Origin of the sequence: Streptomyces sp. MA5143a, assembly GCF_900290235.1 — a bacterium.
GTDB lineage: Bacteria > Actinomycetota > Actinomycetes > Streptomycetales > Streptomycetaceae > Streptomyces.
In genome coordinates this window covers 1-115,343 of record NZ_OLMK01000025.1, presented here as the reverse complement: position 1 = coordinate 115,343, position 115,343 = coordinate 1, and the positions used below count along the sequence as shown (strand labels likewise).

Annotated in this window: 90 protein-coding genes and 2 pseudogenes (1 of these 92 running past the window's edge); 43 read left to right on the top strand and 49 right to left on the bottom strand. The window is 72.8% G+C overall.

Translation table 11 applies throughout. The annotated features are described in order from the left end of the window. Nucleotides 1-608, bottom strand: partial view of a hypothetical protein gene (locus tag SMA5143A_RS11805; protein ID WP_107462904.1) — the 5' portion only. The gene continues 583 nt to the left of window position 1, outside the view; only the first 608 of its 1,191 coding nucleotides appear in the window; its start codon is at nt 606-608; its stop codon lies off the left edge, out of view. A 295-nt stretch (nt 609-903) separates the two neighbouring features. Here SMA5143A_RS11805 and SMA5143A_RS11800 point away from each other — a divergent pair, with 295 nt between their 5' ends. Continuing rightward, nucleotides 904-2,046: a hypothetical protein gene (locus SMA5143A_RS11800; RefSeq protein ID WP_181361817.1), complete on the top strand. Its 1,143-nt coding sequence runs from the start codon at nt 904-906 to the stop codon at nt 2,044-2,046. Here SMA5143A_RS11800 and SMA5143A_RS11795 read toward each other — a convergent pair. Together SMA5143A_RS11795 and SMA5143A_RS11790 are read right to left on the bottom strand one after the other, a co-directional pair. Further along, complete coding sequence (locus tag SMA5143A_RS11795; RefSeq protein ID WP_107462903.1) at nt 2,033-2,626, bottom strand: TlpA family protein disulfide reductase; 594 nt, start codon at nt 2,624-2,626, stop codon at nt 2,033-2,035. The two genes, SMA5143A_RS11800 and SMA5143A_RS11795, sit on opposite strands and share 14 nt — an antisense overlap. A gap of 121 nt (nt 2,627-2,747) precedes the next feature. Beyond that, on the bottom strand, nt 2,748-3,239 hold the full coding sequence (locus SMA5143A_RS11790; protein ID WP_107462902.1) for a DUF3515 family protein: 492 nt from the start codon (nt 3,237-3,239) through the stop codon (nt 2,748-2,750). 158 nt (nt 3,240-3,397) lie between these two features. Between SMA5143A_RS11790 and SMA5143A_RS11785 the strand changes: the two genes are divergently transcribed. Next, entirely contained in the window at nt 3,398-3,949 is a 552-nt protein-coding gene (locus SMA5143A_RS11785; RefSeq protein ID WP_258193480.1) for an RICIN domain-containing protein, read from the top strand. Between the two features lie 250 nt (nt 3,950-4,199). Further along, complete coding sequence (locus SMA5143A_RS11780; protein ID WP_107462901.1) at nt 4,200-4,640, top strand: hypothetical protein; 441 nt, start codon at nt 4,200-4,202, stop codon at nt 4,638-4,640. 264 nt (nt 4,641-4,904) lie between these two features. On the opposite strand, the gene SMA5143A_RS11775 is transcribed toward SMA5143A_RS11780, so the two are convergent. Then, nucleotides 4,905-5,255 carry a LuxR C-terminal-related transcriptional regulator gene (locus SMA5143A_RS11775; RefSeq protein ID WP_055520293.1) on the bottom strand — a complete coding sequence of 117 codons (351 nt, stop codon included), beginning with the start codon at nt 5,253-5,255 and terminating at the stop codon, nt 4,905-4,907. Between the two features lie 195 nt (nt 5,256-5,450). Between SMA5143A_RS11775 and SMA5143A_RS11770 the strand changes: the two genes are divergently transcribed. After that, nucleotides 5,451-6,224, top strand: a complete 774-nt coding sequence (locus SMA5143A_RS11770) for a hypothetical protein (protein ID WP_107462900.1) — start codon at nt 5,451-5,453, stop codon at nt 6,222-6,224. 96 nt (nt 6,225-6,320) lie between these two features. On the opposite strand, the gene SMA5143A_RS11765 is transcribed toward SMA5143A_RS11770, so the two are convergent. The 5 genes and pseudogenes from SMA5143A_RS11765 to SMA5143A_RS11745 form a co-directional block, all read right to left on the bottom strand. Next, on the bottom strand, nt 6,321-7,682 hold the full coding sequence (locus SMA5143A_RS11765; protein WP_258193479.1) for an SdrD B-like domain-containing protein: 1,362 nt from the start codon (nt 7,680-7,682) through the stop codon (nt 6,321-6,323). A 286-nt stretch (nt 7,683-7,968) separates the two neighbouring features. Continuing rightward, a pseudogene (locus tag SMA5143A_RS11760) lies at nt 7,969-10,065 on the bottom strand (SpoIIE family protein phosphatase); the annotation flags it as partial. A gap of 1,602 nt (nt 10,066-11,667) precedes the next feature. Next, a pseudogene (locus SMA5143A_RS11755) lies at nt 11,668-11,949 on the bottom strand (PAS domain S-box protein); the annotation flags it as partial. A 324-nt stretch (nt 11,950-12,273) separates the two neighbouring features. Beyond that, nucleotides 12,274-12,666, bottom strand: a complete 393-nt coding sequence (locus tag SMA5143A_RS11750; protein WP_107462898.1) for an SCO5389 family protein — start codon at nt 12,664-12,666, stop codon at nt 12,274-12,276. Nucleotides 12,667-12,789: 123 nt separating this feature from the next. Next, nucleotides 12,790-13,755 (bottom strand): nucleotide-binding protein, encoded by a 966-nt coding sequence (locus SMA5143A_RS11745; protein WP_107462897.1) that lies wholly within the window; start codon nt 13,753-13,755, stop codon nt 12,790-12,792. Nucleotides 13,756-14,230: 475 nt separating this feature from the next. Here SMA5143A_RS11745 and SMA5143A_RS11740 point away from each other — a divergent pair, with 475 nt between their 5' ends. Then, nucleotides 14,231-15,160, top strand: coding sequence for a hypothetical protein (locus SMA5143A_RS11740; protein ID WP_107462896.1), 930 nt, complete (start codon nt 14,231-14,233; stop codon nt 15,158-15,160). A gap of 109 nt (nt 15,161-15,269) precedes the next feature. On the opposite strand, the gene SMA5143A_RS11735 is transcribed toward SMA5143A_RS11740, so the two are convergent. Continuing rightward, complete coding sequence (locus SMA5143A_RS11735; RefSeq protein ID WP_258193478.1) at nt 15,270-16,010, bottom strand: calcium-binding protein; 741 nt, start codon at nt 16,008-16,010, stop codon at nt 15,270-15,272. 358 nt (nt 16,011-16,368) lie between these two features. Here SMA5143A_RS11735 and SMA5143A_RS11730 point away from each other — a divergent pair, with 358 nt between their 5' ends. After that, on the top strand, nt 16,369-16,725 hold the full coding sequence (locus SMA5143A_RS11730; protein WP_258193481.1) for a GtrA family protein: 357 nt from the start codon (nt 16,369-16,371) through the stop codon (nt 16,723-16,725). A gap of 87 nt (nt 16,726-16,812) precedes the next feature. Then, on the top strand, nt 16,813-17,268 hold the full coding sequence (locus SMA5143A_RS11725) for a hypothetical protein (protein WP_107462894.1): 456 nt from the start codon (nt 16,813-16,815) through the stop codon (nt 17,266-17,268). A 7-nt stretch (nt 17,269-17,275) separates the two neighbouring features. On the opposite strand, the gene SMA5143A_RS11720 is transcribed toward SMA5143A_RS11725, so the two are convergent. Then, the gene (locus SMA5143A_RS11720) at nt 17,276-17,752 is read right to left on the bottom strand and encodes a DUF6174 domain-containing protein (RefSeq protein WP_219923582.1); all 477 of its coding nucleotides are present in this window, start codon (nt 17,750-17,752) and stop codon (nt 17,276-17,278) included. Nucleotides 17,753-18,004: 252 nt separating this feature from the next. On the opposite strand from SMA5143A_RS11720, the gene SMA5143A_RS11715 reads away from it, so the two are divergent. The 3 genes from SMA5143A_RS11715 to SMA5143A_RS11705 all read left to right on the top strand — a co-directional run bounded on the left by SMA5143A_RS11715 (nt 18,005) and on the right by SMA5143A_RS11705 (nt 22,108). Next, on the top strand, nt 18,005-20,008 hold the full coding sequence (locus SMA5143A_RS11715) for a ricin-type beta-trefoil lectin domain protein (RefSeq protein ID WP_107462893.1): 2,004 nt from the start codon (nt 18,005-18,007) through the stop codon (nt 20,006-20,008). 47 nt (nt 20,009-20,055) lie between these two features. Next, on the top strand, nt 20,056-21,402 hold the full coding sequence (locus SMA5143A_RS11710) for a glycoside hydrolase family 43 protein (RefSeq protein WP_107462912.1): 1,347 nt from the start codon (nt 20,056-20,058) through the stop codon (nt 21,400-21,402). A gap of 109 nt (nt 21,403-21,511) precedes the next feature. After that, entirely contained in the window at nt 21,512-22,108 is a 597-nt protein-coding gene (locus SMA5143A_RS11705; protein ID WP_107462892.1) for a hypothetical protein, read from the top strand. A gap of 218 nt (nt 22,109-22,326) precedes the next feature. Here SMA5143A_RS11705 and SMA5143A_RS11700 read toward each other — a convergent pair whose 3' ends face one another. After that, complete coding sequence (locus SMA5143A_RS11700; RefSeq protein ID WP_107462891.1) at nt 22,327-26,304, bottom strand: glycoside hydrolase family 2 TIM barrel-domain containing protein; 3,978 nt, start codon at nt 26,302-26,304, stop codon at nt 22,327-22,329. A gap of 276 nt (nt 26,305-26,580) precedes the next feature. Between SMA5143A_RS11700 and SMA5143A_RS11695 the strand changes: the two genes are divergently transcribed. From SMA5143A_RS11695 to SMA5143A_RS11680, 4 genes are all read left to right on the top strand, one after another. Beyond that, nucleotides 26,581-27,471 (top strand): hypothetical protein, encoded by an 891-nt coding sequence (locus tag SMA5143A_RS11695; protein WP_107462890.1) that lies wholly within the window; start codon nt 26,581-26,583, stop codon nt 27,469-27,471. A gap of 207 nt (nt 27,472-27,678) precedes the next feature. Further along, nucleotides 27,679-29,088: a serine hydrolase domain-containing protein gene (locus SMA5143A_RS11690; protein ID WP_107462889.1), complete on the top strand. Its 1,410-nt coding sequence runs from the start codon at nt 27,679-27,681 to the stop codon at nt 29,086-29,088. Nucleotides 29,089-29,142: 54 nt separating this feature from the next. Then, nucleotides 29,143-29,739: a 3'-5' exonuclease gene (locus SMA5143A_RS11685; protein ID WP_107462888.1), complete on the top strand. Its 597-nt coding sequence runs from the start codon at nt 29,143-29,145 to the stop codon at nt 29,737-29,739. Between the two features lie 206 nt (nt 29,740-29,945). Beyond that, nucleotides 29,946-30,311, top strand: a complete 366-nt coding sequence (locus SMA5143A_RS11680; protein WP_107462887.1) for a DUF1330 domain-containing protein — start codon at nt 29,946-29,948, stop codon at nt 30,309-30,311. Here SMA5143A_RS11680 and SMA5143A_RS11675 read toward each other — a convergent pair. Continuing rightward, complete coding sequence (locus tag SMA5143A_RS11675) at nt 30,292-30,774, bottom strand: HIT family protein (RefSeq protein WP_107462886.1); 483 nt, start codon at nt 30,772-30,774, stop codon at nt 30,292-30,294. The two genes, SMA5143A_RS11680 and SMA5143A_RS11675, sit on opposite strands and share 20 nt — an antisense overlap. Before the next feature lie 103 nt (nt 30,775-30,877). On the opposite strand from SMA5143A_RS11675, the gene SMA5143A_RS11670 reads away from it, so the two are divergent. From SMA5143A_RS11670 to SMA5143A_RS11660, 3 genes are all read left to right on the top strand, one after another. Continuing rightward, entirely contained in the window at nt 30,878-31,384 is a 507-nt protein-coding gene (locus tag SMA5143A_RS11670) for a hypothetical protein (protein ID WP_146193895.1), read from the top strand. A 298-nt stretch (nt 31,385-31,682) separates the two neighbouring features. Continuing rightward, nucleotides 31,683-33,248 carry a carbohydrate-binding protein gene (locus SMA5143A_RS11665; protein ID WP_107462884.1) on the top strand — a complete coding sequence of 522 codons (1,566 nt, stop codon included), beginning with the start codon at nt 31,683-31,685 and terminating at the stop codon, nt 33,246-33,248. A 164-nt stretch (nt 33,249-33,412) separates the two neighbouring features. Then, nucleotides 33,413-33,736 (top strand): hypothetical protein, encoded by a 324-nt coding sequence (locus tag SMA5143A_RS11660; protein WP_107462883.1) that lies wholly within the window; start codon nt 33,413-33,415, stop codon nt 33,734-33,736. 107 nt (nt 33,737-33,843) lie between these two features. Here the strand turns inward: SMA5143A_RS11660 and SMA5143A_RS11655 are convergent, their stop codons facing one another. After that, entirely contained in the window at nt 33,844-34,038 is a 195-nt protein-coding gene (locus SMA5143A_RS11655) for a hypothetical protein (RefSeq protein WP_107462882.1), read from the bottom strand. 110 nt (nt 34,039-34,148) lie between these two features. Here SMA5143A_RS11655 and SMA5143A_RS11650 point away from each other — a divergent pair, with 110 nt between their 5' ends. Continuing rightward, nucleotides 34,149-34,757: a hypothetical protein gene (locus tag SMA5143A_RS11650; protein ID WP_107462881.1), complete on the top strand. Its 609-nt coding sequence runs from the start codon at nt 34,149-34,151 to the stop codon at nt 34,755-34,757. 31 nt (nt 34,758-34,788) lie between these two features. On the opposite strand, the gene SMA5143A_RS11645 is transcribed toward SMA5143A_RS11650, so the two are convergent. Beyond that, nucleotides 34,789-36,039, bottom strand: coding sequence for an alpha/beta hydrolase (locus SMA5143A_RS11645; protein WP_258193477.1), 1,251 nt, complete (start codon nt 36,037-36,039; stop codon nt 34,789-34,791). Nucleotides 36,040-36,621: 582 nt separating this feature from the next. Between SMA5143A_RS11645 and SMA5143A_RS11635 the strand changes: the two genes are divergently transcribed. After that, entirely contained in the window at nt 36,622-37,314 is a 693-nt protein-coding gene (locus tag SMA5143A_RS11635) for a TetR/AcrR family transcriptional regulator (protein ID WP_107462878.1), read from the top strand. A gap of 4 nt (nt 37,315-37,318) precedes the next feature. Here SMA5143A_RS11635 and SMA5143A_RS11630 read toward each other — a convergent pair whose 3' ends face one another. Together SMA5143A_RS11630 and SMA5143A_RS11625 are read right to left on the bottom strand one after the other, a co-directional pair. Next, the gene (locus SMA5143A_RS11630) at nt 37,319-37,528 is read right to left on the bottom strand and encodes a ferredoxin (RefSeq protein WP_107462877.1); all 210 of its coding nucleotides are present in this window, start codon (nt 37,526-37,528) and stop codon (nt 37,319-37,321) included. A 31-nt stretch (nt 37,529-37,559) separates the two neighbouring features. Continuing rightward, on the bottom strand, nt 37,560-38,804 hold the full coding sequence (locus tag SMA5143A_RS11625) for a cytochrome P450 (RefSeq protein WP_107462876.1): 1,245 nt from the start codon (nt 38,802-38,804) through the stop codon (nt 37,560-37,562). A gap of 158 nt (nt 38,805-38,962) precedes the next feature. Here SMA5143A_RS11625 and SMA5143A_RS11620 point away from each other — a divergent pair, with 158 nt between their 5' ends. Beyond that, on the top strand, nt 38,963-39,439 hold the full coding sequence (locus SMA5143A_RS11620) for a MarR family winged helix-turn-helix transcriptional regulator (RefSeq protein WP_055542939.1): 477 nt from the start codon (nt 38,963-38,965) through the stop codon (nt 39,437-39,439). Between the two features lie 104 nt (nt 39,440-39,543). Here SMA5143A_RS11620 and SMA5143A_RS11615 read toward each other — a convergent pair whose 3' ends face one another. Further along, nucleotides 39,544-40,557 (bottom strand): SCO2400 family protein, encoded by a 1,014-nt coding sequence (locus tag SMA5143A_RS11615; protein WP_107462875.1) that lies wholly within the window; start codon nt 40,555-40,557, stop codon nt 39,544-39,546. A gap of 412 nt (nt 40,558-40,969) precedes the next feature. Here SMA5143A_RS11615 and SMA5143A_RS11610 point away from each other — a divergent pair, with 412 nt between their 5' ends. Together SMA5143A_RS11610 and argG are read left to right on the top strand one after the other, a co-directional pair. Then, nucleotides 40,970-42,685 (top strand): lysyl oxidase family protein, encoded by a 1,716-nt coding sequence (locus SMA5143A_RS11610; protein ID WP_258193476.1) that lies wholly within the window; start codon nt 40,970-40,972, stop codon nt 42,683-42,685. A gap of 194 nt (nt 42,686-42,879) precedes the next feature. After that, on the top strand, nt 42,880-44,334 hold the full coding sequence (gene argG / locus SMA5143A_RS11605) for an argininosuccinate synthase (RefSeq protein ID WP_107462873.1): 1,455 nt from the start codon (nt 42,880-42,882) through the stop codon (nt 44,332-44,334). A gap of 91 nt (nt 44,335-44,425) precedes the next feature. Here argG and SMA5143A_RS11600 read toward each other — a convergent pair whose 3' ends face one another. Further along, the gene (locus SMA5143A_RS11600) at nt 44,426-45,229 is read right to left on the bottom strand and encodes an IclR family transcriptional regulator (protein ID WP_258193475.1); all 804 of its coding nucleotides are present in this window, start codon (nt 45,227-45,229) and stop codon (nt 44,426-44,428) included. Between the two features lie 282 nt (nt 45,230-45,511). On the opposite strand from SMA5143A_RS11600, the gene shiA reads away from it, so the two are divergent. After that, nucleotides 45,512-46,882 (top strand): shikimate transporter, encoded by a 1,371-nt coding sequence (gene shiA, locus SMA5143A_RS11595; RefSeq protein WP_107462872.1) that lies wholly within the window; start codon nt 45,512-45,514, stop codon nt 46,880-46,882. A 239-nt stretch (nt 46,883-47,121) separates the two neighbouring features. Then, entirely contained in the window at nt 47,122-48,129 is a 1,008-nt protein-coding gene (locus SMA5143A_RS11590) for a zinc-dependent alcohol dehydrogenase (RefSeq protein WP_107462871.1), read from the top strand. Nucleotides 48,130-48,246: 117 nt separating this feature from the next. On the opposite strand, the gene SMA5143A_RS11585 is transcribed toward SMA5143A_RS11590, so the two are convergent. Further along, on the bottom strand, nt 48,247-50,679 hold the full coding sequence (locus SMA5143A_RS11585; RefSeq protein WP_375136477.1) for a non-reducing end alpha-L-arabinofuranosidase family hydrolase: 2,433 nt from the start codon (nt 50,677-50,679) through the stop codon (nt 48,247-48,249). Between the two features lie 330 nt (nt 50,680-51,009). Between SMA5143A_RS11585 and SMA5143A_RS11580 the strand changes: the two genes are divergently transcribed. Continuing rightward, the gene (locus SMA5143A_RS11580) at nt 51,010-52,989 is read left to right on the top strand and encodes a hypothetical protein (protein WP_146193894.1); all 1,980 of its coding nucleotides are present in this window, start codon (nt 51,010-51,012) and stop codon (nt 52,987-52,989) included. Between the two features lie 79 nt (nt 52,990-53,068). Here SMA5143A_RS11580 and SMA5143A_RS11575 read toward each other — a convergent pair whose 3' ends face one another. Both SMA5143A_RS11575 and SMA5143A_RS11570 read right to left on the bottom strand, forming a co-directional pair. After that, nucleotides 53,069-65,791 carry a hybrid non-ribosomal peptide synthetase/type I polyketide synthase gene (locus tag SMA5143A_RS11575; RefSeq protein WP_107462865.1) on the bottom strand — a complete coding sequence of 4,241 codons (12,723 nt, stop codon included), beginning with the start codon at nt 65,789-65,791 and terminating at the stop codon, nt 53,069-53,071. A 46-nt stretch (nt 65,792-65,837) separates the two neighbouring features. Next, on the bottom strand, nt 65,838-66,404 hold the full coding sequence (locus SMA5143A_RS11570; protein ID WP_181361816.1) for an AMIN-like domain-containing (lipo)protein: 567 nt from the start codon (nt 66,402-66,404) through the stop codon (nt 65,838-65,840). Nucleotides 66,405-66,586: 182 nt separating this feature from the next. Here SMA5143A_RS11570 and SMA5143A_RS11565 point away from each other — a divergent pair, with 182 nt between their 5' ends. Continuing rightward, nucleotides 66,587-67,156 (top strand): hypothetical protein, encoded by a 570-nt coding sequence (locus SMA5143A_RS11565; RefSeq protein WP_107462862.1) that lies wholly within the window; start codon nt 66,587-66,589, stop codon nt 67,154-67,156. A 65-nt stretch (nt 67,157-67,221) separates the two neighbouring features. Here SMA5143A_RS11565 and SMA5143A_RS11560 read toward each other — a convergent pair whose 3' ends face one another. Further along, entirely contained in the window at nt 67,222-67,920 is a 699-nt protein-coding gene (locus SMA5143A_RS11560) for a hypothetical protein (RefSeq protein WP_107462858.1), read from the bottom strand. 240 nt (nt 67,921-68,160) lie between these two features. On the opposite strand from SMA5143A_RS11560, the gene SMA5143A_RS11555 reads away from it, so the two are divergent. Next, the gene (locus SMA5143A_RS11555; RefSeq protein ID WP_107462857.1) at nt 68,161-71,094 is read left to right on the top strand and encodes a SpoIIE family protein phosphatase; all 2,934 of its coding nucleotides are present in this window, start codon (nt 68,161-68,163) and stop codon (nt 71,092-71,094) included. Nucleotides 71,095-71,198: 104 nt separating this feature from the next. Here the strand turns inward: SMA5143A_RS11555 and SMA5143A_RS11550 are convergent, their stop codons facing one another. The 9 genes from SMA5143A_RS11550 to SMA5143A_RS11505 form a co-directional block, all read right to left on the bottom strand. Next, nucleotides 71,199-72,842 (bottom strand): alpha/beta hydrolase, encoded by a 1,644-nt coding sequence (locus SMA5143A_RS11550; RefSeq protein WP_107462856.1) that lies wholly within the window; start codon nt 72,840-72,842, stop codon nt 71,199-71,201. Nucleotides 72,843-73,102: 260 nt separating this feature from the next. Further along, nucleotides 73,103-73,975 carry an endonuclease/exonuclease/phosphatase family protein gene (locus tag SMA5143A_RS11545; RefSeq protein WP_107462855.1) on the bottom strand — a complete coding sequence of 291 codons (873 nt, stop codon included), beginning with the start codon at nt 73,973-73,975 and terminating at the stop codon, nt 73,103-73,105. A 55-nt stretch (nt 73,976-74,030) separates the two neighbouring features. Next, nucleotides 74,031-74,435 (bottom strand): hypothetical protein, encoded by a 405-nt coding sequence (locus SMA5143A_RS11540; protein WP_107462854.1) that lies wholly within the window; start codon nt 74,433-74,435, stop codon nt 74,031-74,033. Between the two features lie 126 nt (nt 74,436-74,561). Next, nucleotides 74,562-75,284, bottom strand: coding sequence for a VOC family protein (locus SMA5143A_RS11535; protein ID WP_107462853.1), 723 nt, complete (start codon nt 75,282-75,284; stop codon nt 74,562-74,564). 34 nt (nt 75,285-75,318) lie between these two features. Beyond that, the gene (locus SMA5143A_RS11530) at nt 75,319-76,422 is read right to left on the bottom strand and encodes a Rieske (2Fe-2S) protein (RefSeq protein WP_258193474.1); all 1,104 of its coding nucleotides are present in this window, start codon (nt 76,420-76,422) and stop codon (nt 75,319-75,321) included. Between the two features lie 111 nt (nt 76,423-76,533). Then, complete coding sequence (locus SMA5143A_RS11525) at nt 76,534-77,076, bottom strand: MOSC domain-containing protein (protein WP_181361815.1); 543 nt, start codon at nt 77,074-77,076, stop codon at nt 76,534-76,536. An 85-nt stretch (nt 77,077-77,161) separates the two neighbouring features. Next, on the bottom strand, nt 77,162-78,472 hold the full coding sequence (locus SMA5143A_RS11520) for a serine hydrolase (protein WP_107462851.1): 1,311 nt from the start codon (nt 78,470-78,472) through the stop codon (nt 77,162-77,164). A gap of 144 nt (nt 78,473-78,616) precedes the next feature. Beyond that, on the bottom strand, nt 78,617-79,444 hold the full coding sequence (locus tag SMA5143A_RS11515) for a response regulator (protein ID WP_107462849.1): 828 nt from the start codon (nt 79,442-79,444) through the stop codon (nt 78,617-78,619). Next, the gene (locus tag SMA5143A_RS11505) at nt 79,441-80,886 is read right to left on the bottom strand and encodes a sensor histidine kinase (protein WP_258193473.1); all 1,446 of its coding nucleotides are present in this window, start codon (nt 80,884-80,886) and stop codon (nt 79,441-79,443) included. Before SMA5143A_RS11505 ends, SMA5143A_RS11515 begins: the two co-directional genes overlap by 4 nt. A gap of 259 nt (nt 80,887-81,145) precedes the next feature. Between SMA5143A_RS11505 and SMA5143A_RS11500 the strand changes: the two genes are divergently transcribed. Next, nucleotides 81,146-81,619, top strand: a complete 474-nt coding sequence (locus SMA5143A_RS11500) for a carboxymuconolactone decarboxylase family protein (protein ID WP_107462910.1) — start codon at nt 81,146-81,148, stop codon at nt 81,617-81,619. Between the two features lie 94 nt (nt 81,620-81,713). Here SMA5143A_RS11500 and SMA5143A_RS11495 read toward each other — a convergent pair whose 3' ends face one another. Beyond that, nucleotides 81,714-82,127 (bottom strand): VOC family protein, encoded by a 414-nt coding sequence (locus SMA5143A_RS11495; protein ID WP_107462847.1) that lies wholly within the window; start codon nt 82,125-82,127, stop codon nt 81,714-81,716. 193 nt (nt 82,128-82,320) lie between these two features. Here SMA5143A_RS11495 and SMA5143A_RS11490 point away from each other — a divergent pair, with 193 nt between their 5' ends. Both SMA5143A_RS11490 and SMA5143A_RS11485 read left to right on the top strand, forming a co-directional pair. Further along, nucleotides 82,321-82,731 carry a VOC family protein gene (locus SMA5143A_RS11490; protein WP_099966769.1) on the top strand — a complete coding sequence of 137 codons (411 nt, stop codon included), beginning with the start codon at nt 82,321-82,323 and terminating at the stop codon, nt 82,729-82,731. Between the two features lie 176 nt (nt 82,732-82,907). Beyond that, complete coding sequence (locus tag SMA5143A_RS11485; RefSeq protein WP_099966770.1) at nt 82,908-85,301, top strand: ATP-binding cassette domain-containing protein; 2,394 nt, start codon at nt 82,908-82,910, stop codon at nt 85,299-85,301. A gap of 70 nt (nt 85,302-85,371) precedes the next feature. Here SMA5143A_RS11485 and SMA5143A_RS11480 read toward each other — a convergent pair whose 3' ends face one another. Beyond that, nucleotides 85,372-86,034 carry a DUF2637 domain-containing protein gene (locus SMA5143A_RS11480; protein ID WP_258193472.1) on the bottom strand — a complete coding sequence of 221 codons (663 nt, stop codon included), beginning with the start codon at nt 86,032-86,034 and terminating at the stop codon, nt 85,372-85,374. Between the two features lie 140 nt (nt 86,035-86,174). Next, nucleotides 86,175-87,164, bottom strand: coding sequence for a LacI family DNA-binding transcriptional regulator (locus tag SMA5143A_RS11475; RefSeq protein ID WP_107462844.1), 990 nt, complete (start codon nt 87,162-87,164; stop codon nt 86,175-86,177). A 350-nt stretch (nt 87,165-87,514) separates the two neighbouring features. Here SMA5143A_RS11475 and SMA5143A_RS11470 point away from each other — a divergent pair, with 350 nt between their 5' ends. From SMA5143A_RS11470 to SMA5143A_RS11460, 3 genes are all read left to right on the top strand, one after another. Next, a complete protein-coding gene (locus SMA5143A_RS11470; protein ID WP_107462842.1) occupies nt 87,515-89,560 on the top strand; it encodes an RICIN domain-containing protein in 2,046 nt (681 codons plus the stop codon). Nucleotides 89,561-89,790: 230 nt separating this feature from the next. Next, complete coding sequence (locus tag SMA5143A_RS11465) at nt 89,791-90,129, top strand: hypothetical protein (RefSeq protein ID WP_107462840.1); 339 nt, start codon at nt 89,791-89,793, stop codon at nt 90,127-90,129. Between the two features lie 132 nt (nt 90,130-90,261). Then, nucleotides 90,262-91,485 (top strand): RNA-guided endonuclease InsQ/TnpB family protein, encoded by a 1,224-nt coding sequence (locus SMA5143A_RS11460; protein WP_107462909.1) that lies wholly within the window; start codon nt 90,262-90,264, stop codon nt 91,483-91,485. Nucleotides 91,486-91,720: 235 nt separating this feature from the next. Here the strand turns inward: SMA5143A_RS11460 and SMA5143A_RS11455 are convergent, their stop codons facing one another. Continuing rightward, nucleotides 91,721-92,377: a maleylpyruvate isomerase N-terminal domain-containing protein gene (locus tag SMA5143A_RS11455; protein ID WP_107462908.1), complete on the bottom strand. Its 657-nt coding sequence runs from the start codon at nt 92,375-92,377 to the stop codon at nt 91,721-91,723. A gap of 469 nt (nt 92,378-92,846) precedes the next feature. Here SMA5143A_RS11455 and SMA5143A_RS11450 point away from each other — a divergent pair, with 469 nt between their 5' ends. The 7 genes from SMA5143A_RS11450 to SMA5143A_RS43805 all read left to right on the top strand — a co-directional run bounded on the left by SMA5143A_RS11450 (nt 92,847) and on the right by SMA5143A_RS43805 (nt 99,615). Then, the gene (locus SMA5143A_RS11450; protein WP_107462838.1) at nt 92,847-94,055 is read left to right on the top strand and encodes a sensor histidine kinase; all 1,209 of its coding nucleotides are present in this window, start codon (nt 92,847-92,849) and stop codon (nt 94,053-94,055) included. Continuing rightward, the gene (locus tag SMA5143A_RS11445) at nt 94,052-94,453 is read left to right on the top strand and encodes a roadblock/LC7 domain-containing protein (protein WP_055540070.1); all 402 of its coding nucleotides are present in this window, start codon (nt 94,052-94,054) and stop codon (nt 94,451-94,453) included. Before SMA5143A_RS11450 ends, SMA5143A_RS11445 begins: the two co-directional genes overlap by 4 nt. Further along, nucleotides 94,450-94,827 carry a DUF742 domain-containing protein gene (locus SMA5143A_RS11440; protein WP_107462837.1) on the top strand — a complete coding sequence of 126 codons (378 nt, stop codon included), beginning with the start codon at nt 94,450-94,452 and terminating at the stop codon, nt 94,825-94,827. The genes SMA5143A_RS11445 and SMA5143A_RS11440 overlap by 4 nt, the downstream gene beginning before the upstream one ends. Then, nucleotides 94,802-95,395, top strand: coding sequence for a GTP-binding protein (locus tag SMA5143A_RS11435; RefSeq protein WP_055514334.1), 594 nt, complete (start codon nt 94,802-94,804; stop codon nt 95,393-95,395). Before SMA5143A_RS11440 ends, SMA5143A_RS11435 begins: the two co-directional genes overlap by 26 nt. A gap of 16 nt (nt 95,396-95,411) precedes the next feature. Next, nucleotides 95,412-96,755 (top strand): cytochrome P450, encoded by a 1,344-nt coding sequence (locus SMA5143A_RS11430; protein ID WP_107462836.1) that lies wholly within the window; start codon nt 95,412-95,414, stop codon nt 96,753-96,755. Between the two features lie 289 nt (nt 96,756-97,044). Continuing rightward, nucleotides 97,045-98,217, top strand: a complete 1,173-nt coding sequence (locus SMA5143A_RS43810) for a tryptophan dimethylallyltransferase family protein (RefSeq protein ID WP_258193471.1) — start codon at nt 97,045-97,047, stop codon at nt 98,215-98,217. 30 nt (nt 98,218-98,247) lie between these two features. Beyond that, nucleotides 98,248-99,615 carry a tryptophanase gene (locus tag SMA5143A_RS43805; RefSeq protein ID WP_258193470.1) on the top strand — a complete coding sequence of 456 codons (1,368 nt, stop codon included), beginning with the start codon at nt 98,248-98,250 and terminating at the stop codon, nt 99,613-99,615. A gap of 78 nt (nt 99,616-99,693) precedes the next feature. Here SMA5143A_RS43805 and SMA5143A_RS11420 read toward each other — a convergent pair whose 3' ends face one another. The 12 genes from SMA5143A_RS11420 to SMA5143A_RS11360 all read right to left on the bottom strand — a co-directional run bounded on the left by SMA5143A_RS11420 (nt 99,694) and on the right by SMA5143A_RS11360 (nt 109,786). After that, complete coding sequence (locus SMA5143A_RS11420; RefSeq protein ID WP_107462835.1) at nt 99,694-100,302, bottom strand: tellurite resistance TerB family protein; 609 nt, start codon at nt 100,300-100,302, stop codon at nt 99,694-99,696. 171 nt (nt 100,303-100,473) lie between these two features. Then, entirely contained in the window at nt 100,474-101,046 is a 573-nt protein-coding gene (locus SMA5143A_RS11415; protein ID WP_107462834.1) for a hypothetical protein, read from the bottom strand. Continuing rightward, nucleotides 101,043-102,422 (bottom strand): hypothetical protein, encoded by a 1,380-nt coding sequence (locus SMA5143A_RS11410; protein WP_107462833.1) that lies wholly within the window; start codon nt 102,420-102,422, stop codon nt 101,043-101,045. Before SMA5143A_RS11410 ends, SMA5143A_RS11415 begins: the two co-directional genes overlap by 4 nt. Beyond that, nucleotides 102,419-103,246, bottom strand: coding sequence for an ABC transporter ATP-binding protein (locus SMA5143A_RS11405; protein ID WP_107462832.1), 828 nt, complete (start codon nt 103,244-103,246; stop codon nt 102,419-102,421). The genes SMA5143A_RS11410 and SMA5143A_RS11405 overlap by 4 nt, the downstream gene beginning before the upstream one ends. Continuing rightward, nucleotides 103,243-104,073 (bottom strand): zf-HC2 domain-containing protein, encoded by an 831-nt coding sequence (locus SMA5143A_RS11400; RefSeq protein WP_107462831.1) that lies wholly within the window; start codon nt 104,071-104,073, stop codon nt 103,243-103,245. Before SMA5143A_RS11400 ends, SMA5143A_RS11405 begins: the two co-directional genes overlap by 4 nt. Next, entirely contained in the window at nt 104,070-104,573 is a 504-nt protein-coding gene (locus SMA5143A_RS11395) for an RNA polymerase sigma factor (protein WP_219923583.1), read from the bottom strand. Before SMA5143A_RS11395 ends, SMA5143A_RS11400 begins: the two co-directional genes overlap by 4 nt. A 271-nt stretch (nt 104,574-104,844) precedes the next feature. Beyond that, complete coding sequence (locus SMA5143A_RS11390) at nt 104,845-105,273, bottom strand: nuclear transport factor 2 family protein (RefSeq protein ID WP_107462828.1); 429 nt, start codon at nt 105,271-105,273, stop codon at nt 104,845-104,847. A 1-nt stretch (nt 105,274) separates the two neighbouring features. Next, nucleotides 105,275-106,081 carry an MBL fold metallo-hydrolase gene (locus tag SMA5143A_RS11385; protein WP_107462826.1) on the bottom strand — a complete coding sequence of 269 codons (807 nt, stop codon included), beginning with the start codon at nt 106,079-106,081 and terminating at the stop codon, nt 105,275-105,277. Nucleotides 106,082-106,179: 98 nt separating this feature from the next. After that, complete coding sequence (locus SMA5143A_RS11380) at nt 106,180-106,800, bottom strand: DsbA family protein (protein ID WP_107462824.1); 621 nt, start codon at nt 106,798-106,800, stop codon at nt 106,180-106,182. 145 nt (nt 106,801-106,945) lie between these two features. Then, nucleotides 106,946-108,574 (bottom strand): IS200/IS605 family element transposase accessory protein TnpB, encoded by a 1,629-nt coding sequence (locus SMA5143A_RS11375; RefSeq protein WP_107462822.1) that lies wholly within the window; start codon nt 108,572-108,574, stop codon nt 106,946-106,948. After that, the gene (locus SMA5143A_RS11370) at nt 108,567-109,142 is read right to left on the bottom strand and encodes an IS607 family transposase (RefSeq protein ID WP_107462814.1); all 576 of its coding nucleotides are present in this window, start codon (nt 109,140-109,142) and stop codon (nt 108,567-108,569) included. The genes SMA5143A_RS11375 and SMA5143A_RS11370 overlap by 8 nt, the downstream gene beginning before the upstream one ends. A 149-nt stretch (nt 109,143-109,291) precedes the next feature. Then, the gene (locus SMA5143A_RS11360; protein ID WP_107462812.1) at nt 109,292-109,786 is read right to left on the bottom strand and encodes a MarR family winged helix-turn-helix transcriptional regulator; all 495 of its coding nucleotides are present in this window, start codon (nt 109,784-109,786) and stop codon (nt 109,292-109,294) included. A gap of 224 nt (nt 109,787-110,010) precedes the next feature. Here SMA5143A_RS11360 and SMA5143A_RS11355 point away from each other — a divergent pair, with 224 nt between their 5' ends. From SMA5143A_RS11355 to SMA5143A_RS44565, 3 genes are all read left to right on the top strand, one after another. Next, nucleotides 110,011-111,531 carry an ABC transporter substrate-binding protein gene (locus SMA5143A_RS11355; RefSeq protein WP_107462810.1) on the top strand — a complete coding sequence of 507 codons (1,521 nt, stop codon included), beginning with the start codon at nt 110,011-110,013 and terminating at the stop codon, nt 111,529-111,531. Nucleotides 111,532-111,537: 6 nt separating this feature from the next. Beyond that, the gene (locus SMA5143A_RS11350) at nt 111,538-113,340 is read left to right on the top strand and encodes an ABC transporter permease subunit (protein WP_107462808.1); all 1,803 of its coding nucleotides are present in this window, start codon (nt 111,538-111,540) and stop codon (nt 113,338-113,340) included. A 127-nt stretch (nt 113,341-113,467) separates the two neighbouring features. Then, complete coding sequence (locus tag SMA5143A_RS44565) at nt 113,468-114,091, top strand: hypothetical protein (protein ID WP_107462806.1); 624 nt, start codon at nt 113,468-113,470, stop codon at nt 114,089-114,091. 57 nt (nt 114,092-114,148) lie between these two features. Here SMA5143A_RS44565 and SMA5143A_RS11340 read toward each other — a convergent pair whose 3' ends face one another. Next, nucleotides 114,149-115,084: an amidohydrolase family protein gene (locus SMA5143A_RS11340; RefSeq protein ID WP_107462907.1), complete on the bottom strand. Its 936-nt coding sequence runs from the start codon at nt 115,082-115,084 to the stop codon at nt 114,149-114,151. Nucleotides 115,085-115,343: the final 259 nt, after the last annotated feature.

Here is a 115,343-nt window from a genome sequence, read left to right as displayed (position 1 = left end):
GTCGAGGCGGCCGCCGCGGCGGAGGCCCGCTCGACCGCGGCCTCCCGCATCCCCGTCAGCGACGAGGACTTGGGCACGGCCACCTTCACGCCGTACAGCTGGGAGCCCTGCGCGCCGCCCTTCGGCAGGATCGGGATGATCTGGTACGTGTACTCGGCACCCGCCCGGACCGCCGTGTCGCGGAAGGAGGTCACGCCCGCGCCCAGGGTCGCGATGTCCTTGCCGTCACGGGCGACGACGTAGCGGGCGCCGTCGGCGTAGCCCTTCCAGGACAGCTCCACGAAGCCCTTGCCGGCCGCCGCGGTGACACCCTGACGGGCCATCGAGGAGTCGACGACCGCCGTCTCGCCCGCCGCGGACTTCAGCACACCGAAGCCCTGCGCCTTCAGCTGCCTGCCCTGCGCGGAGTCCGCGGCGAAGCCGGAGACGTCCTTCAGACCGGTGTCGGCCTTCGCGGACAGCGCGGACGCGGAGAACGCCGTGGTGGCGGCCGGGCGCGCACCCGCCGTGTCCTGTCCGCCGAGCGCGTTCGCCTGGTAGGCGCCCGCGACGAGAGTGAGCGGAGCCACGGACAGGGCCGTCGCCTTCGCCAACCGGGAAAGCTGCATGTGTTCTTCTCCTTCGTCCACTGCGATGACGCCGGCGCCCGTGGGAGGGACAGCCTTCGGGTGTCTCGTGTCAGGCGCCTGTCATGACCCTAGGTAGGCGAGGTGACGGTGCGTAAGTGACTCCTGGGGCAGTGCCCTTGAGGGCAGTGCCCCGAAGGACAAGGCGCCGCGCCGGGTCCGCGCCGGGGAACACCGCAGTCCGGCGCCCCTCACCCGTACGTCCCCCCTCCGCTGGTGGGCCGGGCCGGGCGGTGCTGCGGTAGAGCCAAACGCCGTGTTCCCGAAAGGCTCCGCCATGCGCCGTCGTACGCGTCCTCGTACGTCTCGTCGTACGCCCCGTCCATGCCGTGTCCTCGCCCCGCTCCTGGGCGCCGGGCTGCTCCTCGGCACGGTGACGGCCTGTGTGGCCGACCGGACCCCGCCCCCGCGCGGCTTCCCCGAGGCCGCCGTCGACGAGGCCACGCTCCCCGCCTCGCCGAGCGCCCGGCCCGCGGCCCCCGCCCTCACCGACGCCCGCGCCCGCAGCGCGCTGCTGCGCCAGGGCGACCTCGGCGGCGCCTGGTCCGGCACCCGGGGCGCGGCGACCTGGCGCGACGGCCTCCTCAAGGGCCGCACCGATCCCGCCGAGTGCCAGGAACTGCTCGACGCCTTCTACGCCGAGGACCTGCTCGGCGCGCCCCGCGGCGGCCGTGCCGCCACAGGCTTCGACGACGACGAGTACGGCTCCCAGCTGCGCTACCAGGTGGGCGCCTACGACAAGGCCCAGGTCGACGAGCGGCTCGACCACTTCCGCAGCCTCGCCGGGGAGTGCCGCGAGTTCACCGTCACCGGGTTCGGGGACCGCGAGTACGCCGCCGAGATCACCCCCGTCGACCTGCCCCGCGGCATCGGTGACGCCCGGCAGGGGCTGAGGCTGGTCGTCCGCGGCGACGTCGGCGGCGAGGAGGGCGCCCTCACCCTCGACCTCGCCGCGGTCCGTGTCGGCGACACCGCCGTCCTCCTCACCCACGGCGGTCTCTACGGCATCGACGACGACGCCACCCGCGAGGCGGCCCGCGCCGGCGCCGAGCGGCTCCAGCAGGTCCTCGCCGAGCAGAAGACGAAGAAGGACGGGGCGAAGAAGGGGGAGACCAAGAAGGGCGAGACCAAGAAGGGGGAGCCGAAGAAGGGCGAGAAGGGGACGCGGGCGCCGGGTCGGGACGAGGAGGAGACCGGTCGGGAGGATTCGGGCGGGCGGGGCGAGTCCCCGGACGAGTCCCCCGGGACGGCACGGGACGACGCCACCGACGACACCGACGGCTCCGCGGAGGAGGCCACCGGGGACGGCGACACCAGGTCCGGCGACTCGGGCGAAGCCGACGAGTCAGGCGAGTCCGGTGACTCCGACGGTTCCTCGGACGACGAGTACCGGGACGAGGCCCGGGCTACTTCTCGTTGAGGATCGGCGTGACGGCGTTCCGCACGTCGTCCGTGGTGACGGGGGTCTGGGTCGCCCCGGCGATCCGGCCCTCGCGGTCGACGTAGAGGGTGAAGGGGAGGAGCTGCGGGTTCACCAGGCCGCGCGGCAGCTTCAGGAACTGCCTCCCGCCCGGGTCGTGCAGACTCGGGTAGGACAGCCCCAGCTCCTTCTGGAAGGCGAGGGCGTTCTTCCGGCCCGCGTCGTAGCTCACCCCCAGCACCCGCACACCCTGCTCCTTCAGCTCCTGCTGCGCCTTGTCCAGCGCCGGTGACTCGGCGCGGCAGGGGCCGCACCAGGTGGCCCAGGCGTTCACCACGACGACGTCGCCCCGGTAGTCGGACAGGCGGACCGGGCGGCCGTCGACGGTGGTGCCGGAGAAGTCCGGCGCGTCCTCGCGCTGGGCCTTCGGGACGCGCCTGAGCACGGACCCCTCCGACCGGTCGGACTGCCCGGCCCCGGCCTCGTCGGTCTGGAGCGTCTTCGTCGTCGTGCAGCCGGCGAGTACGACACCGGCCGCGATCGCGCACACGACCGCCCGAGAGATCCTCTTCGTCGCCACCTGTGTCCCTACTCCCTGCCCCGGCTCCGCCGACCGGCCGGGCCCTTCCTCCACCCTAGAACCCCTCTCGGCGGGGTTCGGCGGAAGGGCCGGGCAGCTGCCGCCGCCGGGCGTCCGTTCGCTACGGGGTGTCCGCGAGGGACAGGCACTCACCGCTGCGCTCAAGCGGCTTCACGATGCCGGACAGGCCGACCAGGACCGCGTCGGTGGCGGCCCGGTCGGGGGCCACCTGGACCTCGACGGCGGGCTCCCGGCCGTAGGTGATCAGCAGCTGCCGGCCCTCGCGCCGCTCGTCCGCGCGCCACACCCAGTCCACGCCGTCCACCTGGGTGCAGGGGTCCGCGGTGGGCCTGGGGCTGGGGAACCCGCAGCGCACGACGATCGACCCGTCGCCGTACACGGCGGCGCCCTTCGTGTCGGTGTCCGCCCGGTCCAGGCCGGCCAGCCTCTCCGGGTACTGCGCGCTGACCCGGGCGCACGCGGGATCCCCGGCGCGGGGGGCGGCGGCGAAGCTGTAGGCGGGCTCGCCGAGCACCCGCACCGTGACCGTGGCGGCGGTGACGAGCGCCACGGCGCCGGTGGCCAGGAGAGCGATACGGGTACGGCGGAGCATGACGCGATCGTACGGCGGGCGGTGGAGGGCCCTTCCGGCGGGCCGGGTCAGCCCCGGTGACACGTTGCACCTTGGGGCAGTGCCCTAAGAGTCAATACCCCTCCCACCAGCGGGAATCTAGGCTTCTGGTGATCCGAGTACGCGATTGCGAAGGGGACGTGGTCCTGGTGAAGAACGGGGCGAAGGGCCTGGTGCTCGCGGGTGTCGCGGGTGCGCTGCTGGCGGGCGGGGCGATTCCGGCATCGGCGGCCTCCACGGCGGCGCAGGACACCATTCCGAAGGGCTACGGCAACGTGCGCCTGGAGAAGGTGTGGGGCCCGCGCGGCATGTGCCTGTCGATGGACAACGCCAAGGGCAACGGGGCCGTGCTGAAGCTGCGCGGCTGTTCGAGGACGGCGACCACCCAGCGGTGGGACCTCGTGTGGATCAACAACAACAAGCCGAACCAGACCCGGCTGTTCGTGATCAAGAACAAGCACTCGAAGAAGTGCCTGTCCGTGTCGTCGGCCGCGACGAACACCCAGGTCAAGCAGTCGAGCTGCAACAAGTCCAAGGGCCAGCAGTGGGCCCTCGGCGGCAGCAAGATCTACAGCAAGCTCGCCAACAAGGTGATCACCGCCGGCCGTGACACGTCCGGCACGAAGATCACGATCACGCCGTCCGGCAGCTCGGACGCCGCGCGCAAGAAGCAGGAGTGGGGTCTGTCCTGACCCCTCCCGCCGATCCCGCCGCAGTGGCGGGTGACACGGCGAACGGCCTGCTCGCCCGAGGGGGTGAGCAGGCCGTTCGCCGCACCCGTGGTGCCGGACCCCCGACCGGCCCACGGGTCGACGCGCGGGCACCCGGCCCGTGCGGGTGGGCCACCGGCTGAGAGACTCCTGTCGTCCCCCGCCGGCCGACCACGGCGGGGACCGTCGCCGGTCGACCGCCGGTGGCGACGGGGATCCGAGGAGCGCGCGCATGCTGACACCGTGGAGCCGAGCGGCCGGATACGCCGCCCTGGTCACCCTGCCCTCCTGGCTGTGGGGCGCGCTCGTGGTGCACGTGGGCGGGGGTTTCTCCCTCGCCGACCTCGGGCTCGGCATGATCGCCGGGGGCGGGCTGTTCTTCCCTCCGCTGGCCGTCGCCGTGCTGACCGTCGTGCGGAAGGCGCTTCCCGCGCTGTCGCGCTGGCGCACCGCGACCATCGACGTCTCGGTCTACGCGTTCCTGGTGCTGGTGTGCGCGGTGCTGGGCGGGGTGTCGGGCGGGAGCGGTCTCGCGGAGTCGGTCGACTGGGCCTTCGTGATGATGACCGTCGCCCTGCTGGACCTTCAGTTCGTGATGGCGATGGGCCTGAGCGCCTGGGGCTACGACCGCCTCGTGCCGACGGCGCCCTCCGGCCGGGTGATCCGGACCTGAGCGGGGGCCCGCCCTTCGGCGAGCCCCCACCCACAGGTCAGCTCCGCGAGCGGGACCCGGGTCCGGGTCTGGCCGCGACAGGTATGGCTTCGGACATGCGACGCATATTCATATTCACCCCGTAAGTCGGTTCCGTTGCTGTTGAGTTGATTGATCTCTCCCGCTGCGGAGAGTCAAAATTTCCACAAGTGAACGTCAAATCCACGCCGTGCAACGCCCTTGGGGAGGTGTGGTCGAGGGCGCTGGGCCGGTCGCGGCCGACGCTCAGACCGCGGATGCCCCGACGAGTCGGGACGACAGCGGCGCGGCCGAGCCGCACGCGCACCGGGGGTCGGCGCACAGCAGCTCATGGGCGAGGACGGAGAGCACCGCGACCTGAAGCCGGGTCTCCTGCTGCAGTTTCTCCACTATTCGGGCGACATGCGCTTTCACCGTCCGCTCGGCGATCCCGAGTTCACGGGCGAGTTGACGGTTGCCCAGGCCCGTCCCCAGCAGCAGCAGGACTTCCTTCTCCCGGTCCGTCAGCGTCTTGAGCCTGCTGATGTCCCGAACCGGGTCGGCTCCCGTGCGCCGGTAGGCGCACGCGGTGTCTCCTACGTCAGACCTCTTGGTCATGGGTCTGTCCTTCCCGATGCCGCTTTTCCCGACAGAGCCCCGTGCCCCGGGTGCGGCGGCGATCTCCCTCCAACTTAGCGTCCGCTACTGCCAAGAAGAACCCTGTAATGACACGGCCACGTCACAGTGAGGGGATCCCCCAAGGTCACTGCCCGAAGGGACAATTTTGGCCAACTCCGCCGGTCCCTAAGCTCGTTGTCACGCACCATCCAACGGCACACCATCAACGGGGAGATCACTGTGCACAGCCGCTTCACCACGCGCCGCCTCGCCGCCGCAGCCGTCGCGGGAGCCGCCGCCGTCGCCGTGCTGGCGCCGGCCGCGTCCGCCGCCGGGTCCGGCCCGCAGCAGGGCGTACAGACGGTCGCCGACCAGGCCGCCGCGAAGCTGCCGGCGAAGCTGACGGTCGGCAGCTACACCGCCTACCTCAAGGCCCAGAAGACGCCCGAGGCCAGGAGCACCCTCAAGAGCTTCTCCGCGCTGCCGGCCGCCAAGAAGGCCAAGTTCGTCGGGTACCTCCAGGACGGCAAGATCTACGGGTCCCTCTTCAAGCAGCTCAAGGGCACCCTCAACACCCCGGTGACCAACGTCACCTCGTACAACGCGGACGTCAAGTTCGTCCACAACGTGTCCTCGAAGGGCGGCCTCAAGGGCGGTCACCTGGTGACCTACAGCGCGACCGAGAAGATCTTCAACATCCCGGTCACCACCGAGAAGCTGACCCTCCGCTACGAGGTCGTCAAGGGCAAGGTCCAGCGCAACGCCCGCGCCCAGGCCCAGGTCACCAACGTCAACGCCGCGTACGCGATCAAGGGCGGCGCGGTCAAGGTCGCCGTCAAGGGCATCGCCCGCGCCGACGTCACGTGGAAGGCCACGCCGCGTGTCCAGGCCGTCGGCAAGGCCGTCGCCAAGGACCAGGCCGTCACCGGTCACACCAAGACCTGGACCGCCCAGCTGATCCACGGCTGACATCCGGTCTCCCTCACTCTCCCGGGGGAAGTGGCTCCCAACCTTCCCCCGGGAGCCCCACCCTCCGGGACGCGTACGGCACCCTCAGGCCCCTGGTCAGGGCCGATCCCATCCGGGGGTGCCGTGTCGCGCGTCCCGGCCCGGCCGAACGCCCGGAGCGTGCGCGCCCCGGGGCCCCGCGCACTTCTGCCCGCCTCCGCACGGCATCTCGCGCTCGGCGTCGAGGCGGACGAGCAGGCCCGTGCCCTGGGAGGCGTTCTTCGGGGTGAGGGCGTACGGACCGGTGACCGGCTCGGCCGGCAGCACATAGCCCTCGGGGACACCGGTCTCCACCAGGTAGTACGTGCCGGCCGCCAGCGACCCGAACGAGCAGCGGCCGGCGCTCGACGTGGCGCAGTCACCGACGAGCCTGTCCCCGCCGGCCCCCTGCCGCTGGAGTCCGGGCGTCCCGTTGCTGTCCTCCCACAGGCCGAGCACCGCGCCGGCCAGCGGACGCAGCGTCTCCGCGTCCGCCTTCGCGAGCGTCAGCCGCAGCGCCTTGGTGAGACCCGCGTCGACCGTGTGGTTCACATAACCGGGGTCACCGACGTACACCGTGCTCCCGCCGGACGCGTCGACGTCCGAGTCGATGAGCCGGTGGGACCCGGCCTCCCGCGCCGTCCACGTCAGCTCGGCGGCGCCCGGCCGCCCCGGCAGCCCGCTCGGATCGACGCCTCGGTGGTCGAAGGAGACCCGGTAGGTGGTGTCGGGCCGCAGGCCCTGCGCCGTACCGACGTAGTACTCGCCGTCGGCGTCCGTGGTCGTCGTGAGGCTCGGCCCGGACGACGTCGGGTCGAACGTGACCCGCACCCCCGGCACCGGTGGTTCGGACGGGTTCTGGACGCCGTCGCCGTCGGTGTCGAACCAGACGCGGTCGCCGATCTGCACGGGCGCCCCGCGGCGGCCCTCCGGCCCCGGCTCGGGGTGCTCCCTGCGGTGGACGCCGGCCGCCCAGAAGCCGGTGGTGTACGTGGTGTCGTGGGCGTCGGAGACGTCGACGAACCCGATGGGGCTCCGGATGACGTCCGGGCCGTCACCGTGGCCCGCGAGGGCCGGGCGCAGGTTGGCGAGGTCGGGGTTGTGGGCCTGGACGCGGTACCGGCCGCCCCGCAGCGGGGACCCCGCCGGACGGAACGAGGCGGTCCCGTCGGCGCCCGTCGTCCTGGTCAGCACGGTGCCCTGGTCGTCGGTCAGCGTGACCCGCACACCCGGCATGCCCGTCTCCGACGGAGCGTCGTACAGCCCGTCGGCGTCGACCTCCTCCACGACCCGCACGGTCACCGTGCCGTCACCACGCGCCGGGGCACCTGTCGTCGTGGCGCCCGCCGCGACACCCGCCGCCATGGCGCCCGCTGCCATGGCGTCCGCCGCCGTCCCGGTGACCGGGACGACCACCAGGGCCGCCGCCAAGGCGAGCACCAGGCCCGCACACCGTCCCCGTCCCCTTGATCCTCGCCGCACCACGTCTCGCATTCGCCGCTGCCCGCCCGTTCCTGGTCCGCGCCGAGGCGACGGAGCCCGGTGCCCGACGTCGGCTCTGCATTCATATGAAATGCGGGGAGCCGTTAATCAGGCTGAACGGGGCACAGGGCGCGGCCGGGCGCACGGGGCCCGCGCGGGAGCGGACGACGGGGCCGCGCCCTCGCGTCCCGGTTCACCCGTCCGCCCCGCCGGGGACGCCCCACCCGGAGTACGGGCGCGCCCCTCACCCCGGCGGGTCCGCCAGGGACTGCTCCGCCCAGATGACCTTGCCGTCGGGGAGGAAACGGGTGCCCCAGCGCTGGGTGAACTGGGCGATGAGGAACAGACCGCGGCCGCCCTCGTCGGTGGTGCGCGGGTGCCGCAGATGGGGCGCGGTCGGCCCGCCGTCGAACACCTCGCAGATCAGGGTGCGTTCGAGGATGAGCCGGAGCCGGATGGGCCCGGCGGCGTGCCGGATGGCGTTGGTGACGAGTTCACTGACGACGAGTTCGGTGGTGAACGCCAGCTCGTCCAGGCCCCAGACGCCGAGCTGCCGGGCCGTGGTCTTGCGGGCCTCCGCGACGAGCGCCGGGTCGGCGGGGATCTCCCAGGAGGCGACCCGGTGGCCGGGCAGCCGCCGGGTGCGGGCGAGGAGGAGGGCCACGTCGTCGGTGGGGCGGGCCGGGGCGAGCGCGTCGAGGACGCGCTGCGCGTGCCGGTCGAGGGACGGCTCGGGCCGGGCGAGGGCACGGCACAGCGCGTCGGGGGTGGCCTCGGCGAGGAGGCCGTCGGTGTGCAGGGCGATGACGGTGCCCTCGGGGAGCTCCAGCTCCACGGCCTCGAAGGGCTGCCCGTCGACGCCGAGGGGCGGGCCCTCGGGCAGGGCGGGGCGGCTGACCGTGCCGTCGGGGGCGACCAGGGTGGGGGCCGGGTGGCCGGCGGTGGCCATGGCGCAGGTGCCGGACACCGGGTCGTGGACGACGTACAGACAGCGTGCCCCGACCGTCTCGACGCTGCCCCCGCCCTCCTCGCCCTCCTGCCGGGCCGACTTGGCGACCATGTCGTCCAGGTGGGCGAGCACCTCGTCCGGCGGCAGATCGAGGTCGGCGAGGGTGCGGACGGCCGTACGGAGGCGGCCCATGGCGGCGGCGCCGTCGATGCCGTGGCCCGCGACCTCGCCGACGACGAGGGCGAGGCGGGCGCCGGAGAGCGGGATGACGTCGTACCAGTCGCCGCCGACGCCGGTGAGTTCGTCGGCCGGCCGGTAGCGGACGGCGACCTCGGCGGCGTCCTGGTCGGGCAGCCGGCGCGGCAGCAGGCTGCGCTGAAGGACGAGCGCGGCGTCCCGTTCGCGTGTGTAGCGGCGGGCGTTGTCGACGCAGACCGCGGCACGGCCGACGATCTCCTCGGCGAGGCCCAGGTCGACGGCGTCGAAGGGGTCCTGGCGGTCGCGGCGGAAGAACGTGGTGATGCCGAGGGTGATGCCGCGGGCCCGGATCGGCACGATCATCACGCTGTGCAGGCCCAGCGCGTCGGCGGGCAGCTCCCGGCCGCCGGGGACGGCCTTCGCCCACCCCGCGGACGTCGGGTCCAGACTCGGCTCCGACCACGACCGTCCGTTGACCAGCGCGCGCACGGGGGGTGAGCCGGCCGCGTAGGAGGCGACGGCGCCGATCTCCACGACGGCCTCCGGCACTCCGGGGCGCACGGACTGCTGCCCGGTGCGGCGCAGCGGGACGGAACCGTCGCCGAGCGGGCCGGGCTCGGCGCCGCGCAGCACGGAGTCCAGGAGGTCCACGGTGACGAAGTCGGCGAGCGCCGGAACGACGACGTCGGCCAGCTCCTGGGTGGTCCGGCGGACGTCGAGGGTGCGGCCGATGTGCTCACCGGCCCGGTCCAGCAGGGCGAGGCGGGTGCGGGCGCGGTGGCGGTCCGACACGTCCATCACGGTGTAGTAGACGCCGATCGGGCGACCGTGGTCGTCCTCCAGGCGGGTGAACGACATCGCGTGCGCGGTCTCGCGGTGCGGGGCGGACCTGACCCGGCCGATGTGCTCGTAGTCGAGCACGGGGACGCCGGTCTCCAGGACCTTGCGCATCTGGGCCTCGATGCGGTCCGCGTCCAGCCCCGGCTGCACCTCGGCGAGCCGCAGCCCGACCCGCTCGTACGCCCGGCCGCCGCCGAACCGCTCCAGCGCGGCGTTGGACCACACGAACCGCAGGTCCGTGTCCACGATCGCGATCCCGATCGGCGACCGCGCGGTCATCCGCTCCAGCACGGCCCGACTCATGTCCCACCCCGGCGCCTCGGTCGCATCGGACACGAGAGCGATCCAGTGGGCGTGCCGGAGGGGATCGGGGTCGGGGGAGGCACCGAGGGGAGGTTGGGCGGAGCTGGGGGAGGGCTGCGTCGGGGGGTGGGGGGTTCGGGGGGTGGGGCGTGGGGTGGCGTGTGGGGGCGGTGTCTGGTGGGAGGGCGTGTGCGGGGTGGGTGGCGAGGGCTGGGCGGCCGGGCGCGGGTGCTCGGGGGAGGGGCCCGCCGTGGGGCGTCCGGTGGCGTGGGTGGGCGACGCGGTCGGGGGTGTGGGGCGTGGCGTGGGGTTCGTCGGGGGGTGGGGCGGTTCCGTCGGACGGGGTGCGGACTGGGCGGGCCGCACGGGAACCGCAGCCGACCGCCACGACGACGGCCCGGACTCAGCGGCCTCGCCCGCGGGCCGGGCCTCCCGCTCCCGGCGCACCCGCTCGGCAGCCGGATCGGCCGGAGCGGTCGGCGTCGTGTGGCCGGTTGCTGGGCCGACCGGTTCGACCGGAGCAGAGTGGGCGGCTGCCGACTGTGCCGGGTGCGCCGTGGCAGTCCGGTCGGCTGCCGGGTGGGCCCGGGCGGTGCGGCCTGCGGCCGGGCGGCCCGGTTCGGTCGGGATGGTGCGGCCTGCGGCCGGGCCGGCCGGATCGGCCAAGGTCGTGGGGTCGGTCGCCGGTGGGCTCGGCTCGGCCGGGGTGGTGTGGTCCGTCGCCGGGCGGTGTGGCTCGGCTCGGTCGTGGGCCGGCCGACTGCGGTCGGTGCCGGCGAGGGGCTGGGCGCGGCCCGATTCAGGCGACTGGTGGCCGTGCCTGGTTGGTTGGTCCTGGCCGGGGGTGGGCGACTGGTGGCCGTGCCTGGTTGGTTGGTCCTGGCCGGGGGTGGGTGGCTGGTGGTCGTGCCCGGTTGGCTGGGCCCGGCCCGATTCGGGCGTCCGGTGGCCGTGCCTGGTTGGTTGGTCCTGGCCGGGTGCAGGCGTCCGGTGGCCGTGCCCAGGCGGCTGGTTCTGGTCGGCTGACTTGTCCTCACCGGTGGTCCTGTACTCACCGGTGGTCCTGTCCTCGCCGGTGGTCCTGTCCTGCCCCGGCGGTGTCACCCGGTCCGCCTCGCCCGACCCGGCGTCGGCCCTCGCGGTGACGCGCGGCCTGTTCGTCTCGGCGGGAATGCCTCGCCGTTCGCCCCTGCCGGCGACATCCGGCCTTCCCGCCCCGGCAGCACCACGCTCCGCGGCTCGCTCCTCGCCGCCGACGGCCTCGCCGACGACGCCGGCGCCAAGGCCCTCAGTGCTCGTGGCTCCGCCTCCGGCGCTCGCGGCGGCGTCCCCAGGGCCCGTAACCCCGCCCCCGGCGCTCGCGGCTCCGCTCCATTCGACGGCGGCTCGGCCCTCCCGGCCGGCAGCCAGGTCCTCGGCGTTCCCGGCTGCGCCCCCGCCCTCGGCGTCGTGGCCCCCGCCACTGACGCCCAGTCCCCCGCCACTGACGGCTCCCTCGGCCCCCGCGGCCCGGCCCCCGCTCTCGCCGCCGGCATCTCCACCTCCACCGCCTGCCCCCCGCCCCCCGGCGGGCTCCCCCGTCGGGGCCTCGCAGGCCGGGACCACGCGGACCATCACTCGGATGTCGTGGCCGTCCCGGTGACGGGCGGTGAGGATGCCGGACCAGCCGCCGCGGGCGCGGTGCGTGTCGGCCAGGTGGGCGATGCGGGAGGCGTCCTCGGGGTTCAGGAGCGTACGGACACTGCGGCCCAGGATCTCGGCGGCCGGGTACCCGAAGAGCCGCTCGGCGTCCCGGGTCCAGCTCGTCACGATCCCGTCCGCGTCGATGAGCAGCGGCGCGGCGTCGGCCACGTCGAAGCGCTGACGGGTGACTGCACTGTCCCTGTCGGTCCCCACGGCGACCCTCTCTGTCGCTGAGACGCCCTCTGAACCCATTATTCACCTTGTGTGATCGCGAACAGGCCAACTTGTGACGGCCCGATTCACCCGGCGCCGCACCACGGCGCGCGGACCCGTCCGGCACAGGCGCCCGCCCACGACCCGCACCGCGCCGGATCGGGCGGGAACGGGACGAAGCCGTACGCGCGAACACCACAGAGCCGAGGACGCCTCCGCCCCCGCCCTCGCCGACCGTGCGGCCGTACGCCGGTAGTGCGCCCCCGTACGCCCCCCGCGCTCCCGCGTGTCGAGCCGACCGCCCCCTCCGCGAGAGGGGGGTGGAGGGGGCGGTCGACCCAGTTCAGGGACGCGGCGCGGGCGTCAGCAGTCGCGGAACTCCGGCGACTGGTTGAGGATCTGCGACCGCAGGGACGTGAACTTCGTGTACGTCGCCCCGCCGCGCGCCTGCGCCGGGAACACCGCCACCCGGTGGCAGTTCTGGAAGGCGAGCGCCACCCCGAAGTGCCGCTCCAGGCTGCCCCGGATCGCGTCGCTGGACAGCGCCCGCAGCAGCTGCCCGCGCTCCTTCTCCGACGGCGGCGGGGTCTGGTTGTCGGCGAACTCCGCGCCACCCGCGCGCAGTTCACCGACGAGAGAGGCGATCAGGTCGTACGCGTACGGCAGTGACGCACGCACCGTCTGCACGAACTCCTCCTCCCGCACCTCGCCCTTCTCTGCGTCGGCGAGCAACTGCGGGGAGACGTCGAGCGACATGGCTGTTCCTGTTCTGTCGATGTGCCGGAGGGAGGGAGGGAGAGGCAAAGGAAGGGGAGAGGCGACGGAGAGGGGGGAGGCAACGGAGAGGGGGGAGGGGGTGCGGGCCGCGGCTGGGGTCGGTCAGGGGAGCGCCGTCGCCGTCAGGGCCTCCGGGCCGTGGCGGAACTCCGGGTCCACCTGGGCCGCGAGGTCGAGGCCGGTCGCCGCGTTCGCCCAGGCCGCCGCGTTGCGGAGGTGGAACTCGACGGCGTGCCGCTGGAAGGCGGCCCAGTCCTTCGTGCGCGCGTCGACGGCGGCCTTGAGCGCGTCGAGGGTGCGCCGGTTGTGGGACTCCAACTCGCCGTGCTCACGGCCCTGTTCCTGCGCACGAACGTAGGAGGACTGCACGCAGTGGGCGAGCAGGTCGTCGCCGACGTGCTCCTTGAGGAAGAGGAGGTCGTCCTCGCCGGTGACTTTGTTGCCGACGACGGCGACCGGGATGCCGAACTCGGCGGCGTGCTCCTGGTACTGCCGGTACACCGACACGCTCTTCCGGGTCGGCTCCACGACCAGGAACGTCATGTCGAACCGGGTGAACAGCCCGGAGGCGAAGGCGTCGGCGCCGGCGGTCATGTCGACGACGACGTACTCGCCGGGGCCGTCGACGAGGTGGTTGAGGTACAGCTCCACCGCGCCGAGCTTGGAGTGGTAGCAGGCGACACCGAGGTCGCTCTCGTCGAAGGCGCCGGTGACCATCAGCGGGACACCGCCGACCTCGCGGACGTGCGTGCCGTGGACCTCGTCGTCACCGAGCAGCCGCAGCAGACGCGAACCCCGGCCGGGCGGCGTCGTCTTGACCATGGCCTCGCGGCACACGATCCGCGGGTTGACGCCGCGCAGATGGTCCTTGATCTCACCGGTGCGGGAGCTGAGCGGCGGGGCGCCGAACGCCTCGCCCTCGTCGAGGCCGAGCGCGTGTGCCAGATGCTGGTTGATGTCCCCGTCGATCGCCACGAGCGGGGCGCCGCTCCGGGCGAGATGGCGGGCGAAGAGCGCGGACAGCGTCGTCTTGCCGCTGCCGCCCTTCCCTACGAAGGCGACACGCACGGACGACCACCCCGTTCGGCGGCGCGCGCGACGGACACGGCACCGCAAATGAAAATGGATGTCATGAACGTAGAGTCGGGAGCGGGTCGGACGTTGTCAAATCGCGCCACGCCGTCCCCCGCCGGGCGGCGCGCGTTGGTGAAGGCTTTGCGTGCCGGTGGGCTGTCGACGGGGGGTTCATGGGGAGCCCGTGACACCACCGGAGTGCGGGATTCCCTATGTGTCCCGAATGTGTGCCCTCCGTGCGCACATCTCCGCACGAACCCAAATGACCTCCCATTTCCCAAGGTTGACAGCCCCTACTCGGTGGTAAACGATGTGCTCACTCTGCGGCTCATACGACAAGTGGGCCCGGTGTCTCTTCGACGACCTCACACCCCGGCGCGGCCCCGGTGACCCCGGTGCTGCCCTGTGCCGTCGCGCGCCCGTAGCCGTGCCGGGGTCTCGCACCGCCAAGCTCGAGAACGGGATCTGCATGTCCATAGCGAGACGTGTCACCATGGGCCGCCTGCTCGGCACGGGCGCAGCCGCCCTCGCCCTGACCGCCGCCGCCTCCGGCTCCGCCTGGGCCACCGGCCCCGGCGGCGACGGCTGGGGCGAGAAGAGCTACGCCCCCGGCCAGGGCGCGGGCACGGCCACCGAGACCGACCGCTGCGAGTTCTCCCTGGACGGCGTGAAGTTCGCCGACTGGGTGAGGCTCGACGACCAGAACCTCAAGCCCACCGAGGACGGCAAGGTCCACATCACGGTCCGTGCCGCCGCCGACGCCACGACCTGCACGGTCTCCCTGGCCTCCTACCTCGCCCACGGCCCGACCTTCGCCACCTCCGGCGAGCAGGTCTTCGTCGACTTCGACACCGTCACGGTGAAGCAGGGCGGCACGGACACCCTGGACATCGCGGTCCCGGACGCGGGCTGCTACGCCCAGATCGACCTCTACCGCGGCAAGGTGAAGTTCGACGGCAAGCTGGACGCCGCCGACGGCTTCGAGCACGGTGACGTCCCCAAGGGCCCGGACCGTCCGGTCATCAAGGACAAGCTGATCGCGGCCTGGAACGGCGGTACGAAGTACTGCGAGCCCACCGAGGAGCAGCCCCCGGCGGAGGAGGAGAAGCCCCCGGCCGACGAGAAGCCGCCCACGGACGAGAAGCCGCCGGCCGACGAGAAGCCCCCGACGGACGAGAAGCCCCCGGCGGACGACAACCCGTCGCCCTCCGAGTCCCCGAAGACCCCGGCGGACACCCCGGACTCCTCCCCCAGCCCCAACGGCGGCTCCGGCGACCTCGCGGAGACCGGTGGCGGCAACGCGATCCCGCTCGCGCTCGGCGCGGCCGGCCTGGTCGCGGCGGGCGGTGTCATCTTCGTGGTGACGCGCCGCAAGTCGGCGGGCCGCACGGGCGCCTGAGCCCCGGCCTGCCCACCGGCCGCGGTCCGCTCTCCGCGGTCGTCCGTGACACGGTGACGTCCGACGGCGCCCGGCCCCTTCCGTCAGGAGGGGCCGGGCGCCCGACGGTTCAGCGCACGTCGACGTAGTCCCCGGTCGCCCTGGCGGTGGAGGTCGTGCTGTTCCCGGCGAAGGCCCAGCGCCAGTAGCCGTCGGCGGTGGCCCTGACCGTGGTCTTCACCGCGCCGCCGGAGCCACTGGTCACCGTCTTCACCGTCTTGTACGTGGACGTCCCCGCCGCGCGGAACTGGAGGTTCACCGGACGACCGGAGTAGCCGCCGTACTTGTGGGTCTTCCAGTCGGCGCGGCTGAGGTTGCCGGTCACGGTGAGCGATGCCTTCCTGCCCACCGGCTCGGGACCGGCGTCGGCCGTCAGCCGGGCGAGGCGGCGCACGGTGAAGGTGGCGGCGCGGTCCGTGTCGAACCAGTCGCCGTCCTTGGCGGTCGCGTTGGCGTTGACGAACCAGTGGTCGTCGGCCGGTCCGTTGCCGTAGAAGTTGCTGGTGTCGACCGTCCAGGATCCGGTGCACGTCGACGTCGTGGCGCTGTTCGCGACGCAGCTGAGGCCGCGGTCCGACGAGTGGTAGATGTAGGACGGCAGTGACACGCGCAGCTTCATCTCCTTGATCCCGGAGTCGTCCTGCGCCGTGACGCTCACCTTGAAGGTCTTCGGAGCGGTGGGCCCCAGGGCGAGTTCGGCCCCGCCGTTGACGACGACATCGGTGATCGTCGTGTCCCCGGAGCCGGCGGCGTGGGAAGCCGGGGTCAGGAGCGCGGACAGGACCAGGGCTCCGGTGAGGACAGCGGTCATGGAACGGATGCGCACGTGCGTGGTACCCCCACATCGGTCGTCCGTCCGCCGAGGCCCGGCGGACAGCTCGGGCCCCAACCGTCCCAGGGGAACCGGGCGATGAGAGGGAAATCACCCGAAACAACCGTCTGTCCCGCCCTGATGTAGTACGCGTCGGCGGCGGCGCGGTGTCACGGTGGACCCCACCGCCGGGGCACCGGCACGACAGACGCACCGACGGAGGGCCCCAGCCGTGCAGCACGACCGAGGACCGGGTCCCGTGACCCACGCGGCGCCACCGGTGCGGGCGGGCGCGACGGCGTCCCCCGAGGCGCTCCCCGTCCGGCCGTCGCGGGCGCCGCGACCGCTCGCGGCGCAGCTGCTCACCTTCGCGGTGATCGGCGTGGTCAACACGGCCACGTACTACGGCCTCTACCTGCTCCTCCTGGCCGTCGTCCCCTATCTGGCCGCCCACCTCCTCGCCTTCGCGCTCAGCCTGACGGGCTCGTTCTTCCTCAACGCCCGGTTCACCTACCGCACCCGCCCGACGCTCCGGAAGTTCCTGCTCTTCCCCCTGGGCAACGCCACCAACTTCCTGGTCACCACCGCGGGCGTCCATGTCGTCGTCGACGTGCTCCACCAGGGCCATCGCCTCGCCCCGCTCCTCGCGTCCGGGGTGGCGATCCCGGTGACGTTCCTCGTCTCCCGCACCATCATGTCGCCGGGCCCGCGCTGAGCGTTCCGGCGCCGGCGTACGTACGGAAGGGGAGCCCACGCGGCAGGAAGCAGACCGGAACCAAGCACGCGGAACGGAGTACGGCACGTGGTGAGGAAGCTGACGCGCGGAGTCGCACTGGCGGCCGGTCTGGCGGCGCTGCCCCTGGTGGCGGGGTGCGGCGGCGGTGACGGGGGCGGGTCCGCCAAGAAGGCGGACGACGCCGACAGGGTGGCCGAGGTGGTGGCCCCCGCCAAGGTCGAGGTGCTCGCCTCACTCACCGGCTGCGAGGTCAAGATCCGCACCGAGGCGGAGGAGCTGCGCGAGGGCGTCTGCCACACCAAGGCCGGCGACTACCTCATCACCACGTTCCCCAAGGAGGAACTCCTCCAGGTCTGGCTGGACTCCGCCTCCCTCTACGGCGGCAAGAAGCTGGTCGGCCCGCGCTGGGCCATCTCCGCGAAGGAGGAGGTGCTGGAGCCGCTGCGGAAGAAGGTCGGCGGCACCGTCCAGGACCTGAGCACCTACGGCAGGACGGGCGGCCCGGGTCCGAGCGCGTCGTGACTCCGGCTCACCGGCCGTCGCGTTCCGTCCCGTTCGACGGCCGGTAGTCGCTGATCTCGTACACCGCCTCGTCGTCGATCGCGTCCTCGTCCCAGTCCAGGGAGATGCGCGTGGGCCGGCCGTCCGCCGCGCGGTCGACATCCACCCGGTCGGCGTCCTCGCCCCTGGCCGCGTCCGCCTCCGCCAGCAGGTCCCCGATGGTCGGCATGCGGCCGTCGGCCTGCCGTGCCGCGCGCCGTGAGTCCTCGTCGGTCCCGACGGCCTTCGTCACCTTCCCGTCCCGCACGGTCACCTCGAACGTCCCGAGCAGGGACCGCTCGCCCTCGCTCGACGTGAGCGTGTACGTGTAGGAGGCGGGCTCCCGCCACGCCTGCCGCGTGGACGCCGTCCCCGAGGACGCCTCGCTCCCGCACGCCGTCACCACCCCCGACAGCGCCATGGCCAGGACGGCCACGACCGGCTTGCTGATGCGCGTCTTCGACATGGAGAGCCCTCTTGGTGAGTCGTCCTGCTGTGTCGGTCCCCCCTGTGACGGGGCGGGGGCGGAAAACGTTCACGAGGGCCGTTCCCCGCGCGGGATTCACGCGCCGTGGCCGTTCCCGGCGCCCCAAGGTCGTGTTCTGTCCCACCCGTTGACTTCCACCCCGTCCGGCTCTACTTTCGGCCAGCCGATACGTTCGGCACGCCGATCCTTGTTCGAGATATCGACCCCCCGGATATCCATCGAAGGAGCCGCATGTCCCCCGCCCCCCACGCCGACTCCCCCCGACTCGGACGTCGTTGCAGATCCGTGGCCGTCCGCGCCCTGGCCCTCGCGACGACCGTCGCGGCGGCCCTGCTCTTCGCCCAGCCGGGCCGGACACCGCACCCGGCCACCCCGCTCGACGCCCGACCGGTCGCCGTGACCGACCGTCAGATATCCGTCCCCAAGGCCCCGATGGGGTGGGCCTCCTGGAACGCGTTCGCCGCCAAGGTGGACTACAGCGTCATCAAGAAGCAGGTCGACGCGTTCGTCGCCGCCGGGCTTCCCGAGGCCGGATACGAGTACATCAACATCGACGAGGGCTGGTGGCAGGGCACCCGCGACAGCGCGGGCAACATCACGGTCGACGAGGCCGAATGGCCCGGCGGCATGAAGGCCATCGCCGACTACATCCACAGCAAGGGCCTCAAGGCAGGCATCTACACCGACGCCGGCAAGGACGGCTGCGGCTACTACTTCCCCACCGGCCGCCCCGCCGCGCCCGGCAGCGGCAGCGAGGGCCACTACGTCCAGGACATGACCCAGTTCTCCCGCTGGGGCTTCGACTTCGTGAAAGTCGACTGGTGCGGAGGCGACGCCGAGGGCCTCGACCCGAAGACCACCTACCAGGCGATCAGCGACGCCGTGACCCGGGCCACCGCCACCACCGGTCGTCCGCTCGCCCTCTCCCTGTGCAACTGGGGCTACTCCAACCCCTGGAACTGGGCACCGGGCATGGGCCCGATGTGGCGCACCAACACCGACATCTTCTTCCACGGCGGGACCCCGTCGTACGGCAACGTCCTCACCGCCTTCGACCGCAACATCCACCCCACCGCCCAGCACACCGGCTCCTACAACGACGCCGACATGATGGTCACCGGCATGAACGGCCTGACCGCCGCCCAGAACCGCTCCCACATGAACCTCTGGGCGGTCTCCGGCGCGCCGCTGCTGACCGGCCTCGACCTCACCACCATGTCCGCCGACACCCGAAGCGTCCTGACCAACCCCGAGGTCATCGCCGTCGACCAGGACCCGCGCGGCCTCCAGGGCGTCAAGGTCGCCGAGGACACCTCCGGCCTCCAGGTGTACGGCAAGGTCCTCTCCGGCACCGGCAACCGCGCCGTCGTCCTGCTCAACCGCACGTCCACCACGCAGAACATGACGGTCCGCTGGTCCGACCTGGGTCTGACGAACGCCGCCGCGACCGTGCGGGACCTGTGGGCGCGGCAGAACGTCGGCACCCCCGGCACCGGCTACACCACCAGCGTCCCCGCGGGCGGCTCCGTCATGCTCACGGTCACCGGCGGTACGGAGCAGTCGGCGGCCACGTACAACGGCACGGCGAGCTTCTCCGGGGTCGGCGCCGGCAGCACCGGCCTGAAGACCGTCGACGTCTCCTACACCAACACCTCGTCCACGGCCCGCGTCGGCACCCTCACGGTCAACGGCCAGACCCCGACGAAGGTCTCCTTCCCGCCGACCGGCTCCACCCCCGGCAGCGTCTCCGTCCAGGTCGGCCTCACCAAGGGCGCCGCCAACACGATCGCCTTCTCGGGCGCCCCCACCCTCGAAGGCATCGTCGTCCGGCCCCTGCCCGGCACCGACGCCACCCTCGTCACCGGCACCCAGTCGGGCCGCTGCGCGGACGTCAACGACAACACCATCACCAACGGCACCGACGCCCAGCTGTGGACCTGCAACGGTGGCCTCAACCAGCAGTGGTCGTACAGCAGCACCCGCAAGGAGTTGGTGGTGTACGGCAACAAGTGCCTCGACGCCTACGACCACGGCACCACCAACGGCACCCGCGTCGTCATCTGGGACTGCACCGGCGGCACCAACCAGAAGTGGAACGTCAACGCCGACGGCACGATCACCAACGTCAACGCCGGGCTCTGCCTGGACGCCTACCAGGCCGCCACCAGCAACGGCACGAAGCTCGTGCTGTGGTCCTGCAACGGTCAGAACAACCAGAAGTGGAGCCTGACGTGAGCGACATCGACCACGGCACCGGGCCGTCCCGCCGGACGTTCCTCGGCATGGCGGCGACCGTCCCGCTGGCCGCGACGGGCGCGCTGACCCTCGGCGCGGGCACCGCGCACGCCGCCGACTCGGCCTACGTCATGGTCTACTTCACCGAGTCCACCACGATGCTGGAGGCCAACTACGGGCTGCACCTGGCCGTCAGCCAGGACGGGCTGAACTGGACACCGCTCAACCAGAACGCCCCCGTGGTCACCCCGACCCTCGGCGCCGGCGGTCTGCGCGACCCCTTCGTGATGCGCAAACAGGACGGCTCCTTCGTCGTCCTGGCCACCGACCTCAACGGCACCGACTGGAACCACGACAGCGTCAACATCCACGTCTGGGACTCCACCGACCTGCGCACCTTCACCGGCTACCGGCTGCTGAAGCTGCACGACATGACCGACACCCACAGCTGGGCACCGGAGGCGTTCTGGGACCCCGGACGCGGCCGGTACGGCATCCTCTACTCGTCGGTGAACAGCAGCGGCCACAACGTGATCATGGTCAGCTACACGACCGACTTCCGCACCACCACCGATCCCCAGGTCTTCTTCGACCCCGGGTACGACATCATCGACGGCAACCTCACCATCGGCGTGGGCGGCGTCAACTACCTCTACTACAAGAGGGACCAGCAGCTCGTCGGCGCCCGTTCGACATCCCTGAACCCGGGCGGCTTCACCCCGTTCAGCACCCCGGTCGCCCACGGCGGAACCGAGGCCCCGACGGTGGTGAAGTCCCTGACCTCCACCAGCTGGTACCTGTGGGGCGACACCTACACCCCCAACGGCGTCTTCTACGTCTGGCAGTCCACCGACCTCGCGTCCGGCACCTGGACCGCCCTCGACCAGAAGCTCTACACCCAGCCGCTCAACTCCAAGCACTGCGGCATCCACCCGATCACCTCGACCGAGTACGCCAACCTGCTCGCCAAGTGGGGCGCCCCCGCCTGGAACCGGCTCAAGTCCTACAACTACCCGTCCCGTTACGTCCGGCACAGCAACTACGCGGCCCGGATCGACGCGTACCCCTTCGACCCGTTCACCGACTCCCAGTGGAAGCTGGTCCCCGGCCTCGCCGACTCCACCGGCGTCTCCTTCCAGTCGGTCAACCTCCCCACCCGGTATCTGCGGCACTACGACTACGCCCTGCGGCTCGACACGAACGACGACACCTCCACGTTCGCCGCCGACGCCACCTTCGTCCGTACCGCCGGCCTCGCGGACTCCACCTGGTCCTCGTTCCGGTCGTACAACTTCCCGACCCGCTACATCCGGCACTACGACTACGCCCTGCGGATCGACCCGGTCTCCACGGCGGCGGAACGCGCGGACGCGACGTTCCGGGTCGGCTACTGAGCCGTCGGCACCCACTCCGCCCCCGGTGAGCCGAACGTTTCGGCCGCTTCCCACGTCCCAGTGGGGACAGCGGCCGCGCGGGCGGCCGCCCGGGGGACGGAGGGGACGGATGGACACGCGGACGAAGGTACGGGCGGCCACGGCGGTGGCGGGCGCGCTGCTCGCGCTCGGATTCCTTCAGGGAGCGAGCGCGGGTGCGCAGACCGTGGCGGACGTGTCGTCACCGGCGAAGGAGTGCCGGGGCACCCGGCCGGAGGGCAGTCTCGCGGGACTCGGCAGCCCCGAGGACACCCCGCTCCAACGGACGCTGAACCACGTGGACAGGCTGACCCAGGGCCGCTACGCCGATGTCTTCACCGGCCTGGAGGTCGACGAGGAGGGCTCCGGCGTGAGCATCTACCGCATGCCCTCCGCGTCCCTCGACGACGCCGTCTGCTCCACCGCCGAGAAGGGCGTCACGGTCCGGCTGTACGACACGGACGTCAACGAGGCCGACCTCACCGCCCTGGCCGACCGCATCAGTGAGGACATGACCCGCTGGGACGGCACCTTCCAGCTCCGCGAGGTCGGGCACGACGGCAGGGGGCACGTCCTCGTCGGCGTCGACGACCCCGAAACGGCCGAACCGATCCTCCTGGCCGCCTTCGGCGAGGAGAACGCCCGGTACATCAGGGTGGAGTACGCACCCCAGGCGGAGCTCCTCTGAGGGGCCGTCGGACATCGGTTCGCGGGTCCCGCGAAGATCCGCTATGGTTGAGCACGAGCCGCTCACCGGAACACCGGAAAAGCACTCAATGCGTTGGTCGTCTAAGGAAAGACGCCCCACTTCCTGTGGGGAAATGCAGGTGCAAGGCCTGCCCGGCGCTCCACTACGAACCCCGTCCCGCGGTCAGCGGGACGGGGTTCGTGCTGCTCGCAGCCCCGCTACTCGACGGCCGTCCACTTCCGCGCGGCCCCCATCGCCGCGTCCACGTCCCGCAGGGGCCGCAGCCGGTAGGTGTAGGCGTAGTCGCGGTCGGCGAACAGCTTGTACTCGTCGTGCGTGTGGGCGCCCCAGCTGTTGTCGCCGCCCACCCCCATCTGGCGGTGGTTCACGCGCAGGACGACGGCGTCACGGGGCGTCAGCTGGTAGTCGTGGCGGACACCGGAGGAGAGGTCCTCCGGGGTGAAGTGCGACGCGTTGACCTCCAGCAGGGAGCCGGGCTCGGCGGAGACGAGGAGACCGGCACCGGCACGGTCGGTGAGCGCGGCCCAGCGGACGTCCGTCTTGTTGCCGTTCTCCTGGGGGCGGATGTACGGCGTCCACTGCCCGGCGACCGAACCCGAGTAGCGGCCGACGTCGGTGGCGTCGTTGCGGTCCCAGTGGTTCTCCTCCGGCCCCCGGCCGTAGTAGTGCAGCCGGTCCAGCCGGCGAGGCAGCAGGAGCAGGGTGCCCACCTCCGGGATGTAGGGCAGGGACGACGCCCCCGGGTGCAGGGTGTTGTCGACCTTGATCTCGCCGTTCCCGAACACCGTGTACGTGGTCGTGTACGTCGACTCGGTGGCCGTCGGCAGGGTGCCGCCGACCTTCACCTGGACGGCCCTGTCGGTGCCGAGGACCCGCACCGTCACGTCCGTCACCTTGCGCCGGGCGCCCGCGTCCCGCCAGGTCTGGTTGCGGGTGTGGTGGCCGTTGCCCCGGTCGTTGTCCGTCGGCGCCCGCCAGAAGTTCGGCACGGCACCGGAGTCGAGGAGCCGGACGCCGTGCGCCTCGTACGAGGTGAGCAGGCCGTCGGCCTTGTCGACGGTCACGGAGAAGTTCCGGCCCCTGACGGTGACCTTCCCGGCGGTCTCCTCGTGGCGGAGGGCCGGCACGCTCGCCAGCCGGGTCGGCTTCACCGCGGGGACGGCGGCCTTGACGGGCAGCTGCTGCTTGGCCACCTCGAAGCCCGCCTTCGCCCAGGGGGTGCGTTCCCTGGTGGTGAAGGAGAGCTGGAGGAAGTACTCGGTGCCGGGCGCCGGGGAGGACGGCAGCCGGAAGGGGACCGTGATGTCCTTGCTGGAGAGCGGGGCGACGTTCAGCTGGGCCCGGGTGAGGCGGCCGCGCTGGACCACCTCGCCGTCGGCCACCAGCGACCAGTGGCCGTCGTAGGCCCGCAGGTTAGTGAACAGGTTCTCGTTGGTGAGGGTGACCGCCGCTCCCTGGGCGAGGGTGCCGCCGGACGCCGGGGCCGCGTTGATGGCCTGGTAGATCTGCTTGACCTCGGCGGACTTGCCGGTGAGGCGGCGGTCGGCGGTGAGGATGCCGTCCGCGACGAAGGCGCCGTCGTTGGGGTTGTCGCCCCAGTCACCGCCGTACGCGAGGAACGTACGCTCCTTCGGCCTCTTCTCCGTCACCTTCACGGTGGCCGCGTCGAACCAGAAACGCACCCCGTCGTCCCCCGGGCCCCGCCCGTCGGAGGCCAGCTCCGTCGCGCTCAGCGCCCGTGCGTACACCCGGGCCCGCCGTATCGTCCCGTTGAACTCCCGCGTCGGGTTGTCGACGTCGGTGGCGAGCGACAGCGGCGCGGTGTTGCTGCCGGGGCGCCGCGTGGTGGTGCGGGTCGCCTTCGCCTCGCCGTCGACGTAGAGGGTGAGGGAACCGGCCTCCGCGTCGAAGACGCCCGCGACATGGTGCTCGCGCCCGGTCCAGCCCTCGTCCGGCACGTTCCAGCTCGCGCTGACCCACTGGCCGCCGCCGTGGATGAAGAACTCGACGCTCCGGTTCGTCTGCTTCAGCGCGTACTGCGTGTCGCCCTTGGCGAGGATCGGCTGGTGGCTGAAGGGGACGTGCGGAGTGAACCACGCCTCCAGGGTCAGCGACCCCGTCAGGTCCACGGACGGGTCACGCGCGAAGGCGGTCGCGCCGAAGACACCCTTGTCGCGGTCGAAGCGGCCCGCGGCGGTGAGGAGTTCGCCCTTCAGCCCGTTCGGCCCGGAGTCCGTGAAGATCTTCCGCACCGGCACCGGCGTCGTCAGCGACTGGTCGATGAAGTCCCAGATCCAGCCGCCCTGGAGGACGTCGTAGCGGCGTACGAGGTCCCAGTACTTCTTGAAGTTGCCGGTCGAGTTCCCCATGGAGTGCGAGTACTCGATCATCACGTACGGACGGGTGTCCGAGGTGTCCTTCGCGCGCTGCTCGACCCGCTGGGGGCTGTCGTACATCTCCGACCTGATCTGGCTGATGGTCGGCCGGTCGTCACCCTCGTACTGGACGACACGTGTCGGGTCGTAGGAGCGGATCCAGTCGTGCATGGCGACGAAGGTGCTGCCGCCGCCCGCCTCGTTGCCGAGGGACCAGATGACGACCGAGGCGTGGTTCTTGTCGCGGTGCACCATGGCCTGGGCGCGGGCCACGCACGCCTTCGTCCAGTCGGCGTGGTTGCCCGGGTACTGGTCGCGGATGCCGTGCGTCTCCAGGTTCGTCTCGTCGACGAGGTACAGCCCGTACTCGTCGGCCAGCTCCAGCCACAGCGGGTTGTTGGGGTAGTGCGAGGTGCGGATCGTGTTGATGTTCAACCGCTTGGCGAGCCGCATGTCCCGCTCCATGTCGGCGCGGGTCAGCGCCATGCCCCGGTCCGGGTGCATCTCGTGCCGGTTGGTGCCCCGGAAGGACACCGGCTTCCCGTTGATCCGCATCAGCCCGTCCTTCAGGGCGAACTCGCGCAGACCGACGCGGTGCGACAGCGTCTCGACGACCTTGCCGCGCGCGTCCCGCAGCCGCAGCACCGCCGTGTAGAGGGTCGGACGCTCGGCCGACCAGAGCACCGGGTCCGGCACCGCCTTGCTTCCGCTGACGGTCACGTCCTCGCCGGCCGGGACCGCGGACAGGTCGACGGGCCGGACGAGGGGCCGCGACCAGACGGCGTGCCCGCGCGCGTCGTAGAGCTGTGTCTCCACGGAGTACGCGCCCTTGCCGGCGCCCTTTCCGTAGGCGCGGACGCTCGCCGTGACCGACAGGTCGGCGGCCTTGTAGCCGTCGCGGACCGGGGTGTCCAGCTTGAAGTCGCGCAGGTGCACGGCCGGGGTGTTGAAGAGGTAGACCGAGCGGAAGATGCCGCTCAGCCGGATCATGTCCTGGTCCTCCAGCCAGTCGCCGTCCGAGTAGCGGTACACCTCGACGGCGATCTGGTTGGTCCCCGGCTTCAGATGCGGCGTGATGTCGTACTCGGCCGGGTCGTACGAGTCCTCGTGGTAACCGACCAGCTCGCCGTTGATCCACACGTAGTGCGCGGACTTGACGCCCTCGAAGTGGAGGAAGGTCCGGCGGCCGTCCGCCGTCCAGTTCCTCGGGAGCGTGAACCGGCGCCGGTACTGCCCGATCGGGTTGTACCGGGTCGGCGCGGCCGGTGGCTGCGCCTCCTCGCCGAGACCGTTCGGGCCCCACCACGGGTAGGTGATGTTGATGTAGATCGGGAAGTCGTAGCCGTGGTTCTGCCAGCAGGACGGCACCGGGATGGTGTCCCAGCCGCTGTCGTCGACGTCGGTGCGGTAGAAGTCCTCGTCCCGGTCGTCCGGCCGGTCCGCGTACGCGAACTTCCACCGGCCGTCGAGGCTGAGACGGTACGGGGAGTCGGTGCGGTCGGCTTTGAGGGCCCCTCTGACGTCCGCGTACGGCATGAGGGTCGTGTGGGGCGGCTCGGCGCCGACCTGGAACAGGGCGATGTCGCCGTTCCACTCGGTGCCGTCGACCGTGACCGCGGCCGCGGTGGTGGCCGAGGTGGTGGCCGCCCCTGCCGTCGCGGTGCGGGCCGCGGCACGGGCGACGCCGCCGGGCAGGGCGAGGCCGGCGAGGAGCGCGGCGCCGCCCTCCAGGAGACGGCGGCGGCTGACTGCGGGGCGCGCGGACGGGTCCGCGTGGGCGCCAGGGTGCGGGTGCTGCATGACCGGGGCCTTCCTCGTGACGACTTGGGGGAGTGCGCGTACTGAGGACCGTCGGATGCTGTCCGTTGTTGTTGAAAAACCGCGCTCACACTAGGACTTCGAACAGAAGTGGAGCAATGAGTCTGTCGGACTTTGTGTGGTCCTGGGGGTGGGTGGGGCGGGGGACGCGCCCTGTGGAGGGGGAGGGAAGGGCGTGGTGGTGGGGCACCACCCGTGCGGGTGGGTCCGGCTGGTGTCGTCGGGGCGCGGGGGCCGTCGCGCCGTTACGGTGCCCGGATGGTGGCGGGTCTGGCGTTGGCGCTGTGCGCTGCGGTGTGCATGGGTACGGCGACGGTGTTCCAGGCGCTGGGGTCGAGACGGACGGCGAAGGCCGGCGCCGGGTCGACCGCTGACGCCGGTGCCGGTGCCGGTGGCGGTGTGGCGCGGGCGCGGGGGCGGTGGGGGACGGTCGTGGCGGTGTTGCGGGGGTGGCCGTTCCTGCTCGGGGCCGGGCTGGACACGGCCGGGTTCGGGGCGCAGGTGGGGGCGTTGCTGCTGGTGCCGCTGTTCCTGGTCGAGGCGGCGGTCGCGGCGTCCCTGGCGGTCACGGCGGTCGTCGGGACGTTCGTCCTCGGGCTGCGGCTGAGGCGCGGCGAGTGGACGGCCGTGGCGGTGGTGTGCCTGGGGCTCGCCACGCTGGCCGTGTCGGCCGGACGCGAGGGCGACGGCGACGGTGACGAGGCGCTGCGGCTGACGGCGCCGGCCGTGTCGGTGCTGGTGGTGGCGGTCGGCTGGTTCGTGGGCGGGCGGCTGAGGCGTGGGCGGGCCGTCGTCCTCGGTGCCGCGGCGGGCATCAGCTTCGGGCTGACCGCCACCGCCGTCCGGCTGCTGCCGGAGACGTCCGTGCCCGGCGTACTGGCCGAGCCCGTGGCGTACGCCGTGGTCGTCTCCGGTCTCGGCGGCTACCTCCTGCTCGTCCAGGCCCTCCAGTCCGGCTCCGTCACGGCGGCCACCGCGGCGATGGTGATCTGCGAGACCGTCTGGCCGGGCCTGTTCGGGGTGCTGTGGCTCGGCGACACCACCCGGCACGGGTACGGCGCCCTGGCGGCCGCCGGGTTCGCGGCGTGCGTCGCGGGCGGCGTGGCGCTGGCCCGGTTCGGGGAGGCGGAGGAGGCCCAGGGCGCGTAGGGCGGTGACCTCGCTGCCGGTCGTCCCGGTACGGTTCCTGACACCGGCGGTCACTTCCGTTCGCGGTGCCCTGGGCAGCGGGCTGACGGCCCGTCATGACAGATGTCATGGCACCGCTGTGAAGGCGATCGTCCAGCGGAAGGATGTAACCCTCACCGGTCCCGGCGAGACTCAGGACATCGAGAGCCGGATCCGGGAGGAACAGCCATGCGTATCAAGCGACTTGTGGGCACAGCCGTGGGTACCACCCTGCTGCTGTTCACCGCCGTGCCCACGGCGTCAGCCGCGGGCACCACCGCGGGCTCCACCGTGGCCCCCACCCGGTCCGCCGCCCGCGACGCCCTGGACCGCACCGCCCTGCGCGGCACGCTCGACGCCTTCCACGAGGCGGGCATGTACGGCGCGTACTCCGCCGTCCGCGAGGGCCGCGACCGCTGGAAGGGCGCCTCCGGACTCGCCGACGTGGACACCGGCCGCAAGGTCACCCCGAACATGCGGCACCGCATCGGCAGCATCAGCAAGACGTTCACCTCGGTGGCGATCCTCCAGCAGGTGGAGAAGGGGCGGATCAAGCTCGACGCCCCGGTGACCCGGTACGTGCCGGACCTCTTCCGCGGCGCCGACCGGCAGCGCGGCGACGCGATCACCGTCCGGATGCTGCTCAACCACACCAGCCACCTCGGCGACTACGTCCTCGGTGCCTTCCCCTCCCTCGCCCAGAACTCCACCGCCAGCCTCGACGAGCACCGCTTCCGCACGATACGGCCCCAGGAGCTCGTACGCCTGGGCCTCGCCGCCCCCGCCACCGGCAGCCCCGGCGCGCAGCCCGGCTCGTACTCCAACACCAACTACGTCGTCGCCGGCCTCATCCTGGAGAAGGTCACCGGCCAGAAGGCGGCCACCTACCTCACCCGCAACGTCATCGACCGCGCCGGGCTGCACCACACCGCGTTCCCGCGCACCGCGTACATCAAGGGCCCGCACGCGAAGATGTACGAGTCGTTCTACGGCCTCATCGACCCGCCGCGCGACTACAGCGTCTACGACATGTCCTGGGCCTACACCGCCGGTGCCCTCACCTCCACGATGGACGACCTCAACCGCTTCTACGCCAAGCTGCTCACCGGGAAGCTGATCAGCCGGGCCTCCCTGGCGGAGATGCAGCGCACGGTCCCGGTGAACGTCGGCCCCGGCGTCGCCATCGACTACGGCCTCGGCATCTACACCCTGGAGATCCCCGGCTGCGGCCGCTTCTGGGGCCACGACGGCGGGGTCTTCGGCGCCGGCACCGTCAGCCTCACCCGCGCGGACGGCCAACGCCAGCTCAGCCTGGGCTTCACCCTGATGAAGTACCAGCGCCTGAACGAGGAGGGCACGGAACTGGAGCCCAGCCCGATCGACGAGGCGCTCAACGTCCATCTCGCGACGGCGCTGTGCGACGCGCCGGGGACGGACGCCGGGACGGAGTCGAAGCCGTCGAAGCCGTCGAAGTCGTCGGGGGCGTCGGGCGAATCGGGGTCGTCGGCCGGCAAGCGGGTGCTTCCCGACGGGCTGGTCGGTGTGGACCTCGCCACCGGGGGCCAGGTGGTGAGCCCGGCCGCTCCCGTCCCGAACTGACGCCTTCCGGGTGGGTAGGCTGATCCGCTCACGCCTCACCGGGAGAGTGCAGCCTTGCCCACCTTCGTCATCTTCGACCTGGAGTTCACGACCTGGCCGGGGGCCGCCGCGGAGGACTGGTCGGCACCCGGCCAGCTCCGCGAGATCGTGCAGATCGGGGCGCTGCGGCTGGACGAGCGGTACGCGGTGGTGGAGGAGTACGAGACGCTGGTCCGCCCCGTGGCGAACCCCGAGCTGTCCCCCTTCTTCACCGAACTCACCGGCATCGAGCAGGAGTCGGTGGACCGGGACGGCGTGCCCCCGGCGGAGGCCCTCAGCGACTTCCTGGCCTTCTGCCGGGGCCGGTCCGTCCTCTCGTACGGCAACGACATGCTGGTCCTCGGCGAGAACATCGGCTGGGCCCGCTCCCGGGGCGAGCACATCGAGCACACGCCCCTCACCCCCGGCTTCCTGAACATCCGCCCGTGGCTCAACACGGTCGCCCCGGCGACGGCGGGCATCAACTCGGGCCGCCTGTGGGAGGCGCTGGGCCTGCCGCGCCCGGCCTCCGACGGCGCGGAGCACTCGGCGCTCTTCGACTGCCACTCGATCGCGGCGGCGCTGCGACACCTCGCGGCGGCGGGGGCGGCTCTGCCGGTGGGGATGCTGTAGGGGGGAGGAGGGCGGGGGCGTGGCCGGGGCCTCCGCCCAGGGGCCGGGGCATTACCCGGCGGGTAATCGACGTCTCCGGGGCCGGTTGGCAGGCTCGTCCGTACGGGGGGGGGCAGCGGCCGGACAACCGGATCGCCGGACCTCCGGGGTACCGGACTGCCGGGCCCCTCCACCCAGCTCCACCGACCGGAAGGACCCACGACGCCATGCCCGCCTATGTCATCGCCCATCTGCGTGACGCCGCCCCGCACCCGGACATCGCCGAGTACATCGAGCGGATCCCCGGCACCTTCGAGCCGTACGGCGGACGCTTCCTCGTCCATGTCACGCCGCACGAGGTGAAGGAGGGCACCTGGCCGGGGCACGTCGTGATGATCGGCTTCCCCGGCATCGCGGAGGCCCGGGCCTGGTGGGACTCACCGGCCTACCAGGAGATCGCCCCGCTGCGCTCCCGGCACATCGAGGGCGACATCATCATGGTCGAGGGCGTCCCCGCGGGCTACGACCCGGCGGCCACGGCGAGGGCGATGCGGGAGGCACTGCCCACCGAGGTCACGCCGCCGCGCCCGTGAGGCGGTCCAGTTCCTCCCCGATGCCCGTCCGCAGGGCGTCGTGGCGGGGCCCGAGGGCGTGGCTCGGGTCGGCCCAGTGCTCCGGCGGGTAGAGCCACACCGGGCGCCCCACCGACTCGGCCGGCTCCCACGCGTACCGCGGCCACACGTGCGCGTGCAGAAACGGGTCGGTGTTGCCGAGGATCTCCAGGTTGACCCGCCGGAACGCGGGGTCGAGCCGCCCGCAGACCCGCTCGACGGCCTCGCCGAGCCGCTCCATGTCCGACAGGAACGCGAGCCGTCGCGCCCTCGGCAGCTCCGAGAGCCGGGTCACGGCGGGGTCGTCGACGAGCAGGACGGCGTACCCGGGCAGGAACTGCACGTCACCGATCACCGCGAACCCGGCGTCCAGCCTCCGCAGCACGGTGGGGTTCTCGCCGCGAAGGGCGCTGCCGATCCGATCACGCCGCCAGTCCTCAGTCATGACCGGTGACCCTATCCGGGGGGCGGCGTGTGATCCGTCCGGTACCGCTTCGATACGTCCCGTGGGGCCGACGGCGCCCGTGTCCCCTCATAGACTCCGCGCCATGAAACGGGGAACAGCCTGGCGTGTGGCGGCAGTTGTGGCGCTCGCCCCTCTCCTGACGGCCTGCGGCGCCGAGTACGATCCCCTCTTCGTCACGGGCACCGCGGCGAAGCCCACGCTCGCCTGGCGGGACTGCCCGGCCGCGAAGGGCGACGGGATCACCGAGGCCGCGCTCTACGAGTGGGACGACTCCAGCACCGTCGACGACCCCGGCCGGACGCTGTGGCACATCAGGGCGACGGACGGGAAGACCCTCTCGCAGCGGATCCGACTGGGCACCGCCCCGGACGGCTTCACGACCGAACGGCCCCTCACCGCCACCCTGGACCCCGGCACCACGTACGCCCTGCGCGCCAACATGGCCTCGGACGACCAGGTCTCCGGCTTCCTCACCTTCCGCCTCGAACAACTCGTTCCCGGCCAGGTCGTGTTCGGCGAGTCGGACGCCGAGTCGCGGACGGCCTACGACGCCCGGGATGACGAGGAGTTCGGCTGCTTCACGGACTGAGGGGCCCCGCGCACTGGGGCGAACATCTTGTCCTGGCGGCCCGACACCACGGGTGAGGCGATGCCCGTCATGGACTCCTCATCGGGTAAGGCGTCTGTCCATGCAATGACTGTTCATAAACATGAACAGTGGTGCCGGTTTTTCCCTTTCTCTAGAAGCTCCCGTTCCTCCATGTGAACAGAACGGGCGTCCCCTTCCCTTGACGCGTTCAGGCCATCTCCCTACCTTGCCGAGAAAGCGCTTTCCATTCCCGCACCTCTGGTAGACGAACCGACCGTCCTGGAGATGGAGACCCACCATGCGTCTGAGAACCGTCATGGCATGCGCAGGCCTGTTGTCCGGCACACTCGTCGCGCTGGCCGGCGCGACCACCGCGCAGGCGGCGACCGCCCGGTACGAGGCGGAGAGCTCGCCGGCGGTGTGCGTCGGCACGATCGACTCCGACTGGACCGGCTACTCGGGCAGCGGATTCTGCAACGGCACCAACTCGACCAGCGGCTACGTCCAGTTCACGGTGGTGTCCGGCGCCGCGGGCACCGCGACACTCGGGGTGCGGTTCGCCAACGGCACCACCGCCGCCCGCACCGCGAACGTCGTCGTGAACGGCTCGACCGTGGCGACCGTGTCCTTCGAGGGCACGGGCACCTGGTCGGGCTGGACCACGAAGACCCTGTCCGTGCCGGTGGTGGCGGGTGGCAACACCGTCCGGCTCACCCCCACCACCGCGGCCGGACTGCCCAACGTCGACCGCCTCGACGCGACCGTGCCCGACGGCACCGGCACACCCCCGTCGGCCTCCGCGCTCTACGTCGCCCCGAACGGCACCGACGGTGCGGCCGGAACCCAGTCCGCCCCCACCACGCTCACCTCCGCGATCAGCCGGATCAGCGCCGGCGGCACGATCTATCTGCGCGGCGGGACGTACCACCACTCCTCGACCGTCACCGTCCCGGTCGGCCAGAACGGCACCGCCGCCGCCCGGACGACCCTGGCCGCCTACCCCGGCGAGACCCCGGTCCTCGACTTCGCGGCGCAGACGGAGAGTTCCGCCAACCGGGGGCTCCAACTGAACGGGTCGTACTGGCACGTCAAGGGCATCGTCGTCGAACGGGCCGGTGACAACGGCATCTACGTCGGCGGCAGCCACAACGTCATCGAGCGCACGGTGACCCGCCACAACCGCGACACCGGGCTCCAGTTGGGCCGGGCCTCCTCCACCACCCCGGCCGCCGACTGGCCGTCCGACAACCTGATCCTGAGCGCGGAGTCGCACGACAACGCCGACTCCGACGGCGAGGACGCCGACGGCTTCGCGGCGAAGCTCACCACCGGGCCCGGAAACGTCTTCCGGTACGCCGTCGCCCACAACAACATCGACGACGGCTGGGACCTCTACACCAAGACGGACACGGGCCCCATCGGCCCGGTGACCATCGAGGACTCCCTCGCCTTCGAGAACGGCACGCTCAGCGACGGCTCCCAGGCCGGCAACGGCGACCGCAACGGCTACAAGCTCGGGGGCGACGACATCGCCGTCAACCACGTCGTGCGGCGCAGCATCGCCTACGACAACGGCAAGCACGGTTTCACGTGGAACAGCAACCCGGGCACCATGACCGTCTCGGGCAACCTGAGCGTCGACAACACCGAGCGCAACTTCAACTTCGACGGCGGTACGTCGGTCTTCCGCGACAACACCTCGTGCCGGGGCTCCAGCGGGACCAACGACCGCGTCATCGGCAACTCCGACAGCACCAACCAGTTCTGGTCCGGCGCCAACGGCTCCCGTTGCGCGTCGTACTCCGGCGCCATGAAGTGGTCCTTCGCCTCGGACGGCCGGCTCGTGGTCACCTTCGGCGGATGACCTGCCGGACGGAGGCCGCGAGGTCTGGACAAGGCCAAGGCTTGTCAAAAGTCGTGGACATGTCGAAGGAATCTTGTTTGGCTTCCCGGTGACCAACGCCCGGACCCGCTTCCGGTGGTCCGGGCTGCCTGCCTCGCAGGCGCCAGAGATACGGGGAACACATCATGAACATCAGGAAGTTGACGTCTCTCGCCATGACACCGCTGGTGCTGGCCGGTATCGCCGTGGCCGCGCCGATCGCCGGTGCGACCGCCGCCAGCGCCACGCCGGACGGGTGCCAGGTGGGCAAGCCGACCGAGAACACGGGGTTCGCGATCTGCCACCGGGGCACCGGCCAGGTGCGGGTCAAGGTCACCTGTGAGGACGGCGTCACGGGCAGGAGCCACTTCGCGTACGGCCCGTGGGTCGGCATCGACAAGAAGTCGAGCGTGGCGTGCGGTGCGGTCCAGCGGTACTTCGTGACGCTGGTCGACTACCAGACCCGCTGATCCCACCACGCGGTGCCGGGCTCGCCAGGCGCGGCATTCGTACAGGCGGACGGCCGCGGGACCTCTCCCCGCGGCCGTCCGCTCCTTCGTGTGGCAGACGCGGGGTCTCAGTCCCGCAGCGTGTCGCCTCTCTTGCTGTTCGAGGAGCGCAGGGGGTCGACGACGCGGAGGAGTTCGCCCACGGCGAGCGTTCCGGTGGCGACGGCGCGGACCCAGCGGGGGCCGCCCCGTGCGGCCCAGAAGACACAGACGCAGCCGCCGATGACGAGTACGAGGACCCCGGACAGTATGAGCACGGTCATGCTCGTTCCCCCTTCGCTTCTCCAGTGGTCGTCCGCGCATCCTCTCAGGAGGCCGCCGGCGGCCGGAGTGGGCGGACCGGAGTGTCAGTGGCGCGCTGTACGTTCCGCTCATGGGCGTATATCTGGTGAGTGTCGGCGCGGAGGACTGGTGCGAGGGGTGCGGGGACGAGGAGGAGGTGGAGGACGGGTGGGCCCACGTGGCCTCCGCGCTGAACGAGGAGCTGGGTCGGCGGAGGCTGCCGCCCTATGACTCGGTGCCGGAGGAGGAGGCGGAGTTCGTCCGCGGCTCGGGCCGGCGCTTCGAGGAGAAGCTGATCCCCTCCATGGACGGGTTCGTCGCCCTGTGCGAGGCACACCTCTCGGCCGAGGAGGTGGCGGTCCTCTGTGGCTGGTCGGTGCTGGTGCCGTTCTCGCTGGACGAGCCGATCCTGCTGCCGGTCGGCTCCGGGCACACGGACGAGACCCTCGTCGCCGGCGCCCCGCAGATGCTCGCGCTCGCCGAGCGACTGGCCGAGGCCGTCGACCTGCCGGCCGAGACCCCGGCCATGTGCGACAACCTCGACCTGACCATGTGGTTCATGGACGGATCTGCGAGCGAGCTGGCCGCGTCACGGCCGGGGCCGTGGAGCCAGGACCTCGACGCGGCCTTCTACGTGGCGCTGTATCTGCGCGCCGCCCAGCACTCGCTCCGCCGCGGCTGCCCGATCGTCTACAGCTGAGGCACCGCTGCCCGCCGGGCGGCCCCGTCGCTCACCGCAGCCCGCGCAGGAACTCCGCGAGGGTGCGGGTCGCCGTGTTGTGCGCGGTCGCGGCGAACAGCGGGTCGAGGTGGTTCATGCCCTCGTCCGTCTCGTGGACGGTGTACGGGACGCGGGACTCGGCGGCGACCCGGCGGGCCGCGTCGAGGACGGTGCCCTTGTAGGCGCTGGTCTGGAAGGTGTACAGCGGGACGTCGAGCCCGGCGGCGTGCCGCAGCCGCAGGCCGAGGGAGCGGGCGAGGTCGGTGTCGGCGTACGCGTCGCTCACGTCGAGGTCCACCGACAGCCGGGCCGGCCAGTACCACTCCCAGACCGCAGGCTCCGGCCCCGCGTACGCCTCCGCCACCCGCGCGATCGGGGTGATCCCCTCGTCGACCCAGCCGCGCACGCCGTCAGCGCCGGCCGGGTCGGCGATCCGCCCGGAGTGGACGCTGATGTCGTTGGGCCACCCGAAGCGGGCGTCGACGAGGGCGCCGAGCAGCGCCGCGTTCGTGACCGGGTGCGGCGGCCGGAGCGCGTCGGGCATCCGGTCCTGGAGGACGGAACGGCCCTCGGGGTCGTGGTGGGCGTACCACCCGGCGAGCTGGTACCAGATCTGGGTGCTCTCCGCCCGGCGGCCGAGCCCGACCCCGCTCAGCGTCAGGTCGAAGACGCGCCCGCCCTCGATCGCGGCGAGCCGCTGCCGTATCTGCTCGGGAGAGTCCTGCACGGGCGCCCCGGCCCCCTTGAAGGCCCCGAGCACCCCGCCGTCGAGGACGGCGAGCCCGGCGAGGTCCCGGTATCCGGGGCATCCGCCGAAGTCCCAGGCCGCGTACGCCAGGGCGGTGGTCGCGCCCCAGGAGTGCCCGCCGAGGACGACGCGCCGCCGCCCGCCGTCCCGCGCGGCGAGCACCACGGCGCGCAGGTCGTCGAGGGCGAGCCCGAGGCCCCAGCCGGCGGCGAACCCGGACGCCGCCGGGTCCTGCGTGCGGTAGTGGCCGTCCAGGTAGTACGCGAGGGGGTCGGCGCCGTCGGTGAACCCGGAGCGGTCGGCGAGGTTCTCCTCCCGCCGGTCCGGCGCCCACACCTGCACGCCGGGGACGGCCGCGACGAGGTCCCGCGCCATCAGCCGGAAGTCGTTGGCCGCGCCGAACATCCCGGGCACCAGCACGACCACCGTGCCCGCGCCCCGGGGCCCGACCTGGAGCACCCGCACGCGGTCGGAGCCCACGGGCCCGCCGCCCCGCCCGACGGCGACCGACACCTGGACCTCCCGGCCGGCGCCCGCCCCCCGACCAGCCGCACGGGACCGCCCTTCACGGGCCCCCGGCCCACCGGCCGCCCGACCCCCGACCTCCCGTCCACCGGCGGCCCAGGCGCTCCCGCCCCCGGCCCCGACCAGCCCTCCGGCCAGCCCGCCCAACACCGCTCTCCGTGCCCAACGCTGCGTCATGTCCGGTCGTCTCCTTGGGAGTTGTGAGGGATGTACGACACTTCCCCAAGCTTCTCCCGGACCGGAAGCAGACATTCCACCGGGGTGGCGGTCTGCCCATCCGGACGGCGATCGCTCCGGGCGCAACGCCGAGTCCGGATTCATTCGCAGCGTCGACGACGCCGTGCACCGTTTCTACGGCAGCGTCGTCGTCCACCTCGACCGCCCGGTCGCGCGCCGGGCCCCGGGCGGCGAACGGGCCGCCGTCGGCTGAGCCCGACCAGAGGGGCCGGGCCGCCGCGCGGTCCCCCGGGAACGGGGCCGGCCGTCGCCCCGGCGCCGGTAGCATCGCGCGCGGCGGGGCCGGGGAGCGGTCCCCGGTCGGTCGGTGCGTCGGGTCGTGCGGAGGGTGTGATGGGCGGTGGCGGGGTGGGGGACGGGGCTCCGGGGCGGCGGCGTGATGCCCGGCGGAACCGGGAGCTGCTCGTCGCGGCGGCCCGTGAGGTGTTCGCCGAGTGGGGGCTGGACGCGCCGTGGGACGTGATCGCGCGGCGGGCCGGGGTGGGCAACGCGACGCTGTACCGGCACTTCCCCACCCGGGCCGCGCTCGTGGACGCCGTCTTCCGGGACCGGCTCACCGGCACCATGGACGCCGGTGAGCGGGCGCGGGCGGCCGGGGACGCCTGGCAGGGGCTGCACACCTATCTGCGGGCGGTGTTCGCGACGCTGGCCGCCGACCGGGGCACCAACGACCTCATGACCACGCGGGTCGAGGGCGTCGAGGCGCTGGACGCGGTGCACGCCCACAACCGGGAGACGATGGAGGTGCTGCTGGCGCGCGGCCGGGCCGAGGGCGCCGTGCGGGGCGACGTGACCGTCGAGGACGTCCTCTTCGGGCTCGCCGCCCTCGGCCGCGCCGTCCCCGCGCTCACGGCGGTGACCGGTGCCGACGCCTGGCAGCGCCCCCTGGCCCTGTTCCTCGACAGCCTCCGGCCCCCGGCCGCCCCGCCGGCCCCGGCCCCCGACCTGCCGGGGGAGGCCCTTACGGCAGCCCAACTCGGTGCCGTACTGGAGGAACTGGGGCCTCATCGGGCGCCCAAGGCATAGCCCTTCAGGTGCCGCTCCCCTCCTCGGCCACCGTGATCGCCGAGGTCGGGCAGACCGCCGCCGCCTCCCGGACGGCCGGGTGGTGGGGCGGGGCCGGTTCCGGGGTGAGGAGTACGACGATGCCGTCCTCGTCCCGCTGGTCGAAGACTTCGGGGGCGAGCAGGACGCACTGGCCGGCGCCGCAGCACCTGGTCGTGTCGACGCGGACCTTCACGGGTGTCGCCTCCTTGCCGCGGTGCACGGGCTCACCAGCGGACCGGTACTTCGCGGAGACCGCCCACCAGCAGGCCCTCCTCCCTGCGCAACTCCTCTGTGGGCACGGCCAGTTCGAGGGTGGGAAGCCTGCGCAGCAGGACCTCCAGGACCACCTGGAGCTCGGTGCGGGCGAGGGCCTGGCCCAGGCAGGAACGCGGCCCCGCCCCGAAGGTGAGGTGCGGGTTGGGGCTGCGGGCGAGGTCCATCTCGTCCGCGTCGGCGAAGACCCGTTCGTCGCGGTTGGCGGAGGACATCCCGCAGCACACGGTGGTGCCGCGCGGCACCACCGTGCCGTCGAGGTCGAGATCCTCGCTCAGATAGCGCCGGATGCCGAAGCCGCCCAGGTTCGCGTCGAAGCGCAGTACCTCCTCCACGGCCGTACGGATCAGCGACGGGTCCCGGAGCAGCCGCTCCCAGCGGTCGCGGTCCGACAGCAGCAGGGCCACCATCTTGCCGATCATGTTGGCCGTGGTCTCGTGACCCGCGACCAGCAACCCCATGCCGGTGGAGAGCAGTTCGGCGTCCGTCAGCCGCTCCTCCTCCGGCAGCGCCGCGCCCTCCACGATCAGCATGCTGAGCAGGTCCTCGCCCGGCTCGGCCCGCTTGGCGGCGACGAGGTCACGCATGTACGCGGCGAACTCGCCGAACGCCGCCCGTGTCTCCTCCTGCGTGAAACGGCTGACGTTCAGGAACGCGTCCGACCAGTGCGAGAAGCGGTCCCGCTCCCCGGCCGGCGCGCCGAGCAGTTCGCAGATGACGTACACGGGCAGCGGAAACCCCAGCGCCGCCTTCAGGTCGGCGGGCTGCCCCCGCTCCACCATCTCGTCCAGCAGCGACTCGGCGATCCTGGTCATCCCGGGGCGCAGCGCGGCCATCCGCTTCGCGGTGAAGTACCGGCCCACCTGGCGCCGCCAGCGCTGATGCGGCTCGCCGTTCTCCGGGACGGCCAGCTCGTACTCCGGGTCGGCGTCGGCCGCGACACCGCCGGCCCCGTCGGCCGAGAGCCGCGCGCTGTCGTCCCCGGCGGCCGGCCGCGCGAAACGGGGGTCGGACAGCATCGCCCGCACATCGGCGTACCGGCTGAGGAACGCCGCCCGGTCACCGCTCGGCAGCTCGACCGTCGCCACCGGGCACCGCTCCCGCAGCCGCTCCCACGCGGCGGGCGGCTCCAGCGGCCCCGGGCTCACCATCGGCAGCCGTACGACCTCCTCGTACGGCTCGTTCGCGTAGCTCATCTCGACGTCTCCTCGGGTGGGGCGGAGTGGAGATCGCTAGGCACGCTACTCGTGCTGTGCATGATGCATCAATGGTGCATCATGCACTCGTCATGCATGGCGCAATTTCGACGTAGGGTGAGGGGTCATGGAGGCCAGGCAGACAGAAGGAGACCGGTGTGGATGCCCGTGAGGCGGGGGAGCGCATCGAGCGGGAGCTGCTGATCCTCACGCGCAACCGCGAGACGTCGACGCCCCGCGGCGTCCGCGGCGGCGGTGCCCTGGACCGCAGCGCCTATGTCCTGCTCAGCAGGCTGGAGGCCCAGGGGCCCATGTCCATCCCGGACTTCGTGGACGCCTTCGGCTTCGCCCCGTCCACGTTCACCCGGCAGACCTCGGCGCTGCTGCGCGACGGTCTGGTGGAGCGGACCCTCGACCCCGACGGGGGAGTGGCCCGCAAGTTCCGGATCACCGACGAGGGGCTGGCGCGCCTCGCCGAGCAGCGCGAGGTGTTCGTCGACGGCATCAGCGGGGTCATCGCCGACTGGCCCGCCGAGCGGCGCGAGCGCTTCATCGCCGACCTACGGCAGTTCAACACCGACGTCGAACGGGTCAGCGGGCGTTCCTGGCCACGCCCGATGGCCGGCGACCGCTGACGCCGGCGACCGCTGACGCCGACGGCGGGAGACGGACGCACAGACCGGTGGCCGGCCCTCGGTGCGAGGGCCGGCCACCGGTCTGCTGAGTCGTACGGGTGCTGTCAGCTGACGCACACGATTCCGCCGAGCAGGCACAGGCCGGACGGTGAGGTCGCGTCCGAGTCCGAGGAGCCCGAGCCGCCGGACGAACCGGTGTCCGAGCCGGAGCCGGACCCCGAGCCCGTACCCGAGTCCGAGCCGGTCCCCGTCTCCGTACCGGAGCCGTTCCCCGAACCCGATCCGGAGCCCGCGCCCGCGCCCGTGCCCGTGTCCGCGCCCGAACCCGTGGAGTCGTCGGTGGCCGGGGGCGTGGTCGCCCCGCCCGACGGGGTGTCGGTGGAGCCGTTCGCGCTCGACCCGCCCTGCGACGAGGAGCCCGTCTGCGCCCGTTGAGCCGAGGGGGCCGTCGTGGCCGTACGCGGTGAGTCGCCCGTGTCGCCGCCGGTGTTCCGCTGCCGCGCGCCCGACCCGTCGTACGAGGAACCGCCGCGCGCGTGGCTCCGAGAGGTGTCCGGGGAGCGCCGGGTCTCGTCGGGGCGCGTGTCCGGAGTGCGGCCGCTCTGCGAACCCTGTTCCTCGACGGCGCTCAGGCCCTCGGCGTCCGGCGCGGTCGCCGCCTGCGTCCGGTCGGTGGACTGCCGGTCCATGCCCATCACGGTCAGACCGCCGCCGACCAGCGCCACCGCGGTCGCGACCACGGCCCGGCGCTGGTTCTTCTTCCAGCGGGCCATCTGCCGCCGCCGTGCCGCCCGCCCCTGCGGCGCGACCGGCACGCCCCGCACATCCTCGGTGCCCTCGGCGCCCTCGGCGTGCGCGACACCGGCAGGGACCAGCTCCGTCGACGGTCCCGTCCCCGGTTCCAGGTCTGGCTCGGGCTCCGGCCGTCCGCCGTCGTGCCAGGTCTCCTCGGCGCCCGACGCCGCGTACTCCCAGGTCGCCGCCGGCACCGTCGGAGCGACGGCCATGGCGGTCGTCGTACCGGGCGTCGAGGGGGCTATGTCCGGCGCGTAGGCGCCGCAGCCGGGGCAGACGAGGGCGCCGTTGAGATGTCGGCGACATGAGGAGCAGTAGTCCATGGAGGTCTTCCTGTGTCGGCATGCCGTCGACCCGCCGGGCCGCGGCCCGGTCACGTCGTTCGCACGTGGGATCGAGCGGATCGAGCGGTCAGCAACGCTAACGAGGCATTCTCAGAGCTGTGTGCACACTGTGTGATGCTCCTGCGTGGGTTCTCCGGGGACTTCGCACCGGTGTACGGCCCGGTGTTTGGACGTCACCGTCCGCGTTGTTGTCGGGCGTCGCCGGACTCTCTTTTTCCCGATTTCCTCTTCAACAGGCAACCCCCGCACGGCTTTCGCCTGTCTCACAGGGTGCTCACAGACCGGTGGGCGCCGGGGGCGTTCGGGGGAGCGTCAGCACCATCGGCGGCCGGTCGTCCGTGGGTTGTCCAGTCCGATGCCACTGACCATGGCACTCGCAGACGAGGAACCGATGACCAGTCAAGAACACCGCAGCCGTCTGAGGCGTCCCGGGCTCGCCGCCCTGGCCACGCTCGCCGTAGTCGCCACCGTGGCGGGGGCCGCCCCCGGCGCGGGCGCGGCGCCCGCCGCCAAGGCCGGCACCCCGAAGCTCAAGCTGATCGCCGCCTCGAAGTCGGTGACGACCTACCGGTACCCGGACGATGGCGGCACCATCCTGGAGCTGGGGACGTACGTCACGGTCGACGGCGCGCCCCTGGAGTTCAAGGTGACGCGGAAGTCCTACAAGGACCCCATCGTCGCCCAGCAGATCTTCCGCAACGGCAAGAAGACCACGACGCGGACCCTGCCCGCCGGTCTGGTCACCGACCACGGTGGGCTGCCCGGCTTCCTGGAGATCTCGCTCAAGAACTCCGCGGGTCAGCAGGTGCTCAAGACGGCCAGCGACTTCTGCCCGAACAACGCCTCCGGCCGTATCCGCCCGGACGCCCCGTCGACCTCGCACTACCCGCAGAGCTGCTCGCGCAACCCGTGGACGCTGGGCTCGGTGTGGGGTGTGGAGAAGGGCTGGGCGGTCAACACCACCCAGTACCGCTACGACGACACGGTGGACATCCCGGCGGGTGAGTACACCGCGGAGGTCGGCGTCGCGAAGAAGTACCGCGAGCTGTTCGGCATGGCGGACGACCGGCCCTCCATCAAGGTGACGGTGCTCCAGTACGACGAGGGCGGTGAGGGCGGCGTCGGTGCGAGCGCCAAGTCCTCCGCCCACCACGCCGCCGGGCACGGCGGTCACGGCGGTCATGCTGGTCACGACGCCGCCCCTGTCGACCCGACCCAGCCGCCGCTGCACGGCTTCGGCCCGCGCGGCGAGGACGTCCCGATGCCGCCCGCCCTCCCCCACGCCCTGGAGGACCGCGGCCTGGCCAAGCACCTGGGCGACGGCCCCGGCCACACCGACGGTTCGCGCATCGCGCCCGCGCTGCAGCCCGCCGCGAAGCGGCCCACCGGCAAGACCGGCGCCCCGGCCAACGTGCCCAAGCCCGACCTGCGGTCGCTGCCGGCCTGGGGCATCTCCATCACCGACGGCGAGGACGGCGACGTACCGGGCAAGGACTACCTCGCCTTCAGCGCCAACGTGTGGAACGCGGGCCCCGCGCCCCTCGTCGTGGACGGTTTCCGCAAGCCGGGCGCCGACCTGATGGACTCGTACCAGTACTTCTACGACGCCAAGGGCAAGCAGGTCGGCTACTCCCCCGCCGGCACCATGGAGTGGGACCCGCGTGAGGGCCACATGCACTGGCACTTCACCGACTTCGCCAGCTACCGCCTGCTCAGCGCGGACCAGACGAAGGAGGTGCGCTCCGGCAAGGAGGCGTTCTGCCTGGCCAACACCGACGCCATCGACTACACGGTGAAGGGCGCCAACTGGCACCCGGAGAACACCGACCTGTCCACCGCGTGCGGTTCGCAGGAGGCCATCTCCGTGCGTGAGGTCCTCGACGTCGGCTCCGGCGACACCTACACCCAGGAGCGCCCCGGCCAGTCGTTCGACATCACCGACCTGCCGAACGGCACGTACTACATCAAGGTCATCGCCAACCCGGAGAACCGTCTCAAGGAGAGCGACACCAAGAACAACGTCGCCCTCCGCAAGGTGGTCCTCGGCGGCAAGCCCGGCGCCCGCACGGTGCAGGTGCCCCCGCACCACCTGATCGACGCCCCGTAACCGACGGCCGCACGGTCATCGCACAGCGACGAACCCCCGGGTCCCGGACCCGGGGGTTCGTCCTGCGTGGGGGAGACGCCCGCGCCCTCAGGGAGGGGGCCTCGCCGTCCGGGCGGTGCCGTGGCGGTCGGGTGGGAGCTGGATCACCCGAACCGGGCTTTGCATGACCATGCATGGGGGTGCATACTCTTCCTATGTCCAAGGTCCTCACCTCCCTTCCGGCCGGCGAGCGCGTCGGCATCGCCTTCTCGGGCGGGCTCGACACCTCGGTCGCGGTCGCGTGGATGCGCGACAAGGGCGCCGTCCCGTGCACCTACACCGCTGACATCGGTCAGTACGACGAGCCCGACATCGCCTCGGTGCCCGGCCGCGCGAAGACCTACGGTGCCGAGATCGCGCGCCTGGTCGACTGCCGGGCCGCGCTCGTGGAGGAGGGCCTGGCCGCGCTGACCTGCGGCGCGTTCCACATCCGCTCCGGCGGGCGGGCCTACTTCAACACCACGCCGCTGGGCCGTGCCGTCACCGGCACGCTCCTGGTGCGCGCGATGCTGGAGGACGACGTCCAGATCTGGGGCGACGGCTCGACCTTCAAGGGCAACGACATCGAGCGGTTCTACCGCTACGGTCTGCTCGCCAACCCGCACCTGCGGATCTACAAGCCCTGGCTGGACGCGGACTTCGTCACCGAGCTCGGCGGCCGCAAGGAGATGTCGGAGTGGCTGGTCGCGCACGGCCTGCCGTACCGGGACAGCGCCGAGAAGGCGTACTCCACCGACGCCAACATCTGGGGCGCCACCCACGAGGCGAAGACCCTGGAGCACCTGGACACCGGTATCGAGACCGTGGAGCCCATCATGGGCGTCCGGTTCTGGGACCCCGAGGTCGAGATCGCCACCGAGGACGTGACGATCGGCTTCGACCAGGGCCGCCCGGTCAGTGTCAACGGCAAGGAGTTCGCCTCCGCCGTCGACCTGGTGATGGAGGCCAACGCCATCGGCGGCCGCCACGGCCTCGGCATGTCCGACCAGATCGAGAACCGCATCATCGAGGCCAAGAGCCGCGGCATCTACGAGGCCCCGGGCATGGCCCTCCTGCACGCCGCGTACGAGCGCCTCGTCAACGCCATCCACAACGAGGACACCCTCGCCCAGTACCACAACGAGGGCCGTCGCCTCGGCCGGCTGATGTACGAGGGCCGCTGGCTGGACCCGCAGGCCCTGATGATCCGGGAGTCGCTCCAGCGCTGGGTCGGCGCCGCCGTCACCGGCGAGGTCACCCTGCGGCTGCGGCGCGGCGAGGACTACTCGATCCTCGACACCACCGGCCCGGCGTTCAGCTACCACCCGGACAAGCTCTCCATGGAGCGCACCGAGGACGCCGCGTTCGGCCCGGTCGACCGGATCGGCCAGCTCACCATGCGCAACCTCGACATCGCCGACTCCCGCGCCAAGCTGGAGCAGTACGCCGCGATGGGTCTCATCGGCACGGGCGGCCCCGCCGCGATCGGTGCCGCGCAGGCCGCCGCGACCGGGCTGATCGGCACCATGCCCGAGGGCGGCGCCGAGGCCATCGCCTCCCGCGGCGAGTTCACCGGCTCCGACGACGACGAGCTGCTGGACCGCGCCGCCATGGAGTTCGGCACGGACTGACCGAGCGCCGAAGAGGACCGGACCGTGAGGGGCCGGGCCGACGCCCACGCGTCGGCCCGGCCCCTCCCGTCGTTCAGCGGGCTCGCGTCGTTCAGCTGGTGGGGCTCAGCGGGTGGCTGAAGCCCTGCGCGGAGATGAGCGACGCGGCGTCCGTCAGGTCGGCGGCGAAGTGCTCCACCGCCTCGTAGGGGAAGCGGTGGCTCGGCCCGCTGACGGAGAGGGAGGCGATGACACCGCCGGAGCGGCCCGCGACCGGGACGGCCACGGCGGTCAGGCCCTCGTCCCATTCGCTGCTGCTGACGGCGTAGCCCCTCTGGGCGGCCTCCTCGGCACGGGCGCGGAGCCGCCCGGCGTAGGACTCGCCGTGCGGGGAGGCGGCGGCGACCCGGCGCAGCAGCGTGTCGGAGGCGTCGCGCAGCAGGATCTTGGAGGAGGCGCCGGCCCACAGGGGCTGCTCGTCGCCGACGTCGACCACGTGCCGCAGGGGGTGCGGGCTCTCCTCGTGGGCGACGCAGACGCGATGGGTGTCGCGGGCGACGAAGATGTTCACCGTCTCGCCGAGGCGGTCGGCGAGGTCACGCATGACCTTGCGGGTCTCACGGGGCACCTCCCACTGGCTGCGGGCCAGGTAGGCCCAGCGCCACAGGCCGGGCCCCGCGGTGTAGCCGAGGGGGTGCGACCACAGCAGGCCGCTCTCCTCCAGGGTCTGCACCAGCCGCAGCACGGTCGTCTTGGCGAGTCCCGTGGCGTCGATGATCTCCCGCAGGGTGACGACCGGACGGTCCTCGCCCAGCAGGTTGAGGATGTCCAGCGCGCGGCGCACACTGCGGACACCTCCGCTGCCGGCGCCGGGCTGCTCCCGGTCCCCGTCGGTCACCGGGTTCCTGTCGTCCACGCGGCTTCCTCCCCGCCCCGTACCGTCCCCGTCGCGCGTCCCGCTCGCTCCGCGGGCGCCTTGTTCGTCCGTACTCCGTGTTCGTCCGTACTCCGTGCACGGTAGTCCGCTCTGCGGACCGTGTGAACCACGGACCCACACGAATTGTGCCGCGCCTCTTGATGACCGTCATCCCGCATCGTATGTTTCCGCTGCTCGGTCCGATCGGTCCACTGAATGGACCTAGGGGAGCCCGGTCCTGAGCGCTCGCCCGTCGTCGCAGCATCCAACGGAGTGTGTGAGATGAGCAGTACCCAGAGCCCCGCCGGGGCCGGAGTCGCCCGACGAGCGGCGGTCGCCAGCTTCATGGGGGCCGTCGTCGACTGGTACGACTTCTTCCTCTACGGCATCGTCGCCGGTCTCCTGTTCGGCGATCTGTTCTTCCCGGGCGCCTCGCCCGCCGTCGGCACCCTCGCCGCCTGGGCGACCTTCGGTGTCGGCTTCCTCTTCCGGCCGCTCGGCGGCATCGTCTTCGGGCACTTCGGCGACCGGCTCGGCCGCAAGCGGATGCTCGTCCTGACCATGCTGATCATGGGCGTGGCCAGCACCCTCATCGGTGTCCTGCCCACCTACGCCCAGGCCGGGCTCTGGGCGCCCGCGCTGCTGGTCGTGCTGCGGGCCACGCAGGGCTTCGCGGTCGGCGGCGAGTGGGGCGGGGCCGCGCTGATGGCGGTGGAGAACGCCCCGGCCAAGTGGCGTTCCCTCTACAGCAGCGGTGTCCAGGTCGGCGCCTCCGTGGGCCTGCTGCTCGCCACCCTGATCACCAAGGTCATCTCCGGCACGACGTCCGACGCGGCCTTCCGGGCCTGGGGCTGGCGGATCCCGTTCCTGGTCAGCGCGGTGCTGGTGATCGTCGGCCTGGTCATCCGGGCGAAGGTCGAGGAGTCGGAGGTCTTCACCAAGGAGGTCGCCGCGAAGGGCGCGCACACCAAGCCGCGCGTGCCGCTGGTCGCCGCCGTGAAGTCCAACCCGAAGGGCTTCTTCGCCATCATCGGCCTGCGGTTCGTCGAACTCTTCACGTTCTACGGCGTGACCACCTTCGGGCTCGCCTACGGCACCGACGAACTGGGCCTCGACCGGAACAGCCTGCTCGACGTCAACCTCGCCGTCGGCGGTCTGGCGATCATCACCATCCCGGCCTTCGCCTACCTCGCCGACCGCTACGGCCGCCGCCGGATCTACTGCGGGGGCGCCCTCGTCGGGGTGGTGAGCGCGGTGCCGTACTTCTGGGCCATGGAGTCCGGCTCACTGGTGCTGATCATCGTCTGCGCGGTGCTGCTGGTGAACGTCGCCCACGACATGGCCGTCTCCGTGCAGCAGTCCCTGTTCACCGAGATGTTCGGCCCCGAGTACCGCTACAGCGGCGCCGGTGTCGGCTACCAGCTCGCCAGTGCGATCGGCGGTGGCTTCACCCCGCTCATCGCCGGCTCCCTGGTGATCTGGGCCGGCGGCGGCTGGGGCCTCGTCGCCGCGTACCTCGCCCTCGGCTGCGCGATCTCCTTCCTGGTCGCGCTGAGGCTGGGTGGTGACGACCGGGCCGGGGCCGAAGAGGTGCCGGCGGCACGGGAGCCCGAGACGGGGGCCGCCGGGGCCGCGAAAGAAGCGACGGTCTGACATGAAGGGTTGACGTGACGGTCCGGAGGGCCGAACGGCCCTTCGTGGACCGCAGGGCGGATCGATCCGCCCGTCAAGTGGAACGTCGGCTGGTCGAGGCCAGGGCCCCCCGAGGGGGCCCGCCTCGGCGGTCCGGGTCCTGTGAGCCCTGTGAGCCCTGTGAGCCCTGTGAGCCCGTGGGCCCTGTGGGCCCTGTGGGCCCTGTGGGCCCTATGAGTCTGTGAGTCCTGGGAGTTCTGGTGAAAGCAGCTGTCGTCGTGGCGCCGGGCCGGATCGAGATCGTCGACGACCGGCCGGAGCCTCACTGCGGGCCGGACGACGTCGTCGTGGAGATCGAGGGCGTCGGGCTGTGCGGTTCCGACATCTCCGTGTTCCGGGGCGGGCGGGTGCCGCCCGCGCTGCCGTGGGTGCCGGGCCACGAGGGTTTCGGGCGGGTCGTCGCCACCGGCGAACGGGTCCGGGACCGGGCGGTGGGCGGGCGTGTCGTCATCGAGCCCAACTACGCCTGCCTGCGGTGCGCCGACTGTCTGACCGGGCTGACCTCGGCCTGCCCGCACCGCACGATCGTCGGCCTGGACGCCCCCGGTGTCCTCGCCGAACGCGTCGCGGTCCCCGCGCGGTTCGCCCACCCGGCCCCCGCCCTGGCCCCCGCTCCGGACCGGGGCCTGACCGGCGCCGACCTGGCCGCCGCGGAGCCCTACGCGGTGGCGAGGGCCGCTGTCCGCCGCAGCGGGGTCACCGCCGACGACCGCTGTCTGGTCGTCGGCGCCGGTGCGCAGGGCCTGCTGGTGTGCCGCATCCTGTCCCGCCTCGGCATCCGCCCCGTCGTCACCGAACCCCACCCCCTGCGCGTGGCGCGCGCCGAGGGGCTGGGCGCGGTGCGCGACGATGGCCGAACCGGCTTCACCCTGGTCTTCGAGACGTCCGGGCACGCGCCCGCCCTGCGCCCCGCCGTGGAACGGTGCGCGCCCGGCGCCACCGTCGTCCTCATCGGTCTCGCCGCGGAACGGCTCCCGCTCACCGTCGACGACGTGGTCCGCCGGCAACTCGTCCTCCGCGGCTCGATGATCTACGACCACCCCGGCGATTTCACCACCGCCCTCGCCGAACTCCCCGAGGCCCGCCCGGGCCTCGTCATCGGCTCCCGTTTCCCCCTGGAACAGGCCCAGGAGGCCTTCTCGGGCGCGACCGAACGCGCGGGGAAGACATGGATCAGCCTGACCCCGACCGCCGACGCGAGCCGCTGACGACCGGCACCGAGCTCGCGGGGGCGGCCCCGGAGAACGGAGAAACCCCGGCCGACGCGCGGCTGGGGCTCTCGGGGTGGCGGGTCACGGTCGCGCGGTCACCGTGGGCCCGGTGGGTCAGCGCCGCAGGGTGAGGACGCCCGGCCGGTACGGCAGCTTCGGGTAGTCGGTGCCGTCCGAGGCGGGGTTCCGGCCCTGGTAGAGGAATCGCAGGTCGCAGGGGTCGACGGTCATGGTCTGGTCGGGGTTGTCGCGGACCAGGTCACCGTGGCTGATGTCGTTGGTCCAGGTGGCGCCGCTGTTGGCCCTGCCCGCGAAGGGGCGGCTCTCGCTGTCGGCCTGCGGGGTCCATGTGCCGCTCAGGCCGGCGGCGGTGAAGGAGCGGAAGTAGCGTCCGCCGGCGCCCATGGCCTCGACGATCATCAGGTACTGGTTGCGGCCCTTGACCTTGTAGACCTCCGGCGCCTCGAACAGCCGGGCCTTCGTGTCGCTCATGATCTTCGTGTACGACGAGCCGAAGCTGCCGGGGAAGTTCCCGATCGGGATGACCGACCGGTAGATGCCGCCGTTGTCGTCGGCGAAGAACAGGTACAGGTTCTTGTCGTCGGCGATGACGGTCGGGTCGATCGGGCCGCCCTCGGAGCCGGCGGGGAGGCTGCCGGTGAACAGCGCCTGCGGCGCGGACCAGCCGTCGGGGTCGGTGGGGTCGCTGGACGTGCGGTAGGTGAAGGTCCAGGCGGTGCCCCAGCCGTTGGAGACCAGCACCCAGGTCTTCCTGGGCGCGAAGTAGAACAGCTTGGGCGCCACCGCGCCCTGGCTCATGCCCTTCTGGCGGGCCGAGCCCATGTCGGACCAGTTCGTGAAGGGGGCGAACGCCATCGAGCCCCATCCCGACGCCGAAGCGGTCGTCCCGTAGACCAGGTGCTTGCCCTTGTACGTCACGGCGGTGAAGTCCTTCAGTCCGAGCCAGCCGTGGGACGGCTGCGCCAGCGGGCCCGTCGACGTCCACCGGTAGGTCGACGGAAGAGCGCACGTGCCGCCCTTGGTCGAGGCCGGGCTGAACTTCCAGTGCTGGTGGGCGCCGCCGCCCGAGTCCCAGATCCGCACGGGGGTCCCGTTGGCGGTCCGGCCGCGGGGCGTCTCCAGCACGCGGCCGCTGGCGACGTTGGTCAGTGTGTAGGAGCCGTCGGTGTTCCGGCGCGCCCGCCAGTGCTGGTGGGCACCGCCGTTGGCGTCCCAGAGCCGTGTCCTCGTCCCGTTGGCGGTCCGGTCGCCCGGCTCGTCCAGGACCCGGCCGCTGGCGACGTTGGTCAGGGTGTACGAGCCGTCCGTGTTCCGGTCGGCGCGCCACTGCTGGTGGGAGGTGCCGCGGGCGTCCCAGACCCGCAGCGGGGTTCCGTTGCCGTTCTTCCCCGCGGGCTTGTCGAGAACGCGCTTGGCGGCGACGTCGGAGAGCGTGTAGACGGCGCCGGAGGTGATGCCCCCGCTCGGCGTGCCCCCGCCGCTGCCGCCGGCCAGGGCCTTGAGCACCGCGCCGTACGCGGGCTTCTTCTTGCCGCCGCCGTCGAACAGCAGCGCGTTCTCACCGGTGCGCCAGGAGTCGCTGTCGCGGATGCCCCACACCGTGACGCCCTTGCAGCGGTCGACGCTCAGGCACGCCTTGACGGCGTCGGTGTACGCGGTGGCGGACGCCTGGGCGATGTCCAGTTCGGTGATCTGGACGTCCACGCCGAGCGCGGCGAACTCGGACAGGGTGGTCCGGAAGTCCGCCGGCGGGCCGCCGGCGCCGAAGTGGCTCTGGAAGCCGACGCAGTCGAGGGGGACACCGCGGGACTTGAAGTCCTTGACCATGCGGTAGACGCCCTGGGTCTTGGCGTCGGACCAGTTCTCGATGTTGTAGTCGTTGTAGCAGAGCTTGGCCGCGGGGTCGGCCTTCCGTGCGGTGCGGAAGGCCTCCTCGATGAAGCCGTCGCCCAGCACGTCCTGGAACACCGAGCTTCGGTGCCGGCCGCTGCCGCCGTCGGCGAAGGCCTCGTTGACGACGTCCCAGGCGTGGATCCTGCCCTTGTAGTGGCTCATCGTGGTGGTGATGTGCTTGTTCATCACCGTGCGCAGGGTGGCGGCGTCGCGGATGGAGCCGACCCAGCCGGGCAGCTGGGAGTGCCAGACCAGGGTGTGGCCGCGCAGGCGCTGACCGTGCGCGGTGGCGTGGCTGACGATGCGGTCGGCGCGGGTGAAGTCGAACGACCCGCGGGAGGGCTCGACGGCGTCCCACTTCATCTCGTTCTCCGGGGTGACCATGTCGAATTCCCGGTCGAGGAGGGCGGAGTACGTCGAGTCGCCGAGCCTGTCCGCGGCCACCGCCGTACCGAAGTAGCGGCCGTGCGCGGCCGCCGCGGCGGCGAGCGAGGTCGGCTTGGCCGGCTCCGGTGTGCGGGCGGCCTGGGCGACCAGTGGGACGGCGGCACCCGCGGTGGCGAGGACCAGGGCGGCGGCGAGCACATGGCGGGTCGCCGGGCGGCGGCGATGGGAACGGTGCTGATCTGGCAACGGATCGTCTTTCTGGCGCGGTGGGGGCCTCGGCCCCGGATATCCGCCAGTCGGCGCCGCGGGACCCAAAGGTTGCCGTGACTGGGGAGGTATTTCGTCGAGCCGGGGCCCCGCGCCGGGTGGCGGGATACGGAACCTTGACCGCTTCAGGGATCACCCTGGGGAATCGGCCGACGGGACGACATGTAGCGTCATCCCTGCCGTGACCTGCGGCAGAGGGCAGCGCACCCCCATCTTTTCGCGCACCCGCGCCCGGGTCGGGGCTCCCCCCACGTCGAGTTCGCGTACGCGTACCGGGCACACGAGCGTGCCCGCAGAACAGGAGCCGTCGTGGCAGTGAGGGTGTGGAGGCCGGGGGCCGTCGGTACGGCGGTCGTCGCGGCGGTCGTCGCGGTGACGCTGGGGGCCGGGGGCACGGCGAGCGCCGCCGGGTACACCGGGGTGGCCGGGCCCTGGAGCAGCGCCGCCACGCTGACCGGCGCGGACGGTCAGCAGACGCTGATCGCCGTCCGGACGGCCGGTGACGGCACGGCGTTCGCGCTGTGGCGGGACCGCGCCGCCGGCGCCGGCACCTGGGACTACGAGGTCGCCGTGAAGGCCGTCGGCGGCAGCTCCTGGGGCGCCCCGCACACGTTGGCCACCGGCCGGTCCAAGGGCTCCCTCGTCGAGCTGACCGTGACGCCCACCGGGCAGGCCGTGGTGACCTGGCTGGACGGGGGCGGCGCGGACGGCGACCCGACCGCGCTGGCCGCCACCTGGAACCCCGCACAGGGCGGTTGGTCCACGCCCGCGCCGATCGCGACGACCACCGGCGTGTACCTCGGTCTGCCCCGGCTCGCCGCCGCGGCCGACGGCACCCTCACCGCCGTGTGGGACCAGGGCGACTTCGGCGACTACGACGTGATGACCGCCACCCGCGCCCCCGGCGCGACCACCTGGTCCACCGCGAAGCCGCTGGCCCACGTCACCACCGGGTCCGTCTACGACCTCGCGCTCGCCGTCGCCCCGGGCGGCGCGGCCACCGCCGTCTGGGACGTCTACGACCAGGTCCCCGCGGAGGGCGAGGACGCCCACACCGTCCACACCGCGACCCGTGCCTCGGCGGGCGGCGCCTGGAGTGCCGCCGCCCCGCTGCCCGGCACCGCCGGCGCGGCCGGGACCGTGCGCGTGACGATGGACGCCAAGGGCGCCACCACCGTCCTCTGGCGGGTCGCCAACGGTGGCGCCACCGCCCTCAAGTCCGCCACGCGGACCACCGTGTCCGGTGGATGGGGCGCTGCGCAGACCGCGGTCGCCGCCATCGACCCCAGCGACGAGAGCGAGCCGCTCACCGCGCCGAACGGTGACCTCACCTACGTGTGGGCCGGCTGGAGTTCCACGGCCGGAACCCCTGTCGTACGGACCGTCACCCGGACCGCGGGCACCGGCACATGGTCGGCGCCGAAGACGTTGTCCACCGGCTATGTGAACTGGGACGTGTCCGCGTCGATAGGCGCCGACGGCACCGTCCAGGTCGTCTGGCCGCAGACGCCGAGCATCGACAACGGCGACGACAACTACCTGGAGTGGGCCGTCCGCCCGGCCGGCGGCGCCTGGAGCGAGGCGAGCGCCCTCAACAGCGCGCCCGTGCCCGCCGTCCCCGACGCGAACGCTCTCTCCGGCGAGGTCACCGCGGGTCCCGACGGCCGGGCCACCGTCGTGTTCCGCAAGGCGGTGGACATCTCCCCCGGTGACTTCACCTCCCAGCTGTCCGCCCAGTCCCAGACCCTGCTGACCAAGCCGAAGGTCACCTCCAGGGCCGCCGTCAGCGGCACCGCCCGCACCGGCTCCAAGGTCACCTGCGGCGCCGCCTGGACCGGCTCCAACACCACCGTCGCCTGGTCCTGGCTCCGGGACGGCACGACCATCACCGGCGCCACCGGCAGGTCCCGCACCCTGACCTCCGCCGACTACAAGCACCAGGTGTCCTGCCGCGCCAAGGTCGCCAACGCCGCCGGGTCCGTCACCTCCACCTCCCCGGCCGTCACCGTCGCCGTCGGCCCCGCCCTCAAGGCCGTCACGGCGCCCGCCGTCACCGGCACCGCCAAGGTCGGCTACAAGCTCACCGCCGCCCACGGCACCTGGTCGCCGGCCGCGACCTCCTACACGTACTCCTGGAAGCGTGACGGCACGACCGTCACGGGCGCCACGAAGTCGACGTACGTCCTGGCCAAGGCCGACAAGGGCCACAAGATCACCGTGAAGGTGACGGCCAGGCGGTACGGCTGGACCAACGGGTCGGCCACGACGAGCGCGGTCGTCGTGCGCTGAGCCCGCGCGGACACCGAGCGAGGGACGCCCGGCTGGGGAGCCCCCCGGCCGGGCGTCGCCATGTGTGTTCCGACCGGGATCAGGGCCGCGGGGGCAGGGGCAGGGCCTTCAGGGTGGTCTCCGGGATCACGTGGTCGAGGAGGTGCAGGGGCGCGGCGGTGACCCCGGCCGCCTCGGCGGCGTCCCAGTGGGCCAGGGCGTGGGGGAGGTCCACCAGGCCGTGGATCGGGGGGAGTTCCGTGCCGTCGTGGTGGGCGTGGAGCAGCGACTCCAGCCGGCAGGACGCGAGGGTGCCGGGCAGATGGGGCTGGAACCGGGTGCCCCGTGCGGGGCCGGTGCGCGCGAGGGGCGGCAGGTCCGCGGACAGCCGGGTCGCGGTGGCCCCCAGGGCGAGCAGTCCGCCCCCGACGAGCAGTACGTCCCGTTCGCGCCGCATCCGGTCGAGGGCCCGCGCGGTGTCGAAACAGTGCGGGAAGGAGTCGTCCACGACGATCGTGCCGGGACGGAGCCGGTCGACGTCCAGGAGTGCCGTGGGGCCGCTCACCGCGGTGACGACGACATCGGCGTCCTCGTACAGTTCGGCCGGCAGTCCCGTGGGGGTGCCGGTGGACTCCATGACCCGTACGGTCGTGCCGGGGCGGTCCGCCGACAGTTCGGCGGCGAGACGGCGCAGCCGTGGGGCACTGCCCGGCAGGTCGCAGAGGATCAGCCGGGCCGGTGGGCGGGGGCTGCGGGCGAGCAGCAGCCGGAGCGACGACGTGCCGATGGAGCCGCAGCCGACGACCGCCAGGGTCAGACCGGCGAGGTCCCGGCCGGTCGCGGCGAGCGCCGCGTGCACGGTCTTCACGACGGCGACGGTGGTCGTGGCATGACCGGTGGTGAGCGCGCCGGGGAGGGGAGCGGCGGCCGAAGTCGCCGTGGAGACAGCCGTGGAGGTGGTGTTGGGCTCCGCTTCTCGCAGGACGTCGTAGCCGTAGCCGGTCAGGGCGGGGATCACCCCGGCCAGGGAGACGGACCGCGCGCCGAGGGCGAGGGCGTGCTCCACGGCACGGGCGGTGCGGGCGGCCAGAGAACTCTGATCGGCCGGGGTGGCGAGGGCCGTCAGTTCGTCGGCGAACACCGGCAGGGTGAGGAAGCCGGATGTGCCGAGGGGCGTGCTCGTCGTCTCCAGCAGCCGCGGGCGGCCGTCGGGGAAGAGGAGCGCCCGGAGTCGCTCACGGTCCGGCACGGCATGAGGGGGCAGTCCCGCGTACGCGGCCAGGTCGCGGGGCGCGGGCAGATAGCCGATGAGCGCGGCGTCCAGGGGCGCGCTGTCCTCCAGTTCGCTGCGCAACCCGTCCGCGAACGCGGCCAGTTCCTCCTCGGTGAGGGCGCTCGCCGACGCGCGGACGGTGACGCGTACGCCGTCGCCCGAGGGGCGGACGGCGAGGAGGACGTCCGTGCCCACGGGGGGTGGGGCGAGCGCCGTGTCGGTGTCGTCGGGGAGCACGGTCAGGGTGGTGGCCGGGGCGCCGAGGGCGCCGAAGTCCAGGAACGTGAAGAAGAACTGGGCGGTACGGGGCAGGCCGTCGTCCGTCCGCAGGTCCAGCGGTCCGGCGGTACGGGCCGCGACCGCCTCGGCGGCGACACGGCGCAGGTCCTCCACGAAGGTGCCGGACGCCTCCCCGTGGACCGGCGGACGCACGGCCACGGCTTCCGCGAAGGGGCCGAACACCCGGTGCGCGTCGGGAACGCTGTCGTCGCGTCCGGTGACCGCGAGGCCGAGCACCAGGTCCCGGTGACCGGTGAGGACGACCAGAGCGCGGTGGTACGCGGTGAGGAACGGCGCGTACGGCGTCGTCCCGGCGGTACGGGCGAGCCGGCGCAACGCCCCAGCGCGGTCGGCGTCGAGGGTGAAACCGGCGGTGTGGAAGCCGGGGGCGCGGAGGCTGGTGGGCTCCCCGGTGCCGTCGGCGGGCGGCCGGGAGGCGCGGAGCACGGGGGGCGTGTACGGGGCGTGGTGCCGGGCGAGGTGGTCCGCCGTCGCCGTCCCCGGGGTCGGGGACGGGGCCCGGCGGCGGGTGGCGCGCAGCTCGACATGGTCGCGGAACGTCGAGCGCAACGGCTCCAGGCCGTCGGACGGACCGGCGGCGAGACGGTCGTGGACGGTGAGGAGTTCACGGGTGAACAGGGCGGCGCTGTAGCCGTCGCCGATGAGGTGGTGGGCGTGCACGACGAGGACGTGTTCGTCGGCGGCGACCGTGAACAAACGCAGCCGCAGCAGCGGCCACGCCCAAGGCTCGAACCGCCGCCGCGCCTCCTCGGCGATCCGCGTCTCCAGCAGCCCCGGCTCGCCCAACGCCTCCGTCTCCACCGGCAGCCGCAGCGTGTCCGGCAGTTCCTGCTGCACGGGCGGGCGCGCACCGGCCGGGAACACCGTGCGGAGCATCGGGTGCCGGGCCACGAGGACGTCCACCGCGCGCTGGAACAGCTCCGGACGCAGGGGCCCGCGTATCCGGAAACGCGCCAGCCAGGCGGAGTCCCCGGAGGCGAGCGCGTCGGCCAGGAGGAAGCCCCGCTGGGAGGGGGTGAGGGGGTAGGGGGTGACCGGGGCGGTGGGGGACGCGGCGGCAGGGTCGGGTGCCGCGACGGGGAGCGCGTCGGCCGCCGCCGTGTCGTGGGCCGCGTCGAGGGCCGCCGCCAGCGCGCTCAGGGTGCGGTGCGTGTAGACGGCGGTCGGTCGTGGCAGGACGCGGTGGTCGTCGCGCAGACGGGAGAACAGTTCAAGCACCGTGAGGGAGTCCCCGCCGAGGACGAAGAAGTCGTCCTCCCGGAAGACCTCGGGCACGTCGAGGAGTTGGGACCAGGCGCGGGCCAGCAGCCGTTCCGTGGGGGTCGCCGGTGGGGTGCGGCGCGCTGTCCGCCCGGGTGCGGGGGTGTCGTGGTCCGGGGGTGGCGCGAGACGGTTGCGGTCGATCTTGCCCGTGCCGGTCAGCGGGAGGGCGGCGAGGGCGTGGATCCGGGCCGGGAGCATGTACGGGGGGAGCGTCCGGGACAGGAAGGCGCGGACCTCGCGGGCGTCGGGCTCAGGCGCCCCGGCGCGCGGCTCGACGTACGCCACGAGCCGCCCCTCCCGCAGCAGCACGGCCGCGCGGGCCAGGCCCGGGTGGGCGAGGAGCGCGGCCTCGACCTCGCCGAGTTCGACGCGGTGACCGCGGACCTTGACCTGGTCGTCGAGGCGGCCCAGGAACTCCAGCACCCCGTCGGCCGTACGGCGGACGCGGTCGCCGCTGCGGTACCAGCGCCGTCCGTCCCGCTCGGTGAAGGCCGCCGCGGTGAGACGCGGGTCGCCGAGGTAGCCGGGGGTGAGTCCGGTGCCGGCGATGAGCAGTTCCCCGGCCTCGCCGGGGGCGCACGCCCGGCCGTCCGCGTCGACCACCACCAGTTCGGTGCCGGCGATCGGGCGGCCGATGGGGAGGTGGCGGACGTCGTCGGCGGGGCGGGTGTCGATGATGTGGCAGGTCGCGTTGACGGTGGCCTCGGTGGGGCCGTACAGGTTGGCGACCCGGTGGCGGACGCGGCGGGCATCGGGGGCACCGGGGGCGCTGCGGGCGTGGCCCGGGGTGGCCGTCGCGTCGAGGAGGTCGAACCAGCGGCGGACGTGGGCCGCGGGGAGGGCCTCGCCGCCCACGTGGACCCAGCGCAGGGCGGAGAGGTCCGGGAGTGCCGCCCCGTCCCGGCGGACACGTTCCTCGGCGGCGGTGAGCAGGCGTTCCCAGAGCGTCGGGACCGAGCTCCACACCGTGATCCGGTCCGCCACGACCCGGTCGAGGAGCGCCTCGGGGTCGCGCAGCAGATCGCGGGAGACGGTGTGCACCGAGGCGCCGACGAGCAGCGGGGCCAGCAACTGCCGTACGGAGGCGTCGAAACAGACCGACGCGGTCTGTGCCAGCCGGTCGCCCGGCCCGTAGCCGAAGGTGGCGAGCGCCCAGTCGAGGTAGTTCGCCATGGACCGGTGGGTGACGGGCACGGCCTTGGGACGGCCCGTCGAGCCGGAGGTGAAGATGACGTACGCGACGGCGTCGGGGTCGTACGGGGCGGCGTCGACGAGGTCGGCGGCGGACCCGTCCGGGAGCGGGGAGGGGCCGTCGGGCGTGGCGACCGGGGGCGAGGGGGCCACGGCCACGGTGACCGGGACGACTCTCTCCAGTCGGGCGGCGGCCTCGTGGTTCGCCGGGTCGCACACCAGGACACGGACGCCGGTACGGGCCAGTTGGTCCCGGTGCCGGGCGGCGGGGTGGGTGGCGTCCAGCGGTACCCAGCCGGCGCCCGCGCGCAGGATGCCGACGACCCCGGTGACGGTGGCGGTGCCGCCCGGTTCGGTGAGCAGTCCGACGAGGTCGCCGGGGCGCACCCCGTGGGCGCGGAGCCCGGTGGCGAGGGCGGCGGACGCGGTGTCGAGGGCCGCGTAGGTGAGGGTGGAGTCGCCGGTGTGGACGGCGACGGCCTCGGGCGTGGCACGGAACCGCGCGCACAGGCGCTCCACGATGCCGGGCTGTCCGCTGCCCGCAGGCCGCTCGTCGGGCTCGGCGGTCGGACGCGCGGGCTGCTCGTCAGGGGCGTACGCGACGGACGGACCCCTCAACCCGGCGGCGACGGCGCGTAGTTCGGCGACGTACGCGTCGGCGAGGCCGCGTACCGTCTCGGGGCGGAACAGTCGGGCCGGGTGGTTCCAGGACAGGCGCAGGCTCGCGTCGGCCTCCCAGCACAGCAGGCCGAGCCGGGTGGCGGCGGTGGCGGTGGCCGCGGCCGTGGGGGTGACGGTGACGGGCCAGTCGGGGCCGTGGACCACCGGGAAACGGGCGAGGCTGAAGCCCGCCTCGGCGACCGTGCGCGGCGCCGGTCCGGTGGCGGGCCGCATCTCGCCCAGCAGCCGGGCGAGGTCGGCGCTGCCGGGCGTCGCGTGCGCCTCGGCCTCCCGCCAGATCTCCCGGACCCGGCCGGCCAGTGCGGTCACCGGCTCGTCGGGGCCGACCGTCACGAACACCGGCAGGGTGTCGGCGAGCGGCCCGACCAGACGGTCGACCCCGGCGATCGCCACCTCGCGGCGCGCCCGCGCCACGTTCACGGCGACCTCCGGACGCCCGCTCCACCGGGCAAGGCACCGCCCGTAGGCCGCCAGCAGCAGATGGAACAGCGACACCTCGTGCCGGGCCGCGACCGCACGCAGCGCGGAGGTCAACTCCTCGTCGATCTCGGTGCGGTGATGGACGAGCGGCGGCGCCGGGGGCGCCTCGGGGTCACCGTCGTAGGGGAGAGCCGGGGCCGGGGTGGCGGATGCGGTGGAGCGGGCGGACAGGTGTGTGGTGAGGCGGTCGCGCCAGTACCGCTGGTCCCGCTCGAACGCCGGGGAGTGCCGTTCGGCGGTGAGGGCGGCCACGTAGTCACCGAACTCACCCGAGGCGGCCCGGAGTTCGTGGGCGGCCTCCTCTCCCCGCGCGAGTGCGGTGTACAGCGACCAGAGGTCCTCGCCCAGCACCTTGAGGCTGTAGCCGTCGGCGGCGGCGTGGTGGACGACCAGGAGCAGATGGGTGAGGTGCGCGTCCTCCTGGTCGGGGACCAGGACGGCTCGTACGGGGTCCTCCGTGGTGAGGTCGAAGGGGCGGTTGCAGAGGGCCTGTTCGAGGTCGGCCAGGGCGCGGGGACCGGCCGGGACCTGCCGGATCTCGTACCAGGCGGGCCCGCAGCCGTGGGCGGTGGACACCTCGGCGGGCGCGGTGTACTGGCGCGGGCGGGCGCCGCCGTCCGCGGTCAACCGCATCCGCAGCAGGGGGTGGCGGAGGGCCAGGTGGGCGAACGCCCGGCCGAGCAGCGCGGGGTCGAGGGGGCCGCTGACGGTCTGGCGGACATAGCCGTAGGCGGTGACGCCCTCGTGCAGCGATGCGCTCGTGTGGAAGGCGAGTTGGAGAGGGGTGAGGGGCAGGAGGCCGTCGTCTCGGCGGCCGGCCCCGGTGGTGGGAGGCGCGGCGGGCAGGGCGGGCGGTGCCGCCGTGGGCGCCCCGGTGGCCAGATGGGCGGCCAGTTCGCCGATGGTGCGGTACTCGAAGAGCAGGGTGGCGGGCAGCGGCCGGCCCAGCTCCCGCTCCAGGCGCCGGGCGAGGTCCACGGCACTGAGGGAGTCGAGCCCGAGCCCGAGGAAGGGGGCGTCCTCCGCGATGTCCTCCGGGGAGCGGTGGAGGGCCTCGGTGAGCAGACGGCGGATGAGCGCGGTGATCTCGGGGGCGGTGCCGCGTGCGGAGGCAGGGGTGGGGGTGGGTGTGGGGGCGGAAACAGGGGTGGGTGCCGGGGCCGGTGCCGGTGCGGGGCTCTGTATGAGGTCCGGCGTCGGCGTCGGTTCCGTCGTGCCCGTCACCAGTACGTGGGGCGCGTCCAGGGTGAGGGACGTGCGGAGGGCGGTGAGGGCGGCGCGTACGGGTAGGGGGGCGAGGCCCCGGGCGCGGAGTCGGTCCTCGGCGCGGGGGCCGCTCGCCAGGCCCGTGTCGGAGACCGGTCCGAGGGCGATCGTCCGCCAGGGGCGCCCCGCGGCGTGCTCGGCGGTGGTGAAGGCGTCGAGGAACGCGTTGGCGGCGGCGTAGTCGCCGAGGGCGCCGGACAGGCCGGGCAGGACCGAGGAGACGGAGGAGAAGGCGACGCGGACGGCGGTGTCGTGGCCGTAACGGCGCAACGCTTCGGCGAGGAGGACCGTGCCGTGGACCTTGGCCGCGAGGGTCTCCTCGATCTCGTCGTCCGCCTTGCCGCGCAGGCTGCCGGGGCGGGCCGTACCGGCCGCGTGGAACACACCGTCCAGGGGCGGCAGCCCGGCGACGAGGTCGTCGATGGCGCCGGCGTCGCTCACGTCCGCCGCCTGGTAGCGGGCGCGGGCGCCGAGCGCGCGGAGTTCGGCGAGCAGGGCGCGGGGCGGAGTGGGGGTGCGGCCGGTGAGGACGAGGTCGGGGGCGCCGCGCTCCGCGAGGTCGCGGGCGAGCGCGGAACCGAGGCCGCCGGCACCGCCGGTGACGAGGTACGTGCCGTTCGGGGGGAGGACGTCGGTGGTCGTCCGGGGGGCGTGGGTCGAGGCGACGGGCGTACGGGTGAGGCGGCGGGACGCCCGCCAGGCGACGGTGCCGACGCCGCTGCCGGGAGTGTCGCCGGGGGTGCCGTCGGCTGCTTCGGCCGCGTACAACTCCCGTTCCAGCGACTGGAGTCGGATGGTGAGCGGGTCGCCGGAGGAGAGGTCGACGCCGCGGGAGGACAGCGCCGGGTGCTCGTCGGGGAGGGCCAGGACGAAGCCGTGGAGGAGCGCCCCGGCGGGCCGTGCGCGCTCGGGGGCCTCTCCGCCGCCGGTGGTGTACGCGTCCTCCGTGACGAGCAGCAGGCGGGCGGGGGCGGTGCCGAACAGGGCGAGTACGCCGCGGAGTGAGGCGATGGCGTCGGCGGTCGCGGTCGTGGTCGCGGTCGTGGCCGAGCCCGTGGTCGACTCGGTGGTGTCCTCGGCGAACCACACCAGGGTCTCCGGGGCGTCCGGCCCGCCCCGAGAGCTGTCGTCCGGCCCCAGCACCGTCACGCCGAGCTCGGTGAGGCGGTCGGCGAGGGCCCGGGCGAGGGCCGTGTCGGCGCCGGCCAGGCGTACGACGCGGGGGCCCGGCGCGGCGAGGAGAGGGGCGTCGCGCCACAGGAGGGGCCGGGGAACGGGGCCGCCGTCGAGGTCGCGGGCGGGAGGTGTGCCGTGGGGCGCCGGGGGCGCGTCGAGGCGCTCCGGCCAGTACCGGCGGCGCTGGAACGGGTACGTGGGGACGGGCACCCGGCGGTGCCCGGCGCGGACGCGGGCGGGGGCCGCCGGGGACAGCGGTGTCCCGCGCGTCCACAGGCGGCCGACCGTCTCCAGCAGGGAGTGCGCGCCGGAGGGCCCGGCGGTCCCACCGTCCGGGGCGACGCTCGGGGCGGGACTCAGGGCGGGACTCAGGGCGGGCAGGTACGCGACGCCGGGCGACGAGGCGAGGGTGCGGACGGGGCCCGAGAGGGTGTCGCCGGGGCCCAGTTCGACGAACGTGTCGTAGCCCTCGTCGAGGAGCCGGGCCACGGCCGCGCCGAAGCGCACGGGGCGGGCCGCGTGCGCGCGCCAGTACTCGGGGCTCAGGTCGGGCCCCCACTGCCCGCTGACCGTGCTCAGCATCGGTACGGCGGCCGGGAGCACGGCCAGTGCCTTCGCGGCGTTGCCGAGTGGGTCGAGCACGGGCTCCAGCAAGGGGGAGTGGAAGGCGTGCGAGACGCGCAGCCGGCGTGCGGCGACACCGCGCGCCGTCAGTGTGGCGATCGCGCGGTCGACGGCGTCGGAGGTGCCGGCGATCACCAGTTGGGTGGGCGAGTTGACGGCGGCCACGCACAACGCGCCCACGGACGCGGCGACCACGGGGGCGACCGTGTCCTCGTCGCCCCGGACGGCCGCCATGGCGCCCGGTGCGGCGAGTTCGCCGATCAGGCGTCCGCGTTCGGCGGCGAAGGCGAGCGCGTCCGGGAGGGAGAGGGCGCCGGCGAGGTGCGCGGCGGTGATCTCTCCGACGCTGTGCCCGACGACCGCGTCGGGGCGCACGCCCCACGCGCCGAGCTGCGCGGAGAGGGCCGCGCCGAACGCGACGAGGAGGGGCTGCGCCACCTCCGTACGCGCCAGTGCCTCCGGGGCGACGTGCTCGTCCAGGCACCACGCGGTCAGGGAACGGCCCAGGACGGGGCCGACGAGCGCGGACGCCTCGTCCAGGGTGTCCCGGAAGGCGGCGGCGGACCGGTACAACGCGCGTGCCGCGGCGGGACGTTGGGCACCCTGACCGGGGAGGACGAAGACGGTACGGGACCGGGCGCGGGTGGGTTCCGCGTCCCCGGCGTGGGCGGCTGCCTCCAGCCGCCGGAGGAGGTCGCCGTCGGCCACGACCGCGAGACGGTACGGGGCGTCGTCGCGCGCGGTGCCGACGGCGGCGCACACGTCCGCCTCGGCAAGGTCGGGACGCGCCCGGACGTGGGCGGCGAGCTCCGCGACGGCCGCCCGCAGGGCGCCCGGGGTCCGCGCGGACAGGGTGAGCAGACACGGCCCGGAGGCGTCGGGCGCGGCCCCGGCGAGTCGGGCACGACCGGGCCGGCCGGCCTCTCCGCACGTACGGCAACCGGCTGCCCCGCACCCACAGGGGTCGGCGCCCCCGTCCTCGCGGTGGTCGGACCCGCGGTCACGGTGCCCCGTGGCGTCCGGCGCCTCCTCCAGGATCGCGTGGGCGTTCGTGCCGCCGAAGCCGAACGCGTTGACCCCCGCGGTGAGGGGGCTGCCGTCCGGGGTGGTCCAGGGTTCCTGCTCCGTCACGAGGCGGAAGCCGGGAGCCGTGTCGGCGAGGAACGGGGCGGGCCGGGCGGCGTGCGGCACGGGCGGGAGCCGACGGTGGGTGAGCGCGAGGACGACCTTGACGAGGGCGGGCATGCCGGCCGCGTTGAGAAGGTGCCCGAGGTTCGCCTTGACCGAGCCCAGCCGTCGCGGAAGCCCGTCGGGGCGCGGCGGGAACGCCTGGCCGAGGGACCGTGCCTCCACCGGGTCCCCGATCGGCGTACCCGTGCCGTGCGCCTCGACGTACGACACGGCGGCCGGATCGACCCCGCACTCCGCGTACGCCCGCGCGATGACCTCGCGTTGCCCGCGCGGCGTCGGCGCGAGCAGTCCGAGCGAGCGGCCGTCGTTGTTCACCGCCGTCCCGCGTACGAGGGCGAGGACCGGGTCGTCGGCGGCGCGGGCCTCGTCCGGGCGGGCGAGTACGAGCACCGCGCCGCCCTCCCCGGGTACGAACCCGTCGGCGTCGGCGTCGAACGCCCGGCACCGCCCGGTCGGCGACAGCGCGCCCGTCGCTTCGAGCAGCCGGTGCCCGGTGCCCGTCAGGCCCAGGTTGACCCCGCCGACCACGGCGAGGTCGCACTCCCCGGCGGCGAGGCTCCGCCGGGCCAGGTGCAGCGCGACCAGGGCGGACGAGCACGCGGTGTCGACGGCGAGCGCCGGGCCGGTCAGGTCCAGCACCTGGGAGACCCGGGCGGCGATCAGGTTGGGCAGGTTGCCGGTGAGGGCGGACGGGTGGCGGGCGAGGTCACCGTCGGCGGCCTCGGCCAGGACCTCGCGGTAGCCGCTGTCGCCGGTGGCCGCGAACACGCCGACCCTGCGGCCGGCCCGGCGGGGGCCCGTGTACCCGGCACGCTCCAGCGCCTCGTGGGCCAGTTCGAGGAAGATCCGCGCCTGGGGGTCGGTCGCCCGCGCCTCCGCGTCGTCCATCCCGAAGAAGTCGGCGTCGAACGCCGCCGGTTCGGGCAGGAAGGAGCCGAAGCGGGTGCTCGGCAGGGGCCCGTTCCCCCATCGGTCCTCGGGTACCGCGCCGATGGTGTCGCCCCCGGCCGCCAGCAACTCCCAGAACTCCTCGGGCGACCCGACCCCGGGGAACCGGCACGCCACCGAGAGCACGGCCACGGCCCCGGAGTAGACCGCGTCGCCACGGCTGCGGCCCGGACGACCCCGGGGAACGGCGGCAGCCGAAGCGGCGGCCGCCTCCGCCGCGCGCCCCGCCTCCGCCACGCGCCCTGCCTCCGCCGCGGGCCCCGCCTCCGCCGCGGGCCCCGCCTCCGCCGCGGGCCGTGCCTCCGTCACCGCGGGCCGTGCCTCCGCCCCGCGCCCCGCCTCCGTCGCCGCGGGCCCCGCCTCCGCCACCGCCTCGACGAGATACCCCGCCAGCCCCGCCACCGTGTCGTGGTCCCGCAGGGTCTTCGGCTCCACGGTGACCGTGAACGTGTCCTCCAACTCCGCCAGCACGGCCATCGCCTTCAGTGAGGAGCCGCCGAGGTCGAAGAACCGGTCGTGGAGCCCGATCTCGCCCTCGGGCCGCTCCAGCACCCCCGCCCAGGCCCGCCGTACGGCCTCCCGTACGTCCCGCACCGAACGAGGCGCCCCGGCCGCCGAGTCCGCACCCCTCCCGGCCTCACCTCCGCCGCCGTGCTCCCCGAGCGCCCCGGCCCTCCCCGTCGCCGCGTCGCCCCAGCGTTCCTCGACCGCCGCGAACCCCCCGGCCTCGAACCGCTCCCGCAGCGCGCCCCTGCGCAGCTTGCCGCTGGTGGTGCGGGGGAACGCCGCCGGGGGCAGCGGCAGGACCCGTACGTCGTCGTGGCCGAGGACCTCCCGCAGGCGTCCGGCGGCGGCCCGCAGCACGGGGGCGGCGGTCGTGGCGGGAGGTCTCGCCCACCGCACGAACGCGACGACCCGCTCGCCCCCGCCGTCCGGGTCGGTGGACCCGACGACCGCGGCGGTCGTACCGGACGGCAGCCCCGGCGTCGCCGCGACCGCCTCCTCCAGGTCCGACGCGTGGAACGTACGGCCGTTGACGAACACGACGTCCTTGTGGCGCCCGGTGACCACCAGCCGCCCGCCCCGCAGGAACCCGAGGTCCCCGGTCCGCAGCCACCCGTCGTCCCCGAACGCCTCCGCGCTCGCCCCCGGCGCCCGGTGGTACCCCCGCCCCACCTGCGGCCCCCGCACCTCCACCTGCCCCACCCGTGACTCACCGAGCACACCACGGGCGGCACGCGCACCCGCCGGGTTCCCCGCGCCGCCGTCGTCGTCCAAGCCGTCCCCCACCGGCCCGGTGATCCTGACCTCGCACCCCTGCACCGGCAGTCCGAGGTCCATCAGCTCCACCGCGTCCGGACCCGGCGCGGTCTCCACCGCCCGGCCCCGGCTGAGCGCGGCCCGGTCGAGTACCACCGGCTCGGCGCGCTCGCCCAGCGGCGGCACGGTCACCGCGAGCGTCGCCTCGGCGAGGCCGTAGACGGGGAGCGGGGCGCACGGGTCGAGCCCGGCGGGGGCCGTGTGGGCCTGGAAGGCGCGCCAGACGCGCGGGGCGATCGGCTCGGCGCCCACGAGCAGCAGCCGTACAGCGCTCAGGTCGAGCCCGGCGAGCGTCGCGGCCGGGATCCGCCGTACGGCCAGGTCGAGGGCGAAGTTGGCGGCCGACAGCAGGGTCGCGCGGTGCCGGGCCGCGGCCTCCAGCCACAGGGCGGGGCGCTTGGCGAAGGACAGCGGTTCGACGCGTATCTGCCGCACGCGCGCGGCCATCGGCACGAGGTGTGTGCCGATGAGGCCCATGTCGTGGAAGTACGGCATCCACGTCGCGATGACGTCGTCGCCGGTGATGGCCATCGCCGTACGGATCTGGCGGAGGTTCGCGAGGACACCGGCGTGGGTCAGTTCGACGCCCCTGGGGGAGCCGGTGCTGCCGGAGGAGAACTGGAGGAACGCGACGTCGCCGGGAGCGGGCCGGTGCGGTCGCCGGGGCGCGCGGCCCTCGCGGAGCGCGTCGAGCGGCAACGCCGCCACGGCCGTGTCCAGTTCGCCGAGCAGGGCGGCCGTGGAGGCGTCGACGACGACCGGCGGGCGGCCGAGGAGTTCCCACACCGGTCCGACGCGGCGGGGTTCGGGCGCGAGCGGCACGGGGACGGCCCCGGCCGCCAGCGCGCCCCAGAACATCGGCTGGAAGTCCTCACCCCGGTCGGCGACCAGCGGCAGCGGGGTGCCCGCGGTGACGCCGGCCTCGATCAGGCCGCCCGCCACCCGCAGCGCCTCGTCGCGGAGTCCGGCGAAGGTGACGGTGTGCTCGCCGCCGTCGGCCCGCACATGAACGACGGTCCGCCCGGGAACCTCGCGCGCCGCGCCGAGCAGCACATCCAGCAGCGTCTCGGCCGGCGCCCCGCCGTTCACACCTTCGTTCGATCTCTCCACCGTGCGGACCCTACAAGTCGGGCACCGCGGAACAGCACCGGCGCTCTCACCAGCTGTGGGCGACGTCGACGACCAGCCGGTCGTGCAGCTGGCTCACCCGGAACGGGAGCCGGGCGCGGACACCGAGACCTATCTGGGTCTCGCCCTCGAAGCTGCCCGCGAAGCGGGTGTCGCGGAAGGTGCGGTAGCCGGTGATGTCGACGCCGGGCAGCGGCTTCGCCGCCTTCCCCGGGTAGGCGACCGCGCCGGTCTGCGGGTCGTAGCTGGGCGCGGCGATCCTGACCTCCAGGACGGCGCCGCCGCCGACCGGGATGACGTCGCCCGAGCCGACCTGGTGCAACTGGTCGACGTACTGGACGTAGTAGCCGATGTGGTCGCCGCCGCCGGGGACGTCGAAGACCATGCGGTCGTAGCAGTCGTGGCGGCCGGTCCTGATGTCGGCCAGCGGGACGATGCCGCTGTCCGGGACGCCCTTGAGGCCGCTGCCCCAGCCCGTCGGGCACGCCGCCGCCCGCGCGGCGCCCGCCGGAGCGGCACTCGCGCCGCCCCCCGCCGCCACCGCCGCCGTGCCGGCGAGCACGAGTACGGCCACCGCCGCTCCGATACGTCGCATGTTGTCCCCCTGGATAGCGTGAGCTGCCATGGGGTGAGACGGCCCGGTATGCCGGATGGTTGTGTTCCGCTCGCGTCGAGCGGCCACGCGGGGTCCGTACCCCACGTAACCGGCTACGTAATCCACCACGTAAGCGACCGTCCGGGGCCCGTACGCGGGCCGGGCGCGGATAGCCTCCCCGCATGTCTCTCACCGTCGACGCATTGGCCGGGTACGTGGAGCGGGGTCTCGACGCCGATCTGGCGCGCTGGTTCCCCGACGAGCCGTGGGCCGCCGTGCCCCCGGCGTCGACCCGCCCGGTCGCACCGTTCCTCGCCCGCCTTCCGCACGACGCGGCGACGGCGCTGGCCGCCTTCGACCGCCGGGTGCGGGCGGGAACCATGCCGCGCTTCCTCGACATCCACGACTGGTCGTACGCCTTCGACTTCGCGGCCAACGACTGCCGGATCCTCGACTCGGACCACGAGACGGAGCTGTCCGACGACGACGTGTGGTCCGTCGGCGCCGACGGGGGCGGCAACTACTACGTGGTGCTCACCAACGGCCGGGTCGCCGTGTGGTTCCACGAGGAGGAGGTCGTCGAGGCGGAAACCCAGTTCGACAACCTCGACGTCTTCGTGTGGTCGCTGGTCCGCTACCACGCCGTTCGCGCCGGCGCCCTCCGACTGTCTGACGTCGAGGCCGACTTCCGCGCCCTCGGCCAGCCCGGCGTCCTGGAACCGGGGACCGGCCTCCTCGCCTCCCTGTCCTGACCCCTCCCCCGTCCCGCCCCCACTCCGCCCCCACTCCGCCCCCGCCCCGGCTCGCGCCGCCCGGGTCAGCGGGTCGCCGGGGCGGGGGACGGCACCTTGCGCAGCAGGGAGGCGGAGGTGCCGCGACCGGTGGTGCCGCCGGAGGGCCGGCCGCCGACGTACTGGGTGTGCAGGCTGTCGTCGATCCGGCAGAGGATCCCGGTGGTGCGGCCGGGCGGCGCGCCCGGGTCGAGCTTGGCGGTGAACGACGCCAGCCGGTCGTAGAGGGTCCGGCAGCGGGCCCCGGTGGCGGACAGCTCCGCCGTCGTGGCCGTGTGCAGGGCGTCGAGGACGAGGACGAGGTTCTGCCCGGACAGCAGCACGTCCTGCATGCCTCCCTCGGCCTTGGTGACACGGCCCGGCGGCAGGTTCGGGTCCGCGGTGAACCGGCCCGCCCCGCTCACCCCGGGACCGATCCGGTCGTAGGGGTCACGGGTGCTCTGGGTCCAGTTCGGCTCCCAGACGCCGAAGGCGGCGCGCGCCATGAAGGTCCAGGTGTCCTCGTGGCAGCGCAGGGTGATGTACGAGACGCCGGCGGCCCGGCGGAGCGTGCGGTTGTGCTCGTCGAGCGCGACCCGGTTCTCCGCGAGCGCCGCCAGGAGCACGGCCCGGTCCTCCTCACGCCATCGCCGCTCCTGCTCCTCACGCCGAACTCTCAGCTCTCGACCGAGCTGCTGGTTCCTCGTGTACTGCTCGACGAACGTCTTGACCAACGACTTGAACATGGGGCGCCTGCTGGGGTCGGCCGGACAACCTGGGTCTTGCAGCGGCCCAACGACCCGTGCCGGATCTTGGTCACGCCACCCGCGCGACGACGATCGCGCCCGGCGGGCACACTTTCTGTCGGCGCGTCAATTGTTGTGCACGACAAGTCAGTTGACCTTCACGAGCTGGTGCGGACGATCCGTCGGTGAGTTCCTGTGCCGCACTGCCTTGATCGACCGGTGAACGTTAAGGTCGGATTCATGAACGCACGGCTGGCCCTGCTCGGCACGGTGGATCCCGGTGTCGCGGAGAGCGAGGTCTTCCGCCTCGCGCTCCAGCACACGGTCGGAGAACTCGGCGCTCTCGGCGGCATGATCCACCTCCGCGGGCCGATGTCGGCGCTCCGTCTGGTGTCGGCGACCGGCCTCCCGGCCGCCCTCACCCGCCCCTGGGAGATCATCGACCAGGAGGGCCCCCTGCCCCCGGCCCGCGCCCTGCACGGCGACCACGGTTCCTGGGCGCCCATCGCCTCCGTCGACCCGACCTGGCCCGGCACCGGTCTCGCCGCCCTCCCCATGGCCTGCGGCGACCGGGCGATCGGCGCGCTCTCCGTCCTCACCGGCGACCGCGGCGAACCCGACGACGACCACTGGGGGTTCCTGCGGGACGTCGTCGCCTGGACCGAGGAGCGGATGGGGCAGGCCCCACCCCCGTCGGGCCCCACCCCCGCCGAGTCCGGGGGCGAGCGGTTACGGCATGCCCTGAAGGAGGTCAGCGTCGGCTCCTGGGACTGGGACATCCGCACCGGCGACCTGGCCTGGGACGAGGCCGCCCTGGAGCTGTACGGCACCCGGCCCGGCGACTTCACCGGCAGGATCGACAACTGGATGCGGATCGTCCACCCCGACGACCTCGCCCCCACCCTCGCCGCGGCCCACCGCGCCATCCGCGACCGCACCGTGTACGAGGCGGAGTACCGCGTACGGCGCCTGGACGGCAGCTACGGCTGGACCCGGGCCCGCGGCCGCGCCACCTACGACGAGCACGGCGCACCCCGGCGGATGGTCGGCGTCGGCTGGGAGAGCACCGAGTCCGGCTCCACCCGCGACGCGCTCAGCCGGGCCGTGCGTCACATGAGCGACGCCTTCCTCGCGGTCGACACGGCATGGCGGATCACCTTCGCCAACCTGGAGACCGAACGCATGCTGGGCCTGTCCGAGGACGAGATCGTCGGACGGGTGCTGTGGGAACTGGCCGTCGAGTGCGACGGCGTGCCCGGCCTGGAACGGCTGTGCCGCAAGGCGGCGGCCGACCAGAGGCCCACCGGGTTCGACGTGCACAGCGCCGGCAAGGACCGCTGGTTCCACCTCCGGGTCGTGCCGGGGCCCGACGGCCACACCCTGTACTTCACCGACACCACCGAGAACCGCCGGCTGGAGGAGGAGCGTCGCGCCGCCGACCGGTCGGCCACCCAACGGGCCTCCCGCATAGCCGAGTTGACGGCCGCGCTGGCCAAGGCGACCACCACGCGGGATGTGATCGAGGCGGTCGCCCGGCGGGTGCTGCCGCCGTTCGCCGCCACCGGGTTCCTCGTCCAGGACGTCGAGGGCGACCGGCTCCACAACGTCGGGTACGTCGGCTACTCCGCCGAGTTCATCGAGCTGATCGACCACCGCCGCAAGACACGGCACGGCCCCGCCTGGGACGCCATCACCACCGGCAGACCCGTCTTCCTCTCCTCGGCCGAGGAGTACACGGCGTACGCGCCGGGCAACGCGGACCTGCCCCGCCGCTCGGGCAAGCAGTCCTGGGCGTTCCTGCCGCTGACCGCCTCCGACCACACCTTCGGGGTGTGCGTCGTCTCCTTCGACCGGCCGCGCCGCCTCACCGAGGAGGAGCGCACCCTCCTCACCGCGATCAGCGCGCTCCTCGCCCAGTCCCTGGAGCGGGCCCGCCTCTTCGACGTCGAGCACACCCGGTCCCGCGAACTCCAGCGCGGCCTCCTCCCGCAGGCCCTGCCCGACCTGCCCGCCTGCGCGTCCGCCGCCCGCTATCTGCCCGCCGGACGGGGCATGGACGTCGGCGGCGACTGGTACGACGTCATCCCGCTCTCCAGCGGCCAGGTCGCCCTCGTCGTCGGCGACGTCATGGGCCACGGACTGCCCGAGGCCGCCACCATGGGCCGGCTGCGCACCGCCGTCCACACCCTCGCCGACCTCGAACTGCCGCCCGACGAGATCATGACCCACCTCAACGACCTCGTCGCCGGCATGGGCGAGGAGTCGTACGTGACCTGCCTGTACGCGCTGTACGACTCCACGACCGGGATCTGTTCCCTCGCCCGCGCCGGGCACCCGCCGCCGGCGCTGGTCCTGCCCGACGGCAGTGTGCGCTTCCCGGACCTGGCCGCCGACCCGCCGCTGGGCGCGGCCGAGCCGCCCTTCGAGACGGTCGAACTGCACGTGCCCGACGGGAGCATGCTCGTCCTCTACACCGACGGCCTCGTGGAGTCCTCGAAACGCGAGATGGACGAGGGCATGGCCGAACTCGCCCGGCTGCTGCGCAACGCCCACGACGACGGCACCGCCGACAACCTGGAACTCCTCTGCGACACCCTCATCCACGGGCTGCTCCCGGCCCACCAGCAGGCGGCCGACGACGCCGCGTTCCTCGTCGCCCGGCTGCACGCCCTCACCGAGGACAAGGTGGCGTGCTGGCAGCTCCTCGACGACCCGAGGGCCGCCGGGCAGGCCCGCCGCCATGTCCGGGAACAGCTCGCCGCCTGGGGTCTGGACGACCTCGCCCCCACCACCGAGCTGCTCGCCAGCGAACTCGTCGGCAACGTCGTACGCCACGCCAAGGGGCCCGTGCGGCTGCGGCTCCTGCACGGCTCCGAGCTGACCTGCGAGGTCTTCGACGGCAGCCTCACGATGCCCCGCATACGCCGGGCCACCGACACCGACGAGGGCGGCCGGGGCCTCCAGCTCATCACCGCCCTCTCCCAGCGTTGGGGCACCCGCTACACCCCCGACGGCAAGTGCATCTGGACTGAGCAGCCCCTGACCGTCCCCGACCCCCGCGGACAGCCGCCGGGCCCCCTGGACCTGCTGTGCCCCGTCCCCGACGACTTCGACGGCGATCTGGACGCGCTCACCTTCGGCGACCCGGCCGACGACCCGGACACGGACCGATAGGGCACCGAGCCCCACGCACGACCGAGGCGCCGGCCAGGGGCCGACGCCTCGGGAGGTGCCGTGGTGCGGGTGCGGGTGCGGTGCGGCCGACCGCTCGGGACCGGTCAGGCCACGGAGCCGATGTTCTCCACGCGCTCGTTCACACCGTTGCGGAGCTCACCCAGTGTCGTACCGGGCGGGGCGACCTTCGGCGTCGACGACGGCGGCTGCGTCTCGTCCGCGCAGGTCGTGCCGTGGGCGGGAACCGTCAGGTCCACCAGGTACTTGACGACCGCGTCCGTCGCGCAGGCGCTGCGCCCGAACGCCGTGTGGCCCTCCGCCCGGAACGTCAGCAGCGAGGCGTTGTCGAGGCGCCGGGACAGCGCCACCGCGTCCTGGTACGGGGTGTCGGGGTCACCGGTGGTGCCCATGACCAGGATCGGCGCCGAGCCCTGCGCCCGGTAGGAGCCGTCGTAGCGGCTGACCCGCTCGGCCGGCCACTGCGCGCACGCGGTGGCGTGCTGGTGGTCGTAGGTCGGCGGACCGAACGCCATCGCCGGGCCGAGCAGCGGCGCCGCCGCGGCGAAGGACTCCACCTTGTGCTTCAGCAGCCGCTGGTCGCGCGGGTAGTCCCGGTCGGTGCACTCCACGGCCACGTTCGGGCCGAGGAAGTCGAAGCTCGCCGGGGACGGCGGACGCAGCAGGAACGAGGTGTTGTCCCGCAGCTGCGCCTTCTTGAGGGCCGCGCCGAGCGACGGCCAGATGACCTTGCCCTCGTTGATGTTGAACATCAGCCGGTAGACCAGCGTGTAGCCGTTCGCCCTGCCGCCGCTGGCGGTGGTGACCGGGTTGGCGTCCAGGTCCTTCTTCAGCTGCTCGAACGCCCCGCGCGGGTCACCGTCGCCGAACCCGCAGATGGGCTGGTCGGCGGCGCACCAGTCGAGGAACCGGCTCATCGCGCCGTCCAGCGCCAGGTACTGCGGCCGGTCATAGGCGTAGGGGCGGTTGGCGTAGTGCACCGGGTCGTACGCCCCGTCGAGGGTCAGCGCCCGCACCCGCTCGGGGAACAGGGCCGCGTACACGGTCCCGATGTACGAGCCGAACGACCGCCCGTAGTAGGTGAGCTGCTCCTCGCCGAGGGCCTGGCGCAGCAGGTCGATGTCACGGGCGACGTACTCGGTGCCGACGTACGGCAGCAGCCCGCCCGCGTTGTCGAGGCACGCCTGGTTGAACTCGGCGGCCTCGGTCAGCGCCGGCCCGAACGCGTCCGGCCCGGGCACGCCCTTGGCGTCGGTGACGGCCTTCGAGTAGCGGGTGTCGTCGAAGCAGGTGAGCGCCGAGCTGCGGCCGACTCCGCGGACGTCGTAGCCGAACACGTCGAACGACTCGCGCAGCGCGGCCGGCAGCCCGTTGTAGTTGTTGCGGACGAAGTCCACCCCGGAGTTGCCGGGACCACCCGGCTGCATGAACAGCGTGCCCTTGCGCTTCGCCGGGTCCGCGGCCTTCTTGCGCACCACCGCGAGGGTGATCTTCTGGCCGGTCGGGTCCCGGTAGTCGAGCGGCACGTCCGCGTTCGCGCATTCGTAGCCGCCCTGGCAGTCCGTCCACGCCAGGGACGGCACGGGCGGGGCCGGCAGGGTGTCCGGTGCCTTCGGCGAGGCCATCGCCTGGGTCGCCGTCCCCGTGCCGGCGACGAGGAGCGCCGTCAGCGCGGCCCCCGCCATTCTCAGACGACCGAAACGTCTCGGTGCGCCATGGGATGTCGTCATGTGTCCTTCCCCCTGTGCTGGTCTTGCCCTCAAGTGCCCACTGGTCAAGGTGAGTCGGGGCAATGTCTAGCTGATGAGAGGGCAGAAAGGCGAGGGAGGTGCCACTGTGGCCGAGATTCCACTCGATCTCCCCGCTACCCGGCGGTAGTTACCGCGATCGGAACCGGTGACCGGGGCACACCGTCCGCACGGGACACACCGGCGCCCGTCGACCCCCAGGGGCCGGCGGGCGCCCGTGTGTTCCCGTCCGTGCGTCCGGCTCACCCCTCGGGCCGGGTGTCCCCGGCGGCCGCCCCGGCCGTGTCGACGTCGGCGTGCACCAGGTCGTGGTCCGAGACCGGCGTGCGGTGCACCCCCTGCTCCAGCGGGGCGACGCCGCGCAGGAACACATAGTCGAACTTGAGCCGCCAGTCGGTGGTCACCTCGCAGTCCCCGGTGGCCGGGGGACGGCACCCGGGGTCCGCGTCCGTGGCCAGCGCCCACAGGGGGGCGAGTTCGGGGGCGTCCGGCACGGCGTTGAGGTCGCCGATGACGATCGCGCGGTCGTACCGGGCGACGGCCTCGGCCAGCACCTCGACCTGGCCCTCCCGGACCGCCTCCTGACTCCGCTGGGCGAGATGGGTGTTGAACACCCGGACCGGCCTGCCGTCCACGGCGGTGGTGACCGCCAGGTACCCGCGCTCCTCGGAGCCGCCCTCGGGGTAGAGCCTCTTGACGGGGTCGGTCATGGGCGCCGCGGAGAGGATGGCCTGCCCGAAGCCGCCGGGCTCCCAGGGCACCCCGCCGCAGCGGTTCCAGTTGCGCAGCACCGGCCCGTACTCGACGTGGTAGACCAGCCCGTGCAGGTGCTCCAGGTAGTCCCGGATCCGCTCGACGTCCCGTACGCACGCCTCCTGCACGCCGATGACCTGCGGCGCGTAGCGGGCGATCTCCGCCGCCCGGTCGACGTCGCTCGTGTCGCACGGGTTGCAGATGTTCCACGTCATGACCCGGTCGGGGACGACGTCCCGGACGGCCTTCACGGGGGCCGAGGCGCCGAACAGGCCCCCGCCCGGCGCGCTGGGGCCGACGAGCACGACGCAGGCCACGCCCAGACCACCCGCGAGCAAACGCGTGCCTCTACCGAGCACCATGGCCTCCTCACCGCGGAACCCCACGCATCAGACGTCCACGTCCGAGGTTAGGCGATCACTTTTCGGTACCGGGGCGGCCCGGCGCCCCGCCCGGCCGGGTGCCCAGCAGTACCAGCACGCTCCCGGTGAACATCAGGATGCCGAGGGGGACGTGCAGCGCCGGCAGGTGGGCGATGCCGAGGACCACCTGGAGGGAGGCGAGCAGCAGGAACCCCGAGGCGTACAGGACGGGCCGGGGGGAGGCGCCGCCCGGCCGCCACGCGAGGACCGCTGCCAGCACGTAGAGCATGGAGGCCCCGTACATCACGCGGGCCCCCACGTCGTGCAGCAGCTCGCCGTGGGCCGAGGTCAGCAGCAGCCCGGCGGTGGACGCCTGGAAGAAGAGCGTCAGCGTCTGGAGTGCGACCGCGATCCGCACGAACGCCGCCCCGCGGTACGCCGGTGCCGTCTGAACAGCCATGTCTCGTTCCCCTCTTTCCGCCTCACGACGGAGCGTCGATGGTGTTCCACCGACCCGACGGAGCAGGGCCGGGAAATGTGACACGGAGGGGTCCGGGCGGCTCGTAGCAGGTCTGGAACCGCCGTCCTAGCGGGGCGTCAGGACGCAGAACTCGTTGTCGTCGGGGTCGAGCATCGTGATGCGGCCGTCCCCGTGGGGGGCCGGGTCGAGGAGCTTCGCGCCGAGGGAGAGGAGGTGGTCGACCTCCGCCCGCTGGTCGCCGCCCGGGGGCGGGGCGAGGTCGAAGTGGAGGCGGTTCCTGCCGTGTTTGGGGGCGACCGGCGGGCCGCCCCAGGTGATCTTGGGGCCGCCGTGCGGTGACTGGATCGCGGTCTCCTCGTCCTGGTCCCAGACCAGCGGCCACTGGAGCGCCGCGCTCCAGAAGTACCCGACCGCCTGCGAACCGTCGCAGGCCAGCGCGCCGAGGAAGCCGCAGCCGGCGAGGAAGGCGTTGCCGGGCGGGATGACGCAGAATTCGTTGCCGTCGGGGTCGGCGAGCACCACGTGCCCCTCCTCGGGGCGCTGACCGATGTCGATGTGCCGCCCGCCGAGCCGGAGCGCCCGGTCCACCGTCTCCCGCATGTTCTCCGGTGAGGTGCTCGTCAGATCGAAGTGGATCCGGTTCGCGACGGTCTTGGGCTCGTCGCCGGGGAGGAAGCCGAGGCGGAACCCGTGTCCGTCGGCGGGCAGGACCGCGACACCGTCCCGCGGGTCGTCGGAGAGCCGCCGTCCGAGGACCCCGGCCCAGAACGCGGCGAGGTCCCGTGGGTGGCTCGCGTCGAAGCAGAGCGCGTACAGCTGACAGGTCATACCCCGTGATCTCCGATCCACCGGCCGATCGTCGTCAGGGCACCTTGCCGGCCCCCGGGGCGGAGCCTAGAGCTGACCGGTCGTCACCCGCAGCCCGATATTCGGCGCTCGGCAGCCCCCGAGCGGCCTCGCCGGGCGCCCGCGGCGGATAGAACTGGGCGTACCAGCGGCGTATCGCCCTGATGCCCTTCTCGTGCGGGAGCAGCACCGGACGCGGCTGGTGGATCTTGTGGTCCCAGATGCGGACCTCCTCGCGGACCTCGCCCAGCGCCTCCCTGCGGAAGACGAGCTTGAGGAGGGGGGAGAGCAGGGCGGAGAGCAGGGGGGAACGGGCCGGGCCGCGCAGGTGGTACAGCATCCGCAGCTCGCTCGTACGGTCGTCGACGGGCGTGGTGAGCGCGACGGCGGTGACCGACAGCACGGGGCCGTGGGTGCGGACCACCATCACGCCCGGCCCGTACATGAACGCGTCGAAGGTGTTGTCGATGTCCCGGCCGAGCACCCGCCGGCTGAACGACCCCCGTGCCTCGGCGAACGGGCCGTCCGCCCGCCACTGCTGCACGGGCGGCTCGCTCTGCCCGTGGATGAAGTGGAAGTGGGACTCGTCGACGATGTTCTCGCGCATCTCCTGGATGTGGATCCGCGCCCGGCAGGTGTCGTCGATGGGCCGGGTGAACTCCCGCGACACGGCCTCCGGGATCCTGGGCACCTCCCACGCGGGCTCGCCCGGCCCGACGTACACGAGGACGAGGCCGCTGTGCTCGCGCACCGGGAAGCCGCCGAGGGAGACCTTCGGGGTGCGCGTCGCGAACGGCGCCTCCACGCACCGCCCGTCCGCGCCGAACCGCCAGCCGTGGAAGGGGCACTCCACCGTGCCGCCCACGACCTTCCCGCCGACGCCGAGGTGCGCGCCGTAGTGCGGGCAGTAGGCGTCCCGTACGGCGGCCCGCCCGTCCGGCCCGCGGAACGCGATCAGCGCCCGCCCGAAGTAGTGCAGGCTGACGACCTTCCCCGGCGGCAGCTCCCGGCTGCGCAGCACCGCGTACCAGCCGTACGGGACGGCCGGCATCGGGTACTCGTCGGCTCGCGGATCGCGCGGCAGCTCCGTGTACTTGTCATGGCGCCGACAAAGTCGCATGGGGAAAGGGTAGCCGGACACCGCTTACTACGGGTCGACCCGCGTGTACGAGAACGGAGTTGGCGTAAAGATGTCGGCGCGGCGACGGAGGGGAGAGGCGATGAAGCGGGGTCAGACCCGTTCCAGCGGGCGGTGCGGGCCGCTCGGCAGCTCCACCCCGATGGGGTCACCCGGGCGAACCACGCCGCCCTGCCGTACGACGCTCATGATGCCGGCCTTGAGCACGAGCCCGCCGGACTCGTCCCGGCCGACGACCTGCTTCAGCAGGCCCTTGCGGAAGGCGTCGATCTGGAGGCACGGGTTGCGCAGCCCGGTCACCTCCAGCACCGCCTCGTCGCCCACCTTCAGCAGAGTGCCGACCGGCAGGCCGAGCAGGTCGATCCCGCGCGTGGTGATGTTCTCGCCGAGCTCACCGGGCGCCACGTCGAAGCCTTCCGCCGCGACCTCGGCGAACAGCTCCTCGTGGATGAGGTGCACCTGACGGAGGTTCGGCTGGGTGGGGTCCTGCGCGACCCGCGAGCGGTGCTTGACCGTCACCCCCGCGTGGACGTCCCCCTCCACCCCGAGCCCGGCGAGCAGCGTGACGCCGTCCCGGTTCGGCTTGGTGAACGAGTACTCGGCGTTGCTGCTGACCGCCGTCACCGTCGCGCTCATCGTCGGCCTTCCCCCTGTGTCCCCGGACCTGTCCCCTGCGGATCGCGCCCCGCGCCCGCCGGCCTCGTGGATCATGCCCCGAGGCTCACGACCCCAACCCGCGGGTGGCGGGGCCGGCGGACGGAGTTCGGCGGGCGGACGCGGTGCCCCCGGGCATCCCGTACGCCGCCACCATGATCTTCTGCGCGACCTTGTTCATGTCCTGGCCCTTCGCGTCGGTGGAGTTGACGCTGTGGACGAGGGTGCGGGCGCCGTCGCGGGTGGAGGCGACGGCCGCGTTGTAGCCCCAGCGGCCGCCCGTCTTGCCCCACACCTCCCGGCCGCCGAGCACCTTCATGGACAGGCCGACGGAGTAGGCGGCGTCCTCACCGGTCTTGAGGTGCGTCACCTTCGGCAGGGTGAACATCTCGTCCAGGAGCGGGCCCTCGGGTACGACCCGGCCCCGGAACAGCGCCTTGGTGAACCGCTCCAGATCCGCCGTGGTCGAGATGAGGTCACCGGCCGCCCAGCCGTCCGTGGTCCCCCACACGGACACGTCCCGCAGCCCGGTCGTCCCGTCGTCCAGACGCATGGTCTGGTAGCCGTGGTTGTGGCGGCCGGCGATCCGGGGGTCCGTCCCGGGGAAAGACGTGTCCCGCAGCCCGAGCGGCTTCAGCACGCGCACGCCGACCTGGTGCTCGTACGTGTCGCCCGTGACCCGCTCGATCAGCAGACCGGCGATCGTGTAGCCGATGTTGAGGTAGTGCTGGTGCTCACCCGGCTCGAACTCCCTCCGCTTCGCCGTCGCCGACCGGACCAGGTCCCGCGGGTCGTGGATCCGGAAGCGGTCTGCGTACCACTCCTCCACCGTCGTGCCGGGGATGTCGGGGGCCGGGATGCCGTGCGTGTGGTTCAGCAACTGCCGTACCGTCACGCCCCCGTACGACGCCGGGATCAGCTCCGGCAGATACGAGCGGGCACCGGCGTCCAGGTCGATCCGGCCCTCTCCGGCCAGTTGGAGGACGACCGCCGCCGTGAACACCTTGGTCACGGAACCGGCGCGGAACCGGGCGCCCGGATCCGCCGGCCGGCCACTGACCAGGTCGTGCACCCCGGAACTGCCCCGCCAAACCCCTTCGCGCCCGCCGACCCGCACGAGCGCGGCCGTCGCGTCGGCGGAGGGAAGCCCGGCGAGGGCGGTGGAGAGGCGGCGGGCGAGGGCGGGGTCGGACGAGGCCCCGGTGAGTGCGGGCGCGGGGGTGGAGGCGGGAGCGGTCGTGGGGGCGAGAACGGGCGCGGGCCGCGCCGGGCCCGTGGTGGAGGCGAGGGCGGGCAGGGCCGACGGGCCCGCCGTGACGCCGAGGACGAGTGCCGTGGCCAGGACGGCGCGGAGGGCGGTCCTGCGCGGGTTCCTCATGGTCAACTCCGTGGGTGTGAGCCGTGGTTGTGAGCCGTGGTTCAAGACGGCTCCATCCTGCTGACCAGCGGCTTACCGGGGATCGCCCGCACAGGCGGTCTTCGCGGGGCGGGTTCCTCGCCGACGCGGGGGAGGAACCCCGCCCTACGGTCCCCCGGGCGGGGGAGTCCCGAAGAGTCCGGGCGCCGTGTCGCCCGCTGTGACGAGGCCCGTCTCGTACGCGCAGATGACCGCCTGGATACGGTCCCGCAGCCCCAGCTTGGCGAGGACGTTGCCGACGTGCGTCTTGACCGTGTGGTCGCTGACGACCAGCTCGGCGGCGATCTCCGCGTTCGACAGACCGCGCGCGAGCAGCAGCAGGGTCTGCCGCTCCCGTCCGGTCAGCGCCTCCAGCCGGGGGTCGGGGCGCCGGGACCGGGATGCGGCGGGCCGCGTGTACTGCTCCACCAGACGCCGGGCCACGGACGGCGCGAGCAGCGAGTCGCCCCGCGCCACCACCCGCACGGCGTGCGCCAGGTCGTCCCGGCGGACGTCCTTCAACAGGAACCCGCTCGCCCCCGCGTGCAGCGCCTCGTACACGTACTCGTCGGAGTCGAAGGTCGTCAGCATGACCGTCCGGCAGCGGGGGCGCGGGCGGTCCGGGCGGGACGCGGCGGAAGGGCCGTCCGGGTGGTCCGCTCCCGCCGGGCCGTCCGCTCCCGCCGGGCCGTCCGGGCCGACCGCGCGGGACGCGGCCGCGGGGCCGTCCCCGTCGAGTCCGCTGATCGCCCGGCACGCCTCGATGCCGTCCAGGCGGGGCATGCGGATGTCGAGCAGTGCCACGTCGGGTGCGTGCCGGCGTACCGCCTCGACGGCCTCGGCGCCGTCCCCTGCCTCGGCGACCACCTCGATGTCCGGCTGGGCGTCGAGGATCATCGCGAACCCGCTGCGCACCAGCTCCTGGTCGTCGGCCACGACCACCCGGATCGTCATCGCGCGACCCTCGCCGCAGGCTCCGCGGCCGGGACCAAGGGGACCCGGACCCGCACCCGGAACCCCCGGCCGCCGGGCCCCGGTCCGGCCTCCGCCGTACCGCCGTGCGCCGCCGCCCGCTCCCGGATCCCGACGAGCCCGTGCCCACCACCGGCCCCCGCCACCACCCGGTTCTGCCCTCGTCCCTGTCCACCACCGGCCCCGGTCTCCACGCGGCCGTACCCCCGTCCCTGTCCACTCCCGGACCCGGTCTCCACGCGGCTCTGCCCCGGTTCGCGCCTGTCGCCGACCTCGGTCTCCACGTGGCTCTGCCCCGGTTCGCGCCCGCCGTGGGACCCGGTCTCCACGCGGCTCTGCCCCGGTACCTGCCCGTCGCCGGACCCAGTCTCGACACGGCCGTACCCCGGCCCCCGTCCACCACCGGCCCCGGTCTCCACGCCGCCGTACGCCCGTCCCTGTCGGCCGCCGGGGGCGATCCGCGGGCCCCGGCCGTCGTCCGTCACTTCGATGTCCAAGTCCCGTTCCCCGTAGGTGAGTCGTACGGTCACCGTACGGGCCGCCGCGTGCCGGACCGTGTTCGTGAGGGCCTCCTGGACGATCCGGAAGACGGTCGCCGCCGTCGCCTCCGGCAGGGGCCGCTTCCGCCCGCGCGTGCCGTACTCGACGCGGAGTCCGCCGGCCCGGATCCGGTCGAGGAGGGCCGGTAGCTCGTCGAGGCCGGGCTGCGGCTCGCGGGGCGACGCCCCGCCGGGCTCGTCTCCCTGGCGCAACACGCCCAGCATCTGCCGGAGTTGGACCATGGCGTCGCGCCCGGTCGCGGAGATGGCGTCGAACGCGGCCTCGGCGCGCTCCGGTGCCGTCCGTACCGCCACGGGCCCGGCCTCCGCCTGGACGATCATCAGGCTCACCGCGTGGGAGAGGATGTCGTGCATCTCGCGGGCGATACGGGCGCGTTCGCGTGCCGCGGCCCGCTCGGCCTCGACACGTCGGTCGCGCCGACGGGCGTCGGTCAGCCTGCCGAAGACATAGGCCGCCGCGAACACGAAGAACGAGAAGGTGAGTTCGCGCAGGGAGCGGGAGTTGAGCCACACCCCGACCGGAACGGCGACCAGCAGCAGATGCCCGGTGGCCAGCCGTTTGAGCGCCGACGACTGCGCGGCGACCGTGTGGACGATCACCAGCCCGGTGTACGGCAGCGGTTGGCCGGGGCCGTCCAGGGTCAGCCGGTACAGGGCGCTCGTCGCGAGGACGGCCAGCAGGACGGCGAAGGGAGCGCGCCGCCGCCACACCAGCGGGAGCACGGTGAGCGTGGTCAGCCCGTACGCCGGCCAGCTCGCCGGCTCCAGCTCGGGCGGGCGCGGCACCACGAACGGCATCGTCATCGCCGCCTGGACCAGCAGGGCGAGCCCGATGTCCAGGACCAGGGGCCTGGCCGCGGCCACTGCCCTCCCGCGCTCCCACCGCCGCCGCACACCCCGCTGGACGGCCCACCGTGCTTCCCCCCGCATGTTCCCCCCGGCCTGCCCGCTCCGTCCTCCGACGGAGGCGGCTTCACGGTAACCGGCGCCTGCCGTACGGCACTTGCCGTCCGAGGGACCTTCCGGCCGGCCGCTGTGACGGGCGTCACGCCGTGTCGTGTCACGTCTCGTCGGGCCGCCCCGTCGATGAGGTGTGAACGCCACGACGACCGAGGAGCGCACGATGGAAGCTCGCCTGAACCTCTTCGCCAACCCGCTGGCCAGCAAGGTCTTCAAGCACCTCAACGCGGCGGGCAAGGCCCTGCTGGACTCGACGCTGCCGCACGCGACCCAGGAGCTGGTGAAGATCCGGGCCAGCCAGATCAACGACTGCGGATTCTGCACCGACATGCACACCAAGGACGCCGCGCACGCGGGGGAGAGCGCGCAGCGCCTTCACCTCGTGGCGACCTGGCGGGAGGCGACGGTGTTCACCGACGCCGAGCGCGCCGCCCTGGAGCTGGCGGAGCAGGCCACCCGGATCGCCGACGCGGCCGGCGGCGTCCCCGACGAGGTGTGGGAGAACGCCGCCAAGCACTACGACGAGGACCAGCTCGCCGCCCTGGTGGGTCTGATCGCCCTGATCAACGCGTACAACCGCGTCAATGTGATCGTCCAGCAGCCCGCGGGCGACTACCAGCCGGGCATGTTCGGCTGAGCCCCCGCCCGGCGCCGTACGCCGCCCGGCGCCGTACGCCGCCCGGCGCCGTACGCCGCCCGGCGCCACACGGCGAGCCCGGGGCCCGGTCCCCTCAGCCCTGCGGCTCGCTGATGTTGACCATCCAGGGGACGCCGAAGCGGTCCGTGCACATGCCGAAGATGTCGCCCCACACCTGCTTGTCGAGCGGAGCGGTCACCTGGCCGCCGGCGGAGAGCTTCTCCCAGTAGCCGCGCAGCTCGGCCTCGTCGTCGCCGGTCACGCTCACCGAGTAGGTGAACAGGGGGGCGCTCTCCGTGTCGGTCGGGGAGTCCGCGCCCATCAGGGTGAAGCCGCTCGGCGTCTCCAGCATGCCGTGCATGATCATGTCGGCCTGTGGGCCCTCCCCCTGCCCGAACGAGCCGTACGTGTTGAGCACCAGTTCCCCGCCGAACACCTCCTGGTAGAACTCCAGCGCCTGCCGGGCGTCGCCGCCGAAGTGGAGATACGGGTTGAGTCGCGAGGCCATGGGTCCTCCTGGAAGGAGCGAACGGTCGGTCGTCCGGAGACTAGACCCGGCCACTGACAACGGCACCCGGACGCCGGGGCGCCGCCCCTCCGCGCGCCCCGCCGCGGATCGTCCCGGCGGGCGACCCGCGCACGGCCCAACCGGTCAGGATTCGAGAAGCGCTCCCGCCGGGGCCGCGCCTAGCGTTACGGCCATGGACATCACCATTCACTGGACCTTCCTCCCGCACACCGACCCGGAGGCCTCGCTGGCCTTCTACCGGGACACCCTCGGCTTCGAGGTGCGCAACGACGTCGGCTACGAGGCCATGCGGTGGATCACCGTCGGTCCGGTCGGCCAGCCCGGCACGTCGATCGTCCTGGAACCGCCGGCGGCCGACCCCTCCCTCACCGACGACGACCGCCGCGCCATCACCGAGCTGATGGCGAAGGGCAGCTACGCCCGTCTCACCCTGGCCACCCCCGACCTCGACGACACCTTCGACCGGGTGCAGGCGAGCGGCGCCGAGGTCGTCCAGAAGCCGACGGAGCAGCCGTACGGCGTCCGCGACTGCGCCTTCCGTGACCCCTCGGGCAACCTGATCCGGATCAACGAGGTCCGCTGACCCGTCCGCGAAACCACCGGACGCACCGCCGGTGACCTGGTTAGATCGAGCCGGCTGCCCTCCACGGCCGGCTCGTCGGCCGGTCGCCGCCCCCGTCGGTCGCCCCACCGGCCGGCTGCCACGCCCTCCCACGACACACCCGATCCGTACCGCGTCGCGCGACAGATGGAGACACGATGAGCACGGTCAAGAGGACGGACCCGCAGCCGCCCGAGCCGCACACGGCGGACAGCCACGATCTGATCCGTGTGCACGGCGCCCGTGAGAACAACCTCAAGGACGTCAGCATCGAGATCCCGAAGCGCCGGCTGACGGTGTTCACCGGGGTCTCCGGCTCGGGCAAGAGCTCACTGGTCTTCGACACCATCGCCGCCGAGTCGCAGCGGCTGATCAACGAGACGTACAGCGCCTTCCTCCAGGGCTTCATGCCCAATCTGGCCCGCCCCGAGGTCGACGTGCTCGACGGGCTGACGACGGCCATCACCGTGGACCAGCAGCGGATGGGCTCCGACCCCCGCTCCACCGTCGGCACCGCCACCGACGCCAGCGCGATGCTCCGGATCCTCTTCAGCCGGCTCGGCGACCCGCACATCGGCCCGCCCGCCGCGTACTCCTTCAACGTCGCCTCCGTCTCGGCGAGCGGCGGCATGACGATCGACCGGGGCGCGGACAAGACCAAGACCGAGAAGGTCACCTTCAGCCGCACCGGCGGCATGTGCACGCACTGCGAGGGCCGGGGCTCGGTCTCCGACATCGACCTCGCCCAGCTGTTCGACGACTCCAAGTCGCTCTCCGAGGACCCGTTCACCATCCCCACCTACACCGGGGACGGCTGGGTCGTCCGGGTCATCACGGAGTCCGGCTTCTTCGACAAGGAGAAGCCGATCCGCGAGTACACCAAGAAGGAGCGGTACGACTTCCTGTACCGCGAACCCACCAAGGTGAAGATCAACGGCGTCAACCTCACCTACGAGGGGCTGATCCCGAAGCTTCAGAAGTCGTTCCTGTCGAAGGACCGCGAGTCGATGCAGCCGCACATCCGGGCCTTCGTGGACCGGGCGGTCACCTTCGCCCGCTGCCCCGAGTGCGACGGCACCCGCCTCAGCGAACTGGCCCGGTCCTCACGGATCGGGAAGCTCAACATCGCCGACGCGTGCGCGATGGAGATACGCGACCTCGCCGAGTGGGTCCGCGCCCTGGACGAGCCGTCGGTGGCGCCGCTGCTCGCCAAGCTCCGCCACACCCTCGACTCGTTCGTGGAGATCGGCCTCGGCTACCTCTCCCTCGACCGGGCCTCCGGCACGCTCTCCGGCGGCGAGGCCCAGCGGACCAAGATGATCCGCCACCTCGGCTCCTCGCTCACCGACGTCACCTACGTCTTCGACGAGCCCACCGTCGGCCTGCACCCCCACGACATCGAGCGCATGAACAAGCTGCTGCTGCGGCTGCGCGACAAGGGCAACACGGTGCTCGTCGTGGAGCACAAGCCGGAGACCATCGCCATCGCCGACCATGTCGTCGACCTCGGCCCCGGCGCCGGCACGGCGGGCGGCACCGTCTGCTTCGAGGGCACCGTCGAGGGCCTGCGGGGCAGCGACACCGTCACCGGCCGCCACCTCGACGACCGGGCGAAGCTGAAGGACACCGTCCGCGAGGCCACCGGCCACCTGGAGATCCGCGGCGCGACGGCGAACAACCTCCAGGACGTCGACGTGGACGTCCCGCTCGGTGTGCTCTGCGTCGTCACCGGAGTCGCCGGCTCCGGCAAGAGTTCGCTGATCCACGGCTCCATCCCGGCCCCCGAGGGCGTGGTCTCCGTCGACCAGACCCCGATCCGCGGCTCCCGCCGCAGCAACCCGGCCACCTACACCGGGCTCCTCGACCCGATCCGCAAGGCGTTCGCCAAGGCCAACGGCGTCAAGCCCGCCCTGTTCAGCGCCAACTCCGAGGGCGCCTGCCCCACCTGCAACGGCGCCGGAGTCATCTACACCGACCTCGCGATCATGCAGAGCGTGGCCACCCCGTGCGAGGACTGCGAGGGCAAGCGGTTCGACGCGTCGGTGCTGGAGTACCGCTTCGGCGGCCGCGACATCAGCGAGGTGCTCGCGATGCCGGTCAGCGAGGCCGAGGAGTTCTTCGGCGGCGGCGAGGCCCACACCCCGGCCGCGCACCGGATCCTGCGCCGGATGGCGGACGTCGGCCTCGGGTACCTCACCCTCGGCCAGCCGCTCACCACGCTCTCCGGCGGTGAGCGGCAGCGCCTCAAGCTGGCCGTCCACATGGCCGACAAGGGCGGCGTCTACGTCCTCGACGAGCCGACCACAGGTCTCCACCTCGCCGACGTCGAGCAACTGCTGGGTCTGCTGGACCGGCTCGTCGACTCCGGGAAGTCCGTGATCGTCATCGAGCACCACCAGGCGGTCATGGCCCACGCCGACTGGATCATCGACCTCGGCCCCGGCGCCGGACACGACGGTGGCCGCGTCGTCTTCGAGGGCACCCCCGCCGACCTGGTCGCCGCGCGCTCCACCCTCACCGGCGAACACCTGGCCGCGTACGTGGGCGCCTGACCCGGCCGCTCCCTCGGTCAGGGACACCCGAACACGACGAAACCCCAGGTCCACGACCTGGGGTTTTTCGTCACGGCTGCTTCGGCCCGCCGACGGTGTCGGCGGCGTGCCGTGGTCCGGACCGGGAGGAGAACTGGCCGACCAGCTCCCGGAAGCAGACCAGTGCGGTGATCGGCGGGATCCCCACCACGACCATCGCGAGCACCGACCCCGGGGTCTGTCCGATGCACAGCGCCACCGCCGTGCCCGACGACAGCAGCATCACGGCCCAGGACCGTCGGGCCGTCCGGTGCTGCACCGACGCCCGCAGGATGGAGAGGCCCGCGACCAGCCACGGCCCGTACACCGTCAGGGGCCACCATTGCGCGAATCTTTCCGAGACCACCAGCAGGGCGATGCCGTGTAACTGGTTGTACGAATAAGAGATGGACCAGGAGAGCATCGTCGCCGCGCACACCGTGATGGTGAAAACCAGAAAAGCGACGGTGAAGCTTCTTGGATTGCCGGAAAAGATGTGCGCCCCCGGCCGTGGTCTCCGTCTGCTGACGGGCCGGCTCGGGGACGGCACCTGTACCTGCCTGGGCATCGCCACCGGCACCGACACCGGCACGGACGCCGGCATCGACATCTGGGTCGACTCCTCGTCGTGCTCCCAGTCGTCGGACGGGGTCCTCGGGTCGGGGAGCCAGATGTGCTGGGTCTCCATACCGCCGTACGTATCCTGCCAAGTCACGCATCTTCAACGAGTGGCGTCCGGGGTGCGGTATCCGGCATTCAGGGGAATAAAAGTCTGCTGGGATTATCGGTGTCGTTGAATTCCGGATACTTGGTCGGCAGAAATGTTGAATGCGGGAAATCGAAAAGTATTTTCGTTCAGTGGCCCGGCGGCGGGGCCGTGCTGCGGCGGGACACGAGCCGGGTCGGGACGAGCGTGGTGCCGGGCTCGGGGGTGGGCCGTCGCATGCCGGCGAGCACGCCCTCGACGCACAGGCGCCCCACCTCGGCGAAGTCCTGGTGGATGGTGGTCAGGGGCGGCAGGAACGACGCCGACTCGGGGATGTCGTCGAACCCGACGACGCTGACCTCGTCCGGCACCGTCCGGCCCCGCTCGTGCAGGGCCCGCAGCAGCCCCAGCGCCATCTGGTCGTTCGCCGCGAACACCGCCGTGCAGTCCGGCTGTTCGGCGAGCAGGAGCCCCGCCCGGTAGCCGGACTCCGCCGACCAGTCGCCCCGCACCGGGGGCGGCGGCACCAGCCCGGCCTCGGCGAGGGTGGCGTGCCAGGCGTTCGCCCGGCGCTGGGCGGCGAAGGAGTCCTCCGGCCCCGCCAGATGCCACACGGTCCCGTGTCCGAGGTCCAGCAGATGCCGTACGGCGTCCCGTGCCCCGCCCGCCTGGTCGGTGTCGACGACGGTGTACCGGTCTCCGGCGTCGGAGTCGGCCACCACGACCGGGATGCCGGGCGGCAGCGAGACGGTCGCCGCGTCGAGCAGATGGGTCTCCATGATGACGATCACCGCGTCCACGGCGAGCTCCCCCAGCCGGGAGAAGGCGCCGTTCACCTCGTCCTGCGTGGGCACCGCGACCGGCAGCAGGGTGACGGCGTACCCCTCGCGCGCGGCGGAGGTGGCGATCGCGTCGAGGGTACGGATGTTGCCGAGCGTGGACAGCGAGAAGGTGATCACGCCGAGGGTGCGGAACTCCCCGCGCCGCAGGGCGCGGGCGGCGCTGTTGGGCCGGTAGTCCAGCTCCCGCATCGCGTCCAGCACCTGGCGGCGGGTCTCCTCGGTGACGCCGGCGAACCCGTTGGACACACGGGACACCGTCTGCGCGGAGACGCCCGCGAGCCGGGCGACGTCGCCCATGGAGGGGCCCTGCCGGGGCCGGGCGCCCCGCCCCCGGGCACGGGGCGCGGGCCCCGCTCCCGTCCCGCTCCCGCGGCCCGGCGCCGCCGCGCTCTCCCGGTCAGCTGTGTCCACCTTGTCCCCCAGGTCCCCGTCCGCGCGCCGCTCGGCGATTCCGCTGGTCCACAGCGACTCCCTTGACCACCGAGATTCGGACAGTGTAGACATCGCGCCGAGGAATGTTTACGTAAACATCACCTGTCACCAACCATACGAGAGCACCGCGAACCGCACCGAACCGCACCAGCGGGCCCCGATCTCTCGCGTCGCGCCGGGACGCGCGGCACGTGGAAGAGTTGGAGTTACTCGAGATGGCACACCGCACCCGCACGAGACGGCTCCTCGGGGCCATCGGCGTGACGGCCCTGGCGACCGGGACCGTCATGGCCACCACCTCACTGCCGTTGGCGCACGCCGAACCTGCCGCCGCGTCGGTCACCGTCCGGCCGGACCCCTCGTACAAGGGCGACAGCTTCGAGGGCTGGGGCACCAGCCTGGTGTGGTTCGCCAACGCCACCGGCGACTACCCCCCGAAGATCCGCGAGAAGCTCGCGCAGCTCCTCTTCGGTGACAAGGGCCTCAACCTGAACATCGCCCGCTACAACATCGGCGGCGGCAACGCCCCCGACGTCAAGGACTACCTGCGGGCCGGCGGCGCCGTCGAGGGCTGGTGGAAGGCGCCTGCGGGCACCACCCGCGAGGACGTCGACTGGTGGAACGCCGACGACCCGGCCGACTGGAACAAGAAGGCCGACGCCACCCAGCGCTGGTGGGTGGACCGCATCAAGAAGGACATCACGCACTGGGAGGCGTTCAGCAACTCGCCGCCGTGGTTCATGACGGTCAGCGGCTATGTCTCCGGCGGCTTCGACTCCTCGAAGGACCAGCTGAAGGAGGAGTCGGTCGAGGACTTCGCCAAGTACCTGGTCGGCGCCACCGAGCGGCTGGAGAAGGCGCACGGCATCAAGGTCGACACCCTCGACCCGTTCAACGAGCCGAACACCGACTACTGGGGCACCAAGCTCGGTGAGGACGGGCAGCCCACCGGAGGCCGCCAGGAGGGCGCCCACATGGGCCCCGAGCTCCAGCAGAAGGTGCTGCGCGCCCTCGGCCCGGTCCTGGACAAGTCCCGTACCAAGGCGGAGATATCCGCGATGGACGAGACCAACCCCGGCAAGTTCGCCACGAACTGGAACTCCTACCCGCAGGAGGTCCGTGACCTCGTCGGCCAGATGAACGTCCACACCTACGGCACCAGCCAGCGCACCACCGTCCGCGACCTCGCCAAGGCCGCCGACAAGCCGCTGTGGATGAGCGAGGTCGAGGGCGACTGGGGCGACGGGCAGAGCTTCACCGACATGCGCCCCGGTCTGGGCCTCGCCCAGCGCATGGTCGACGACCTGCGCGAATTGGAGCCGAAGGCCTGGGTCTTCTGGCAGCCGGTCGAGGACTACGACAACATGAAGCCGGGCGGCGAGTCCGCGAAGGGCGGCAACTGGGGCTCCATCCAGCTCTCCTTCGCCTGCAAGTCCACGGACACCCTGAAGTCCTGCCCGATCTACACGAACACCAAGTTCGACACCGCCCGCAACTTCACGCACTACATCAAGCCGGGCGACCGTCTGATCAAGACGAACGACACCTCCAGCACGGCGGCGGTCGCGAAGAAGGGCGAGAAGGCGACGGTCGTCCACGTCAACAGCACCACCGAGTCCCGCGCGGTGACCCTGGACCTGTCGAGGTTCGGCAAGGTCGCCTCCGGCGCGACGGTCACGCCCGTGGTGACGGACGCCGCCGGCAAGCTGGTGAAGAAGAAGGCGGTCCGGGTCAAGGGCAAGAAGGCCACGATCACCGTGCCCGCCCAATCCGTGACCTCCTTCCTGGTCAACGGCGTCTCCGGGGTGGCGAAGGACCGCGCGGAGCTGCGCGACGACGAGACGTACACCCTGACCGGTGTGCAGAGCGGCAAGAACCTCGCGGTCGCGGGCGACGGCAAGGGCCTCGTCATCAAGAACGTCGACCCCGGTACGAAGGCCCAGCAGTGGACCGTGGACCGGATCGGCAGCGGCGCGACGAGCAACCGCACGCGGTACGCGATCACCAACGGGGCCGCCGGCAAGCGCCTGGCGATCCGCGGCGGCAACCTGACGGCCGAGGCCGACGAGGGCACGCGGGACGCGGCCGCGCAGTGGATCCTGTCCAGCACCGGTGACGGCTCCTGGACCCTGCTCAACGCGGCGACCGGCCAACTCGCCGACGTGGGCGGCCAGTCCACGAGCGACGGCGCCTCCGTGGGCGTCTGGTGGCCCAACTCGGGCCTCAACCAGCGCTGGTGGCTGAACGACCTGCCGGGCTGACGCACCGGCCCACCCGGCCACACCACGAGGAAACCCCAGGTCGAAGACCTGGGGTTTCCCCATGGAGCGGAAGCGCCGCGGATGGGCGGTCACAGAATGGACACTTCACCTCGCGCCGTGGGTCACTACGGTCACCCCACCCGCGGCATTCGGGGGCGAGATAACCAATCCGTACACCATTCCCCTGCCGCCGACACCGCGGCGGCAGGGCACGGCCCCTCGGCAATCGCGTGGTCGTGTGGATCGGCGGGGCAGCGCCGGCGCTCTTCGTGGCGGGCTCGGTCGCCGGGTCCACCTTGGACGCCGGGCAGCAGCCGATCGAGGCCGAGGTCAAGCCCGCGACGACCGTCACCGCGACACCCCGGGCCCCGCCGACCGTCACCGAGACGGTCAAGGCCAAGTCGAAGCCCCGCCCCACGGTCATCGTCACCGACCGCCGTCGACACGGACTCCGGCACGGGCTCCGGCTCCGGCGGCGAGGACACCGCTGGCACATGCGCGATCGTCTCCAACTCCGGCAACTACTACCGGGTTCCTTCGCAGTGCTCCGGTCTTCGGGCCGGGGGTGAAGCGAATCGTGGGGTCGGGACGCGGAGCGTCGCGGTGGCGTTCCGGCGGAGCCGGATCCTGCTCGTGATGATGATGGGTCGCTCAGATGTTCCCGGTGACGACGTGGGTTCGACGTGCCTAGTGTGATCGTCATGCAGCTTCGGTACGCCTTCAGGTTGTACCCCGACGCCGCTCAGCAGGCCGCATTGGCCAGGGCGTTCGGGTGCGCCCGCGTCGTGTTCAACGACGCGGTCCGCGCCCGCGAGGACGCCCGGAAGGCGGAGCTGCCCTTTCCGACGGCCGGTGAGCTGTCCCGGAGGCTGATCACCGAGGCGAAGCAGACGAAGGAGCGGTCCTGGCTGGGCGAGGTCTCGGCGGTGGTGCTCCAGCAGTCCCTGCGGGACGCCGAGCGGGCGTACCGTAACTTCTTCGCTTCCCTCAAGGGTGCCCGCAAGGGTCCGAAACTGGGTGCGCCCCGCTTGAAGTCCCGCAAGGACGCCCGGCAGTCGATCCGGTTCACCGCCAACGCCCGCTGGACCATCACCGGCGGTGGCCGTCTGAACCTGCCGAAGATCGGCGCGGTGAAGGTGAAGTGGTCACGCCCCCTGCCCGCTGCCCCCACTTCCGTCACGGTCGTCAAGGACGCGGCCGACAGATTTTTCGCCTCCTTCGTCATCGACACCGACCCCGCCGTTGACGCGGCCCGGATGCCCGACACCGACCGCACCGTCGGTATCGATCTCGGCCTCACTCACTTCGCGGTCCTGTCCGATGGCACGAAGATCGACTCCCCGCGCTTCCTGCGGCGCGCGGAGAAGAAGCTGAAGAAGGCCCAGCGGGAGCTGTCCCGCAAGCAGAAGGGATCGAAGAACCGGGCCAGGGCCCGCCTGAAGGTCGCCCGCGCCCACGCCGAGGTCGCTGACGCGCGCCGGGAGTTCCACCACCAGCTCTCCACGAAGCTGATCTCCGAGAACCAAGGAATCGCCGTGGAGGACCTGTCGGTGGCGGGACTGGCCCGCACGAGGCTGGCCAAGTCCGTGCACGACGCGGGCTGGTCGTCGTTCATCGACATGCTGGAGTACAAAGCGGAGCGGTACGGGCGCACCCTGGTCAAGATCGGCCGGTTCACACCGACCTCCCAGACCTGTTCCACCTGCGGCGCCGTGGACGGACCCAAACCCCTTGACGTCCGGGAATGGACCTGTACCGCCTGCGGCACCGTCCACGACCGGGACACCAACGCCGCGATCAACATCAAGACGGCCGCCGGACTGGCGGTAACGGCCTGCGGAGCGCCGGTAAGACCGGGAGGAATCCCGGCACAGCGCGAAGAAACAGGAAGCCACGGACTCCCGACCAGAAACCGTTCCTCATAGCGGCACGGCAACCAGTCGAGGAAGGCCAGAATCCCCGCCCTTCAGGGCGAGGAGCATGTCAATCGGCCGGGCAGTTCTGCCGCAACAGCGACCACGGCGCCGTCACCACCACCGAGGGCGGCGACCGGATCACGTGCGTGTACAAGTCGAACGCCTGGCGCTGGAGCTACGTCTGACCGACCGCGGCGGTGCGCCGGGCCGAGCCTGGGCGGGGAGGGGGCGGCCGGCGGGCGCGTCAACCGACCACGAACGGCAGCAGTTCCGCGCGCTCCCCGAGCGCGGCCCCCTCCGCCTCCGTGGGGCGCCGCCGCCCCGTTCCCACGAGCAGCACGTCCTCGTCGGTGAACGACGCGGGGAACGTTGTCCCGGCGATCCGCTCCAGCATCGCGCGGGAGTGGGCCAGGGCCTCGGCGGGCGGACCCGGAACGCCCGGCAGGTGGGCCGTCAGGTCCAGGTGGTGCAGGGTCCACTCCAGTACGTACGCGGTGAGGTAGTCGCCGGAGGTGAGCACCTTGTCCTGGGTGCTCACCAGGAGGCCGGGGTCGGCGAGCGCGGCGGCGCGGCCCGCGGCGGAGCCGACGTCGTCGAGGTGGAACCTGAGCAGGCCCGGCTCCTCGTACGCGGCGGCGAGGCGGACGATCAACGCGTCCAACGGGTCGTCGCCGGACGGGAGTTCGTGCGTCACACTCCAGTAGGTCACCGCGTCCGCGGTCGGCTCGGCGTCGGCCGGCGTCACCAAGGTGATCAGTACGTCCTGCGCGTCGACGACCAGATGGCAGACGAGGTCCCGGACGAGCCAGCCGGCACACCCGGAGGGCCGGGCGAAGTCCTCGTCGGGCAACTCGGCGACCGCCGCGCGCAGCGCCGCCCAGGAACGTGAGAAGAGGTCCACGCGGGCACGGTACGGGACCACCGGCAGGCTTGTCGGCCCGCCGCCGCCCGCTTCCGCTTAGGACCCTGGCGCCTTCGTGAGGTGTGTCGAACAGGACGTTCCGCACATCGCACCGCGCTGTGCTGACGCGCGGCAATTCAGCGCGAGACGGGGGACAGGAACCCCGTGACGCCGGTGAAATGCGGTTCCGGCAGTATGGTCGCGAGCGATGGTTTACCAACTACGAATAGCGCAGGGCCAGTAACTGTCGGCTGTCGCTCAAGTTTCATAAGGATTCCGCATCTTGACGTCTCATCATGACTCATTGCGGTGATACGATCACCGCACTTGCCGAACGGACGGATAGGTGCAAAAGCGGCACCTCTCGCCAAGGGGGCAGCCTGGGCGGCGACCCTGGATGGGCGACCTCCGGTCTGCGCGCATTGACGGGATTTCAGTAGCTGGCCTTCAGCCGCCTGAAGAGGGTCTCATGACGCCATACATACAGAATCCGGTGCTTTGGGTTCTTCTTGTCCTAACCCTTCTCGCAGCCGCCCTCGTTGTTCGCCAGCGACGGGCGGCCCGCGGATTACGACAGGAGATCGCAGGGCTCAAGAACCACTACGGTGAGTTGGAGACTCATTACTCCCAGTCCGTCCGAGAGGCGCAGCAGGAGGCCGAGGCGGAAACGCGTACGGCCCTGAAGTCCGCGATGAGGACGCTCCAGGGTCTCGCCGCCGAACAGCAGCGCATCATCTCGGGTCTCCAGCGCAAGTACGGCGACTCCGTCATGCTCCAGGACCTCCTGGAGATCGACCACATGAACGCGCAGTTCGGTCGCCGCGCCCAGTCCATCGCCGTGCTCTGCGAGGGCTGGCTCGGCCGCCACCGCGACGTGGCCTCGGTCTACGACGTGGTCCGCAGCGCCCAGGGCAGGATCCGCCACTTCCAGCGTGTGCAGATCCTGTCGAAGGTGGACTTCGGGCTCACCAGCCGTGCCGTGGAGCCGGTGGCGCTCGCGCTCGCCGAGCTGCTCGACAACGCGACCAGCTACTCCAGCCCCGACACCGTGGTGGAGATCAACGTCCGTACCGTCCCCAAGGGCGTCTGCATCGTCGTCGACGACGCCGGTGTCGGTATGAACGAGGAGGAGAAGGCCAGGGCCGAGAAGCTCCTGACGAGCGAGCGTGCCTCCGGTGTGTCCGGACTCGGCAACCCGCCGCAGTTCGGCTTCGCCGTGATCGGTGTGCTCTGCGAGCGGTTCGGCTTCACGGTCTCCGTGGACTCCACGTCGCCGTACGGCGGTGTGCGGGCCGTCGTGCTGCTGCCCGACGAGCTGCTCACCGACATGCCGACCCCGCAGGAGCCGCAGGAGCCCGTCGCGGTCGTCCAGGAGACCCGGGAGCGGACGCCGGTCGTCGACACGGTCGCCGTGGCGCGCGAGGCCGGCCCCGAGCCCTCCCTGCCCCTGCCGACCACCGACGACGGCCTGCCCCGGCGCCGGCGCAAGCGGCCCATGGCGCTCGTCTCCAACAGCGGTCCGTCGGCCCCGCCCGCCCCGCGGCGGCGCAGCGAGGACACGGCGGCGATCATGGCCGCCTTCAAGCAGGGCACGGACAAGGGTCGCGCCACACACCCCGACGGCGAGCGGTCGAGCGGCACGGGTGACGCGAGCAGTGAAGGGCACGAGGTCTCATGAACAACGATCTTTCCTGGATGCTGGACAGCGCCCTGGAGATCCCCGGGGCTCTGCACGCCGTGCTCATCTCCGCCGACGGGCTCCAGCGGGCCCGCTCCAAGGACGTGAGCAAGGACGACGCGGACAAGGCCGCCGCCGCCATGAGCGGTCTGCAGTCGCTGAGCCGGTCGCTGGCGTTCTTCTGTGACGGATCCGATCTGCGCTGGCAGCAGACCCTGGTCGAGTTCGACGGCGGCTGGATCTTCCTGATCTCCGCCGGCGCCGGCGCCTACCTCGCCGTGTCCGCGTCCTCCGACGTCGACATGGCGGACATCACCTTCCGGATGCAGCAGCTTGTCGGGCAGTTGGGCAAGGTTCTGACTGCTCCGCCTCGCGAGAGCAGCGTGGTACGGCCATGAGCGATGCCGACAAGCAGGAGCACGAGGCCGCCGAATTAGTGCGGCCGTACGTCATCACGGGCGGCCGTCATCTGCCCGGCGAGGGTCAGTTCTCGCTGATCACGCTGGTCACGGCGGCGGCCGACCACCAGCAGCGGCCCGCCCGCCTCTCCCCGGAGGAGCAGGAGGTGCTGCGGATGTGCGTCGGCGGCTACCTCTCCGTCGCCGAGATCGCGGGGCACATGCAGCTCCCGGTGGGCGTGGTGAAGATCCTGCTCGCCGCGCTCTCCGAGGGCGGCTACCTCATCAGCCGCCCGCCCGAGCAGCGGGCCCCCGTGGCCAACCTGCAGATTCTCGAGGAGGTGCTGAATGGTCTCCGGGCCAAGTTTGGATGAGCAGGCGTACGTCCGGGGCGGGGAGACCCAGACCGCCGTGAAGATCCTGGTGGTCGGGCACTTCGCGGTGGGCAAGACCACGTTCATCGGGTCGATCTCCGAGATCTCGCCGCTGTCCACCGAGGAGACGATGACCCGCGCGGGTGAGGCCATCGACGACCTCAAGGGGGTCCAGGGCAAGACCACCACCACGGTCGCCATGGACTTCGGCCGGCTGACCGTCAGCGAACGCGTCGTTCTGTATCTGTTCGGTACGCCCGGACAGCAGCGCTTCGTGCAGATGTGGGAGGACATGGCACGCGGCGCCCTCGGCGCGCTGGTGCTGGTCGACCCCGAGCGGCTGGCGGACTCCTTCGCGGTGATCGACCTGATCGAGCAGTACGGGCTCGACTACGCGATCGCCGTCAACCACTTCGACGGTTCACCACTGCGGGACGAGAGGGCGCTGCGCGAAGCGCTCGATCTGCTCGACGACACCCCGGTCGTCGTCTGCGACGCGCGCGACGAGAGATCGTCCGCCGAAGCGCTGATCACGCTCGTCCGCTACTTGATGGACCGCGCCCGTTAGGAGCAAGACGAAAGACATGACCCCCGAACCCCACTCCCCCGTTCCGCCACCCGGGTGCCCCGCCCACGGCAGCGGACTGCCGGTGCCGCTGTACACCCCCGAGTACGCCGCCGACCCCCAGGCGTACTACGCGTACCTGCGGCGCTTCGGGGCGACCGCGCCGGTCGAGATCGCGCCCGGTGTGGACGCGACCCTCGTCACCGACCACGCGACGGCGCTCCACCTGCTCCAGGACTCGAGCAACTTCCGCAAGGACGCCCGGCGCTGGCGGGACGTCGCCGAGGGCAGGATCGGCCCGGACAACCCCGTCGTGCCGATGCTGGGCTACCGGCCCAACGCCATGTTCACCGACGGCGCCGAGCACGCCCGGCTGCGCCAGGCGATCACCGACAGCCTGGCCCGCGTGGACTCCCGGCAGCTGACGGAGATGACCAAGCGCGCCTCCGACTACCTGATAGCCCAGGTCGCCGCGCGCGGCTCGGTCGACCTGATGAACGACTACGTCAAGCAGCTGCCGCTGCTCGTGTTCAACGAGCTGTTCGGCTGCCCGGCGGACGTCGGCGACCGGGTCGTCTTCGGTATCTCCGGTGTCTTCGAGGGCGTCAACGCCGAGAAGGCCAACATGGTGCTCGGCCAGGCCGTCGGCGAACTCGTGGCGCTGAAGCGGGCCCGGCCCGCCGACGACGTCACCTCGCACCTGATGCGGCACGAGGCCCGGCTGAGCGACGAGGAACTCGTCCACCAGCTGATCCTGCTGCTGGGCGCGGGCGCCGAACCGCTGCGCAACCTCATCGGCAACACCCTGCACCGGCTGCTCACCCACGACCAGTACGCCGACGGCGGCCTCATCGAGGAGGCCATCGACGACACGCTGTGGGAGAACCCGCCCATGGCGAACTACGCGCCCCACTACCCGGCCTCCGACCTGGACTTCGCCGGGACGAAGATGCGCGCCGGCGACCTGGTGCTGGTCAGCATCACCGCCGCCAACACCGACCCGGCGCTGGCCGCGGCCCGGCAGACCGGCGGCCGGCGCGCCCACCTCGCGTGGAGCGCGGGCCCGCACGCCTGCCCGTCCAAGGACCTCGCCCGGCTGGTCACCATGACGGCCATCGAGAACCTGCTGAACCGGCTGCACGACATCGAGCTGGCGGTGCCGGAGGACAGCCTGACCTGGCGGCCGGGCCCGTTCCACCGGGCGCTCGCCGTGCTGCCGTGCCGCTTCACCCCGCAGGTCGTGCACCGGCCCACCCCGCCGCGTGCGCAGGAGACCGCACGGACCGACCACCAGGCGCCGGCCGGCCGCAGGGCGGAGCGGTCGGGTGTCTGGAGCTCCTTCCTGTCCTGGTTGAAGGGGTGATGCACGCAACAGGAGCGACGTCCTGACACTGCATGAAGATTCAACCTAAGGGGTAGTAACGCGGCGGCATTCGTGGTGACTAACGAAACAAGGGAGGTGTCGTGGACCACGTTTCCGACGACGCCGCTGCTCGACCTTCCGCCGCACACCACCGCTCCCGACGGCGCGGCCCCCTGGGGAACGAAGGCTCTCCGGGGGGCGTGACCACCCGTCAGTTACCGCGCGACGAGATACCCGCCGAGGTCGGCGGGTATCTTTCTGTGTCCTCCCGCACCCCGGGGGGCCTGTCGTGAGCGGGCCCGGCGCCGTGGAGGCGCGGGCGACGAAGACGCTCGGCGGTCTCGTGACGGGCCAGTTGCTGCGGTTGTGCCAGGTGTCGGGGATCGACGAGGCCGACGCCGAGACCTATGCGCGGGTGCTGACCGACGCGTTGGCCGGGGTCGCCGAACGGTCCCTGGACCTGCCGCCCCCCGCCTGGACCTTCCTCTCCGACGACTCCACACCGGTGGAGTTCTCGCTGTCGTTCGTCCCGGACGGGCCCCCGGCCCTGCGGGTGCTGCTGGAACCGGGCAGCGGGGCCGAGAGCCTGCGGGACAACGGCCGGGCCGGGCTGGCGGTCGTCCGCTCGATGGCCGACCGCTGGGGCTTCGCCACCGGCCAGCTCGACCTGCTGGAGGATCTGTTCCTCCCGGACGACCCCGAGGGCCCGCTGGCCCTGTGGATCGCGCTGGAACTGCGGCCCGGCGGCGTCCCCAAGGTCAAGGTCTATCTGAACCCGGCGGCGCGCGGCGCGGACCGGGCCGCCGAGACCGTACGCGAGGCACTGGACCGGCTCGGCCACCGGGGCGCCTTCGACACGCTGCCGTCCGGCGACGGCTACCCCTTCCTCGCCCTCGACCTCGGCGACTGGCAGGCGCCCCGCGTGAAGGTGTACGTCACCCATCGCGAACTGAGGGTGCCCGACGCGGGCGGGCTGTCCCGGATGGGTGCCGGCCCCGACGCCGAGGTGCTGGAAGGTTTCCTCCGGCAGACGGGCGGCTACGACGACGGGACACCGGGCCCCGAGGCGCGGTTCGACCGGCGGCCCGTGCTGACCTGCCACTCCTTCACCCGGACGACGGGCGGGCCCACCGGCTTCACCCTGCACGTCCCGATCCGGGGGTACGTCCCGCACGACGGGGTGGCGCTCGACCGGGCCACGGCCGTCCTCGCCCGCCACGGCGTCGACCCCGCCGTACTCGAACGGGCGCTGACCGCCCTCACCCCGCGCGCACCGCGCGACGGGCGGGGGCTCATCGCGTACGTGGCGCTGGCCCACGAACGGGGCAGACCGCCGCGCGTGACGACGTACCTCTCCTCGGAGGCGTACGAGGTCCTGCCGCCGGCCTCCCCGCCGCCCCTCCAGCGGGCGCCCTCCGGCACGGCACGCGAGCCGGTCCCCGGCACACCAGCCATCAGTTGAGTCCACAGAGCAACAGGAGCACAGACCACAGTGGAGCCCTACCGCATCAAAGTCGTCGAGCCGCTCGCCCTCACCACCCGTGAGCAGCGCGAGGAGGCGCTGAAACGGGTGGACTACAACCTCTTCGACCTGCGGGCCGACGAGGTGACCATCGATCTGCTCAGCGACTCGGGCACCGGCGCCATCTCCGCCGCCCAGCTCGCCGCCGGCATGGAGGGCGACGAGTCCTACGCCGGCTCGCGCTCCTTCTACCGCTTCCACGAGACGGTGACGGAGCTGACCGGCTTCCCGCACATCCTCCCCGCCCACCAGGGGCGCGCCGCCGAACGCATCCTGTTCTCGACGCTCCTCGAACCGGGCGGCATCGTGCTGGCCAACACCCACTTCGACACCACCCGCGCCAACGTCGAACTCTCCGGGTGTCAGGCTCATGACCTGCCGTGCCCGGAGGCCAAGGACCTCGACAGCGAGCAGCCGTTCAAGGGGAACATCGACCTCGACGCGCTGCGGACCTGGCTGGAGGGACCGGACGCCTCCCGGGTGCGCGTCGTCGTCATGACGATCACCAACAACGGCGGCGGCGGGCAGCCCGTCTCCATGGAGAACCTCAAGGCCACCGCCGCGCTCTGCCGCCGCCACGGCGTCCCCATGATCCTGGACGCCGCCCGGTTCGCCGAGAACGCCTGGCTGGTGACCCGTCACGAGGCCGCCTACTCCGGCCACACCCCGCGCCAGGTCGCCGAGGAGGCGTTCCGCCTCGCCGACGGCTGTGTGATGAGCGCCAAGAAGGACGCCATCGTCCACATCGGCGGCTTCATCGGACTGAACGACCCCGTGCTCGCCGAGAAGTGCGAACGGCTCCTCATCGCCACCGAGGGCTTCGCCACCTACGGCGGACTCGCCGGCCGCGACCTCGACATGATGGCCGTCGGCCTGCTGGAGGTGACTGAGCCCAGCTATCTCGCGGAGCGGGCCGAGGTCGCCACGCATCTCGCCGGGCGGGTCCGCGCGGCGGGCGTCGACATCCTCGAACCGCCGGGCCTGCACGCCCTCTACCTCAACGCCGGGCGGCTGCTGCCGCACATACCGCCGCACAACTACCCGGGCCACGCCCTCGCCTGCCGCCTCTACCTCGAAGGCGGGATCCGTTCGGCGGAGCTCGGGTCGCTCTACCTCGGCGAGGAGGACGAGGACGGCAACCCGATCAAGAGCGCGCCGTACGAGCTGGTGCGGCTGGCGCTGCCGCGCCGGGTGTACACGCGCAGCCACTACGACCACGTCGGCCGGACCCTGGAGAAGATCGCCAAGGACGCCGGGTCGGTGCACGGCTTCCGGATCGTGGAGCAGTCGCCGATCCTGCGGCACTTCCGCGCGAAGCTGCGGCCGGTGACCGGCTGACGACCGGCTCCGGTCATACGGCAACCCCGGTTCGAAGAACCGGGGTTGCCGTATCTCTCGGCCGCGACGGGTGGTCCGTCAGAGGCCGAACTCCTGCGTGGGCAGCCCGAGCACCCCGCACGCCTCGCGCAGGACCTGCTCCTCGGCCGGCGCGATGTACCCGTCGGCGCCCGCGACGACGAAGCCGGTCTGGACGACCGCACGGGCCTCCTGCGGCTTCTTCGCCGCCTTGGCGATCTCCTGGAGCACGGCCGCCTTGCCCTGCTGGAAGTCGAACGACAGCTGGTCCACATGCTTGTTGAACCGCTGCCGCAACTGGTCCGCGGGGAAGTTCTGCAACACGTCGTTGTTCAGGATCAGCGACTCCACGTGCTGCCGCTCGGCCGGGTCCACCGTGCCGTCGGCGGCGGCGACCAGCGCGCACATGGCCATGCTCGCGTCACGGTAGGCGCCGCTCTTGAGCTCCGTCTTCAGCGACGTCAGCTGGGACTTGAGGGCGCTGACCAGCTGGGCCTTCGAACCGCCGGATCCGCCCGGACGCCCGTGTCCGTGCCCCTGCCCGTACGCCTGGCCCGGGGCGTGGCCGTGTCCCTGGCCGTGTTGCTGACCCGGTCCGCCGAGGCCCCGTGACTGTGCCTGCTGTTGCAGCCCCTTGGCCTGGTCCTTGATCCGATCCCACATCGCCATCCGTGCCACCTCGGCTTCAGCCCATGTCGTCCAGCGTCCGCGCACGTTCCACGCGTCACCCTGCCAACGGCTGCCGCACCCCGCGAAGTTCCGCTGCCGGCACCCCGCGAAGTACCCCGTGAAGTACCCCGCGAAGTACCCCGTGAAGTTCCGCCGTCCCTCCGGCGCCGGTCACCGCCTCGGGCCCGCGAGCGCGTACACCGTGGTGCCGAGGGCCGCGAGGACCAGCGCCGTCCAGGTGGCGGCGGGGGTGCCCGGCGGCAGCAGCAGCCAGCCGGCCACCTCCTCGGGCAGGCCCTCCGGGGACGGGGTGACCATCGAGACGGACAGCCAGGCGATCGGCGGGGTCCACGCGTACCGCGCCCCGAACCCCGCCGCCCCGGCGGCGACCAGCCCCGTCAGCCCGGCCGCGTCGCGGACGAGGAACCCGGCGGTCGCCAGGTCCTCGCCGAGCACCCCCAGGACCAGCGGCACCGCGCAGACGACCGTGCCGATCAGCAGCACGTGCGCCGTGCGGCGGAACCTCCAGCGGATCGCGGCCGTACGGTCCAGCGCCACGTCCTGACCACCGAGCCCGACGGAGGCCGCCGTCACCCCGGCGGCGAGCGCGAACACCGGCAGCAGGGGAGCGCTCCGTCCGTCGCCGTTCCCGGCGAGTGCCCACACCGCGACCGCGCCGACCAGCACCGCGGCCAGGGAGACGGGCACCTGGCGGGACCGCGCGTACAGCGTCAGCCACCTCACCGGGACGCACCGCCCTCCAGTACCGTCAGCGGGTCGCCCTCGCAGGAGAGCGCCGCGGCGTGCGCCGCCCTGATCCGCGCGACCTGCTCGGACCAGCGCAGCCCCTCCAGCTCCCGGAACACCGGGCGGGCCGTGGCGAGCTGCTCCTGCGCGGGGTGCATGGTGCCGCGGATCGGCTCCAGCTTCCCGAGGGCCCACCCCGCCAGCACGCTCTGCGCGGCGGTCTCGCCCAGCGTGCCGCTCTCCTGCTGGCTGCGTGCCCAGCACGTCGGCGCCATGCCCTGGGCGACCAGGGCCCGGGTCAGGTCCTCGCTCCCGGCGCGGGCGAAGGCGTCGTCGTCGAAGTCGACGAGCACGGCCGTACGGGACCGCTGGGGCCGCTCGATGAGTCCTCGTGGGGTGGTGATCTCCCGGATGGTCGTGGGCGCCCGGTCGCCGAGGGCGTCGCGCAGCAGGCCGAGCGCCTTGCGGCCGGGGCCCGTGAGCCCGTTCAGACGTGCCTCGTGGACGCGGGCCACACACACGGGCCCGTCGCACACCTGCGCGGCGGCGGCCTCGTCGACGACGTACGTCCGGCGCGGGTCGGACGGCAGCACGAGCAGGGCGATCGCCGCGCCCGCCACCACGGGGGCGAGGGCGAGCAGCCGGGTGCGCGGCGTCACGGCGAGCAGCAGCGCGAAGCCTGTCACCGCCATCCCGAGCAGCCACGCGGTCTGCCCGAGGTGCACCCGGGCGGAGAGGGTCAGCAGGATCTCCCGTACGTCCGCCACCGTCGGCGACAGCAGCACCAGCCGGTTCGGCAGGGTGGACGTCGGCACCGCGGTGTCCGACCACTGCCGTACGAAACCGGTGAACAGGAACGCGGCCACGGCCAGCGCGGGCGGGGTGAGCGGGGACGGCAGGGCGCGTGCGATCCCCATGCCGAGGACGGCCCCCGCGACCAGGGAGAACCCTCCGACCAGCGAGATCGGCAGCCAGCCCAGGTGGTGGTACCGGGCGTGGCCGAGAACCTGGACCGCGCCCTGGAGGACGAAGAGACCGAAGGCCAGCGTCAGGGTCAGCGCGCTCGCGCCCGCCGTCATGGCCGCGCGGTGCCGGGCGGGCCGCGGGGTGCTCGCCAGCAGCTCCGAGACCTTCGAACGGTGGTCGCGCAGCCCCTGGAGCGCCCCGAGCGCCACGGCGAGCGGCCACAGGAAGATCAGCAGGGTGCGGGTCCACATCGCCATGGACGTCCACTGCGCCGTCCACAGCGGGGTGCCCTTCCACCAGGGCCCGCTCAGCAGATACAGGAACCCCAGGGCGGTCACCAGGACCACGGCGCCGGCCCACGGGGCCACGGACCGCCTCAGCTCGATACGCAGGACACGGCCGTTCACCAGGCGCCCCTCTCCCCGACGGAGCCCTGGAGCAGCGCCGCGTAGCCGCGCTCCAGCGGGCTGTCGCCCACATGCTCGGGGCCGCCCGCGGCGGCCAGCTCGTCGGGGGTGCCCTGGAAGACGAGCCGGCCCTCCGCGAACAGCACCACGTCCGTGCAGGCGGCGGCGACGTCCTCCACCAGGTGCGTGGAGACGACGACACAGGTGTCCGTGCCCAGCTCCTGGAGCAGCTGCCGGAACCGCACCCGCTGCGCAGGGTCCAGGCCGGCCGTCGGCTCGTCCAGCAGCAGGACGGTCGGGTCGTTGACGATGGCCTGGGCGATACCGGCCCGGCGCACCATGCCGCCCGACAGGGTTTTCATCCGGTCGTCGGCGCGGTCCGCGAGCCCCACCCGCTCCACGGCGCGCTGCACGGCCGCGGGGATGTCCGCCTTGGGCACCTCCTTCAGCCACGCCATGTACTCGACGAACTCGCGGACCGTGAACCGCTTGTAGTAGCCGAACTCCTGCGGCAGATAGCCGATCCTGCGGCGCAGCGCGCGGTGCTCGCCCCGGCCGCCGACGGACTCGCCGAGCAGTTCCAGGGAGCCCTCCGTGGGTCGCAGCACCGTCGCCAGCGCCCGGATGAGGGTGGTCTTGCCGGCCCCGTTGGGCCCCAGGAGGCCGTGCACGCCGGTGCCCAGCGACAGGTCGAGCCCGTCGACGGCCATGCGTTTCCTGCCGACCTTCACCTTCAGCCCGTCGGCCCGGATCTCCCAGGCGTAGGCCGTCGGCGCGATGTCGGCCGCGCTCACCGTGGACATGTGGTCCTTTCCGATGGTCATCGATGGGCTCCCAGCACGGAGTACGCGCCCCTGCGGGCGATCACGACTACGAGTCCGAGAGCGAGGATCAAGCCCCACACGGGCAGTCCGTCCGTCCGCAGGGCGACCGTGGTACGGCCGTCGGCGAGGGTCGGCGCGACGATCACGGCGGCCCACACCACCACCAGCGAGACGGCGGCGCGGGTCACGCCGATCACCCCGCCGAGCGCCAGCGTCGCCGAGGTGAAGGCCAGGCAGGGCAGCAGCCACAGCGCGACCGTCACCCCGGTCGCCCAGCCGCCCACCAGCAGCACGGGCACCACCACCGCGAGCACGGCCACGGTCCGCCGCAGCACCAGCTGGAGCCCGGCCCGGGGGACCGAGGCGGTCAGCTCGTACGCGGGGTCGAGGCCGCGCGCCCAGGAGGCGGCGACGCCGAGCACGGGCAGCACCGGGGCGAGCACCAGCACCGGGGACACCTCACCGGATCCCGGGTGGGGGCTGCCGCCGAGCAGGTCGAGCAGCAGGGCGGCGAGCGTCACGGCGGCGGCCATGGCGAGCCACGGCACCATCGCGGGGGTCGCCCACCGCGACAGCCACGCCGGCCGGCGCCGGCGGCGGGGCGGCGCGGCGGTGGCCGCCACCTGTGGTTCGAGGCCGGACCACACGGTGTCGACCAGGGACGCCACGGCGGGCACCCCGGCGGTGACGGCGGCCGACAGCCGGTCCCGGCAGACCGGGCACACCTCCAGATGGGCCTCCACGGCCCACACCTCGTCGTCCGGCAGGCCGGCGGCGCCGCGCGCGTAGGCCTCGATGATCCGCGTCGACGCGTGTTCCACGCTCATGTCAGTGCCTTCCGCATCGCGAGCCGGGCCCGGCGGGCCCGGGTCTTGACCGTGCCCTCGGGCAGCCCGAGCAGGACGGCGGTCTCCCGGACCGAAAGCCCGTCGAGCACCATCGCCTGAAGTACCTGCCGGAGCTCCGGCGCGAGGCGCCGCAGCGCGTCCCCCACGTCACCGCCGACGGTGGCCGCGAGCGCCTCCTCCTCGGCGGCGGGCGCCGCGTGGGGGAGTGCGGCGGTCGGTGGCGGCTGCGCGTGGTGGGCCCGCCGCCGGAACGCGTCGACGAGGCGGCGCGCCGCGATCGTCCACAGCCAGCCGACGGCCGTGCCGCCCACCGCCGCCCCGGCGAACGCGCCCGCCGCGCGCCACACCGCCAGGTACGTCTCCTGCATGACCTCGGCGACGATCTGCTCGTCCGCGCAGCGCCGCCGCAGCCGGACCGCGAGCCACGGCGCGGTCCGCCGGTACAGCTCCTCGAACGCCGCGCGATCGCCACGGGCCACGAGCCGCACGAGACGCTCCTCGTCCGGCTCGCCACCCCGTCCCTTCCTGACTGCTCTCACACCCCCTAGACGCCCGCGCCCGGAGGCGGGTTTTCCCGGCGGAGTGATCCCGGTCACACCCAGGGGCGCCCGGTGGCGCCCCCGGCGAGCCCGCCCGGCGGTGCTCCCGGTGGCCCCCAGGTCCGCCTCCGTCGGTCGCCGAGACGGGCGAACCCCGGGCCGATGGCCCGGGGTTCGTCGGGGGAGGGGGACGGGGTACGGGGGGCCGGGTTCAGGTGGGCATCGCCTCGCGGACGCGCGCCGTGTCGACGAACTGTTCGAAGCGGACGATGAGGCCGCCGCGGACCACGAAGTGGTGGGCCACGCGGACGTCGATCGGCTTGCCGGTGGCCTTGTTCGTCGCGGTGTAGCGGGCGAGGACGACGACGTTCTCGCCGTCGACGACGTAGGTGTCGTCGTGGGCGGTCCAGTCGTCCCAGTCCTGGCCCAGCCGCTCCATCACGTTCGACGTGACGCCGTCGGGGGTGCGGTAGGTGCCGGCCAGCGGGAAGCCGGCCATCTCCGTCCACTCCACGTCGGGCGCGAGGGTGGCCCGCAGGGCCGCCAGGTCGCCGGCGGCGGAGGCCAGGTACTGGCGCCGTACGACGTCGGCGGGCGCGGAGGACGTCGTGACGTCGGTGAAGCCGGTGCGGTCGCTCATGTCAGCCCCACGTCATCTCGCCCTTGGCGACCTTCGCGCCGATCTGCGCGGCGATCCCCATGCCGTGGTCGGGGTGGCGGGCGACGAGCGCCTCGGTGAGGGCGGCGCCGTCGGTGGCCCTGCCCAGCTCCTCCTCGAAGGCGAGGAGGTACTCGCGGGTCGCGGCGATCGCGGAGGCGTCGGCCGGGGCGTCGGGCAGCCGGTGGCCGGGGACGACCAGCTCCGGGCCGAGGGCGGCCATCTCGTCGAGCAGGTCGATCCAGGCGGCGCGGTCACCGGGGGTGGGTGTGTCGGCGACCCAGACGTGCTCGCGCTGGAACAGCAGGACACCGCCGAGGAGCGTCCTGCTCCCGGCCTGCCACAGGTAGTGGCGGTCGGGCAGCGCGGCAGGGCCGCCCTTGAGCTCGAAGCGGTGGCCCTCCAGGGTCAGATCGCCGGTGAGCGGGGTGAGGTCGACAAGCCGGGTGGGCAGGTTGGGGCCGAGCGCGGCCCACGCCTTGAGCTTGCCCTCGTAGGAGTGCCGGATGTGCTCGATGACGTGCGGGGTGGCGACGAAGACGGCGTCGGGGAAGGCGTCGGCGATCACTTCGGCTCCGAAGTAGAAGTCGGGGTCGCCGTGGCTGACGAACACGGTCGTCAGCTTCTTGCCCGAGTCGAGGACCTCGGCGGCCAGCCGGTGCCCGTCGGCACGGGTGAAGCCGGCGTCGACCAGCAGCGCCTCGTTCTCACCGGTGACCAGGGTGGCCGTCTTGTTCTTGACGCCGGCCGGGAAGTCGAGGTCGAGGATCTTGAAGGACAGTTCACTCATCGCGGGTTCCTCCGGGGTGGGATGCGGGACGGGGTGGACGTTGACGGCGGAGGCGGCCTGCGCCGGGCCCGGTCGGCGAGCGGCGCGACCCGCCGGTCTCAGCGGGCGGCCGTCAGGGACGTCAGGCGGCGGTCTATCCGGTCGGCGGTGGCGCGGCCGATGGCCAGGACGGTGATGTGCGGGCCGTCGACGGCGAGCAGGGTCGGGAAGCCGGTGACGCCGAGCTCGGCCGTCCGGCGGAAGTCGGCCTCGGCGGCGACCGACGCCTCGGGCGCGTCGAACGCGGCGACCACGGCGTCGGCGTCGAGCCCGGCCGCCTCGGCCACCGTGCGGTAGGTGGCCGGGTCGGAGAGGCTCAGCCCGTCGACGTAGAAGGCGCGCTGGAGGGCGACGGCGAGTTCGGCGGCCCGCTCCGGGGCGGCCCCGCGCAGGGCGGCCATGCCGCGCGCGGCGGCCTCGGAGTCCATGACGAACGAACCGTCGGCGATCAGCCGCTCGTAGCGCTCGCCGAACTCGGCGCCGGTCAGCCGCGCGATCTGGGCGTTGGCGCCCCGGACATGGCCGAACTCGCGGATCGGCAGTCGGCGCGACCCGGTGAACAGTCCGCCGGAGACCACCTCGACCGGCAGTCCGGGGTGGCGGGAGACGACGTCGCCGAGGGTCCCGGAGAAGCCGTGGGACCAGCCGCAGTAGGCATCGAAGGCGTAGACGAGCTGCATGGAGGACCTCGCAGGGATGGGACGCCCGCCCGGGTCGCGGGCCAGTCACCTGACGAAACAGTAACTGACTTGTCAGGCATTTCCCTGGAGCAGGTGACGCTCATCACAGCACGGGTCGGCGTTCAGGGGCGGCAGCGAACCGTTCCTAATCAGTGAGCAGGAGTGAGTCTTGGACCCATACCTGGTCACTGCGGACACCCCGAACGGTTTTGGATGTCCTGGTTGCCCGCGTACTCGCCGGGTCCGGCGGCACGGATCGTGTCCGTGGTCCGGGGATGCGGGGGCGGGGTCCCTCACGCCCAGGGGCATGCCGATCGGCCTGGATGGTCCGATGCCCGTGCACATCGCTCTGGTGTGCACGGGGCGGTGTCGTCCGTCGCCGGATCGGGTGTCCCTGGGCGCGTCGTCCGATCGCGATGCTCGCCGCATCGTGCCGGGTGGTCCTACGGGTGGGGCCGGCCATCGGTTTTTGCCAGTGCTGGGCGCCCCACTTGCTGGTGTAGGCCGGGTCCACAGCGATGATCGCGATACCTGTGGCGTCGGCCATGGAGGTCAGCCGGGCACGGAGCTTGCCGGTCGGCATGCCGGAGATGAGTTGTCGGAATCGGCGCTTGCGCCCGTGCTTCTCTCTGGTTTTCTCGGTCTGGAAGTCGAGGTCTTCGACCGCGATGGCCTTGACGCCGCAGGTCTTGGCCCAGTTCAGCAGCCGCGTGAGGGCGTGCCGTACCTGGGCGTCGCGGTGCTGGGCGCCTCGGGACAGGTCGAAGAAGAACCGGCGCGGCCGGCCAGTCGGGTTGCCGTGAGTGTCGAGGCGCCATGCGGCGAGGTGGTCGGTGTTGGTGTCCACGCCGATCACGCCGTCGGCGAGGGCGGCTTTGAGTGAGATGGTCTTGGTGGGAGGGATCCGCCAGGAGGCGTCCACGTACCAGCGCCCGCGTCCCGTGTCGTAGTGGATACGGTAGGCCACGGCCCGGTTCGCCTCCACGCGGTCGGCCCACTCCTGCCCCCGGTGGGGGAAGCGTACCTTCGCGGCGAGTACGTACCGGCCGTGCCTGGCGTTCGCCAGGTCGGCGAGCCGGGCCGGGAGTTTGATCGACACTTCGCCCTCGGGCGTGATGCGGATCGTCTCGTTGCCGAACCTTTTCCCCGACTCGCCGTCCGCCTGGAGGAACCAGCGCCCGGCTTCCCACCGCTCACGCCACTCGGCCTCGGTGAGCTGCGCCTTGTCGAGGTTGTCACGGGTGCCCAGCAGACGTTTACCGCCACGCACGACGTGCACCCGGCCCGCTTCCCGGTCAGCCCGGACCTGGTCGAGCCGGTCCTCCAGCACATGCAGGCGGCGTGCTTTGTTGAACCACTCGTGCGCGGAGCGGTAGCCGCCCGGAGTCCGCTTGGTGCCCTTCTCCCCGACCGGCAGCGACAGCCGGTGGCGGATCGTCGTGATACCGGCTTCGAGGGACTGGACGTGCGCGGCCTGGCCGCGCCGGGCGAGCGCCCACTGGTCATGCGTGGCCTTCGTGATCGACCCGGCCCACCTGGACGACGACTCAGCCGTCAGGTCCCGCTTACGGGCTGCCCATGACTCGGTGGAGTGCTCCAGGCCGTCAGCGCAACGCGCTTTGAGGTCCTTCGAGGCGAGCGAGCCCAGGTGTGCACCCACCAAGCGCAGAGCCTTCTCATCCGCGGGCGTGAGGTCTCCTAGCCGGGTACGTACCGCCACACCGGATGGGCCGAGAGCGACGAACGGCGCGGCGATCGGGCGGAGGTCAGCCATGTTCGGCCGCTTCCAGTGCCTTGCGGGCGCGGTTCTTCGCCGACCTGCGCCCGTACAGACGGGCGCAGAACGACGTCAGCACCTCCACCATGTCCCGCACCAGGTCGTCTTCGACCTCGCCGTCGTCCACCACCACCAGGCGACGGCCCGTCGCGGACAAGGCGGCCTCGACAAGTTCGACGTTCATCCGGCCGAGCCGGTCCTTATGCTCCACCACCACAGTGGTCACGTTCGGGTCGGCCAGCAGACGCCGAGCCTTGGAACGGCAGCCGTTCATCCCGGAAGCGATCTCCGCCTCGACACGAACGACTCGGTGACCGGCCTTCACCGCCCACGCCGACAGCCGAGCAACCTGGCGTTCCAGATCGTTCTTCTGATCGTGCGAGGACACCCGGGCATACAGGCCCAGACCACCGATGGCCTCGGGCGTGCTGTTCACGTCGATGTTCACCAGGATCGTGCGCGGCCCGACCCGCTGAGCCGGTACCGGCAGCGTCCCCTCACGGAACCAGCGATACGCGGTCTGCGGATGCACGCCCTGCGTCTTCGCCCATTCCGTCAGATTCACACCGTGACAACGACACTCACTTACACATGGTTACGCTCACTTACCCGACTTCACGGACCAGCAGGTGGAGACCCCTGGGCGAGCCCCCGACCGAGCCCTCGACCGAGCCCTCGACCGAGCCCCCGACCGAGCCCCCGACCGAGCCCCCGTCAGGGCAGTCGCGGCAGGATGTCCCGCGCCGAGTGGCTCAGGGCGCGCAGGTTCTCCGCGAACCGCTCCCGGTCCTCGGCCGGGAGCGGGGCCAGGAAGTAGCGGCGGATGTTCTCGACGTGGACGCGGGCCGCCGCGACCGCCTTCTCCTCCCCGACCGGGGTGAGGCGTACCAGCCGGCCCCGCCGGTCCTCGGGGTCCTCGCCCCGTTCCACGAGCCCGGCGGCCTCCATGCGGTCGACCAGCCGGGTGGCGCCGCCGGTGGTCAGCACCTGCTCCTGTGCGATGGCCCGCATGGACAGCCCCGGCTCGCCCGCCCGGCCCAGGATGAGCAGCACCTCGAACATGAGATGGCTGATGCCGCACTCCTGCTCCAGGGCCCGCCCCAGGATGTACTCCAGCCGGTTCGCCGCCCCCTGTAGCCGCCCGAAGGCGAGGACCAGGTGGTCGTCGGCGGCCTGCTTCGCCGTCGAGATCTCCGTCTGCTCGTCCACGGCCCCCGCCGCCCTTCCGGTCGTCCACCACTGACCCCTTGATCATGCCGTGCCCGGTCCCCGCCGCACCCGCCCCCCGTGGCGGGGTCCGGTGGGATTCGGTGGTTGAGAATTCACCCACCCACCGCGGATTCGGTAAGGCTTGCCTTATAAGCTGGCCCGGCCCTGTCGAACGGCCCCCGTGCGCCGGGGCGCGCCCCACCCCTCGCACGACAGGACCCACCATGCGCACCACGTCCCGCGGCCTCATCGCGGCGCTCGCCCTCAGCCCCCTGCTGGCCGGCTGCTTCGCGTCCGGCGACGGCGGCTCGGGGACGGACGGGGCGGGTGCGGGCGGCCGGCTGCGGATCGCCCTCGCCGTGCCGCCGGCGCAGGCCCTGTCGCCGTACAGCAACGACGCCACCGTCCTCAGCAAGCTCTCCGTCGCCGAGGGCCTCACCGCGCTGAACAAGGACGGCGCCGCCGCGCCCGCCCTGGCGAAGTCCTGGAAGCGGCAGAACGACACGACCTGGACGTTCGAGCTGCGCGAGGCCACCTTCCAGGACGGCACCGAGGTCACCGCCGACACCGTGGTGGGCGCCCTCGACCACGCGAACGAGGCGGAGACCAAGCCCCGCGTCCTCAGCGACGTCACCCTGACCGCGAAGGCCGACGACGCCGACACCGTCACCCTCACCACGAAGACCCCCGACCCGGTCCTCCCGCTGCGGCTCGCCAGCCCCGCCCTCGCCGTCCTCTCCCCGAAGGCGTACGCGAAGGACGGCACCGTCAGCCCCATCGGCACCGGCACCGGCCCGTTCGAGATCACCAGGCTCAGCGGCAAGACCAAGGCCACCCTCGACCGCTACGACGGCTACTGGGGCGGCAGGGCCGAGGCACCCGGCATCGACGTCAGCTGGATAGCCGACGGCACCGCCCGCGCGAGCGCCCTGCGCGGCGGCGACGTCGACATCGCCGAGTGGATCCCCACCGCACAGGCGAAGCTCCTCGACAAGAGCACCCGCCACGAGGTGCCGTCCGTACGCACCGACAGCCTGGTCCTCAACACCGCGAGCGGCCTGTTCGCCGACGCCTCCCTGCGCGCCGCCGCCCGCGAGGCCGTCGACGGCGGCGTCCTCGTCGACTCCGTCTTCGGCGGCTACGCCGACCAGGCCGAGGGCCTGTTCGGGCCCGCCGTCCCCTGGGCCGCCGCCGACCGCGTCGAGGTGACCGGCCGGGCCAAGGCCGCGACCACCGCGCAGGTGCGGAAGGAGACGAAGGGCCGGACCCTGCGACTGGCCACCTACACCAACCGCGCCGAACTCCCCGAGGCCGCGACCGTCCTCCAACAGCAGCTGGAGAAGGCCGGGTTCACCGTGAAGCAGGACGTCCGCGAGTACACGCAGATGGAGGCCGACCTCCTCGCCGGCACGTACGACGCGCTCGTCTTCTCCCGCGTCACGCTCCTCGACACCGGCGACGCGGTCGCCTACCTCGCCAGCGACTTCACCGGCGACGGCGTCTACAACATCGCCGGCCTGAAGGACGCGAAGGTCGACCGGGCGATCCGGGCGGCCGCCGAGGAGGGCGACACCGCCGAGCGGCACCGGAAGATCATGCGGGCCGAGGCGGAGATCCTGCGCACCGACGCCGTCGTCCCGCTGGTCCACGAGAAGGTCGTGCAGGGCATCGCCGACGACGTCGAGGGCGTCCTCCTCGACCCCCGCGAGCGGTCCCTCGTCGACGTCGACACCCACCTGAAGTAGCCGCCGATGAGCGTCACTCCGGCCGGTGCCGACGGACTGCCGACCCGGTGGCGGGCGGGGGCCGGCCGGGCCGTCGCCGCCACCGCCCTGCTCACGGCCGTCGCCTTCCTGCCCTGGCTGTCCGGCACCGACCCGGCGCTCACCGTGCTGCGCGCCCGCTCCGCCGAACAGGACCCCACCCCGGCCCAGTTGGCCGCCGTACGGGAACGACTCGGCCTCGACGAGGGGCCGTTCGTCCATCTCGGCCGGTGGCTGGAGGGGCTGGCGCGCGGTGACGCGGGCACCTCGTGGGTGTCGGGCGAACCCGTCCTGCCCCAGGTCACGACCGCCTTCGCGGTCTCCCTCACCCTGATGCTGGGCGCGCTGGCCGTGACCGCCGCGGTGGCCGCGCTGGTCAGCGCCCGCACCCTCTGCCTCGGGTCGCGGCAGCGACTGCTCCGGGGCCGGGCGGGCGTCGGCGCGGCCGTCCTCGCCGCGCTGCCCAAGTTCCTCCTCGCCTCCCTGCTGGCGATGGTGTGCGGCGTGTGGCTGGGCTGGTTCCCCTCGCAGGGCTGGACGGGCCCGGCGTCGATGGTGCTGCCCTCGCTCGCCCTCGGTGTGCCCTCCGGCGCGGTGATCGGCGGTCTGCTCGACCAGGCGCTGCCCGCCGCGTTCCACGAGCCATGGGCCCGCACCTGGCGCGCCTACGGCCTGCCACCCGGCCGGATCGCCCGCACGGCACTGCGCCGCGCCCTGTCTGGGGTGCTCCCGCAGCTCCTGCCGACCGTGGTCGGCCTGGTCGGCGGCGCCGTCGCGGTGGAAAAGATCTTCAACATCCCGGGTCTCGGCCGGCTCGCCCTGGAGGCCGCCATCGCCCAGGACCTGCCGCCCCTCCAGACGGCGACCCTCGCCCTGGTCCTCCTCGGCGTCGGCGCGGGCCTGGTCATCCAGGCGCTGCGCCGCGCCCTGCTCGGCCCGGCCCTGCGCGACGGCGCCCTGCCCGCGCTGCACCCGCCCGCGCTGCCCCGGCCCCGCTCCCTGCCCTGGATCATCGGCTGCTGCGCCCTCGCCCTGCTCACCCTCGTCGTGGCCGGCCTGCTGCGCGACCCCCTCCACGTGGACACCGCGGCCCGGCTGCTGCCGCCGTCCCCCGACCACCCCCTGGGCACCGACGCGCTCGGCCGGGACCTGCTGGCCCGCCTCGGCCACGGCGCGCTGCGCACGGCCTCCGTCGCCCTCGCCGTCACCGCCGTCAGCGCCCTCCTCGGACTCCTGATCGGCGCGGCGACCCAGGCGGGCGCGGGCCTCACCGAGGTGGTGTCGACGCTGCCGGCCGTCCTCGCGGGCCTGCTCGTCACCACGCTGACCGGCCCTTCCGTGGGGGGCGCGGCCTGCGCCGTGTGCCTCGTGGGCTGGACCCCGTACGCCGCCCAGACGTCCGCCCTCCTCGAACAGGAACGGGCCAGCGGCCATCTGCTCGCGTCCGTCTCCTTCGGCGCCGGGCCCGGCTACCTCCTGCGCCACCACCTGCTCCCCGCGGTCCTGCCCGCCCTGCTGCGCAACGCGCTCCTGCGCCTGCCGACCACGGTCCTCGTCCTGGCCTCCCTGGGCTTCCTCGGCCTCGGCGAACAGCCGCCCACCCCGGAGTGGGGCCGCCTCCTGTCCGAGAACCAGCCCTACGCCGAACTGGCCCCCTGGACCGTCCTCGCCCCCGCCGCCGCCCTCGCCCTCTTCGCGGTCCTCACGGTCGCCGGCACGGCGACGGGCCGCCGGGCCCCCTCCCGCCGCCCCACCCGGGACACGTCACCCGGCTCCACGGGCGGTCGCTGACCCGCCCCGCGGACGGTGCCGGACCGGCCCCGCCCGGTCCTTCACAAGGTCCGCCCCCCGCTCCGACCGGTCCCACCGTTCCCGTTGATAGCTTGCGGTTCCAGCCAGTTCACACCGGGGGACCACCATGAACCAGCCACCGCCGCCGCAGCACCCCTACCAGCCGTACGGGCAGCCCGTCCCACCGCAACAGCCGCCGGGACCGCCCGGGTACGGGCCGCAGCCGGTCCCCGGGGCGTACCCGGCGCCGCCGTTCGCGCCGCAGCCCTTCGCACCGCGTCCCCCGCGCGCCGGCGGCCACCCGGTGGGCGCCGTCCTCCTCGGGTTGCTCGCCTCGTTCCTCGTGGCGCTGCTGTACACCCTCCTCAACGTCGCCACCTACAAGGACCAGACGCTCACCACGGCCAACGCCCTCTACCTCGGGCACGCCCTGCTCAACGGGGCGATCGTGGGACTCCTCGTCGGGCTGGTGGGCGGCCGCGGCAACGGCGCGCGCATCGGCGCGGCCCTCATCGCCGTGCTCGGCGCGTTCCTCGGCTACACCAACTCCCTGCCCCTGGTCTACGCGGTCGAGTCGACGCCCACGGCCGCCTGGGACCTGTTGAGCTACGAGCCGTTCTTCCCGGCGAAGGCGTGGTGGACCAGCGAGGCGGACGGCGGCGTCGACTGGTTCTCCCCCCTCGGCCTCGTCCTCGCCGCGGCCGCCGCGTACGGCCTCGCGTACGCGATGGGCACCCGCCGCCGCGCCTGACAGGCCGCTGAACCCGACCCGCCGCCGGGCCCGGCGCCCCCACCGGACCCCCGGCCCTCACCGACCGAAGAGCTCCGCCCCGTTGTCGTGGCACACCGCGCGCAGCCACTCCTCTCCCAGCCCCAGCCGCTCCAGGGCCCGGAGCTGGTGGAGGTAGGGGTAGGGGATGTTGGGGAAGTCGGAGCCGAGCAGGACGCGGTCGCCGAGGGCGGCCAGCCGGGGCAGGGCGCGGCGGGGGAACGGCGCGAGGACCTCGGAGAAGTCGGTGAACGCCATGGTCGTGTCCAGCCGCACCTCCCCGTACCGTTCGGCGAGGTCCAGGAAGTCCTCGTACTCGGGCATCCCCATGTGCGCGACGATCAGCCGCAGTCGGGGATGGCGGGCCAGCACCCGCGTGATCGGTCCGGGGCCGGTGTGCTTGCCGGGCGCGGGCCCCGAACCGCAGTGGATCACCACGGGGACCCCCGCCTCGGCGAGCAGTCCCCAGACGGGGTCGAGGAGTTCGTCGGCCGGGTCGTACGCCCCCACCTGCACATGCGCCTTGAAGACCCGCGCGCCCGCCGTCACGGCCTCCCGGACGTACGCCTCGGCGTCCGGCTCGGGATAGAGGGTGGCGGTGTGCAGGCAGTCCGGGGTGCGGCGGGCGAAGTCGACCGCCCAGCCGTTCAGCCAGCGGGCCATGCCGGGCTTGTGCGGGTAGAGCATCGCCGTGAAGGCCCGTACGCCGAACCGCCGCAGCCGGGCGGTCCGTTCCGCCTCCTCCTCGCGGTAGGTGATCGGCCACTCCAGTCCGCCGGTCAGCGGCCCGACCCCGTCGAAGTACTCCCAGACCTTGCGCAGCACACGCTCGGGCATGAAGTGCGTGTGGACGTCGATCAGTCCGGGCAGCCCGAGCCGCCCCCAGAACTCCCGGATCTCCTCGGCCTCCGTACCCGTCGGCCCGCGCCCGGAGGGCTCGACGGGCCCGGCGGACACCCTGTGGTGATCGCTCATGCCGCCCACCCTCGGTCCTGACGGGACGTCCGGTCCACTCCCGCGCGCGACCGGGCCCTGAGGCGTCCGTCACGCGCGCGGGGGCCGGACACCGCCTAGTGCCGTGACCGGAAAGGTTCACCGGCTCGCGACGCCCGGCACGGCACCTCGCGGCGTTGTCGCATGACCCGAGTACATCCAGTACGCGGGTCATGCTCCGCCTTGCGAGGCACCGCACCGGACGCCGCGAGCTTCCCGGCAAACCTTTCCGGTCACAGCA

Coding starts and splice junctions, on each gene's coding strand:
- SMA5143A_RS11385 (WP_107462826.1), bottom strand. CDS start 106,081: ATGAGTGAACTGTCCTTCAAGATCCTCGACCTCGACTTCCCGGCCGGC.
- SMA5143A_RS11355 (WP_107462810.1), top strand. CDS start 110,011: ATGCGCACCACGTCCCGCGGCCTCATCGCGGCGCTCGCCCTCAGCCCC.
- SMA5143A_RS11470 (WP_107462842.1), top strand. CDS start 87,515: ATGGCACACCGCACCCGCACGAGACGGCTCCTCGGGGCCATCGGCGTG.
- SMA5143A_RS11560 (WP_107462858.1), bottom strand. CDS start 67,920: ATGTTCAAGTCGTTGGTCAAGACGTTCGTCGAGCAGTACACGAGGAAC.
- SMA5143A_RS44565 (WP_107462806.1), top strand. CDS start 113,468: ATGAACCAGCCACCGCCGCCGCAGCACCCCTACCAGCCGTACGGGCAG.
- SMA5143A_RS11555 (WP_107462857.1), top strand. CDS start 68,161: ATGAACGCACGGCTGGCCCTGCTCGGCACGGTGGATCCCGGTGTCGCG.
- SMA5143A_RS11680 (WP_107462887.1), top strand. CDS start 29,946: ATGCCCGCCTATGTCATCGCCCATCTGCGTGACGCCGCCCCGCACCCG.
- SMA5143A_RS11540 (WP_107462854.1), bottom strand. CDS start 74,435: ATGGCTGTTCAGACGGCACCGGCGTACCGCGGGGCGGCGTTCGTGCGG.
- SMA5143A_RS11625 (WP_107462876.1), bottom strand. CDS start 38,804: ATGAGCTACGCGAACGAGCCGTACGAGGAGGTCGTACGGCTGCCGATG.
- SMA5143A_RS11420 (WP_107462835.1), bottom strand. CDS start 100,302: ATGGCGATGTGGGATCGGATCAAGGACCAGGCCAAGGGGCTGCAACAG.
- SMA5143A_RS11375 (WP_107462822.1), bottom strand. CDS start 108,574: ATGGCTGACCTCCGCCCGATCGCCGCGCCGTTCGTCGCTCTCGGCCCA.
- SMA5143A_RS11565 (WP_107462862.1), top strand. CDS start 66,587: ATGTCTCTCACCGTCGACGCATTGGCCGGGTACGTGGAGCGGGGTCTC.
- SMA5143A_RS11400 (WP_107462831.1), bottom strand. CDS start 104,073: ATGAGCGTGGAACACGCGTCGACGCGGATCATCGAGGCCTACGCGCGC.
- SMA5143A_RS11780 (WP_107462901.1), top strand. CDS start 4,200: ATGCTGACACCGTGGAGCCGAGCGGCCGGATACGCCGCCCTGGTCACC.
- SMA5143A_RS11715 (WP_107462893.1), top strand. CDS start 18,005: ATGTCCCCCGCCCCCCACGCCGACTCCCCCCGACTCGGACGTCGTTGC.
- SMA5143A_RS11530 (WP_258193474.1), bottom strand. CDS start 76,422: ATGCGACTTTGTCGGCGCCATGACAAGTACACGGAGCTGCCGCGCGAT.
- SMA5143A_RS11430 (WP_107462836.1), top strand. CDS start 95,412: ATGACCCCCGAACCCCACTCCCCCGTTCCGCCACCCGGGTGCCCCGCC.
- SMA5143A_RS11800 (WP_181361817.1), top strand. CDS start 904: ATGCGCCGTCGTACGCGTCCTCGTACGTCTCGTCGTACGCCCCGTCCA.
- SMA5143A_RS11525 (WP_181361815.1), bottom strand. CDS start 77,076: ATGAGCGCGACGGTGACGGCGGTCAGCAGCAACGCCGAGTACTCGTTC.
- SMA5143A_RS11475 (WP_107462844.1), bottom strand. CDS start 87,164: ATGGGCGACGTCGCCCGGCTCGCGGGCGTCTCCGCGCAGACGGTGTCC.
- SMA5143A_RS11740 (WP_107462896.1), top strand. CDS start 14,231: ATGTCCATAGCGAGACGTGTCACCATGGGCCGCCTGCTCGGCACGGGC.
- SMA5143A_RS11450 (WP_107462838.1), top strand. CDS start 92,847: ATGACGCCATACATACAGAATCCGGTGCTTTGGGTTCTTCTTGTCCTA.
- SMA5143A_RS11495 (WP_107462847.1), bottom strand. CDS start 82,127: ATGGCCTCGCGACTCAACCCGTATCTCCACTTCGGCGGCGACGCCCGG.
- SMA5143A_RS11350 (WP_107462808.1), top strand. CDS start 111,538: ATGAGCGTCACTCCGGCCGGTGCCGACGGACTGCCGACCCGGTGGCGG.
- SMA5143A_RS11735 (WP_258193478.1), bottom strand. CDS start 16,010: ATGACCGCTGTCCTCACCGGAGCCCTGGTCCTGTCCGCGCTCCTGACC.
- SMA5143A_RS11485 (WP_099966770.1), top strand. CDS start 82,908: ATGAGCACGGTCAAGAGGACGGACCCGCAGCCGCCCGAGCCGCACACG.
- SMA5143A_RS11655 (WP_107462882.1), bottom strand. CDS start 34,038: ATGACCGTGCTCATACTGTCCGGGGTCCTCGTACTCGTCATCGGCGGC.
- SMA5143A_RS11695 (WP_107462890.1), top strand. CDS start 26,581: ATGGTGGCGGGTCTGGCGTTGGCGCTGTGCGCTGCGGTGTGCATGGGT.
- SMA5143A_RS11445 (WP_055540070.1), top strand. CDS start 94,052: ATGAACAACGATCTTTCCTGGATGCTGGACAGCGCCCTGGAGATCCCC.
- SMA5143A_RS11750 (WP_107462898.1), bottom strand. CDS start 12,666: ATGTCGCTCGACGTCTCCCCGCAGTTGCTCGCCGACGCAGAGAAGGGC.
- SMA5143A_RS11520 (WP_107462851.1), bottom strand. CDS start 78,472: ATGAGGAACCCGCGCAGGACCGCCCTCCGCGCCGTCCTGGCCACGGCA.
- shiA (WP_107462872.1), top strand. CDS start 45,512: ATGAGCAGTACCCAGAGCCCCGCCGGGGCCGGAGTCGCCCGACGAGCG.
- SMA5143A_RS11665 (WP_107462884.1), top strand. CDS start 31,683: ATGCGTCTGAGAACCGTCATGGCATGCGCAGGCCTGTTGTCCGGCACA.
- SMA5143A_RS11720 (WP_219923582.1), bottom strand. CDS start 17,752: ATGTCGAAGACGCGCATCAGCAAGCCGGTCGTGGCCGTCCTGGCCATG.
- SMA5143A_RS11390 (WP_107462828.1), bottom strand. CDS start 105,273: ATGAGCGACCGCACCGGCTTCACCGACGTCACGACGTCCTCCGCGCCC.
- SMA5143A_RS11775 (WP_055520293.1), bottom strand. CDS start 5,255: ATGACCAAGAGGTCTGACGTAGGAGACACCGCGTGCGCCTACCGGCGC.
- SMA5143A_RS11790 (WP_107462902.1), bottom strand. CDS start 3,239: ATGCTCCGCCGTACCCGTATCGCTCTCCTGGCCACCGGCGCCGTGGCG.
- SMA5143A_RS11615 (WP_107462875.1), bottom strand. CDS start 40,557: ATGGACTACTGCTCCTCATGTCGCCGACATCTCAACGGCGCCCTCGTC.
- SMA5143A_RS11670 (WP_146193895.1), top strand. CDS start 30,878: ATGAAACGGGGAACAGCCTGGCGTGTGGCGGCAGTTGTGGCGCTCGCC.
- SMA5143A_RS11380 (WP_107462824.1), bottom strand. CDS start 106,800: ATGCAGCTCGTCTACGCCTTCGATGCCTACTGCGGCTGGTCCCACGGC.
- argG (WP_107462873.1), top strand. CDS start 42,880: ATGTCCAAGGTCCTCACCTCCCTTCCGGCCGGCGAGCGCGTCGGCATC.
- SMA5143A_RS11535 (WP_107462853.1), bottom strand. CDS start 75,284: ATGACCTGTCAGCTGTACGCGCTCTGCTTCGACGCGAGCCACCCACGG.
- SMA5143A_RS11490 (WP_099966769.1), top strand. CDS start 82,321: ATGGACATCACCATTCACTGGACCTTCCTCCCGCACACCGACCCGGAG.
- SMA5143A_RS11700 (WP_107462891.1), bottom strand. CDS start 26,304: ATGCAGCACCCGCACCCTGGCGCCCACGCGGACCCGTCCGCGCGCCCC.
- SMA5143A_RS11610 (WP_258193476.1), top strand. CDS start 40,970: ATGACCAGTCAAGAACACCGCAGCCGTCTGAGGCGTCCCGGGCTCGCC.
- SMA5143A_RS11690 (WP_107462889.1), top strand. CDS start 27,679: ATGCGTATCAAGCGACTTGTGGGCACAGCCGTGGGTACCACCCTGCTG.
- SMA5143A_RS11550 (WP_107462856.1), bottom strand. CDS start 72,842: ATGACGACATCCCATGGCGCACCGAGACGTTTCGGTCGTCTGAGAATG.
- SMA5143A_RS11650 (WP_107462881.1), top strand. CDS start 34,149: ATGGGCGTATATCTGGTGAGTGTCGGCGCGGAGGACTGGTGCGAGGGG.
- SMA5143A_RS11515 (WP_107462849.1), bottom strand. CDS start 79,444: ATGACGATCCGGGTGGTCGTGGCCGACGACCAGGAGCTGGTGCGCAGC.
- SMA5143A_RS11635 (WP_107462878.1), top strand. CDS start 36,622: ATGGGCGGTGGCGGGGTGGGGGACGGGGCTCCGGGGCGGCGGCGTGAT.
- SMA5143A_RS11570 (WP_181361816.1), bottom strand. CDS start 66,404: ATGCGACGTATCGGAGCGGCGGTGGCCGTACTCGTGCTCGCCGGCACG.
- SMA5143A_RS11405 (WP_107462832.1), bottom strand. CDS start 103,246: ATGACCATCGGAAAGGACCACATGTCCACGGTGAGCGCGGCCGACATC.
- SMA5143A_RS11500 (WP_107462910.1), top strand. CDS start 81,146: ATGGAAGCTCGCCTGAACCTCTTCGCCAACCCGCTGGCCAGCAAGGTC.
- SMA5143A_RS11340 (WP_107462907.1), bottom strand. CDS start 115,084: ATGAGCGATCACCACAGGGTGTCCGCCGGGCCCGTCGAGCCCTCCGGG.
- SMA5143A_RS11440 (WP_107462837.1), top strand. CDS start 94,450: ATGAGCGATGCCGACAAGCAGGAGCACGAGGCCGCCGAATTAGTGCGG.
- SMA5143A_RS11460 (WP_107462909.1), top strand. CDS start 90,262: ATGCAGCTTCGGTACGCCTTCAGGTTGTACCCCGACGCCGCTCAGCAG.
- SMA5143A_RS11660 (WP_107462883.1), top strand. CDS start 33,413: ATGAACATCAGGAAGTTGACGTCTCTCGCCATGACACCGCTGGTGCTG.
- SMA5143A_RS11705 (WP_107462892.1), top strand. CDS start 21,512: ATGGACACGCGGACGAAGGTACGGGCGGCCACGGCGGTGGCGGGCGCG.
- SMA5143A_RS11710 (WP_107462912.1), top strand. CDS start 20,056: ATGGCGGCGACCGTCCCGCTGGCCGCGACGGGCGCGCTGACCCTCGGC.
- SMA5143A_RS11675 (WP_107462886.1), bottom strand. CDS start 30,774: ATGACTGAGGACTGGCGGCGTGATCGGATCGGCAGCGCCCTTCGCGGC.
- SMA5143A_RS11545 (WP_107462855.1), bottom strand. CDS start 73,975: ATGGTGCTCGGTAGAGGCACGCGTTTGCTCGCGGGTGGTCTGGGCGTG.
- SMA5143A_RS11435 (WP_055514334.1), top strand. CDS start 94,802: ATGGTCTCCGGGCCAAGTTTGGATGAGCAGGCGTACGTCCGGGGCGGG.